127 protein-coding genes, 3 tRNA genes and 1 other RNA gene (2 of these 131 cut by a window edge) are annotated in these 110,792 nt (G+C 69.6%); 89 read left to right on the forward strand and 42 right to left on the reverse strand.

The features are described 5' to 3' along the window. Together AB0J46_RS18480 and ffs are read right to left on the reverse strand one after the other, a co-directional pair. A protein-coding gene (locus tag AB0J46_RS18480) for a DNA polymerase III subunit gamma and tau (protein WP_364332958.1) crosses the window boundary here: on the reverse strand, positions 1–2,068 show its 5' portion. Its footprint begins 275 nt before the window's first position; only the first 2,068 of its 2,343 coding nucleotides appear in the window; its start codon is at positions 2,066–2,068; its stop codon lies off the left edge, out of view. Between the two features lie 31 nt (positions 2,069–2,099). Next, positions 2,100–2,195: signal recognition particle sRNA small type (gene ffs / locus AB0J46_RS18485), an RNA gene on the reverse strand. Positions 2,196–2,301: 106 nt separating this feature from the next. Here ffs and AB0J46_RS18490 point away from each other — a divergent pair. From AB0J46_RS18490 to AB0J46_RS18510, 5 genes are all read left to right on the forward strand, one after another. Next, positions 2,302–2,389, forward strand: a tRNA-Ser gene (locus tag AB0J46_RS18490). Positions 2,390–2,541: 152 nt separating this feature from the next. Further along, positions 2,542–2,727 (forward strand): hypothetical protein, encoded by a 186-nt coding sequence (locus tag AB0J46_RS18495; RefSeq protein WP_364332961.1) that lies wholly within the window; start codon positions 2,542–2,544, stop codon positions 2,725–2,727. Beyond that, positions 2,724–2,993 carry a hypothetical protein gene (locus AB0J46_RS18500; RefSeq protein ID WP_364332964.1) on the forward strand — a complete coding sequence of 90 codons (270 nt, stop codon included), beginning with the start codon at positions 2,724–2,726 and terminating at the stop codon, positions 2,991–2,993. The genes AB0J46_RS18495 and AB0J46_RS18500 overlap by 4 nt, the downstream gene beginning before the upstream one ends. 39 nt (positions 2,994–3,032) lie before the next feature. Next, positions 3,033–3,353 carry a hypothetical protein gene (locus tag AB0J46_RS18505; RefSeq protein ID WP_364332967.1) on the forward strand — a complete coding sequence of 107 codons (321 nt, stop codon included), beginning with the start codon at positions 3,033–3,035 and terminating at the stop codon, positions 3,351–3,353. Between the two features lie 50 nt (positions 3,354–3,403). Further along, the gene (locus tag AB0J46_RS18510; protein ID WP_364332970.1) at positions 3,404–3,880 is read left to right on the forward strand and encodes a hypothetical protein; all 477 of its coding nucleotides are present in this window, start codon (positions 3,404–3,406) and stop codon (positions 3,878–3,880) included. Positions 3,881–3,887: 7 nt separating this feature from the next. Here AB0J46_RS18510 and AB0J46_RS18515 read toward each other — a convergent pair whose 3' ends face one another. Further along, positions 3,888–4,529, reverse strand: coding sequence for a LysE family translocator (locus AB0J46_RS18515; protein WP_364332973.1), 642 nt, complete (start codon positions 4,527–4,529; stop codon positions 3,888–3,890). Positions 4,530–4,605: 76 nt separating this feature from the next. Here AB0J46_RS18515 and AB0J46_RS18520 point away from each other — a divergent pair, with 76 nt between their 5' ends. From AB0J46_RS18520 to AB0J46_RS18535, 4 genes are all read left to right on the forward strand, one after another. Further along, positions 4,606–5,577, forward strand: coding sequence for a neutral zinc metallopeptidase (locus AB0J46_RS18520; protein WP_364332976.1), 972 nt, complete (start codon positions 4,606–4,608; stop codon positions 5,575–5,577). Positions 5,578–5,630: 53 nt separating this feature from the next. Then, positions 5,631–6,488, forward strand: coding sequence for a neutral zinc metallopeptidase (locus AB0J46_RS18525; RefSeq protein WP_364332979.1), 858 nt, complete (start codon positions 5,631–5,633; stop codon positions 6,486–6,488). Between the two features lie 45 nt (positions 6,489–6,533). After that, positions 6,534–6,830 (forward strand): type II toxin-antitoxin system VapB family antitoxin, encoded by a 297-nt coding sequence (locus AB0J46_RS18530; RefSeq protein ID WP_352318431.1) that lies wholly within the window; start codon positions 6,534–6,536, stop codon positions 6,828–6,830. A 109-nt stretch (positions 6,831–6,939) separates the two neighbouring features. After that, positions 6,940–7,257: a hypothetical protein gene (locus tag AB0J46_RS18535; protein ID WP_364332982.1), complete on the forward strand. Its 318-nt coding sequence runs from the start codon at positions 6,940–6,942 to the stop codon at positions 7,255–7,257. 40 nt (positions 7,258–7,297) lie between these two features. On the opposite strand, the gene AB0J46_RS18540 is transcribed toward AB0J46_RS18535, so the two are convergent. The 4 genes from AB0J46_RS18540 to AB0J46_RS18555 form a co-directional block, all read right to left on the reverse strand. Next, a tRNA-Ser gene (locus tag AB0J46_RS18540) sits at positions 7,298–7,387 on the reverse strand. Positions 7,388–7,397: 10 nt separating this feature from the next. Further along, on the reverse strand, positions 7,398–7,853 hold the full coding sequence (gene tadA, locus AB0J46_RS18545) for a tRNA adenosine(34) deaminase TadA (protein WP_352362209.1): 456 nt from the start codon (positions 7,851–7,853) through the stop codon (positions 7,398–7,400). Continuing rightward, on the reverse strand, positions 7,850–8,326 hold the full coding sequence (locus AB0J46_RS18550; RefSeq protein WP_364332985.1) for a tRNA adenosine deaminase-associated protein: 477 nt from the start codon (positions 8,324–8,326) through the stop codon (positions 7,850–7,852). The genes tadA and AB0J46_RS18550 overlap by 4 nt, the downstream gene beginning before the upstream one ends. A gap of 19 nt (positions 8,327–8,345) precedes the next feature. After that, positions 8,346–8,855: a tRNA adenosine deaminase-associated protein gene (locus tag AB0J46_RS18555; RefSeq protein ID WP_352362213.1), complete on the reverse strand. Its 510-nt coding sequence runs from the start codon at positions 8,853–8,855 to the stop codon at positions 8,346–8,348. 155 nt (positions 8,856–9,010) lie between these two features. Here AB0J46_RS18555 and upp point away from each other — a divergent pair, with 155 nt between their 5' ends. The 5 genes from upp (at position 9,011) to AB0J46_RS18580 (ending at position 13,085) form a co-directional block, all read left to right on the forward strand. Further along, positions 9,011–9,649, forward strand: a complete 639-nt coding sequence (gene upp / locus AB0J46_RS18560) for a uracil phosphoribosyltransferase (RefSeq protein WP_352362215.1) — start codon at positions 9,011–9,013, stop codon at positions 9,647–9,649. Between the two features lie 210 nt (positions 9,650–9,859). Beyond that, positions 9,860–10,084 (forward strand): hypothetical protein, encoded by a 225-nt coding sequence (locus AB0J46_RS18565; protein WP_352318442.1) that lies wholly within the window; start codon positions 9,860–9,862, stop codon positions 10,082–10,084. 252 nt (positions 10,085–10,336) lie between these two features. After that, entirely contained in the window at positions 10,337–10,870 is a 534-nt protein-coding gene (locus AB0J46_RS18570) for a PH domain-containing protein (RefSeq protein WP_352318446.1), read from the forward strand. Positions 10,871–10,966: 96 nt separating this feature from the next. Beyond that, positions 10,967–12,310 (forward strand): helix-turn-helix transcriptional regulator, encoded by a 1,344-nt coding sequence (locus AB0J46_RS18575; RefSeq protein ID WP_364332990.1) that lies wholly within the window; start codon positions 10,967–10,969, stop codon positions 12,308–12,310. A 100-nt stretch (positions 12,311–12,410) separates the two neighbouring features. Next, positions 12,411–13,085: a FadR/GntR family transcriptional regulator gene (locus AB0J46_RS18580; protein WP_352318450.1), complete on the forward strand. Its 675-nt coding sequence runs from the start codon at positions 12,411–12,413 to the stop codon at positions 13,083–13,085. Between the two features lie 7 nt (positions 13,086–13,092). Here AB0J46_RS18580 and AB0J46_RS18585 read toward each other — a convergent pair whose 3' ends face one another. Both AB0J46_RS18585 and AB0J46_RS18590 read right to left on the reverse strand, forming a co-directional pair. Continuing rightward, on the reverse strand, positions 13,093–13,935 hold the full coding sequence (locus AB0J46_RS18585) for an SDR family oxidoreductase (protein WP_364332993.1): 843 nt from the start codon (positions 13,933–13,935) through the stop codon (positions 13,093–13,095). Then, on the reverse strand, positions 13,932–14,219 hold the full coding sequence (locus AB0J46_RS18590; RefSeq protein ID WP_364332996.1) for an antibiotic biosynthesis monooxygenase: 288 nt from the start codon (positions 14,217–14,219) through the stop codon (positions 13,932–13,934). Before AB0J46_RS18590 ends, AB0J46_RS18585 begins: the two co-directional genes overlap by 4 nt. Before the next feature lie 62 nt (positions 14,220–14,281). Between AB0J46_RS18590 and AB0J46_RS18595 the strand changes: the two genes are divergently transcribed. Beyond that, complete coding sequence (locus AB0J46_RS18595; protein WP_364332999.1) at positions 14,282–14,737, forward strand: helix-turn-helix domain-containing protein; 456 nt, start codon at positions 14,282–14,284, stop codon at positions 14,735–14,737. Between the two features lie 7 nt (positions 14,738–14,744). Here AB0J46_RS18595 and dnaN (AB0J46_RS18600) read toward each other — a convergent pair whose 3' ends face one another. The 3 genes from dnaN (AB0J46_RS18600) to AB0J46_RS18610 all read right to left on the reverse strand — a co-directional run bounded on the left by dnaN (AB0J46_RS18600) (position 14,745) and on the right by AB0J46_RS18610 (position 18,038). Further along, positions 14,745–15,842, reverse strand: coding sequence for a DNA polymerase III subunit beta (gene dnaN / locus AB0J46_RS18600; RefSeq protein WP_364333002.1), 1,098 nt, complete (start codon positions 15,840–15,842; stop codon positions 14,745–14,747). Between the two features lie 124 nt (positions 15,843–15,966). Continuing rightward, on the reverse strand, positions 15,967–16,620 hold the full coding sequence (locus AB0J46_RS18605; RefSeq protein WP_352362228.1) for a response regulator transcription factor: 654 nt from the start codon (positions 16,618–16,620) through the stop codon (positions 15,967–15,969). Continuing rightward, the gene (locus AB0J46_RS18610; protein WP_364333005.1) at positions 16,620–18,038 is read right to left on the reverse strand and encodes a histidine kinase; all 1,419 of its coding nucleotides are present in this window, start codon (positions 18,036–18,038) and stop codon (positions 16,620–16,622) included. Before AB0J46_RS18610 ends, AB0J46_RS18605 begins: the two co-directional genes overlap by 1 nt. Before the next feature lie 109 nt (positions 18,039–18,147). On the opposite strand from AB0J46_RS18610, the gene AB0J46_RS18615 reads away from it, so the two are divergent. Then, positions 18,148–19,053, forward strand: a complete 906-nt coding sequence (locus AB0J46_RS18615; RefSeq protein WP_364333008.1) for an ABC transporter ATP-binding protein — start codon at positions 18,148–18,150, stop codon at positions 19,051–19,053. Continuing rightward, positions 19,050–19,781, forward strand: a complete 732-nt coding sequence (locus tag AB0J46_RS18620) for an ABC transporter permease (protein ID WP_352318465.1) — start codon at positions 19,050–19,052, stop codon at positions 19,779–19,781. Before AB0J46_RS18615 ends, AB0J46_RS18620 begins: the two co-directional genes overlap by 4 nt. A gap of 5 nt (positions 19,782–19,786) precedes the next feature. On the opposite strand, the gene AB0J46_RS18625 is transcribed toward AB0J46_RS18620, so the two are convergent. Beyond that, positions 19,787–20,698, reverse strand: a complete 912-nt coding sequence (locus AB0J46_RS18625; RefSeq protein WP_364333011.1) for an SMP-30/gluconolactonase/LRE family protein — start codon at positions 20,696–20,698, stop codon at positions 19,787–19,789. 56 nt (positions 20,699–20,754) lie between these two features. Between AB0J46_RS18625 and AB0J46_RS18630 the strand changes: the two genes are divergently transcribed. Then, positions 20,755–21,186, forward strand: a complete 432-nt coding sequence (locus AB0J46_RS18630; RefSeq protein WP_352362236.1) for an Lrp/AsnC family transcriptional regulator — start codon at positions 20,755–20,757, stop codon at positions 21,184–21,186. 9 nt (positions 21,187–21,195) lie between these two features. Next, on the forward strand, positions 21,196–21,702 hold the full coding sequence (gene soxR, locus AB0J46_RS18635) for a redox-sensitive transcriptional activator SoxR (RefSeq protein ID WP_352362238.1): 507 nt from the start codon (positions 21,196–21,198) through the stop codon (positions 21,700–21,702). Here soxR and AB0J46_RS18640 read toward each other — a convergent pair. Then, a complete protein-coding gene (locus AB0J46_RS18640) occupies positions 21,668–22,123 on the reverse strand; it encodes a universal stress protein (RefSeq protein ID WP_364333016.1) in 456 nt (151 codons plus the stop codon). The two genes, soxR and AB0J46_RS18640, sit on opposite strands and share 35 nt — an antisense overlap. 103 nt (positions 22,124–22,226) lie before the next feature. Beyond that, positions 22,227–23,582 carry a replicative DNA helicase gene (dnaB, locus tag AB0J46_RS18645; protein ID WP_357973961.1) on the reverse strand — a complete coding sequence of 452 codons (1,356 nt, stop codon included), beginning with the start codon at positions 23,580–23,582 and terminating at the stop codon, positions 22,227–22,229. A gap of 284 nt (positions 23,583–23,866) precedes the next feature. Here dnaB and AB0J46_RS18650 point away from each other — a divergent pair, with 284 nt between their 5' ends. After that, complete coding sequence (locus AB0J46_RS18650) at positions 23,867–25,168, forward strand: MATE family efflux transporter (RefSeq protein WP_364333019.1); 1,302 nt, start codon at positions 23,867–23,869, stop codon at positions 25,166–25,168. A gap of 122 nt (positions 25,169–25,290) precedes the next feature. Next, positions 25,291–26,760 (forward strand): amino acid permease, encoded by a 1,470-nt coding sequence (locus tag AB0J46_RS18655; RefSeq protein WP_364333022.1) that lies wholly within the window; start codon positions 25,291–25,293, stop codon positions 26,758–26,760. Here the strand turns inward: AB0J46_RS18655 and AB0J46_RS18660 are convergent. From AB0J46_RS18660 to rpsF, 7 genes are all read right to left on the reverse strand, one after another. Then, entirely contained in the window at positions 26,757–27,500 is a 744-nt protein-coding gene (locus tag AB0J46_RS18660; RefSeq protein ID WP_364333025.1) for an amino acid ABC transporter ATP-binding protein, read from the reverse strand. The two genes, AB0J46_RS18655 and AB0J46_RS18660, sit on opposite strands and share 4 nt — an antisense overlap. Beyond that, positions 27,497–28,336 (reverse strand): amino acid ABC transporter permease, encoded by an 840-nt coding sequence (locus AB0J46_RS18665; protein ID WP_364333028.1) that lies wholly within the window; start codon positions 28,334–28,336, stop codon positions 27,497–27,499. Before AB0J46_RS18665 ends, AB0J46_RS18660 begins: the two co-directional genes overlap by 4 nt. A gap of 17 nt (positions 28,337–28,353) precedes the next feature. Next, positions 28,354–29,232 (reverse strand): ABC transporter substrate-binding protein, encoded by an 879-nt coding sequence (locus AB0J46_RS18670; protein WP_364333031.1) that lies wholly within the window; start codon positions 29,230–29,232, stop codon positions 28,354–28,356. A gap of 183 nt (positions 29,233–29,415) precedes the next feature. Continuing rightward, positions 29,416–29,862, reverse strand: a complete 447-nt coding sequence (gene rplI / locus AB0J46_RS18675) for a 50S ribosomal protein L9 (protein ID WP_352322940.1) — start codon at positions 29,860–29,862, stop codon at positions 29,416–29,418. Positions 29,863–29,876: 14 nt separating this feature from the next. Beyond that, positions 29,877–30,113, reverse strand: a complete 237-nt coding sequence (rpsR, locus tag AB0J46_RS18680; protein ID WP_020543048.1) for a 30S ribosomal protein S18 — start codon at positions 30,111–30,113, stop codon at positions 29,877–29,879. A gap of 63 nt (positions 30,114–30,176) precedes the next feature. After that, on the reverse strand, positions 30,177–30,740 hold the full coding sequence (locus tag AB0J46_RS18685; RefSeq protein WP_364333034.1) for a single-stranded DNA-binding protein: 564 nt from the start codon (positions 30,738–30,740) through the stop codon (positions 30,177–30,179). Positions 30,741–30,888: 148 nt separating this feature from the next. Further along, positions 30,889–31,179, reverse strand: coding sequence for a 30S ribosomal protein S6 (gene rpsF / locus AB0J46_RS18690; protein ID WP_026214314.1), 291 nt, complete (start codon positions 31,177–31,179; stop codon positions 30,889–30,891). 266 nt (positions 31,180–31,445) lie between these two features. On the opposite strand from rpsF, the gene AB0J46_RS18695 reads away from it, so the two are divergent. Then, positions 31,446–31,688 (forward strand): hypothetical protein, encoded by a 243-nt coding sequence (locus tag AB0J46_RS18695; RefSeq protein ID WP_364333037.1) that lies wholly within the window; start codon positions 31,446–31,448, stop codon positions 31,686–31,688. Positions 31,689–31,746: 58 nt separating this feature from the next. On the opposite strand, the gene AB0J46_RS18700 is transcribed toward AB0J46_RS18695, so the two are convergent. After that, positions 31,747–31,926, reverse strand: coding sequence for a hypothetical protein (locus AB0J46_RS18700; protein ID WP_364333040.1), 180 nt, complete (start codon positions 31,924–31,926; stop codon positions 31,747–31,749). Between the two features lie 76 nt (positions 31,927–32,002). On the opposite strand from AB0J46_RS18700, the gene AB0J46_RS18705 reads away from it, so the two are divergent. Continuing rightward, positions 32,003–32,746, forward strand: a complete 744-nt coding sequence (locus tag AB0J46_RS18705; protein WP_364333043.1) for a deoxyribonuclease IV — start codon at positions 32,003–32,005, stop codon at positions 32,744–32,746. 75 nt (positions 32,747–32,821) lie between these two features. Here AB0J46_RS18705 and AB0J46_RS18710 read toward each other — a convergent pair whose 3' ends face one another. The 4 genes from AB0J46_RS18710 to AB0J46_RS18725 all read right to left on the reverse strand — a co-directional run bounded on the left by AB0J46_RS18710 (position 32,822) and on the right by AB0J46_RS18725 (position 38,279). Beyond that, positions 32,822–33,886, reverse strand: a complete 1,065-nt coding sequence (locus AB0J46_RS18710) for a mannosyltransferase family protein (protein ID WP_364333046.1) — start codon at positions 33,884–33,886, stop codon at positions 32,822–32,824. After that, positions 33,883–35,199, reverse strand: coding sequence for a glycosyltransferase 87 family protein (locus tag AB0J46_RS18715; protein ID WP_364333049.1), 1,317 nt, complete (start codon positions 35,197–35,199; stop codon positions 33,883–33,885). The genes AB0J46_RS18710 and AB0J46_RS18715 overlap by 4 nt, the downstream gene beginning before the upstream one ends. Continuing rightward, the gene (locus tag AB0J46_RS18720; RefSeq protein ID WP_364333052.1) at positions 35,196–37,661 is read right to left on the reverse strand and encodes a transglycosylase domain-containing protein; all 2,466 of its coding nucleotides are present in this window, start codon (positions 37,659–37,661) and stop codon (positions 35,196–35,198) included. Before AB0J46_RS18720 ends, AB0J46_RS18715 begins: the two co-directional genes overlap by 4 nt. Positions 37,662–37,892: 231 nt before the next feature. After that, complete coding sequence (locus AB0J46_RS18725) at positions 37,893–38,279, reverse strand: DUF5318 family protein (protein WP_352322948.1); 387 nt, start codon at positions 38,277–38,279, stop codon at positions 37,893–37,895. A 133-nt stretch (positions 38,280–38,412) separates the two neighbouring features. Here AB0J46_RS18725 and AB0J46_RS18730 point away from each other — a divergent pair, with 133 nt between their 5' ends. Together AB0J46_RS18730 and AB0J46_RS18735 are read left to right on the forward strand one after the other, a co-directional pair. Next, positions 38,413–38,997, forward strand: coding sequence for a PadR family transcriptional regulator (locus tag AB0J46_RS18730; RefSeq protein ID WP_352322949.1), 585 nt, complete (start codon positions 38,413–38,415; stop codon positions 38,995–38,997). 13 nt (positions 38,998–39,010) lie between these two features. Next, complete coding sequence (locus AB0J46_RS18735; protein WP_352362269.1) at positions 39,011–40,090, forward strand: inositol-3-phosphate synthase; 1,080 nt, start codon at positions 39,011–39,013, stop codon at positions 40,088–40,090. 26 nt (positions 40,091–40,116) lie between these two features. Here AB0J46_RS18735 and idi read toward each other — a convergent pair whose 3' ends face one another. Continuing rightward, complete coding sequence (gene idi, locus AB0J46_RS18740) at positions 40,117–40,701, reverse strand: isopentenyl-diphosphate Delta-isomerase (RefSeq protein WP_364333057.1); 585 nt, start codon at positions 40,699–40,701, stop codon at positions 40,117–40,119. Between the two features lie 95 nt (positions 40,702–40,796). Here idi and AB0J46_RS18745 point away from each other — a divergent pair, with 95 nt between their 5' ends. Next, a complete protein-coding gene (locus AB0J46_RS18745; protein WP_364333060.1) occupies positions 40,797–42,086 on the forward strand; it encodes an MFS transporter in 1,290 nt (429 codons plus the stop codon). Here AB0J46_RS18745 and AB0J46_RS18750 read toward each other — a convergent pair. Next, on the reverse strand, positions 42,066–43,490 hold the full coding sequence (locus AB0J46_RS18750; protein ID WP_364333063.1) for a CCA tRNA nucleotidyltransferase: 1,425 nt from the start codon (positions 43,488–43,490) through the stop codon (positions 42,066–42,068). The genes AB0J46_RS18745 and AB0J46_RS18750 overlap by 21 nt on opposite strands. A 130-nt stretch (positions 43,491–43,620) precedes the next feature. Between AB0J46_RS18750 and AB0J46_RS18755 the strand changes: the two genes are divergently transcribed. From AB0J46_RS18755 to trxA, 8 genes are all read left to right on the forward strand, one after another. Beyond that, positions 43,621–44,145, forward strand: coding sequence for a YbaK/EbsC family protein (locus tag AB0J46_RS18755; protein ID WP_364333066.1), 525 nt, complete (start codon positions 43,621–43,623; stop codon positions 44,143–44,145). Between the two features lie 44 nt (positions 44,146–44,189). Further along, positions 44,190–46,298, forward strand: a complete 2,109-nt coding sequence (locus tag AB0J46_RS18760) for a DUF6049 family protein (protein ID WP_364333069.1) — start codon at positions 44,190–44,192, stop codon at positions 46,296–46,298. Continuing rightward, positions 46,295–47,899 carry a murein biosynthesis integral membrane protein MurJ gene (gene murJ, locus AB0J46_RS18765; RefSeq protein WP_364333072.1) on the forward strand — a complete coding sequence of 535 codons (1,605 nt, stop codon included), beginning with the start codon at positions 46,295–46,297 and terminating at the stop codon, positions 47,897–47,899. The genes AB0J46_RS18760 and murJ overlap by 4 nt, the downstream gene beginning before the upstream one ends. 230 nt (positions 47,900–48,129) lie before the next feature. Further along, entirely contained in the window at positions 48,130–49,647 is a 1,518-nt protein-coding gene (locus tag AB0J46_RS18770) for a protein kinase family protein (protein ID WP_364333075.1), read from the forward strand. Between the two features lie 16 nt (positions 49,648–49,663). Then, on the forward strand, positions 49,664–50,299 hold the full coding sequence (sigM, locus tag AB0J46_RS18775) for an RNA polymerase sigma factor SigM (RefSeq protein ID WP_352322958.1): 636 nt from the start codon (positions 49,664–49,666) through the stop codon (positions 50,297–50,299). Continuing rightward, positions 50,289–51,167, forward strand: a complete 879-nt coding sequence (locus AB0J46_RS18780) for a zf-HC2 domain-containing protein (RefSeq protein ID WP_364333078.1) — start codon at positions 50,289–50,291, stop codon at positions 51,165–51,167. The genes sigM and AB0J46_RS18780 overlap by 11 nt, the downstream gene beginning before the upstream one ends. A 124-nt stretch (positions 51,168–51,291) precedes the next feature. Continuing rightward, positions 51,292–52,224 carry a thioredoxin-disulfide reductase gene (gene trxB, locus AB0J46_RS18785; protein WP_364333081.1) on the forward strand — a complete coding sequence of 311 codons (933 nt, stop codon included), beginning with the start codon at positions 51,292–51,294 and terminating at the stop codon, positions 52,222–52,224. Between the two features lie 10 nt (positions 52,225–52,234). Continuing rightward, a complete protein-coding gene (gene trxA / locus AB0J46_RS18790; RefSeq protein WP_352322961.1) occupies positions 52,235–52,549 on the forward strand; it encodes a thioredoxin in 315 nt (104 codons plus the stop codon). Between the two features lie 77 nt (positions 52,550–52,626). On the opposite strand, the gene AB0J46_RS18795 is transcribed toward trxA, so the two are convergent. Further along, positions 52,627–53,244 (reverse strand): GNAT family N-acetyltransferase, encoded by a 618-nt coding sequence (locus tag AB0J46_RS18795; RefSeq protein ID WP_364333084.1) that lies wholly within the window; start codon positions 53,242–53,244, stop codon positions 52,627–52,629. 269 nt (positions 53,245–53,513) lie between these two features. On the opposite strand from AB0J46_RS18795, the gene AB0J46_RS18800 reads away from it, so the two are divergent. The 3 genes from AB0J46_RS18800 to AB0J46_RS18810 all read left to right on the forward strand — a co-directional run bounded on the left by AB0J46_RS18800 (position 53,514) and on the right by AB0J46_RS18810 (position 59,275). Then, positions 53,514–54,746, forward strand: coding sequence for a PLP-dependent aminotransferase family protein (locus AB0J46_RS18800; protein ID WP_352362288.1), 1,233 nt, complete (start codon positions 53,514–53,516; stop codon positions 54,744–54,746). A 129-nt stretch (positions 54,747–54,875) separates the two neighbouring features. Next, entirely contained in the window at positions 54,876–55,832 is a 957-nt protein-coding gene (locus AB0J46_RS18805; RefSeq protein WP_364333087.1) for a D-alanine--D-alanine ligase, read from the forward strand. A gap of 2,396 nt (positions 55,833–58,228) precedes the next feature. Continuing rightward, positions 58,229–59,275, forward strand: coding sequence for an aminotransferase class V-fold PLP-dependent enzyme (locus AB0J46_RS18810; protein ID WP_364333090.1), 1,047 nt, complete (start codon positions 58,229–58,231; stop codon positions 59,273–59,275). A gap of 576 nt (positions 59,276–59,851) precedes the next feature. On the opposite strand, the gene AB0J46_RS18815 is transcribed toward AB0J46_RS18810, so the two are convergent. From AB0J46_RS18815 to rpmH, 8 genes are all read right to left on the reverse strand, one after another. Beyond that, positions 59,852–60,814, reverse strand: a complete 963-nt coding sequence (locus AB0J46_RS18815) for a ParB/RepB/Spo0J family partition protein (protein ID WP_364333093.1) — start codon at positions 60,812–60,814, stop codon at positions 59,852–59,854. A gap of 262 nt (positions 60,815–61,076) precedes the next feature. Continuing rightward, entirely contained in the window at positions 61,077–62,036 is a 960-nt protein-coding gene (locus tag AB0J46_RS18820; protein WP_364333096.1) for a ParA family protein, read from the reverse strand. Between the two features lie 146 nt (positions 62,037–62,182). Then, positions 62,183–62,854, reverse strand: a complete 672-nt coding sequence (gene rsmG, locus AB0J46_RS18825; protein ID WP_364333099.1) for a 16S rRNA (guanine(527)-N(7))-methyltransferase RsmG — start codon at positions 62,852–62,854, stop codon at positions 62,183–62,185. A 545-nt stretch (positions 62,855–63,399) separates the two neighbouring features. Next, positions 63,400–63,888 carry a R3H domain-containing nucleic acid-binding protein gene (locus AB0J46_RS18830; protein ID WP_364333102.1) on the reverse strand — a complete coding sequence of 163 codons (489 nt, stop codon included), beginning with the start codon at positions 63,886–63,888 and terminating at the stop codon, positions 63,400–63,402. 20 nt (positions 63,889–63,908) lie between these two features. After that, positions 63,909–64,832: a membrane protein insertase YidC gene (yidC, locus tag AB0J46_RS18835; RefSeq protein ID WP_364333105.1), complete on the reverse strand. Its 924-nt coding sequence runs from the start codon at positions 64,830–64,832 to the stop codon at positions 63,909–63,911. Between the two features lie 4 nt (positions 64,833–64,836). Next, positions 64,837–65,094, reverse strand: coding sequence for a membrane protein insertion efficiency factor YidD (gene yidD / locus AB0J46_RS18840; RefSeq protein ID WP_352322972.1), 258 nt, complete (start codon positions 65,092–65,094; stop codon positions 64,837–64,839). A 17-nt stretch (positions 65,095–65,111) separates the two neighbouring features. After that, on the reverse strand, positions 65,112–65,474 hold the full coding sequence (gene rnpA / locus AB0J46_RS18845; RefSeq protein WP_352362302.1) for a ribonuclease P protein component: 363 nt from the start codon (positions 65,472–65,474) through the stop codon (positions 65,112–65,114). A 62-nt stretch (positions 65,475–65,536) separates the two neighbouring features. Further along, positions 65,537–65,674 (reverse strand): 50S ribosomal protein L34, encoded by a 138-nt coding sequence (rpmH, locus tag AB0J46_RS18850; protein WP_043614899.1) that lies wholly within the window; start codon positions 65,672–65,674, stop codon positions 65,537–65,539. A 444-nt stretch (positions 65,675–66,118) separates the two neighbouring features. Here rpmH and dnaA point away from each other — a divergent pair, with 444 nt between their 5' ends. The 9 genes from dnaA (at position 66,119) to AB0J46_RS18895 (ending at position 77,817) form a co-directional block, all read left to right on the forward strand. Next, entirely contained in the window at positions 66,119–67,699 is a 1,581-nt protein-coding gene (gene dnaA, locus AB0J46_RS18855; RefSeq protein ID WP_357974053.1) for a chromosomal replication initiator protein DnaA, read from the forward strand. A gap of 525 nt (positions 67,700–68,224) precedes the next feature. After that, positions 68,225–69,364 (forward strand): DNA polymerase III subunit beta, encoded by a 1,140-nt coding sequence (gene dnaN, locus AB0J46_RS18860; RefSeq protein WP_352324554.1) that lies wholly within the window; start codon positions 68,225–68,227, stop codon positions 69,362–69,364. A gap of 49 nt (positions 69,365–69,413) precedes the next feature. Next, on the forward strand, positions 69,414–70,355 hold the full coding sequence (gene gnd / locus AB0J46_RS18865) for a phosphogluconate dehydrogenase (NAD(+)-dependent, decarboxylating) (RefSeq protein ID WP_364333109.1): 942 nt from the start codon (positions 69,414–69,416) through the stop codon (positions 70,353–70,355). Positions 70,356–70,470: 115 nt separating this feature from the next. Beyond that, positions 70,471–71,703: a DNA replication/repair protein RecF gene (gene recF, locus AB0J46_RS18870; RefSeq protein ID WP_364333111.1), complete on the forward strand. Its 1,233-nt coding sequence runs from the start codon at positions 70,471–70,473 to the stop codon at positions 71,701–71,703. Continuing rightward, entirely contained in the window at positions 71,693–72,193 is a 501-nt protein-coding gene (locus AB0J46_RS18875; protein WP_352324557.1) for a DciA family protein, read from the forward strand. The genes recF and AB0J46_RS18875 overlap by 11 nt, the downstream gene beginning before the upstream one ends. Positions 72,194–72,495: 302 nt before the next feature. Then, on the forward strand, positions 72,496–74,439 hold the full coding sequence (gene gyrB / locus AB0J46_RS18880; protein ID WP_364333113.1) for a DNA topoisomerase (ATP-hydrolyzing) subunit B: 1,944 nt from the start codon (positions 72,496–72,498) through the stop codon (positions 74,437–74,439). 15 nt (positions 74,440–74,454) lie between these two features. After that, positions 74,455–76,953 (forward strand): DNA gyrase subunit A, encoded by a 2,499-nt coding sequence (gene gyrA / locus AB0J46_RS18885; RefSeq protein WP_358291198.1) that lies wholly within the window; start codon positions 74,455–74,457, stop codon positions 76,951–76,953. Positions 76,954–76,956: 3 nt separating this feature from the next. Then, positions 76,957–77,607, forward strand: coding sequence for a DUF3566 domain-containing protein (locus AB0J46_RS18890; protein ID WP_364333116.1), 651 nt, complete (start codon positions 76,957–76,959; stop codon positions 77,605–77,607). Positions 77,608–77,740: 133 nt separating this feature from the next. Then, positions 77,741–77,817, forward strand: a tRNA-Ile gene (locus AB0J46_RS18895). A gap of 4 nt (positions 77,818–77,821) precedes the next feature. Here the strand turns inward: AB0J46_RS18895 and AB0J46_RS18900 are convergent. Then, complete coding sequence (locus tag AB0J46_RS18900) at positions 77,822–79,246, reverse strand: site-specific integrase (protein WP_364333119.1); 1,425 nt, start codon at positions 79,244–79,246, stop codon at positions 77,822–77,824. Between the two features lie 511 nt (positions 79,247–79,757). Continuing rightward, on the reverse strand, positions 79,758–80,183 hold the full coding sequence (locus AB0J46_RS18905) for a helix-turn-helix transcriptional regulator (RefSeq protein WP_364333122.1): 426 nt from the start codon (positions 80,181–80,183) through the stop codon (positions 79,758–79,760). 202 nt (positions 80,184–80,385) lie between these two features. Between AB0J46_RS18905 and AB0J46_RS18910 the strand changes: the two genes are divergently transcribed. The 43 genes from AB0J46_RS18910 (at position 80,386) to AB0J46_RS19120 (ending at position 109,049) form a co-directional block, all read left to right on the forward strand. After that, on the forward strand, positions 80,386–80,655 hold the full coding sequence (locus tag AB0J46_RS18910) for a hypothetical protein (RefSeq protein ID WP_364333125.1): 270 nt from the start codon (positions 80,386–80,388) through the stop codon (positions 80,653–80,655). A gap of 60 nt (positions 80,656–80,715) precedes the next feature. Then, complete coding sequence (locus AB0J46_RS18915; protein WP_364333128.1) at positions 80,716–80,973, forward strand: hypothetical protein; 258 nt, start codon at positions 80,716–80,718, stop codon at positions 80,971–80,973. Further along, a complete protein-coding gene (locus AB0J46_RS18920; RefSeq protein ID WP_364333131.1) occupies positions 80,966–81,355 on the forward strand; it encodes a hypothetical protein in 390 nt (129 codons plus the stop codon). Before AB0J46_RS18915 ends, AB0J46_RS18920 begins: the two co-directional genes overlap by 8 nt. Beyond that, positions 81,352–81,720 (forward strand): hypothetical protein, encoded by a 369-nt coding sequence (locus AB0J46_RS18925; RefSeq protein WP_364333134.1) that lies wholly within the window; start codon positions 81,352–81,354, stop codon positions 81,718–81,720. Before AB0J46_RS18920 ends, AB0J46_RS18925 begins: the two co-directional genes overlap by 4 nt. Further along, positions 81,717–82,109 (forward strand): hypothetical protein, encoded by a 393-nt coding sequence (locus tag AB0J46_RS18930; protein WP_364333137.1) that lies wholly within the window; start codon positions 81,717–81,719, stop codon positions 82,107–82,109. Before AB0J46_RS18925 ends, AB0J46_RS18930 begins: the two co-directional genes overlap by 4 nt. 205 nt (positions 82,110–82,314) lie before the next feature. Then, a complete protein-coding gene (locus AB0J46_RS18935; RefSeq protein WP_364333140.1) occupies positions 82,315–83,001 on the forward strand; it encodes a hypothetical protein in 687 nt (228 codons plus the stop codon). Next, positions 82,998–83,405 carry a hypothetical protein gene (locus AB0J46_RS18940; RefSeq protein WP_364333143.1) on the forward strand — a complete coding sequence of 136 codons (408 nt, stop codon included), beginning with the start codon at positions 82,998–83,000 and terminating at the stop codon, positions 83,403–83,405. The genes AB0J46_RS18935 and AB0J46_RS18940 overlap by 4 nt, the downstream gene beginning before the upstream one ends. A 3-nt stretch (positions 83,406–83,408) precedes the next feature. Further along, positions 83,409–83,627, forward strand: a complete 219-nt coding sequence (locus AB0J46_RS18945; RefSeq protein ID WP_364333146.1) for a hypothetical protein — start codon at positions 83,409–83,411, stop codon at positions 83,625–83,627. Positions 83,628–83,766: 139 nt separating this feature from the next. Beyond that, a complete protein-coding gene (locus AB0J46_RS18950; RefSeq protein WP_364333149.1) occupies positions 83,767–84,699 on the forward strand; it encodes a hypothetical protein in 933 nt (310 codons plus the stop codon). Next, complete coding sequence (locus AB0J46_RS18955) at positions 84,696–84,926, forward strand: hypothetical protein (RefSeq protein ID WP_364333152.1); 231 nt, start codon at positions 84,696–84,698, stop codon at positions 84,924–84,926. Before AB0J46_RS18950 ends, AB0J46_RS18955 begins: the two co-directional genes overlap by 4 nt. Before the next feature lie 51 nt (positions 84,927–84,977). Further along, positions 84,978–85,268 (forward strand): hypothetical protein, encoded by a 291-nt coding sequence (locus tag AB0J46_RS18960; protein ID WP_364333155.1) that lies wholly within the window; start codon positions 84,978–84,980, stop codon positions 85,266–85,268. A gap of 8 nt (positions 85,269–85,276) precedes the next feature. Then, complete coding sequence (locus tag AB0J46_RS18965) at positions 85,277–85,489, forward strand: hypothetical protein (RefSeq protein ID WP_364333158.1); 213 nt, start codon at positions 85,277–85,279, stop codon at positions 85,487–85,489. Next, positions 85,486–86,259: a hypothetical protein gene (locus AB0J46_RS18970; protein WP_364333161.1), complete on the forward strand. Its 774-nt coding sequence runs from the start codon at positions 85,486–85,488 to the stop codon at positions 86,257–86,259. The genes AB0J46_RS18965 and AB0J46_RS18970 overlap by 4 nt, the downstream gene beginning before the upstream one ends. Further along, positions 86,256–86,522: a hypothetical protein gene (locus AB0J46_RS18975; protein WP_364333164.1), complete on the forward strand. Its 267-nt coding sequence runs from the start codon at positions 86,256–86,258 to the stop codon at positions 86,520–86,522. The genes AB0J46_RS18970 and AB0J46_RS18975 overlap by 4 nt, the downstream gene beginning before the upstream one ends. A gap of 153 nt (positions 86,523–86,675) precedes the next feature. Beyond that, on the forward strand, positions 86,676–87,050 hold the full coding sequence (locus tag AB0J46_RS18980) for a hypothetical protein (RefSeq protein WP_364333167.1): 375 nt from the start codon (positions 86,676–86,678) through the stop codon (positions 87,048–87,050). A 189-nt stretch (positions 87,051–87,239) separates the two neighbouring features. Beyond that, a complete protein-coding gene (locus tag AB0J46_RS18985; protein ID WP_364333169.1) occupies positions 87,240–87,680 on the forward strand; it encodes a hypothetical protein in 441 nt (146 codons plus the stop codon). 310 nt (positions 87,681–87,990) lie between these two features. After that, complete coding sequence (locus AB0J46_RS18990; protein WP_364333172.1) at positions 87,991–88,296, forward strand: hypothetical protein; 306 nt, start codon at positions 87,991–87,993, stop codon at positions 88,294–88,296. A gap of 31 nt (positions 88,297–88,327) precedes the next feature. Next, positions 88,328–88,555 carry a hypothetical protein gene (locus AB0J46_RS18995; RefSeq protein ID WP_364333175.1) on the forward strand — a complete coding sequence of 76 codons (228 nt, stop codon included), beginning with the start codon at positions 88,328–88,330 and terminating at the stop codon, positions 88,553–88,555. A 144-nt stretch (positions 88,556–88,699) separates the two neighbouring features. Continuing rightward, complete coding sequence (locus tag AB0J46_RS19000; RefSeq protein WP_364333178.1) at positions 88,700–89,029, forward strand: hypothetical protein; 330 nt, start codon at positions 88,700–88,702, stop codon at positions 89,027–89,029. Beyond that, on the forward strand, positions 89,016–89,258 hold the full coding sequence (locus tag AB0J46_RS19005; protein ID WP_364333180.1) for a hypothetical protein: 243 nt from the start codon (positions 89,016–89,018) through the stop codon (positions 89,256–89,258). The genes AB0J46_RS19000 and AB0J46_RS19005 overlap by 14 nt, the downstream gene beginning before the upstream one ends. Then, a complete protein-coding gene (locus tag AB0J46_RS19010; RefSeq protein WP_364333182.1) occupies positions 89,221–90,762 on the forward strand; it encodes a hypothetical protein in 1,542 nt (513 codons plus the stop codon). The genes AB0J46_RS19005 and AB0J46_RS19010 overlap by 38 nt, the downstream gene beginning before the upstream one ends. Continuing rightward, on the forward strand, positions 90,737–90,955 hold the full coding sequence (locus tag AB0J46_RS19015; RefSeq protein WP_364333185.1) for a hypothetical protein: 219 nt from the start codon (positions 90,737–90,739) through the stop codon (positions 90,953–90,955). The genes AB0J46_RS19010 and AB0J46_RS19015 overlap by 26 nt, the downstream gene beginning before the upstream one ends. Beyond that, positions 90,955–92,121: a phage portal protein gene (locus AB0J46_RS19020; protein ID WP_364333188.1), complete on the forward strand. Its 1,167-nt coding sequence runs from the start codon at positions 90,955–90,957 to the stop codon at positions 92,119–92,121. The genes AB0J46_RS19015 and AB0J46_RS19020 overlap by 1 nt, the downstream gene beginning before the upstream one ends. Positions 92,122–92,158: 37 nt before the next feature. After that, positions 92,159–92,977 carry an HK97 family phage prohead protease gene (locus AB0J46_RS19025; protein WP_364333191.1) on the forward strand — a complete coding sequence of 273 codons (819 nt, stop codon included), beginning with the start codon at positions 92,159–92,161 and terminating at the stop codon, positions 92,975–92,977. An 11-nt stretch (positions 92,978–92,988) separates the two neighbouring features. Further along, positions 92,989–94,392: a phage major capsid protein gene (locus AB0J46_RS19030; protein WP_364333194.1), complete on the forward strand. Its 1,404-nt coding sequence runs from the start codon at positions 92,989–92,991 to the stop codon at positions 94,390–94,392. Positions 94,393–94,459: 67 nt separating this feature from the next. Beyond that, positions 94,460–94,711, forward strand: a complete 252-nt coding sequence (locus tag AB0J46_RS19035; RefSeq protein WP_364333197.1) for a hypothetical protein — start codon at positions 94,460–94,462, stop codon at positions 94,709–94,711. After that, positions 94,711–95,004, forward strand: coding sequence for a hypothetical protein (locus tag AB0J46_RS19040; protein WP_364333200.1), 294 nt, complete (start codon positions 94,711–94,713; stop codon positions 95,002–95,004). The genes AB0J46_RS19035 and AB0J46_RS19040 overlap by 1 nt, the downstream gene beginning before the upstream one ends. Beyond that, positions 94,997–95,395 carry a hypothetical protein gene (locus AB0J46_RS19045; RefSeq protein ID WP_364333203.1) on the forward strand — a complete coding sequence of 133 codons (399 nt, stop codon included), beginning with the start codon at positions 94,997–94,999 and terminating at the stop codon, positions 95,393–95,395. Before AB0J46_RS19040 ends, AB0J46_RS19045 begins: the two co-directional genes overlap by 8 nt. A gap of 5 nt (positions 95,396–95,400) precedes the next feature. Next, positions 95,401–95,691 carry a hypothetical protein gene (locus tag AB0J46_RS19050; RefSeq protein ID WP_364333206.1) on the forward strand — a complete coding sequence of 97 codons (291 nt, stop codon included), beginning with the start codon at positions 95,401–95,403 and terminating at the stop codon, positions 95,689–95,691. Positions 95,692–95,708: 17 nt separating this feature from the next. Beyond that, positions 95,709–97,169 carry a hypothetical protein gene (locus tag AB0J46_RS19055; protein WP_364333209.1) on the forward strand — a complete coding sequence of 487 codons (1,461 nt, stop codon included), beginning with the start codon at positions 95,709–95,711 and terminating at the stop codon, positions 97,167–97,169. Then, positions 97,170–97,973 (forward strand): hypothetical protein, encoded by an 804-nt coding sequence (locus AB0J46_RS19060; protein WP_364333212.1) that lies wholly within the window; start codon positions 97,170–97,172, stop codon positions 97,971–97,973. It abuts the gene before it with no gap. Then, positions 97,973–98,437: a hypothetical protein gene (locus AB0J46_RS19065; protein WP_364333215.1), complete on the forward strand. Its 465-nt coding sequence runs from the start codon at positions 97,973–97,975 to the stop codon at positions 98,435–98,437. Before AB0J46_RS19060 ends, AB0J46_RS19065 begins: the two co-directional genes overlap by 1 nt. A 48-nt stretch (positions 98,438–98,485) precedes the next feature. Further along, positions 98,486–98,734, forward strand: a complete 249-nt coding sequence (locus tag AB0J46_RS19070) for a hypothetical protein (RefSeq protein ID WP_364333218.1) — start codon at positions 98,486–98,488, stop codon at positions 98,732–98,734. A 2-nt stretch (positions 98,735–98,736) separates the two neighbouring features. Next, a complete protein-coding gene (locus AB0J46_RS19075; RefSeq protein WP_364333221.1) occupies positions 98,737–99,771 on the forward strand; it encodes a phage tail tube protein in 1,035 nt (344 codons plus the stop codon). Positions 99,772–99,778: 7 nt separating this feature from the next. Beyond that, complete coding sequence (locus AB0J46_RS19080; protein WP_364333224.1) at positions 99,779–100,399, forward strand: hypothetical protein; 621 nt, start codon at positions 99,779–99,781, stop codon at positions 100,397–100,399. A gap of 2 nt (positions 100,400–100,401) precedes the next feature. Next, positions 100,402–100,734, forward strand: coding sequence for a hypothetical protein (locus tag AB0J46_RS19085; RefSeq protein WP_364333227.1), 333 nt, complete (start codon positions 100,402–100,404; stop codon positions 100,732–100,734). Between the two features lie 149 nt (positions 100,735–100,883). Further along, the gene (locus AB0J46_RS19090) at positions 100,884–104,144 is read left to right on the forward strand and encodes a hypothetical protein (RefSeq protein WP_364333230.1); all 3,261 of its coding nucleotides are present in this window, start codon (positions 100,884–100,886) and stop codon (positions 104,142–104,144) included. After that, positions 104,141–106,534, forward strand: a complete 2,394-nt coding sequence (locus AB0J46_RS19095) for a hypothetical protein (RefSeq protein WP_364333233.1) — start codon at positions 104,141–104,143, stop codon at positions 106,532–106,534. The genes AB0J46_RS19090 and AB0J46_RS19095 overlap by 4 nt, the downstream gene beginning before the upstream one ends. A 21-nt stretch (positions 106,535–106,555) precedes the next feature. Further along, on the forward strand, positions 106,556–106,987 hold the full coding sequence (locus tag AB0J46_RS19100) for a hypothetical protein (protein WP_364333236.1): 432 nt from the start codon (positions 106,556–106,558) through the stop codon (positions 106,985–106,987). Positions 106,988–106,996: 9 nt separating this feature from the next. After that, positions 106,997–107,509: a hypothetical protein gene (locus AB0J46_RS19105; RefSeq protein WP_364333239.1), complete on the forward strand. Its 513-nt coding sequence runs from the start codon at positions 106,997–106,999 to the stop codon at positions 107,507–107,509. 22 nt (positions 107,510–107,531) lie between these two features. Next, positions 107,532–107,876 (forward strand): hypothetical protein, encoded by a 345-nt coding sequence (locus tag AB0J46_RS19110; protein ID WP_364333242.1) that lies wholly within the window; start codon positions 107,532–107,534, stop codon positions 107,874–107,876. 20 nt (positions 107,877–107,896) lie between these two features. Continuing rightward, a complete protein-coding gene (locus AB0J46_RS19115) occupies positions 107,897–108,694 on the forward strand; it encodes an N-acetylmuramoyl-L-alanine amidase (RefSeq protein WP_364333245.1) in 798 nt (265 codons plus the stop codon). An 82-nt stretch (positions 108,695–108,776) separates the two neighbouring features. Then, on the forward strand, positions 108,777–109,049 hold the full coding sequence (locus AB0J46_RS19120; RefSeq protein ID WP_364333248.1) for a hypothetical protein: 273 nt from the start codon (positions 108,777–108,779) through the stop codon (positions 109,047–109,049). 179 nt (positions 109,050–109,228) lie between these two features. Here AB0J46_RS19120 and AB0J46_RS19125 read toward each other — a convergent pair whose 3' ends face one another. Then, entirely contained in the window at positions 109,229–109,864 is a 636-nt protein-coding gene (locus tag AB0J46_RS19125; protein ID WP_364333251.1) for a hypothetical protein, read from the reverse strand. 481 nt (positions 109,865–110,345) lie between these two features. Beyond that, positions 110,346–110,792, reverse strand: the 3' portion of a protein-coding gene (locus tag AB0J46_RS19130; protein ID WP_364333254.1) for a helix-turn-helix domain-containing protein. It continues 777 nt past the right edge of the window; only the last 447 of its 1,224 coding nucleotides appear in the window; its start codon lies off the right edge, out of view; its stop codon occupies positions 110,346–110,348.

Consider the following 110,792-nt stretch of genomic DNA (forward strand, 5'->3'; position numbering starts at 1 on the left):
CGGTCACGGTCTGGGTGGGGTCGGGGCTCGGCGGGGAACCGGGGCTGAGGTCGTCGGGCGCGTCAGGCCACGACTCGTCGGTGGTCGGGCGCGCGGACTCGGTGGCCGGGCGCGCCGACGCGGCGGCCGGAGGTTGGCCCGGGTCCTGGGAGCCCTGGTCGTCCTGGGAGCCGCCGTGCGAGCCGGACCGCCCCTGCGAGGTCGCCTGGACGCCCGTCCCGCCCTGCGGGCTGGTCGTCGCCTGGCTCGCGGCCGGGGCAGCCTGAGGGACGGGGGCGCCGTGGCCACCCGACGGCGGCTGCTGGCGTGCGGGGCCGCGGGTGGCCTGGGGCGCCGGAGAGCCGCCGACCACCGCCTCGACCCGCCAGGTGCCGCCGAGCACGTCGCCGAGCGCGGTCGCCACGACGGCGTCCTTGCCGCCGCCCGTGAAGTTCTTCATCGCGCCGACCTGGCTGAACCCGAGCGTGACCAGGTTGCCTTCGACGCCCACGACCTGGGCGTTCGTACTGACGTTGGCCCAGACCACGATGCTGCGCTGCTTGAGCGCGGCCAGCACGGCGGGCCACTGCTGCTGCATGCCGCCCGCCCCGCCCGCGACCGGGCCCGCCGCCGCGGGCGCCTGAGCGGCGGGTGCGGGCGCGTCGGAGGCCGGAGCCGCCGCCGCCGAACCGGGACGTACGGGCTCGGGCCAGTCGTCGGCCCCGCCGCCCACCGGCCCCTGACCACCGGCGGAACCGTTGCTCCCCGCGGGCGTCGCAGGCTCCGGAACCGCCGCGTCGCCGCCGACCGGCGCCGCCGTACCGACGGAGACAGCCGGGGGCGCGACGGGAACGTGCACGTCGTGGCCGCCGCCCGGGGCGGCCGGACGCGGGATCGTCACCGCGCCCGCCCTGGAGGCCATCTGGGCGACCGTGCCGCCGCGCTCCAGACGTTCGAGCCGGGCGAGCAGGGACGCCTCGCCCTGCGAGGCGCCCGGCAGCAGCACGCGCGCGCACATCAGTTCGAGCAGCAGCCGCGGCGAGGTGGCGCCGCGCATCTCGGTGAGTCCCGCGTTGAAGATCTCGGCCGCGCGGGTGAGCTCGGCCGGCCCCATCGAGGACGCCTGCCCCACCAGCCGCTCCAGCTCGTCGGCGGGACGGTCGAGCAGCCCGCTGGACGCCGCCTCGGGCACGTTGGCCAGGATCACCAGGTCGCGGAAGCGCTCCAGCAGGTCGGAGGCGAAGCGGCGCGGGTCGTGGCCGCCCTCGATCACCCGGTTGACCGCCTGGAACACCTGGCCGCCGTCGCGCGCGGCGAATGCGTTGACGACCTCGTCGAGCAGGTCGCCGTCGGTGTAGCCGAGCAGGGAGACGGCCTTGGCGTAGGTGATGCCGTCGTCCTCGGCCCCGGCGAGGAGCTGGTCGAGGATGGAGAGCGAGTCACGGGCCGAGCCGGCGCCCGCGCGGACGACCAGTGGCAGGGCGGGCGGCTCGAAGGGCACGCTCTCGGAGGTGAGGATCTCCTCCATCAGCGCCTTGAGCGTCGCCGGCGGCATCAGCCTGAACGGGTAGTGGTGCGTACGCGACTTGATGGTGCCGATGACCTTTTCCGGCTCGGTCGTCGCGAAGATGAACTTCAGGTGCGGCGGAGGCTCCTCGACGAGCTTGAGCAGCGCGTTGAAACCCTCGCGGGTCACCATGTGCGCCTCGTCGATGATGTAGATCTTGTAGCGCGCCGACACGGGCGCGAAGAAGGCACGTTCGCGCAGGTCACGCGCATCGTCGACACCGCCGTGGGAGGCCGCGTCGATCTCGATGACGTCGAGGTGGCCGGGACCGGTGGGGGCGAGCGCCACACACGACTCGCAGGTGCCGCAGGGGTCGGGCGTCGGGCCCTGCTCGCAGTTGAGAGAGCGGGCGAGAATGCGCGCGCTGGAGGTCTTGCCACATCCGCGGGGGCCGCTGAACAGGTACGCGTGGTTGATGCGGCCCGTACGCAACGCCTGTCGCAGCGGATCTGTGACGTGTTCCTGACCCTTGACCTCGGCGAAGGTCCCGGGTCGGTACTTGCGGTAAAGCGCAAGGCTCATGCGACCATCCCGCCTGCGAGGGGGCTCTCAACGAAGAGACCCCCCGCACACCCGCCAGAGCCCGCTTATCCTTGCTGCCTTCCGGCCCTGGGGAGGTTCACAGGATGACGCCGCGCGAGGGGTCCCTGGACAGTCTAACCGGCCTCAGCAGTGCTCGCTCCACGGTTCGGGTTGAGCATGTCCTGGAAAAATCGCGGTCACCGCAGTGCCGGAAGTCCGGTAAGCTCGTCGGCGGAGGATTCGCCTAGTGGCCGAGGGCGCACGCTTGGAAAGCGTGTATAGGGCAACCTATCAGGGGTTCAAATCCCCTATCCTCCGCCAGTTCAGAAGGGTCATGCCAGGTCAACGGCATGGCCCTTCTGCGTTTCCAGCCTCAGCCGTCCCCTGACAAGGGGCCGGGAGATGGGCCGTGAAGAGGAATCAGGGGATCGCCGAACAACGGGTGTTCCGATGCAATCGACCCAAAGGCCAGCATGCGCGCCCCCGGCGAGGACACCGCCGCGCAGGTGATCGCGGCGTCGCGGCGTGACCCGGATCGCTTCGGCGCCGTCTTCGATCGCTATTTCGCATCCATCCACCGCTACGTTCACCTGCGCCTGGGCGAATCGGCCGCGGCCGACCTCGCCGCGGAGACCTTTCTGCGCGCCTTCCGACCGTGACCATCGTCCCCGACCTCACCGACACCGCCGGACGACACGGGGTGGGCGCCTCGCTCAAGTGGGAGAGTCCGGGCGGCTGGGAGCGTGGGGAGCTCATCTTCGAGCCGGTCATGTACCGGTTCCTCGGATACCGCGGCTGGATCGGCCGGCAGGAGGGCGGACGGGTCAAGGAGATCCCGAGCGGCAGCATGGCGGTGATGACGGTGAAGGTCGTCGACTCCATGCCGGAGGTCCCGAAGGACGCCGGACAGCCGATGTCCTGCTGACGCGGTCACGGCCCATCGGTCCTTGCGCTGACCGGTCTGGTGGCCCTGGCGGTCGGGGCCGCGCCGGCGATCGGCCACACCACCGGGCCGGGCGGCGTCCAGCTGAGCCTGCTGCTGTTCGGCGGCCCGATCCTGTACCTGGTCGCGCAGGCGTGGTGGTACTACGTCACCACGGGCCGGGCGTGGGCGGCCCGGCTCCTCGCCTGCGGCGCCTGCGCCGTCGCCGGGCTCGCGGCGCTCCGGCTGCCGCCACTGCTTTCCGTGCTGATCCTGGACGTCATCCTCGTGGCGCTGGTCGTCGCACTCACCCGGGTGCACCGCCAGGTGGCCGAGACGCTGAACCCCGACGACGGTGACTGACGGCCGTCGCGGGTGGCGAGAACCGGAATCGTCAGGATATCTTGACGATTATGACTTTGAGCACTGCCGAGCTTCCCGGGCACGAGGGTTTCGTCGCGCCCGTCCTGCCCGACGGGGAGCTGGCCTCGTCGTCCAGCGCCTTCACCAGGACGTTCGTCGGGTATCAGGCCGCCTGTTCGTGCGGATGGACCGATCGGCGGCGGTATCCGGCGACGCCGGAGGGGGCCAAGGAGGCGGAGTACCGGTGGTGGAGCAGGCACACGCCGCCGCTGCTCGCCGCCGCCCCGCCCAGCTGGCTGGTGATCAAGTCGAACCTGCTGTGCGAGCAGGTCGTCAAGCTCGCGGCCGATCGGCCGCTGGCCGCGCTCACCCTGCTGTCCCAGGTGGAGAGCTGGCAGCGGACGCTGCTCGACCAGGCCGTCGCCGGGGCGCGGGACAACGGCGCCTCCTGGGCGGAGATCGGGGAGGCCATGGGGATCTCCAAGCAGGCCGCCCACGAGCGCTTCAGGGCCCAGGTGAGCCAGTAGGGCCCGGTCAGGCCGGCACGAGCGCCTTGGAGCGGTCGGCGACCATCCGTACGGCGAAGACGCCGAGCACGGTTCCCATCGCGTACCGCTGCACCTTCAGCCACACCGGATGCCGGGCGAGGAAGGCGGCGAGGCCGCCGGCCGAGATCGCGATCAGCGCGTTGACCAGCGTGCCGATCGCGATCTGCACCGAGCCGAGCGCGAGGCTCTGCAGCAGCACGTTCCCCAAGGCGGGTTCGATGAACTGCGGCAGCAGCGACAGGTACAGGATCGCGATCTTGGGGTTGAGCAGGCAGGTGAACAGCCCCATGGCGAACAGTTTCCGCGGCCTCTCGACCGCCAGCTCGCGCGGCTGGAAGACCGAGGCGCCGCCCGGCCTGACCGCGTTCCAGGCCATCCAGAGCAGGTACGCGGCCCCGGCCAGCTTGAGCGCCGTGTAGGCCACCGGCACGTACGCGAACACGGCCGTCAGCCCGAGGCACGTCGCCGTCAGGTAGGCCATGAACCCGAGCGCGACCCCGATGAGCGAGATCAGCCCGGCACGACGCCCCTGGCTGATCGAGCGGGAGACCAGATAGATCATGTTCGGTCCGGGCGTCAGAACCATGCCCAGGGACACCAGCGCGATCCCCACCAAGCCACCCGTCATGGCGGCAGATTAGCTGACAAATGGCAGAAAATCACAGTCCCGCACATTGCCTTGCGTAATCGACCGACTACGGGGGATGACACAGGGCATGCAGTTCGACGACGACGCGCCCCTCGACCCCTCACAGGTCGAGGACGTCCGGGCCTCCGGCTCCCAGCCCGGCCGGGGCGGCGGCGGCTGGGGCGGGATGCCGGGCGGCGGCTGCATGTTGCCCATCGGCGGCCGTGGCGGCGGCTGCCTGCTGCTGGTCCTGGCGGTGGCCGGGCTGTTCCTGTTCAAGCTCGCCCCCACGCCGTTCAGCGGCGACGAGGGCGGCGAGCAGGGCGGCGGACGCTACCCGAACGCCCCCGGGCAGCTCTCCCCCAGCGGCAACCTGGCCGAACGCTGCCGTACGGGCGCCGACGCCGACCAGTCGGAGGACTGCCGGATCGTCGGCACGGTGAACAGCATCCAGTCCTACTGGCGGCAGGAGTTCAAGGAACGCGACCAGCAGTACACGCCGGCCAAGACCGTGCTGTTCTCACGGGCCGTGAACACCGGCTGCGGCCCCGCCGACTCGGCCGTGGGCCCGTTCTACTGCCCGCGCGACCGCAAGGTCTACCTGGACCTGGCCTTCTTCGACACGCTCCAGCGCGACTTCGGCGCCGAGGGCGGCCCCTTCGCCCAGGCGTACGTGGTCGCCCACGAGTACGGCCACCACGTCCAGAACCTGCTCGGCACCATGGACAAGGTCGGCAACAACAGCCGGCCGGGCGCCGGCAGCGCGTCCGTGCGCCTGGAGCTGCAGGCCGACTGCTACGCCGGCGTCTGGGCGCACAACGCGGTCAAGACGGGCTTCTACCGCGAGCCGTTCTCGCAGGCCGACATCAACCAGGCCCTCGACGCCGCCGCGGCGGTCGGCGACGACAGCATCCAGCGTCGCTCGCAGGGCCGCGTCACGCCCGACGCGTTCACCCACGGCACCTCCCAGCAACGCGAGAAGTGGTTCAGCGTCGGGTACGACAGCGGCCTCCCGGACAGATGTGACACCTTCTCGGATGGCATCTAGACGCCCTCCTGGGGAAGCTCTCTGGCGGGCAGCACCCAGAAGGGACGTCAGATATGGATTTCAAGGACGACGTCAACCTCGACTCGTCGCAGGTCGAGGACGTCGGCGGTCGCGGTGGCGGCGGGTTCTCGGGCGGCGGCTTCCCCGGCGGCATGGTCCTCGGGGGCGGCGGCATCGTCGGCCTGATCGCCTTAGTGCTGGTGTTCGTGCTCAACAACCTGGGCGGCGGAGGCGGCGACGCCGAGCCGGCGCAGAAGCAACCCCCGGCCAAACTCGCCGAGGAGTGCAAGACGGGCAAGGACGCCGACCAGTCGGAGAAGTGCCGCGTCGTCGGCGTGGTCAACAGCATCCAGGACTACTGGAAGAAGGAGATCCCCGACTACCGGACGTCGAAGACGATCCTGTACTCCGGCAGCCTCCGCACCGGCTGCGGCGCGGCCAGCTCCGCCGTCGGGCCGTTCTACTGCCCGAGCGACCAGCGCGTCTACCTCGACCTGAGCTTCTTCGACCAGCTCCACAGCCAGTTCGGCGCCAAGGGCGGCCCCTTCGCCCAGGCGTACGTGATCGCCCACGAATACGGCCACCACGTCCAGGACCTGCGTGGGGCCCTCCAGTCGGACACCGGCAGCTCGGTCCCCGTCGAGCTCCAGGCCGACTGCTACGCGGGCGTGTGGGCGCACAACGCGGTCCGCACCGGCTTCTACGAAAAGGCCTTCACCCAGACGGAAATCGCCGAGGCCCTGGACGCCGCGGCCGCCGTGGGCGACGACAGAATCCAGCAACGCACGAGCGGCAGAATCGATCCCGAATCGTTTACGCACGGCTCGTCCGAGCAACGCGTCAACGCCTTCCAGCGCGGCTACCAAAACGGCCGGCCGGGCGACTGTGAACAGTCTGAGCTGGGCCGATAGCCCTGGACAACGCAGCAGGTCGAATTCTCTCCTAAAATGAGGTGGGTGATCTTCAAGCTCGTCGGCGACGGACGCCCTTATCCCGAACACGGTCTGACGAACCGAGAGTGGGCGCAGATCCCTCCCAGGCAGGTCCGGCTCGACTCGTTGATCACCACGAAGGCCATGCTGGACCTGCACTCGCTGCTCGCCGCGGACTCCACTTTCTACGGCGACCTGTTCCCGCACGTCGTGCAGTGGCAGGGCGAGCTTTACCTGGAGGACGGCCTCCACCGGGCCCTGCGCGCGGCCCTGCACCAACGGTCGATCCTGCACGCCAGGGTCCTGGATCTGCCCAACTGAAACGCGCCGGAAAAGGGAGCCGCCATTCGCGGCTCCCTTTTTCATGTGTCAACCTGATCGACGTGCCGTGTGTCACGTCCGCGTCTTTCAACATCATTCGGAGAATGCCGTGTCGTATCCACCGCCACACGGGTCGTGGCCGCCGCCCGGATACGGCCCGCCGTCCTACTACTCGCAACCCCCGGCGCACGAGTACGTCGAGGAGCCCGGGCCGCTCGACAATCGCAACCTGATCGTGCTGCTGGCCATCGGGCTGCCGCTGCTGCTCCTGAGCGCCTGCGGCGCGCTGTTCTTCGTCCTGACCGACGACGGCCGTCCGGAGACCCGCGGCGGCGGGACGGTCCAGACGCAGGTCGTCGAGGACAGCCCGCCGGACGTCCAGCTCAACCTGAATCCGCCGGCCGACGGGCCCACCCAGCAGCCCTGAGGGCAAAAGAAAAGGGCCTCCGAGGTCGTCGGAGGCCCGCTGGCGGTGGTGGTGGGATTTGAACCCACGGATGAGTTGCCCCATCACACGCTTTCGAGGCGTGCGCCCTCGGCCACTAGGCGACACCACCGCGGACGAGCTTACCGGATTCTCCGAGTAGCGAAGAACGTCTTGAGGACGGCAGAGCATTCTTCGGCCAGGACGCCCATGACGACCTCGGGCCGATGGTTGAGCCTGCGGTCGCGTACGACGTCCCAGAGCGAGCCCACGGCGCCGGCCTTCGCGTCGACGGCGCCGTACACGATCCGGTCGACCCGGGCGAGCACGGACGCGCCCGCGCACATCGTGCACGGCTCCAGCGTGACCACCAGCGTGCAGCCGCTCAGCCGCCACTCCCCGCGCAGCGCGGCGGCCCGCCTGAGCGCCAGCACCTCGGCGTGCGCGGTGGGATCCGCGGCGGACTCGCGGTCGTTGCCGGCCGCGGCCAGCACCTCGCCCAGCGGGCCGAGCACGACGGCGCCGACGGGGATCTCGCCCCTGCCGCCGGCCGCGACGGCCTCGGCCAGGGCCAGGCGCATCGCTTCCTCGTGGGTCAACGCAACCGGTCGAGCTCGTCGGCGAACGACAGCCGTTCGGCGATCACCGAGAGGACGTCGGCGGGCAGCAGACCCTCCTCCATGCTCAGCTCCAGCAGCTCCTCCGAGCTCACGCCGAGGTCGCCGAGCAGCTCGAAGTCGCCGGCGGGACGCACGCCGAGCCCGTTGCCCTCCTTGTCGGGGGCCACGCCGGCGAACTCGGCGAACAGCTCGCCCATGCTGTTGGAGGTGATCGCGTGCACGTCCGACAGGAACACCCGGGGCTCGTCCTCGCCGCGGTAGCGGGCGATGGCGAACCATTCGTCCTCGACCTCGACGCAGAGCAGGGCCAGCTCGTCGCCCGTCAGGCCCAGGGCCTCGATGACGGCGTCACCGAAGTCGTCGACGATCTCCGCGTGGCGCAGATCGACCTCTGCGCCGGTCCAGCCGTCGGAAGTCCTGACAAAAGCCGCAGAGAAGGTGTTGGACGCCATGCCCGCACTCCAGGGGGGTTCAGCCGAAGACCGATTCGATGGCACGCTCGAACGGCTCGGAGAAGCCGAGTCGCGCGGCGATGCTGGACAGCACATCTTCGGGGAGGAGATCGATGTCGCCGGAGAGGATGCCCAGCTCCATCTCGTCCAATCCGAGATCGGCGAAGATCGACAGATCTCCCGCCGGCAGCACGGTCTCCTCGTCCTGGAGAATCTCGTCGAGCTCCTCCTCGTCGGGGACCGGCACGTCGAGGTAGTGCAGCACCTGGCGGGCGAGCGGGAAGTCCCAGGAGGCGGCGATGTCGGACAGGAAGACGTCGACACGCTCGCCGAGCACGCGCAGCGCCACGAAGAACTCGTCGCCGACGGCGATCAGGCCGATGGTGCCGCTCTCGCTCGGCTGCTGCCTGAGGGCCTGGATCAGGCCCTGGAGATCGGACGTGAGCGTGACGGGCAGCAGCTCAGCGTGCCACCGCTCGTCCTCGCGGTAAATCACTATGGCGAAGTCGAGCGCATCTTCGTCTGTCATCGCCATCCCCACCCGAGCCTCTGACACGACAGGTTCGCACCAGACCCCAATCGTTCCAGAACAGGCCACGCGGCGTGTGCTTCTCCGACCAAATTGTGATCAAAACCAAAGGCCCGGGATGCCACCACTCCGTCCACCGGATACCGTTGGGCGCTATGGAAACCCTCGTCGTCGACCATCCGCTCGTGGCCCACAAGCTCACCACGCTGCGCGATGTCCGCACCGACTCCCCGACCTTCCGCAGGCTCGCGGACGAGTTGGTGACGCTGCTGGCGTACGAGGCGACGCGCGACGTCCGGGTCACCGACGTCACCGTCCAGACCCCGGTCTCCCCCGCCCACGGCGTGCGCCTGGCCAAGCCCCAGCCGCTGGTCGTGCCCATCCTGCGCGCCGGGCTCGGCATGCTCGACGGCATGACCCGGCTGCTGCCCACCGCCGAGGTCGGCTTCCTCGGCATGATCCGCAACGAGTCCACCCTCCAGGCCGAGACGTACGCCACCCGCCTGCCCGACGACCTGTCCGGGCGTCAGTGCTTCGTCGTCGACCCGATGCTGGCCACCGGCGGCACGCTCGCCGCGGCCGTGCAGTTCCTGTTCGACCGCGGCGCGGTCGACGTCACGGCCATCTGCCTGCTGGCCGCCCCCGAGGGCCTGGCGTACATGGACAAGGTGTTCGCCGGCTCCGGCAAGCCCATCCGCGTGGTCACCGCCGCCCTCGACGAGCGGCTCAACGAGAACGGCTACATCGTCCCCGGCCTCGGCGACGCCGGCGACCGCCTCTACGGCGTGGTCTGACCCTTCCATCGGCTCCCCTTCTCCTTACGCTGGGTCGTCACTTCGTTACATACTGTGGTTGGGTGGGTACGAAGAGACAGGAAGGGAACTTCCGCATGCGCGTGGGGGAAGCACGATGAGCGACATGCCCGGTGCCGAGGAGTCCTCGTGAACGAGCGACCGACCGGCAACAGCAGTGCCCCGTCTCATGCGACCAGCACAGGAGGGCGCATGAGCGAGCACACCGAGGCCGACCCGACCCCGTACGCGGAGGTCGAGGCCGCGCTGCGCGACGAGTTCGCCGGCGTGCATTCCTCCACCACCGTAACCCGCTGTGTGGAAGCAGCGCACTACGGCGCGCTGGAGGTCACCGGCTATGCGCATCCGAGCCTTGTGGAGCGCATCGCCCGGAAGCACCTTCACGTCCTGGCGCTGGTCGCCAGCGAACGTGGCTAAGCAAGATCAAAACTAACCCGCCAAGTTACCTTTACCCCGGCTACCGGGTGGGTAATGTATACGGCGGGTGGAGTGGGTTAGTGGCACGGAGGCGACAGTGCAGGTCAAAAAAGTCCTCACATACAGTGGGATCGCATTTGTGGCGTACTACCTGTTCGCACGACCAGCTGATGCCGCAGACGCGGTGAAGGGGGCGTTCGACACGGTGTTCAACGCGGCCGACTCTCTGGCCCAATTTGTGAACAACCTCGCATGAGACTGGTGACCCACGGGGACTCTGCTCCGTCGTCGGTCAACCGCTACCTCCTCCCCAACGAACAACAGGTCATCATGGTGCGGCGTCATCCCGCCGTGCTGCTGCGCCCGGTCGCCGAGGTCTTCGGCGGCCTGGTCATCGCCGGGCTCCTCAGCAAGTTCTTCGGTGGAGGGGAGTCCGGCGGCACGGCGCTCGTCGTGGTGTGGTGGCTGTGGCTGCTGCTGCTCGTGCGTTTCGTGTGGAAAGTCGCGGAGTGGTCGGTCGATTACTTTGTGGTGACGTCCAAGCGGATGTTGCTCACCACCGGGTTGATCACGCGCAAGGTCGCGATGATGCCGCTCGGCAAGGTCACCGACATGAGCTTCCAGCGATCTCTCCTGGGCCGCATGCTCGGTTACGGCGAGTTCATCCTCGAGTCCGCTGGTCAGGACCAGGCTCTGTCAACGGTCGAGTACATTCCGTATCCGGAGACCCTCTACCTGGAGGTCTGCCAGATGCTTTTCCCCAGCAAGGACGACAGCGACGATTAATCTCGACGCGGCAAATTCTTCACGCGGGGATACCAGATTCGGCTACTTCATGCAATCATTGCGTGTTGTTGACCCTTCCCCGCCTTGAGAGATGAGATGCCGAGTCAGGGAACCATCGGTGACCGCGTCCGTGGACTGCGGCTGAACAGGCGGATGTCCCAGGCCCAGTTGGCCGGACCCGACCTGTCTGACAGTTATGTCTCGCTCATCGAGTCGGGCAAGCGTACGCCGACTCCTGTCGTGGCCCGCCTCCTCGCCGAGCGGCTGGGATGCACCACCGAGTTCCTCCTGCACGGCATCGAGCCGCGGCAGCGCATCGACACCGAGCTGGGTCTTCGCCATGCCGAGCTGGAGCTTCAGCACGGCGACCCCGCGGTGGCGGCCGACCGCTTCACGGAGATCGTGAAGGCGGCCGACGAGGAGAACGCCATGCTCACCGCGCACGCCCGCTTCGGCCGGGCCCGTGCGCTGGAGGTCCAGGGGCGTCTCGGGCAGGCCGTCGAGGCGTTCGAACGGCTGCGCAGGGAAGCCGCCGCGCATCCCGAGCGGCTGGCCGACCTGCCGCTCACGATCGCGCTGAGCCGCTGCTACCAGCGGGCCGGCGACCGGCTGAGGGCCCGCGACCTGGCCGCGGCCGCGCTGGAGCAGGCCGAGCGGCTGTCCATCTCGCAGGGCGAGATCGCGGTCGACCTGGCCACCGCTCTGGTCGAGGCGCGCAGCGAGCGTCAGGGCGACTCCCCCGAGCTTGAGTACGTCAAGCGGGTGCTGGACAACAGCGGCGTTCCTGAAGTTATGGACCGTTCCGAGGAGATCCACGCCCTGTGGCAGGCGAGCTCCGCCGCCGCCGCCGGTGAGGACTCCGCGCTGGCCGTGCGCCTGGCCGACGACGCCATCATGGCCGGTCGTCAGTCCCGGCTCGCGCTGCAGCTCGCGCGGGCGGCCATGCACTGGTCCAGGCTGGTCACCGCGCCGCTCGACGAGGCCGAGCGGCTGGCCGCCGCCGCGTCGCGGGCGTTCGCGTCCTCCCCCGGCAGCGTCCGCGAGCACGGCGAGAGCCTGGTCGCGCACGCTCGGGTGCGGCTGCGGGCGGGCGACCAGGCGGGTGCCGCCGAGCTGGCCACCACGGCGCTGGGGCTGGCCCACGACGGTTCGGGCACCACGCCGGCCGAGGCGAACCTCGTGCTCGCCACCGTCGCGCTCGACCTCGACGGCAGTGCCACGGCTCAGCTCCGCACCGCGCACGAGCTGCTCGACTCGCTCGACCGTCCGGTGTTCGGGTCCGACAGGCAGGCCGCCCGCTGCTGGCGCGAGCTGGGTGACCTTTACGGGAGGGTCGGCGTAAGAGCACAGCAGAGCGCCGCATATCGTAAAGCCCTTGAAGCTGCCGGAGTTCGCTCCGCGTTGGCAGGGGTGACGGTCGAGGCCACGGTCGCGCACTGAACCTCCGGGAGCTCCAGATTTGGACTTTTGAGTCTGGAATAATTAGGGTCGACCAGTCATTGACTCATAGGATGATTGGTTTCCCCGGAGGAGGCGGACTGTGAGTCTGCGTACGGCGCAGCGGGCTTCGCTCGTCGACCAGGTGATCGATCAGCTCAAGGAGCAGATCACCTCAGGGTCGTGGCAGATGAACGGCAAGATCCCCACCGAGACCGTGCTCGCGGAGCAGCTCGGAGTGGGACGCAACACCGTTCGCGAGGCCGTGCGCGCGTTGACGCACGCCGGGCTGCTCGAGTGCCGTCAGGGGGACGGCACTTACGTCCGGGCGACCAGCGAGCTGTCCGGGGCGATGCTGCGCCGGCTGCGCCAGGCCGAGCAGCTGGAGATCCTTGAGGTGCGACGCGCGCTGGAGGTCGAGTCCGCCCGGCTGGCCGCGACCCGCCGCACCGACGAGGACATCCGCCGCATCGAGGCCGCGCTGGCCGAACGCGACCGCGCCTGGGAGCTGGACGACCCCGACTTCTTCGTCGAGGCCGACCTCGCCTTCCACATGGCGGTCGCGCACGCCACCCACAATCTCGTGCTCATCGACCTCTACGAGGACTTCTCGGCGGCTCTGCGGGCCAGCATCACGGCCGCGGGCACGTCGTTCAACAAGAGCTACATCCCGCACGACGCCATCGCCCGCGCCATCGCCGCCGGCGACGCCACCGCGGCCGAGCGGGCCGGGCACGCGTGCATGGAGCACATCCTCATCGCCCTCACCGACTCCTGACCGGCCCTCATGCGGCGGGGCGCAGCTCGGCCGCATGGTCCTTGGCGAACTCGGTGAAGCTGCGGCCCGGGCGGCCGGTCACGTCGGTGAAGGCCGTCGTCGTGAGGTCGCCCCAGTTCGCGGTGTACGCCGTGAGGTATTCCCTGGTGACGGCCGCGTCCCATTCGCGCAGGCCGGCGTCGAGCATCGAGCGGTAGGCGTCGTCGGGGGCGACGGGCTGGTAGGCGATCGGCGTGCCGTAGACCTCGGTCAGGGCGGTGGCCGCCTCCCCCATCGAGATGCTGGCCGGGCCCGTGAGCGTGTAGGTGCGGCCCTTGTGCGGCGCCGGGTCGCGCAGCACCGCGGCGGCGAAGTCGCCGATGTCGCGGACGTCGATCAGCCCGATCCGGCCCTCGCCCGTGCCGCCGTAGAGGGTGTCGCCGGCGACCGAGCCGAGCAGGTTCTGCATGAAGAAGGCCGGGCGGATGACGGTCCAGTCGAGGCCCGAGGCGGCCAGCTCGACGTCGGAGAGCGCGTGCAGGCGGCCGTTGCGCGTGGGGGCGTCGTGCGCGGCTCCGATGGCCGACAGGCGCACGACGTGACGCACCCCCGCCTTCCGGGCCGCCCAGAGGGCGTTCATGCTCGCATGGGGCGCCTGGGGGCCCATGGCGGTCAGCAGCCACAGGGTGTCGACGCCCTCGAAGGCGGCATCGAGCGTGTCAGGCAGGTCGAGGTCGCCGACGGCCACTTCGACGCCCTCGGGGGCCTTGGCCGCGTCGCGCACCAGGACGCGCACGTCGCTCAGGTCGCCCAGCGACTTCAGCACGGCCCCGGAGACGGTGCCGGTGGCACCGGTGATCAGGATGGTCATCGCAATGTCCCCTCTTCTGCAGAGATCAACTCGTCGATCAGGTCGAAGAACTTCTGGATGCCGGGCAGGTTCGCGCCCTTGGCGCGGGAGGCGGCGAAGTCGTCGCCCGAGCGCCAGTCGACGATGTCCAGCCACTCGTCGCCGGACAGGCGGACCAGCCGGGCGCCGAGGAATCCGGCGCGGTCGGCCGCGAAGTCGGCGAGCATGCCCGGACGGGCCGCCAGCAACTGGCCGGCGCGTTCCGGGGACACTCTGAATCTGGTGAGTTCCACCGTCGTGGTCACGGCATGACGATATAGTAAGAATCAGTGACAGTCAAAATCAGTGACTAATTGGAGGGCCGCACGTGCGCAGGAGTCATCGCAAGCAGGACGAACCAGATCTCGGGGTCCTGGCGGGGCGCACGCTCTTCGCCCTGCAGCGCGACCTGTTCGCCAAGCTGGCCGAGCAGGGCCATCCGGGGCTGCGGCCGCGGCACGGCGCCGTGCTGGCCTACCTGGACGAGGAGGGCAGCAGGGCGACCGACTTGGCCGCGCAGTCGGGGCAGCACAAGCAGGTGATCGGCACGCTGGTGGACGAGCTGGTCGCGCTCGGCTACGTGGAGCGGCAGCCCGACCCGGCCGACCGGCGGGCCAAGCTGATCGTGCCGACGGACAAGGCGCTGGACCACATGACGAAGTCGGACGCGATCATCGCCGAGATGGAGGCCGCGCACGCACGGGCCGTGGGCGAGCAGGCGTACGCGGAGTTCAAGAGGGTCTTCAAGCTGGTCGCCGAGCGGCAGACGCTCGCGGCGGAGTGACGGCCGCTCAGGTCAGGCGCAACGACATGACGAGGTAGCGGAAGGCGGGCTGGGCGTCGCCCGGCACGTCCTGGATGAGGGCGGGCCTGGTCGGCGACTCCATGTTGATCCTGGCCAGCTCGCCCTCGATGCCGGTCAGGCCGTCGAGCAGGAACTGGGACTGGAAGGCGATCTGGATGTCGTCGCCGCGCAGCTCGCACGGCACCACCTCGGTGCCGCGCCCGATGTCGCCGCCGCCCGCCTGGATCAGCACCTGGCCCTGTGTGAACGACAGCCGGATCGCGGTGTTGCGCTCGGCGACCAGGGCCACCCGCTTGATCGCGTTGACGAACGGAGTGACCGCGACGTCGGCCCTGATCGACCAGTCGGAGGTCAGCCTGGCCCGGTAGTCGATGAACTGCTCGTCGAGCAGGCGCACGGTGGTGCTGCGGCCGACGCTCTCGAACCCGGCCACGCCGTCGCCCATCGCGACCGACACCTCGCCGCCGCGCAGCGACTTGGCCACCTCGACCAGCACCTTCGCCGGCACCATGGCCGAGACGGCGACGTCGGGTGCGGCCGGACGCCAGGTGAAGTCGCGGGCGGCGATGCGGTAGCGGTCGGTGGAGGCCATCGCCACGGACTCGCCCTCGATGTCGACCCGGATGCCGGTGAGCATCGGCAGCGTGTCGTCGCGGCTGGCGGCGGGCGCGACCTGGTTCACCGCGGAGGCGAACACGCCGCCGCCGATCGCGCCGATGCTCGGGGGCATCGTCGGCAGGGCCGGGAAGTCCTCGACCGGCATCGTGATCAGCCCGAACTCGGCGCTTCCGCAGGTGAGCACGGCCTCGGCGCCTTCGGTGACGATCTCGACGTCTTCGGCCGGCAGGCTGCGGCTGATCTCGGCGAGCAGGCGGCCGGGGATGAGCACGCTCCCGGACTCGACGATGTCGGCGTCGACCAGGGCGCGGGCGGAGACGTCGTAGTCGAAGGCGGACAGGCTCAGCTCGTCGCCCGCCTCCAGCAGCAACCCGGAGAGTACGGGCACCACCGGGCGGCTGGGCAGGACTCTGGCGGCCCATGCCACCGCATCTGCCAGTACATCGCGGTTAACCCGGATCTTCACGAGGATCCACCCTTTCGTCGCGCCGTGCCTCTATGAAAATAGCCGCTCCCACCGACAACTACGGCTCTGTCCGGGCACGGCTGGGCGCCCTGTGCACGATGGGCCTGGTGGGACCGGAAGGGCGTCAGGCGCGGCTGTTCAGGTAGGCGAGCACGGCGAGGACGCGGCGGTTGTCGTCGTCGGAGGGGGCCAGGCCGAGCTTGGCGAAGATGCCGGCCGTGTGCTTGGCGACGGCGCTCTCGCTGAGGAAGAGCCGCTGGGAGATCGCGGCGTTGGAGCGGCCCTCCGCCATGGCCTCCAGTACCTCGCGCTCGCGGGGCGTGAGCGCGGCCAGCGGCTCGTTCCTGGCGTTGCTGGCCAGCAGCTTGGCGATCACCTCGGGGTCCATCGCGGTGCCGCCCTCGGCCACCCTGCGCACGGCGTCGACGAACTGCTCCGCGTTGAACACCCGGTCCTTCAGCAGGTAGCCGATGCCGCCCGAGCCGTCGGCCAGCAGCTCGCGGGCGTAGAGCTGCTCGACGTGCTGCGACAGCACGAGGACGGGCAGCCCCGGAATCTGCGCGCGGGCGGCCAGCGCTGCCTGCAGGCCCTCGTCGGTGAACGTGGGCGGCAGCCGTACGTCGACGACCGAGACGTCGGGACGCAGCTCCAGCAGGCCCTTCAGCAGCTCCGGCCCGCTCTCGACGGCGGCGACGACCGTGAAGCCGTGCGCCTGAAGCAGATGGACCAGGCCGTCTCTGAGCAGGTAGAGGTCTTCGGCGACGAGCACCCGCTTCATCAGCAGGAGCCCAGACCGCCGACGCGGCCGAGTACGAGGCTTCTGTTGTGGACGAGCCGGATGCGCATGGCCGCAATGTACATGAGCGTGCCGAGGGCGATGTTGGCCACGATCACCGGCCACTGCAGGGGCTCTGGCAGGTAGAGGGCCAGGAACCAGCTCCGCTCGTCGATGTGGAACGCCTTGAAGACGGCCGTGACGAGACCCTGGGGGAAGATCGGGCACCAGGCCGTGCCGTACAGGACGGCGATCGTGGCGGCCTTCCTGGGCGGCAGCTTCGCCTGGTCGGCCTGCTCGGGCAGGACGTGCGGGATGTCCAGGGTGACGGTGGTGGGACCGCCGGGCGGGCTGTGCAGGGCCAGCACGCCGTCGAAGGCGGCCAGGCGGCGTTCGATGCCGGTCAGGCCGCTGCCCTTGGCCGGGTCGGCGCCGCCCATGCCGTCGTCGCTGACGGTGACGCGCAGGGCCGCGCCGCTGACGCTGATGTCGATGGCCACCGACTCGGCGCCGCTGTGCCGGGCGGCGTTGGCGAGCAGTTCGCTGATCGCGAAGTAGGCGGCCGCCTCCACCGGGGGTTCCAGGCGGTGGGGCAGCTCGACGTCCACCTTGACGCGCAGCGGGCTGTCCATGGCCAGGGCGCGTACGGCGTCGGCGAGGCCGCGTTCGGCCAGCACCGGCGGGTGGATGCCGCGGATGACGGTACGCAGCTCGGTCAGGGTTTCGGCGGAGGCGTCCCTGGTCTTGGCCAGCAGGGCCTTGGCGGCGGCCGGGTTGTCGTCGATGAGCTGCTCGACCGCGCCCAGCGTCATGCCGATGGCCACCAGGCGGGCCTGGGTGCCGTCGTGCAGGTCGCGTTCGATCCTGCGCATCTCGGCGGCCTGGGAGTCGGCGGCGAGGTTGCGCACCTGCCGCAGATGGGTGATCTGGACGGCCAGGCGGCTGGCGGAGGTGGCGCCGAGCAGCAGGCGGACGGTGTGGGCGTACAGACGCAGGCCGCGCGCCGGGAGCAGGACGAACAGCGGCAGCAGGCCGATCTTGACGATCGGGTCGAGCGTCAGCCAGAGCGTGTCGCGCCAGGTCGCCGGGTCGGTGAGCAGCCACTTGAACCGGTCGTTCCAGGCCGGCATGCGCGGCGACTTGTACAGCGTGCGGTCGACGCGGTAGAGGCCGTCGGCCATGGGGACCGGTGGCGGCGGCTCGGGCAGGTAGGGCGCCTCGATCTCGACGCCGGTCCACGCGCGCAGCAGGCGCCGGTGCTGCTCGGCCGCCCGCCTGACCAGCCTGGCCTGCCACGGGAAGAAGAAGACCATCCCCAGCGCGAACGACAGCATGATCATGGCGCCGGCCAAGGGGATCAGCGCCACCTCGACCAGCAGCAGCGCGAACAAGACCGCGACCTGCCCGAACCGTTGAAGCATGCCCCCAGTCTGCGCCACCATCGCCGCCGGGGACATTGCACCTAGATACACCCTTGCTCGGCATCTACCCAGATTCCCCGGAAAACCCGCAGCTCCTAGCGTCGATGCCATGAAGGTGATCGAAGTGCGGAACCTGCGCAAGCAGTATCCGAACCACCTCGCGGTGGACGACGTGTCTTTCGAGGTGGCCGAGGGCGAGATCTTCGGCATCCTCGGCCCCAACGGCGCCGGCAAGACCACGACCGTGGAGTGCGTGGCGGGCATGCGCCCGGCGGACGGCGGCACCGTACGCGTGGCGGGCCTGGACCCGCGGCGCGACCGGGACGAGCTGCGCCAGGTGCTCGGCATGCAGCTGCAGAGCGCCGCGCTGCCGGAGAAGATCAAGGTGTGGGAGGCCCTGGACCTGTACGCCTCCTTCTACCCCGACCCGGCCGACTGGCGGGAACTGCTCGACCACGTCGGTCTGGCGCACAAGCGGGACGCCGCCTTCAAGAGCCTCTCCGGCGGCCAGCGGCAGCGGCTGTCGGTCGCGCTGGCGCTGGTGGGCCGGCCGCGGGTGGCGGTGCTCGACGAGCTGACCACCGGCCTCGACCCGCAGGCCCGCAGGGACACCTGGGAGCTGATCGAGCAGGTGCGTGACTCGGGCGTGACGATCGTGCTGGTCACCCACTTCATGGAGGAGGCCGAGCGGCTCTGCGACCGGCTCGCGCTCATCGACGCGGGCAAGGTGGTGGCCACCGACACGCCCGCGGGGCTGATCGCCCAGGTGGAGGCCGAGCAGCACGTACGGTTCCGCCCCTCCGGCCCGCTGGACGACGCCGTGCTGCTGGCGCTGCCCGAGGTGCGCGAGGTCGTCCGGCACGGCGGGCAGGTCTCGGTGTCCGGCACCGGCAACCTCGCCCACGTGGTCACGCTGGCCCTGGCGCAGCACCAGATCATCCCCGCCGACCTGCGCATCGAGCAGGCGACCCTGGACGACGCGTTCCTCGCGCTCACCGGAAGGAAGCTGTCATGACGAAGATCCTGCTCGTGGAGGCCAAGCTGCACCTGCGCGACTGGCCGTTCATGATCTTCACCATCGGGTTGCCGGTCGGCCTGCTGCTGGTGCTGGGGCTCAGCGTGCCGGACATGACCAAGCCCGACGCCTCCGGGCTGCGGTCGGTGGACGCGCACATGCCGGCCATGATGACCCTGCTCGCGCTGCTGACGCTGGCCTGCAGCGTGCTGCCCACCGTGCTGGCCGGTTACCGGGAGCAGGGCGTGCTCAGGCGCATGTCCACCACGCCGGTGCATCCAGGACGGCTGCTGACCGTCCAGCTCCTGATCAACCTGACCGTCGGGGCCGTGTCCACGGTCGTGCTGATCGTGGCCGGGATGGCGGCGTTCGGGACGTCGGCGCCCAGGCAGTGGCTCGGGTTCGTGCTGGTCTTCCTGCTCGGCACCGCCGCGCTGATGGCCATCGGCCTGGTGATCGCGGCGCTGGCGCCCAACGGGAAGGCGGCCTCGGGGATCGGGTCGGCGGTGATGTTCCCGCTCATGTTCGTCGGCGGCATGTGGCTGCCGCGCGAGATGATGCCGGACGCCCTGCGCAAGGTCAGCGACTTCTCCGTGGCCGGGCCGTTCGCCCAGGCGCTCAAGGACACCTGGGCGGGACAGAGCCCCCAGCTCCTGCACCTGGTGGTGATGGCCGCGGGGCTGGCGGTGTTCGGGGGCCTGGCCGTGCGGCTGTTCCGGTGGGAGTAGGGACGTCAGCGGCGGGCCCAGACCGGGCGGGCGCCGGTGACGTTGGTCATCAGGGAGTAGAGCGACGACGAGGAGGCGATGAACAGCCGATTCCTCTTCAGCCCGCCGAACACCAGGTTCGCCGTGAACTCCGGAAGCCTGAGCCGGCCGATCAGGGTGCCGTCGGGGTCGTGGCAGAGCAGCGCCTTGCCCGCCGCGGCCCAGACGCGGCCGGTGTCGTCGAGGCGCATGCCGTCGAAGTTGTCGGCCTGGGTGCCCTCGGCGAAGACCCGGCCGCCCGACAGCGTGCCGTCCTCGCGCACCTCGAAGACGCGCAGGTGCCTGGCCCTGGTGTCGGCGACGTACAGGAGCTTCTCGTCGAGGGAGAAGGCCAGGCCGTTGGGGCGGACGAAGTCGTCGGCCACCACGCGCACCTCGCCGGTCACCGGGTCGGCGCGGTAGACGTGGCAGCCGTCGATCTCCTGCTCGGCCACGACGCCCTCGTAGTTGCTGGTGATGCCGTACGGGGGGTCGGTGAACCAGACCGAGCCGTCGGAGCGCACGACCGCGTCGTTGGGGCTGTTGAGGCGCTTGCCCTGCCAGCGGTCGGCGATGACGGTGATCGAGCCGTCGGGCTCGGTGCGGGTGACGCGGCGGTTGCCCTGCTCGCACGAGATCAACCGGCCCTCGCGGTCGAGGGTGTTGCCGTTGGTGTAGCCGGACGGCTGCCGGAACGGGCCGACGGCGCCGGTCATCTCGTCCCAGCGCAGCATGCGCTCGTTGGGGATGTCGCTCCAGACCAGGAAGCGGCCGGCCGGGAAGTAGACAGGGCCCTCGGCCCAGCGGGTGCCGGTGTGGAGGCGTTCGATCCGGTCGTCGCCGCCGATCGCGGCGAAACGCTCGTCCAGAACCTCGAACTCGGTGGGGATCGTGTCCATGGCGGCCACCATACGGCATTCGACCATCAGCACATTTCACCGGATACCATTCGGTCATGGATGAGATCGACAGGACACTGATCGGCCTGCTGCTGGAGGACGCGACGCAGTCGTACGCCGCGCTCGGCAAGGCGGTGGGGCTGTCCAGCGGGGCCGCGCACGAACGCGTACGCAAGCTGCGCGAGCGCGGCGTGATCAGGCGCACCACGATCGAGGTGGACCAGGACGCCCTCGGCCGCACGGTGACCGCCTACGTGCTGGTGGACGGCGCGAGCTGGATGGGCGACAGCGCCGGCCTGCTGGCGCGGATCCCCGCCGTCGAGGAGGCCCACGTCATCGCCGGGCCCGCGTCGCTGCTGCTCAAGGTGCGCACGTCCAGCACCAAGGAGCTCCAGGACGTCCTGCGCCAGATCTTCGAGGTGGACGGCGTGACCGGCACCCAGACCGTCGTCGTGCTGGAGACGTTCTTCGAACGAACCCTCAAGTAAGCTTCAGGTATGGTCGCCTGGAACAGCAGAGAACTGACGGTCGGACAACTCGCCGAGCGCAGTGGCGTGGCCGTCTCCGCGCTGCACTTCTACGAGACCAAGGGGCTCATCGCCAGCCGCCGCACGGCCGGCAACCAGCGTCGCTACCACCGCGACACGCTGCGCAGAGTCGCCTTCATCCGCCTCTCCCAACGCCTCGGCATCCCCCTCGCGACCATCAAGGACGCGCTCTCCGAGCTGCCCGACGGGCGCACCCCCAACCGGGAGGACTGGGCCAGGCTGTCGGCCGCCTGGCGCGGCGAGCTCGACGACCGCATCGAACAACTTCAGCGGCTGCGCGACGACCTGACCGACTGCATCGGCTGCGGCTGCCTGTCACTCGACCGGTGCCCGGTGGCCAACCCCCGCGACCGGCTCGGCGAGGAGGGACCGGGCGCCCGTCGCATGGACACCCGGCTGTCCCCGCCCAAGGTCTGCTGCGTCACGCCTTCGGCTGCGCAACCGGCGGAACGATGAGCGTCGGCCGGTGGGCGTGGTGCAGCACATGGTTGGACACGCTGCCGAGCAGCACCGACCTGACCCCCGCCAGGCCACGCGAACCGGTCACGATGAGCGAGGCGTCCAGCTCGTCGGCCACGTCGACGATCGTCTTCCAGATCGACTCGTTGTCGGCGACCGCGCGGTAGCTCACCTCGGGCAGCCCGGCGGCGGTGGCCAGCTCGGCGCCTTCCTTGGCGTAGTACTCGGCCTGGGCCTGCCCCTCGGTCTCGGTCTCGGGAGAGATCGCCCCCGCCGCCAGCGGGTACTTCCTGAGCTGCACGAGCAGCGGCTCCCACACGGTGACGACGACGGTCGGCTGGGCGGCCAGATGCTTGGCGGCGAACTCGATGGCGCTGCGCGAGTCGGCCGAGCCGTCGTAGGCGATCAGGATGGTCATGGCGTTCTCCCCTTTTCTTCAGTCATCGGGTAAAGCGCCCCGATGATCGATCGCCATCCCTTCCGCGCTGTCTGGTTTGTCACACCTTGACCGGGCTTTCACATTAGTGCTGGGCCATGTCCACGAAACGGCTGTAGTGACCCTGGAAGGCCACGGTCACCGTGGCGGTGGGGCCGTTACGGTGCTTGGCCACGATCAGGTCGGCCTCACCGGCCCGGGGGGACTCCCGCTCGTAGGCGTCCTCGCGATGCAACAGGATGACCATGTCGGCGTCCTGTTCGATGGATCCCGATTCGCGAAGGTCGCTGACCGCCGGGCGCTTGTCCGTACGCTGCTCGGGACCTCGGTTGAGCTGGGAGATCGCGATGACCGGGACCTCCAGCTCCTTGGCCAGCAGCTTGATCGCACGGGAGATCTCCGAGACCTCGTTCTGACGGCTCTCGGTCTTCTTCGGCGAGCTCATGAGCTGGAGGTAGTCGATGACCACGAACCGCAGGTCGTTGCGCTGCTTGAGGCGCCGGCACTTGGCCCGGATCTCCATCATCGACATGTTGGGCGAGTCGTCGATGAACAGCGGCGCCTCGGCCACCTCGCTCATCCTGCGCGCCAGGCGCGTCCAGTCGTCGTCGCCCATCATGCCCGAGCGCATCGCGTGCAGGGCGACCCTGGCCTCGGCGGACAGCAGACGCATGGTGATCTCGTTACGGGACATCTCCAGCGAGAAGATGACGGTGGTCATTCCATGCTTAATCGCCGCAGAACGTGCGAAATCTAGACCAAGGGTGCTTTTGCCGATGGCCGGGCGGGCGGCCACGACGATCATCTGGCCTGGGTGGAGGCCGTTGGTGAGCTGGTCGAGGTCCTGGAAGCCGGTCGGGACGCCGACCATCTGGCCGCCGCGGCTGCCGATGGCCTCCAGTTCGTCGAGGGCGCCCGGCATGATGTCGGCCAGCGGCGCGTAGTCCTCCGACGTGCGGCGCTCGGTGACCTTGTAGATCTCCGCCTGGGCGCGGTCGACGAGGTCGTCGACCTCCTCGTTCTGGCCGCCGTAGCCGAAGGAGACGATGCGGGTGCCAGCCTCGATGAGGCGACGCAGGATCGCCTGCTCGCGCACGATCTTGGCGTAGTAGCCGGCGTTGGCTGCCGTGGGGACGACCGCCGTGAGCGTGTGGAGGTAGGCGGCGCCGCCCACCCGGGCCATCTCGCCGCGTTTCTGCAGCTCGTCGAAGACGGTGACGGCGTCGGCGGGCTCGCCGCGGCCGTAGAGGTCGGTGATGACGTCGTAGACCATCTGGTGGGCGGGCCGGTAGAAGTCGTCGGACCGGAGGATCTCGACGACGTCGGCGATGGCGTCCTTCGACAGCAGCATGCCGCCGAGCACCGACTGCTCGGCCTCGATGTTGTGCGGCGGGGTGCGCTCGAAACCGGGGCCTCCGCCGCCCTCTTCGTCAATGCTCACCGCGCCCCCTCGAACAACCTCGCAGGCGGTCGCACCACCCCCACTTGTAGCCGACCGGTGTGACAGTTTCGCTGGTTCGGCGCGTGAGGGCAACGCGGCCTGTGGACAACGCTGTGGGTGAGCTGTGCACTATCGCGCCCAGGGTGTGAAAGCTCTGTGGACGAGCCTGGGGATAACTCTTTCGGATATGCACCGATCATCGTCTGACCTGGGCAAACAGTGTCCACCGACTGTGGAGGAAAGAAAGTTGGCCCGACACGCCGTGTAATGGCCATAATAGACAAATGCCCATTACACTCCGGGACCGGGAGATTCTGCGGCTCGCGCTGCCCGCGTTCGGCGCGCTGGTCGCCGAGCCGCTCTTCCTGCTCGCCGACTACGCCATCGTCGGCCACGGCCTCGGCACCACGGCCGTGGGGGCGCTGGGCGTGGCGGGGGCGGTCCTGGCGACGCTGGTGAACCTCTGCGTCTTCCTGGCGTACGGCACGACGGCGTCCGTGGCGCGGCAGAGCGGCGCCGGCAACCACGGCCGGGCCATGCGCAACGGCGTGGACGGCATCTGGCTGGCCCTGGCCATCGGCGTCGCGCTCATCGCCCTGGGGTGGCCGCTCGCGCCGGCCATGGTGGACCTGTTCGGCGCCGGTCCCGACCAGGCCGCGCTGGCCGTGACGTACCTGCGGATCAGCCTGCTCGGCGCGCCCGGCATGCTGGTCGTGCTGGCCGGCACCGGGGTACTGCGCGGCCTGCAGGACACCGTCACGCCGCTGGTGGTGGCCGTGGGCTCGTTCGCGCTGAACGCGGCGCTGAACGCCTGGTTCGTGCTCGGGCTGCATTGGGGCATCGCCGGGTCCGCCTGGGGCACCACGCTGGCCCAGACGCTGGGCGCGGCCGTCTACCTGGTCGTGGTGGTCCGGGGCGCGCGACGGCTCGGCACGCCGCTCATGCCTGACCTGGCGGGCGTCCGGCAGGCCGGTACGGCCGGTTTCGCCCTGCTCATCCGTACGGTGTGCCTGCGGATCGTGCTCATCGTGGGCACGGTGGTCGCCACCAGGATGGGCCAGGCCGAACTGGCCGCGTACGCCATCGCCGGCCAGGTGTGGAACCTGATGGCCTTCGCCCTGGACGCGATCGCGATCGCCGGCCAGGCCATCACCGGACGCTCGCTGGGCGCCGGTGACACGGTCGCCACCAGGGCCGCGACCAGGCGGATGATGCAGTGGGGCCTGTGGTCGGGCCTGGCGCTGGGCGTGGTGGTCGTGGCGGCCAGGCCGCTGCTGCCCGGCCTGTTCGGCGCCGACCCGGCCGTGACCGGCGAGCTGCTGGCCGTGTTGTGGCCGGTCGCGCTGTTCCAGCCGATCTGCGGGGTGGTGTTCGTGCTCGACGGCGTGCTCATCGGCGCGGGCGACCAGCGCTACCTGGCCTGGGCCGGGGTGTGGACGACGCTGGCGTACCTGCCGGCGGCGTTCCTGGCCGCCGGGTTCGGCGTGGTCGCGCTCTGGTGCGCGCTCGGGGTGTGGATGATCGCCCGATTGATCACCCTCGGGCGGCGCGCGGCCGGCACGGCCTGGCTGGTGACCGGCGCGTAGCCGATCCGACCAGCCGCGTCACCGCTTCGGACGCCCGGACGCCGGGTCACCGTAATCGTCCTGTGCTTGCCGTTGTCCAAGTGGTGAGACAGAGTGGGCGAGTTCCCTGAGCGGGGTGTTCCGTGTCCACGATTCTTCGACGACTGCCACCGTCAGAGGCGACCGGGTTACGCACCGGCGCCCGGCACAGCCTGTCCGAGGTCTACCGCCCGGCCGACCTCGTCGTTCTCGGTCTCGGTGTGATCATCGGCGCCGGCATCTTCAGCATCGCCGGCGAGCAGGCCCACACCATGGCCGGTCCCGGCGTGATCCTCTCGTTCATGATCGCCGGTATCGCGTGCCTGCTCGCCTGCCTGTGCTACGCCGAACTGTCGTCCACGATGCCGACGTCGGGCAGCGCCTACACCTTCACGTACGTCATCTTCGGCGAGGTCTGGGCCTGGATCATCGGCTGGGCGCTGATCCTGGAGCTGCAGTTCGCCGCCGCGGTGGTGGCCAGGGCGTGGGCGTCCATCGCGGTCAAGGCGGTCGCCGACTTCGGCGTACGGGTGCCGCAGGGCGTGGGCGACGTGCTCGTCCTGGCCATCCTGGTGCTGCTCACGGGCATCGTGGCCCTCGGCGCGCGGGTGGGGCTCCGGGCACTGTGGATCATGGTGTCGGCCAAGCTGCTGGCCATCGGGGCGGTCATCGTCGTGGGCCTGACCCACATCGACGTGGCCAACTACGGCGACTTCTACGTCCAGCCCAAGGCCCTGCCCGTCCGCCCGCAGACCGTCATCGAGCTCTTCGCCGGGCACGGCATGGCCTTCGGCTGGTTCGGCGTCTTCGCCGCGGCCTCGGCGATCGCGTTCGCCTACATCGGCTTCGACATCGTCGCGACCTCGGCCGAGGAGAGCGTCAACGCGCCGAAGTCCGTGCCCAAGGGCATGATCCGCAGCCTGGTGATCGCCACGGTCATCTATCTGGCGGTCGCGCTGGTCATGGTGGGCATGGTGTCGTACACGAAGATCAGCGGCGACGCGCCGCTGTCCAGCGCGTTCCGGGCCGTGGGCGTGGACTGGATGGTGCACGTCATCGACGCGGGGGCGGTGCTCGGGCTGACCACCGTGATCCTGGTGCTGATCGTGGGTCAGACGCGGGTGCTGTTCTCGATGGCCCGCGACGGGCTGATCCCGCGCGGCCTGGCCACGGTCAGCCGCAAGTACCACACCCCGTCGCGGGTGACGCTGGTGATCGGGTTCATCGCGATCGTGCTGGCCGAGTTCGTCCCGGTGCTCACCATGCAGGAACTGGTCGTCATCGGGACGCTGTTCGCGTTCCTGTTCGTGGCGGCGGGCGTGATCGTGATGCGGCGGCGCATGCCGCACCTGGAACGCGGCTTCCGCGTGCCGCTCTCGCCGCTGCTGCCCGCGCTGTCGCTGGTCGCCACGCTGTGGCTGATGCTCAACCTGCGCCTGCTCACCTGGGCGTGGTTCGTCCTGTGGATGGCCTTCGGCCTGCTGGTCTACCTTCTGTACGGCCGCCGCAACAGCCTGCTCGCCACCCCGCGGGATGCCCCGGCCGAACCCGGCCGGGGCCGCCACCGCCGCTAGAGGCGTCCGGATTCGAGCACGCTGCGCAGGAACTCCCTGGTCCGCGGCTGCTCCGGCGCGGCGAAGATCTTCTCCGGCGGGCCCTTCTCCACCAGCACCCCGCCGTCGAGAAAGCACACGGTGTCGGAGATGTCGCGGCAGAAGCTCATCTCGTGGGTCGTGAGGATCATCGTCATGCCCGACTCCTTGAGCTCCCTGACGATCCCCAGCACCTCCACCACCAGCTGGGGGTCGAGCGCCGAGGTGACCTCGTCGAGCAGCATCAGCCTGGGCTGCATGGCCAGCGCCCGGATGACCGCCACCCGCTGCTGCTGCCCGCCCGAGAGCTGGTCGGGGTACGCGCCGGCCTTGGCCGCCAGCCCGAACCTGGCCAGCAGCTCGTGCGCCTGCTCCTCGGCCTGTTCCTTGGACGTCCTGAGCACCCGCCGGGGCGCGAGCGTGATGTTGTCGAGCACGCTCATGTGCGGGAACAGGTTGAACGCCTGGAAGACGATGCCGAGCCGCTTGCGCACGTCGTCGACGTCCACGCGGGGGTCGGTGATCTCCTGGCCGTCGAGGTGGATGGCGCCGTCGTCGACGGTCTCCAGCAGGTTCACGCAGCGCAGGAGGGTGGACTTGCCCGACCCGGACGCGCCGATCAGGCTGACGACCTCGTGCGGCTGCACCTCGAGGTCGATCCCGCGCAGCACGCTGTGGCCGTGGAAGTTCTTCCACACCCCTTCGATGGTCAGCAGGCTCATGCGCCACGCCTCCTGCGCGTACGGGCGGCCAGATGGTCGGTGAACCTGGCCATCGGGATCGTGAGCAGGATGAACACCAGCGAGGCGACCAGGTAGGGGGTGTAGTTGAACTTGCTGGTGGCGATGATCTGAGCCTGCCTGAGCGCCTCCAGCGGCCCGATGGTGGCCACCAGCGCGGTGTCCTTCTGCAGCGAGACGAAGTCGTTGAGCAGCGGCGGCACGACGCGGCGGGTGGCCTGCGGAAGTACCACGAACCGCATGGCCTTGAAGTGGCTCAGGCCCAGCGAGCGGGCGGCGGCGATCTGGCTCGGGTGCACCGACTCGATGCCGGAGCGGAACACCTCGGCCACGTACGCGCCGTACGACAGCGTCAGCGCGATCACGCCCAGCGTCGCCAGGTCGGTCGGGATGCCCTGCAACCGCAGCGCGGGCAGCCCGAACCCGACGAGGTAGATGACCAGGATCGTCGGCACGCCGCGGAAGACGTCGGTGTAGAGCGTGGCCAGGGCCCTGATCGGGAAGAACGCGGGCGCGGTGATGCCCCTGGCCAGCGCCACCAGCAGCCCGACGATCAGGATCAGCGGCTCGGCGATCAGGAACATCTTGATGTTGAGCAGGAACCCTTCCAGCACCTTGGGCAGCGCGGCGACGAACCATTCGGGCGCGAAGAACGCCTCCTGGACCCGGGGCCAGCCGGGCGAGTTCGTGACCAGGACGACGACCAGGACGATGAACACGATCGTCGAGGCCGTCGCGATCGAGGCCGAGCGGCGCGCCCGCGACCTGCGGACGCGCTCGCGCTCAAGCTGACGTTGCGAGGGGACGTGCTCGCTCACGGACTGACTGGTAGGGCTCACGACAGTTCGGGCGCGCCCGCCGCCGAGCCCAGCCACTCCTGCTCGATCTTGGCCAGTTCGCCCTTCGACTTCAGCGAGTCGACGGCCTTGTCGACGCAGGGCTTGAGCGCGCTGCCCTTCTCCATGACCAGCCCGAACTCCTCCGGCGTGCCGCCCGTCGAGCTGAACTGGCCGACGATCTTGGAGTTCTCCACCTGGGCGGCCGTCACGTAGAACGCGGTGGGCACGTCGACGACGATCGCGTCCACCTGCTTGTTCTTCAGCGCGTTCACGGCGTCGACCTGGTCGTTGTAGACGTTGGGCTCGGCGGACGGCTTGATCACGTCCTTGACGCCGGCCAGCGACGTGGTGCCCACCTGCACGCCGAACTTGGCGTCCTTGAGCTCGGCCACGCTCTTGGCCTCGGCGAACTTGCTGCCCTTGATCGCCACGACGGCCTGCTTGACCGTGTAGTAGCCCTTGCTGAAGTCGACCGCCTTGGCGCGGTCGGGGTTGATCGAGACCTGGTTGACGTCGAAGTCGAACTGCTTGGCGCCGGGCGCGAACGCGGAGTCGAACTTGACCGTGCTCCACTCCACCTCGGTCCGGTCGAAGCCGAGCTCACCGGCCACCGCGAACGCCACCGCGCTCTCGAACCCCTGACCGTTGCTCGGGTCGTCGTTCTTGAACCACGGCTCGTAGGCCGGCTTGTCGGTGCCGACGGTCAGCTTGCCGCCGTTGACGAGCTTGAGCTGGTCCTTGGCGCAGGCGTCGGCCGCCGCGGAGCCGGTCGGGGCGGAACCGGTCGCCGTGGCGGCCGGTTGGTCGGCCGGGGCACATGCGACGGCCCCTACCGCGAGCACACCGATCGCAAGCAGCATCGTGGAACGGGCCATGGCAGAGCCTCCAGGGGGAAACACACACAAAGAACGCAGGCATTCTACGCGGCCCCCATAGGAATGAAGTGCGCAGGTCACCAGGCCGGCCAGTCCCGCAGGGGAACGCGCCACCGTGGCGGCCGGTCCCCCGGAACGTGAAAAAGCCCCCCTCCTGACGGAGAGGGGCTTGATCAGCAGTCGTCAGCCGGCCACGACGTCGACGTCGACGGACGCCGACACCTCGGGGTGGAGCTTGACGGTGATCTTGTGCGACCCGACGCTCTTGATCGGGTTGCGGATCTCGATGCGACGGCGGTCGAGGATCGGGCCACCGGCCGCCTTGACGGCGTCGGCGATGTCGCCCGTGGTGATCGAGCCGAACAGCCGGCCCGACTCGCCCGCGCGGGTGGACAGCCGCACGCGCAGGGCGCCGAGCTGGCCGGCGACCTCCTTGGCGGTGCCGAGGTCGCGGATCTCGCGAGCGTCGCGAGCCTTCTTGATGGTCTCGATCTGGCGCTCGGCGCCACGCGTCCAGCGCATGGCGTAGCCGCGCGGGATGAGGTAGTTACGGCCGTAGCCGTCCTTGACCTCGACGACGTCGCCAGGGGCGCCGAGGCCGGAGACCTCGTTGGTGAGGATGAGCTTCATGTCGACAGACCTCCTTAGCGCGCGGTGCTCGTGTAAGGCAGCAGAGCCACCTCACGGGCGTTCTTGATCGCGGTCGCCACGTCGCGCTGGTGCTGGGTGCAGTTGCCCGTCACCCGGCGCGCACGGATCTTGCCGCGGTCGGAGATGAACTTCCGCAGCAGCGCCGTGTCCTTGTAGTCGACGTATGAGATCTTGTCGTGGCAGAACAGGCAAACCTTCTTCTTGGGCTTGCGCAGTGCCGGCTTAGCCATCGTGGTGCTCCTCTCAGAGCCCCGCCTTTCGGGCGGGAATGGACTCGGGCTTGTGGACAGGTGTTAGAAAGGCGGTTCGTCGCTGAAGTCGTTGCCGCCGCCGAAGCCGCCGCCCTGGTTGCCGCCACCGCCGCCGCCGCCGAAGCCGCCGCCACCGCCCTGGTAGCCGCCGCCCTGGGGCGGGGCGGGCGAGGCAGAGGCCCACGGGTCGTCGGCGGGACCGCCGCCGAAGCCGCCGCCACCGCCGCCGCCACCCTGGCGGGTGGTGCGGTTGACCTTGGCCGTGGCGTTGCGCAGGGACGGGCCGACCTCGTCGACCTCGACCTCATAGACCGTGCGCTTCTCGCCTTCCTTGGTCTCGTAAGACCGTTGCTTGAGCCGCCCCTGCACGATGACCCGCATGCCGCGCTGGAGGCTCTCGGCGGCGTTCTCCGCCGCCTGCCGCCACACGTTGCAGGTCAGGAAGAGGCTTTCGCCATCCTTCCACTCGTTGGTCTGGCGATCCATGAACCGCGGAGTGGACGCGATGCGGAATCGAGCCACCGCTTGACCCGTCGGGGTGAAGCGCAGCTCCGGGTCGTCGACAAGATTGCCGACGATGGTGATTACGGTGTCGCCTGCTGCCATGGCTAGCGCTCGCCTTCCTGCACGCCTTCGCTTGGATTACGGCTCAGAGTACGGGTGCTCTCCGACAAAAAGCCGGTGGTCGTCAACAAGAAACCCGCTCGTTGAGCCGCCTCCCGGAGGGACGGCCCGCTTCGCGGCTTTCCTGTGGCTAGTGCACGTCCGGGCGCAGGACCTTGGTGCGCAGGATGCCCTCGTTGAGGTTCATCTGGCGGTCGAGCTCCTTGACCGTCGCGGGCTCCGCGGACAGGTCGATGACGGCGTAGATGCCTTCCGACTTCTTGTCGATGTCGTAGGCGAGACGGCGACGGCCCCAGACGTCGACCTTCTCCACGGTGCCGCCGTCGTTGCGGACCACGGTGAGGAACTGGTCGAGGGACGGCGCGACAGTGCGCTCATCGAGCGAAGGGTCCAGAATGACCATTACTTCGTAACGACGCATGCGGGACTCCAACCTCCTCTGGACTTTTGCGGTCACGACACTCTGCCGTGACAGGAGGACGCTGACGTCAGGCCGCGGCGCCCCATTTCGGCGCCCCGGGGCGATGGGTCACCCATCACAACGCAGCGCTGCCCAGGTTACCAGCCACGAGTAGGTGGGAAGGCCTGTAGGAAACCAAGGGGGTGGCGGCTGTGCCACATGTGCTTCATCCCTCAGAGAGGGAGCGGTTCAGGCTCACGCTCAACACCGACGGACGCTCTCACCCGGTGGAGAACGGCCTGGCGATCGCGACACTGGCGTGCGGGCTCGTGGCGTTCGTCGCCGCGTTCTTCCCCGCCGCCCACGTGATCTCGTCCTGGATCGGCACGCTCGGTTTCGGGACGGGGCTCTACTCGCAGTACATCTCGGTGACCACGCCGCAGCGCTCGGTCAACATCGTCGGCCTGGTTGCCTCGTTCGTGGGAGCCGTGCTCGGCATCGCCCACGGCGGCTTCCTGCCGCATCCTTGACGGGCCTCTCGCCCGGCGTACGGCCCCGGTGACGCCGGGGCCGTCGGGTGTATGCGACTCACCTGCCGATGTGCAGGTCGATGCCGAGCAGCACCAGGAACCAGAGGAACACCGCGAGCAGAGCCTCGGCGACGTCCCGGAGGAGACCCGGGGTGATGTAGTCGTGGATCCAGGCGACGTAGATTCCGACGATCACGTAGACCAATAAGATCAGCGCCCGCAGCCGCCAGCGTGTCATGTGCGCTCTCCTCGGGGGTAGGGGGTGCCGGGCGTCTTCCCGGAGGCGGTTCCGCCAAACGGATAAGCTCCTTGACATGGTGCGTATCGGAGCTCACGTCGACCAGGACGATCCCGCCGCTCACGCCGAACGGGTCGGGGCGGAGGTCGTGCAGTTCTTCCTCGGCGACCCGCAGGGCTACGCCAAGCCGGTGCTGCCGGACAAGCCGGTCGAGGGCGTCGACGTCTACATCCACGCCCCCTACCTGATCAACGTCGCCACGACGAACAACCGCATCAGGATTCCCAGCCGCAAGCTGCTCGAACAGCACCTCAAGGCGGCCGCGGGGCTCGGCGCCAAGGGCCTGGTCGTGCACGGCGGCCACGTCAACAAGAGCGACGACCCGCAGGTGGGCTTCGACAACTGGCGCAAGGTGTTCGAGCGCATGGAGTGCCCGATCCCCGTGCTCATCGAGAACACCGCCGGCGGCGGCAACGCCATGGCCCGCAAGCTGGACCGCATCGCCCGTCTGTGGGACGCGCTCGACGGCTTCGACGTGGGCTTCTGCCTCGACACCTGTCACGCGCACGCGGGCGGCGAGGAGCTGGTCGACCTGGTCGAGCGGGTCAAGGCGATCACCGGCCGGATCGACCTCGTCCACTGCAACGACTCGCGCGACGACTTCGACTCCGGCGCCGACCGGCACGCCAACCTGGGTCAGGGGAAGATCGACCCGGAGCTGATCCTGGCGGTCTGCCGCGCGGCGGGCGCCCCGGTCGTGGTGGAGACGCCGGGCGAGGGCCAGGCCGACGACATCGCGTTCCTGCGCAAGAACCTCTGAACGTCTCCCGGCCGAAAACACACAGCCTGTGGATAACTTCCCTGGATTACCGAGGCGAAGAAACGGGTAGAGACTTCAGCCCGCCCAGGCGCCCGTGAGGAAGCGGGCCGCGTTCAGGTACATGAGCGGCCCGCAGATCATCGCGTACAGCACGATCACCCACGGCTTCCTGGTCGCGACCTTGGCGACCAGGACCCACAGCGGGAACCACAGCAGCAGCGAGCGCGGGATCGACAGGTAGTACGCCGAGGTCATCAGCGCCGCCGCCTGCAGCCCGCAGTAGACGGCCTCGCTCCACCTGCGCAGCGCCAGCAGCCACACCAGCACGCCCACCGCCAGCACGGCCCCGGCGATCTCCATGCGGAAGGCCACCGCGAAGTCGTCGGTGCCCATGGCCGAGTTCCACGTCGTGCGCCACGCCTCCCAGGGCCAGACGAAGTCGCGTCCCCAGCCGGCCTCCTGCGCGTGCTTCCACGCCAGCCAGTCGCCCGACCGCCGGTAGTGGTAGAAGGAGTACGCCGCCAGCGGAAGGAACGGCACCGCCAGCCAGCCGGCCCGCCGCCACGACTCCCTGCTCCTGACGAACTCCACCGCCAGCGCGACCGCCAGGAACAGGCCGGTGATCCGCACGCACGACGCCCCCGCCGCCAGCAGGACGGCCTGCGGCCAGCGTCCGAGCCGGGCGGCCAGCCACGCGGGGATCGCGAAGGCCAGGAACAACGACTCGCTGTAGCCCGCCGCCAGGAACACGGCCACCGGGAACAGCAGCAGCGCCAGCACCGCCATCCAGCCGGTCGCGCCCTCGAACTCGGCCAGCCGGGCCAGCGCGACCATGGCCACCGCCCCGGCGACCAGCGAGATCAGCAACCCGCAGATCGCCCAGTCGGGCACCACGAGATGCACCGCGCGCAGCACGACCGGCAGGCCGGGGAAGAACGCGGGCAGGCCGTCGTCGGGTGGTTTGCCCGGTTCGCCGTCGTAGCCGTACTGGGCGATGGTGACGAACAGGCCGGCGTCCCATTGGCGCCACTTGCCGGCGTACTCGGCCAGGGTCAGGCCGAGCAGCGTCGACACCAGGAGCCCGGCCCGCGATCCGAGCCACAGCAGCAGCGCGTCCCGAGCGGCCGAGCGGGTGATCATCTTGTCTTCAGCACGAACCGGTCGGGGGCGTCGTCGAACACCCCGCCCGCCTGGTCGTCGACGCCGTCCTGGCGCACCACGTCCCGTTCCGGCCGCAGGATGTCACGGACGACGAACGCCATCATGATCCCGATGGTGATGACCCGTCCCCAGACGGCGGTGAAGTACGTGTCGTCCCCGATGCCCAGGTCGTCCCTGCTGAGCGGGGGCTGGGCGAGCAGGTAGAGCCAGATCGCCGCGAAGTACCAGACCTCGGCGACCTGCCACAACGCCAGCGGCTTCCACCTGGGCCTGGCCAGCACCGCGAACGGCACCAGCCACAACACGAACTGCGGCGACCACACCTTGTTCGTCATCATGAAAGCGGCCAGGGCGAGGAAGCACAGCTGCGCCAGCCGGGGCCGGCGCGGCGCGGTGAGCGCGAGCACGGCGATGCCCAGGCAGAGCGCGGCGAGCGTCACCATGCCGAGCGTGCTGACGTCGGCCTCGCCCAGGACCCCCCAGCCCTTGCGCTGGAAGAACAGCCACGGCGAGCCCCAGTCGATCCCGCGTTCCTGGGAGAAGACGTAGAACCGGCGCCAGCCGTCCCAGGCGAAGACCATGAAGGGCACGTTCACCACGAGCCAGGCCCCCGCGGCCGACCCCAGCGTCACCAGGAACGGCCGCCAGCGCGCGGTCCGCAGCGTGAGCAGGAACAGCGCGCCGAGGAACATCAGCGGGTAGAACTTGGTCGCGATCGCCAGCCCGAGCAGCACGCCCGCGAGCACCTGCCGCCTGCGCGCCCAGGCCAGCAGCATGCCCATCGACAGCGCGCCGGCGACCAGGTCCCAGTTGATGTACGCGGCCAGGATCACGGCGGGCGAGATCGCGTACCACAACGCGTCCCACCGGCGGGTGGGCCCGGCCACCGCCGCCATCAGCAGGACGCCGGCCACCAGGCAGACGCCGAGCAGCAGGACCGTGAGGTCGTAGAACCGGACGGCCTGCGCGACCTGGTCGAGCTCCAGCTTCCGCGAGATCCAGGCGATGACCTGCATCACCTCGCCGAGCACCACGGGGTACTCGACCTGCTTGTCGAACGGCACGTCGGCGAAGTACGGGTTCTGGGTCGCGAGCTGCCGGTCGAAGTACAGCGGGTAGATGTCGGTGTAACAGAAGTTCGTGTACGTCTGGACCTGGTCGTTCCATCCACCGGTCCGGCACGGCAGCCGCACGACGTAGCCGAGGACGGCCCCCAGGGCGGCGATCAGCCCCAGGGGCAGGTACGGCACGGCACGCGCCGCCAGCGGGACGCGTGCCTCGGTCGTGGTCACCACTCCTCGTGTCGGGCGCTCATCTGCGAGGTTCCCGTCGGCCGGGAGTCGGGCACCTTGCCGCCTCCGCCGCCGCTCAGGATGCCGTGGTCGTCGGCCTCGGGGATGCCGGTGTCCTGGGAGTCGTCGGTGACGTCACCGCTGTCGTCGTTGCACGGCGCGACCAGGCAGTTCTGGTCGCTGCCGTCGTCGAAGGGGTTGTCCGAGCCGTCGTCGAACGGGTTCGTGGCGGTCGGCGTCGGCGTCGGCACCGGGCGCTCCACGATGTTCTCCGGCAGGCCGATGTCGGCCTTCTGCGGGAACTGCTCGATCGGCTTGCCCTCGTGGGCGGCGAGCATGAACCGCCGCCAGGTCGCGGTGGGCGGGCCGGCGCCCTCGAAGCCGAGCGGGGCTTCTACGGCCGTGGTGTACCGGTTGTTCGGGCCGTACTTCTTGCTCGGCTTCTTCTCGTTCGGGGTCTCGGGACAGTTCGAGTGCCGGGGCTGAACGGTCTTGCCCGTCTTGGTCACGCACCGCTCGCGGTAGAACCCCACAGCAGCGGAGATCTGCGGCGTGTAACCGACGAACCAGGCTTCCTTCTCGTTGTTGTTGGTGCCGGTCTTGCCGGCCGCGGGCCGGTTGCCGAGCCCCTGGCCACGGGCGGTGCCGCTCCTCAGCACCTCCTGCATGGCGGTCGTCGCGTCGGCGGCCACCTCCGCGTCGATGACCCTGGTCGAGGTCCGCTGCTCGGGGTAGACGACCTGGCCGTTGAGCTTGACGTCCTGGACCACGTGGTACCTGGTGTACTTGCCGCCGTTGGCGAAGATCGAGTATCCGGCGGCCTGCTCGACCGGCGTCACCGGGGCGCTGCCGATGGCGAACTGGAACTGGTGGTCCTCGACGTCCTTGTCCATGCGGCCCTTGTCGAACCCGGCGTTCTCCACGAGCTCCTTGACCTCGTCGAGCTTCCTGGGCAGCTTGTACGCCATCGACACGTACGCGGTGTTGACCGACTCGGCCGTGGCCTTGACCACATCGACGGCCTGGCCGACGTTGTGGCTGTTGCGGAAGCCGCCGTCCTGCTGGCCGGGGATGACCTTCGGCACGGTCTGGTTGCCCGGCACGTAGCTCTTGAGCGAGTAACCGGCCTGCAGCCAGGCGGCCAGCACGTACGGCTTGAACGCGGACGCGGCCTGCTTCTCGGCGTCGAAGGGCTCGTTGAACGGGTCGGTGAGGTAGTCGGAGCCGCCGTAGAAGGCCAGGACGCGGCCGTTCCTCGGGTCGACGGCGGCCAGACCGGCGTGGAACTCCTTCGACATGTTCGCCGTCGTGGCCTCGACGGCCGTCTTGGCGGCCTTCATGAGGTTCTCGTCGAAGGTGGAGGTGATCTGGTAGCCGCCGCTCCTGACCATGTCGGGGGTGAGCTTGCGCTGCTTCAGCTCCTCCAGCACCTGCGTGATCATGTAACCGCGCAGGCCCGCGTAGAGCTCCTTGGTCTCGCCCTTGCGGATCTTCGGGAACTTCGCCTTCGCCGGCAGGTCGCCGTACTTCTGGGGCCACTGCTCGGCCATGTACTTGATGGTCGTGCTCCACCGTTCGCGCAGGCCGGGGTCGTCGGGGCCCCAGCTCGGGCGCTGGATGCGGGCGGCCAGGTAGGCGCCCTGCTCGGGGGTCAGGTCCTTGGCGTGCACGCTCTTGCCGAAGTACGCCTGCGAGGCGGCCTCGACACCGTAGGCGAGGCCGAAGTTCACGGTGTTGAGGTAGCGGGCGAGGATCTCATCCTTGGACAGCGACTGGTTGAGCTTGACCGCGACGAAGATCTCCTTGAGCTTGCGCTTGACGGAGACCTCCTGGCTGAGGCCGTCGTAGTAGCCGCGGGCCATCTGCTGGGTGATGGTCGAGGCGCCCTGGAGCTGCTGGCCGGTCGCGGTCATCCACACCGAACGGGCCATGCCCGAGATGGAGACGCCGGAGTCCTCGTAGAACGTCTTGTTCTCGATGGCGACCGTGGCGTCCCTGACCGTTTGCGCCATCTTGTCGATGGTGACGGTCTGCCGGGGCACGCCGAGCTTGGCGAGGACCTTGCCGTTGCGGTAGTAGAGCGTGCTCTGCTGCGCCACCGCCGACGCCTGCGTGCCCTCGGGCACCGGCGTGAGGTTGTACGCGACCATGATCATGCCGAAGATGCCGGCCGCCAGCACGACCACGCTGGCCACGACGATCTTCCAGCTCGGCACGAACCGGCGCCAGCCGCCGCGCTTCCTGACCGGCGGGCCGGGCGGCTCGGGGGGCTCGCCCTGCCCGCTCGCCCGGCGCGAGCGCCTGGGCGGCGCGTCGCTGACCATCGTCTCCTGGTTGCTCAGCGAACGCGTGTCCTGCCGGGCCCGGGAGCGGCTGCGCGGCGTCGGCTCCTCGCGCCCCTGGGGCGCCCCGCGCTGGGGCTGCGGCCCGGAGGCGGGGTCGCCGTACGGCTGCGCGGACATCGCGCCCGTCTGCTCGTACGCGGCTTCAGGACGACGCTGTTGCTGCGAGGCGCCCCAATCGGAATCGCCGGTTTGGGGAGGAGAACCTGGGGGCACAGAACGGGATGAGTTGGAGCGACGGCGCCTTCCCGGGCGGGCCGTCCCCTCATTCATGCTGTTACTCACACGTCCTCGCATCGTCGTCGGATAAAAACGGCGTATGGGCGTGAGGTGACTCGCCGCCCTCGGTGTTCACGGTTGGCCGACGAGGTCTGGCGGTCCGTTGCCGAGGACGAACGAGACCGTCAGGTGGTTCCAGGAACAACCTTGGCAGACCTCGACGACGTACACCCGGAACTCATCGTAATCATGGGCCATTTCGACAAGCTCTGACGTGGCCTTTGCCTGACCGGCATGCCGTCCCAGCGAATCGCCGAAGACATAGGTCACGTTGGTGACGTTCTCCCTCTCGCACACCGGGCAGAGACGTTCGGTCGGCTCGCCGAACACGCGGGCCGCGCGAAGGAGGTACGGCTGTGCGTCACAGAGGTCCCCGCGCGAGGCACGGCCCACCTCAAGGGAACGGACCGCTGCCCGCTTGGCGAGGCCGTAGTCCACCACCCTCCGCTGTGACCACATGAGCGCCAGACTACGGCGTTTTACCGAATCATCCCAACGGCTTGGCAAATCCTTTGATTGCGGCCTTATAGCGAATCGACGTATCCTCTGGATGTATCGACTCGATACATCGACGCGAGAGGGGGCGGTTCCAGTGGCCAGCGGACAAGGCAGAGTTCTGGAGCTAGCCGTGCTCGGGTCGCTGCACGAACAGCCGCTACACGGCTATGAGCTGCGCAAACGGCTCAACGCCCTGTTGGGCATGTTCCGTGCGTTCTCCTATGGATCGCTGTACCCCTGTCTGCGATCACTACTGGCCCAGGGCCTCATCGTGGAGGAGCAGCCCGCTCCCGCCACGATCGTCGGCGGCCGGTCGAAAATCGTCTACAAGCTCACCGCGGAGGGCAAGGAACGCCTCCAGGAGCTGCTGACCCAGGCCGGCCCGTCAGCCTGGGAGGACGAGAGCTTCGGTGTGCACTTCGCCTTCTTCAGGCACACGGAGGCCGAGGTGCGCCTGCGCATCCTCGAAGGCCGCCGCAGCCGCCTGGAGGAGCGCCTCGACAGCGTGCGCACGGCGCTGGCCCGTACCAGGGAACGGCTCGACAGCTACACGCTCGAGCTGCAGCGCCATGGGCTCGAGTCGGTCGAACGCGAGGTGCGTTGGCTGAACGAGCTGATCGCCACGGAGCGGCGGGCCTCGGAAGGGCCCGAGAGAGATACCACGTCAACTGATGAGTAAGGGAGCGAGTGCGATGGGTTCGGTTCGCGTGGCCATTGTCGGCGTCGGCAACTGCGCGTCTTCGCTGGTCCAGGGCGTCCACTACTACAAGGATGCGGACCCGGCCGCACGAGTGCCGGGCCTGATGCACGTGAAGTTCGGTGAGTACCACGTGGGTGACGTCGAGTTCGTCGCCGCCTTCGACGTGGACGCCAAGAAGGTCGGCCGCGACCTGTCCGAGGCGATCGTCGCCAGCGAGAACAACACCGTGAAGATCACCGACGTGCCGCCCACGGGGGTGACCGTGCTGCGCGGCCACACCTTCGACGGTCTGGGCGAGTTCTACCGCGAGATCATCGAGGAGTCCGACGAGGAACCCGTCGACGTGGTCAAGGTGCTCCGCGACAACCAGGTCGACGTGCTGGTGTCGTACCTGCCGGTGGGCTCGGAGGAGGCCGACCGTTTCTACGCGCAGTGCGCCATCGACGCCAAGGTGGCGTTCGTCAACGCGCTGCCGGTCTTCATCGCCTCCGACCCCGAGTGGGCCGAGAAGTTCACCGAGGCCGGGGTGCCGATCGTCGGCGACGACATCAAGTCGCAGGTCGGCGCCACCATCACGCACCGCGTGCTGGCCAAGCTGTTCGAGGACCGCGGTGTCGAGCTGCTGCGCACGTACCAGCTCAACTTCGGCGGCAACATGGACTTCATGAACATGCTGGAGCGCAGCCGGCTCCAGTCGAAGAAGATCTCCAAGACGCAGTCGGTCACCTCGCAGATCCCGCACGAGATGGGCAAGGCCGACGTGCACATCGGCCCGTCGGACCACGTGCCGTGGCTGGACGACCGCAAGTGGGCGTACGTGCGCCTGGAGGGCCGCTCGTTCGGCGACACCCCGCTGAACCTGGAGTACAAGCTGGAGGTCTGGGACTCCCCCAACTCGGCCGGCATCATCATCGACGCCGTGCGCGCGGCCAAGATCGCTCTTGACCGGGGCATCGGCGGCCCGATCCTGTCGGCGTCGTCGTACTTCATGAAGTCGCCGCCGGAGCAGTACTCCGACGACGAGGCCCGCGAGTACGTCGAGAAGTTCATCAGGGGCGAGGTCGAGCGCTGACCTGTGGGCCCCTCGCGGCCGCGGCTTCAGCCGCGCGCGGCGGGGGGCAGTTCGTCGTCGGAGGCGGGAGACCAGGTCATCGGGTCGGCGCCCAGCTCGCTGAGCAGCGGCACCTGTTCCCTGCACCACGGTGAGATCGCCAGCAGGCCGCTGCGCACGCCCTCGGCGAACTCCTTCCACGGCATCCAGCGCACCTCGCCCACCTCGTCGGGGTTGGGCGCCACCGGGGTGTCGACCGTGACGCGGTAGACCGGGCACAGCTCGTGCTCGACGATGCCGTTGCCCATGACGGCGCGGTAGGAGAAGCCGGGCAACATGAGATCGGCGCCGCCGGCGTGCAGGCCCAGCTCGTAGGAGAGCCTGCGGATGACCGCCCGGCCGAGCGCCTCGCCCGGCAGCGGGTGGCCGCAGCAGCTGTTGGTCCAGACGCCGGGCCAGGTGATCTTGTGGCTGGCCCGCCTGGTGAGCAGCACGCGGCCCTCGGGGTCGAAGACGTAGCTGGAGAAGGCTAGATGGAGCGGGGTCTCCCGGCCGTGCACCGACGTCTTGGGCGCGGTGCCGAGCGCGTGCCCCTCGCGGTCGACCAGCACAACGTGTTCCTCAGTGGTCACGCTTTGAAGCGTACGAGATCGTCATGCGCGTTCGGAACCCGCCCGGCCACCTCCGGCGCATCCTATGCCGCGGTGCGCCCGGCTAGGCTGACGGGGTGTCATTCGTCGCCGATCTCCGCGTCGTCCTCCAAGGCCGTGACTTCCGACGGCTGTTCGGCACGCGGCTGGTCTCCCAGTTCTCCGACGGGATCTTCCAGTTCGGCGTCACGAACTTCGCCTTCTTCAGCCCCGAGAAGCAGACGACGGCCCTGGCGGTGGCCGCCGGCCTGGCCGTGCTGTTCCTGCCGTACAGCGTGCTCGGGCCGTTCGTCGGGGTGTTCATCGACCGGTGGTCGCGGCGGCAGATCCTGGTCATTGCGCCGTTCGTGCGCGGGGGGCTGCTGCTGGTCGCGGCGGCGCTGGTCGCCTCCGACGCGCCCGATCCCGTCTTCTACGCGGCCGCGCTCGGCGTGCTCGGGGTCAACCGGTTCTTCCTGGCCGCGCTCGGCGCCTCGCTGCCGCACGTGGTGCCGTCCGACCGGCTGATGGCGGCCAACGCGGTGACGCCGACCTGCGGCACCGTGGTCACGTTCGTCGGCGCGGGCGTCGGGTTCCTGCTGCGCGAGGTGCTCGGCGACGGCGACCGGGGCATCGGGCTGCTGCTGGCCGTGTCCGGCGTGATGTTCGGGCTGAGCGCCCTGGTCGCCCGCACGATGGACCGCGCGCTGCTCGGCCCCTCCTACGACCCCGACCAGCCCCAGGCCCGCGAGGCCCTGCGCAACGTGGTCGTGGGCCTGGTCGACGGCGCCCGGCACCTGGCGCGCCACCGCGAAGCGGCGGCGACCATGGGCGCGATGGCCGCCCACCGCTTCCTGTACGGCATGGCCACCGCCCTCGGCATCATCCTCTACCGCTACTACTTCACCGACGGCGACCCCGACGCCGCCCTGCGCGGGATCGGCCTGGTGGTGGCCGCCTCCGGCTTCGGCTACTTCCTCGCGGTGATCATCACCCCGTACGCGACCGAGCGGTTCGGCATCGGCCCCTGGGTGGTCATCGCGCTGTCCTCGGCCGGCGTGCTGGCGGGCGCGCTGGTCCTGCCGTTCCAGACGTGGGGGCTGCCGGTGGCCGGCTTCGTGCTGGGCGTGGCCGGGCAGAGCGTCAAGATCTGCGCCGACACGACCGTGCAGCGCGACGTCGAGGACGCCTATCTCGGCCGCGCCTTCTCGCTCTACGACATGCTCTTCAACGGCATGTACGTGCTGGCCGCCGCGCTCTCGGCGGCGATCCTGCCACCCAACGGCAAGTCGTACCTGGCCGTCGTGATCATCACGGTGGGCTACCCCGTTGCGGCGCTGGCCTACCGGATGGTCACGACGTCGTCGTCACGCTCCCAGGCCGTTTGACCGCGCCCAGTCGAGCAGCGCCTGGGTGGCCGCCTCCTTGCCGAGCACGCCCTTGTCCAGCCTGAGGTCGAGCAGGAACTTGTACGCCCGGCCCACCACGGGCCCGGGGCCCACGCCGAGCACGGCCTGGATCTCGTTGCCGTCGAGCTCGGGCCGCATCTTGGCCAGCTCCTCCTCCTCGGCGAGCCGGGCGATGCGCTCTTCGAGCTGGTCGTAGGTGCGCGACAGCGCCGCCGCCTTGCGCTTGTTGCGGGTGGTGCAGTCGGCCCTGGTCAGCTTGTGCAGGCGGCCGAGCAGGTGGCCGGCGTCGCGCACGTAGCGGCGCACGGCGCTGTCGGTCCACTCCCCCGTGCCGTAGCCGTGGAAGCGCAGGTGGAGCTCGACCAGCTGGGAGACGTCGGCCACGACGTCCTTGGGGAACCTCAGCTCGGTCATGCGCTTCTTGGTCATCTGCGCGCCGACCACCTCGTGGTGGTGGAACGACACCCGTCCGCCGGCCTCGTGACGCCGGGTCTTGGGCTTGCCGATGTCGTGCAGGATCGCGGCCCAGCGCAGGATCCGGTCGGGCTTGCCGTCCTCCTCCTGGGCGATGGCCTGGTCGAGGACGGTCAGGCTGTGCTCGTAGACGTCTTTGTGCCGGTGGTGCTCGTCGATCTCCAGGCGCAGCTTGGGCAGCTCGGGCAGCACGTGCGCGGCCAGGCCCGTCTCCACCAGCAGGCGCAGGCCCTCGCGCGGATTGGCGCCGCAGAGCAGCTTGTCGAGCTCGTCGCGGATGCGCTCGGCCGAGACGATCTCGATGCGCTCGGCCATCGCGGTCATCGCCGCCAGGGCGGCCCGGTCGACGCCGAAGCCGAGCTGGGAGGCGAACCGGGCGGCCCTGAGCATGCGCAGCGGGTCGTCGGCGAACGAGCGCTCGGGGGTGCCGGGCGTGCGCAGCCGCTTGGCGCGCAGGTCGTCGAGGCCGCCGTAGGGGTCGACGAACTCGTGGCCGGGCAGGCGCACCGCCATCGCGTTGACCGCGAAGTCGCGCCGCTCCAGGTCGGCCTCCAGCGTCTCGCCGTAGGCGACCTCGGGCTTGCGCGACTTGGGGTCGTAGGACTCGCTCCGGTACGTGGTGATCTCGATCAGCCAGTTGCCCTTGCGCAGGCCGACGGTGCCGAAGTCGATGCCGATCGTCCACACGGAGTCGGCCCAGTCCCTGACGACGTCGAGCACCCTGTGGGGGTTGGCGTCGGTGGTCAGGTCGAGGTCGTTGCCGACGCGGCCCAGCAGGATGTCGCGCACGGGGCCGCCGACGAGGGCCAGCTCGTGGCCGTGGTCGGCGAACAGGCGGCCGAGCTCGTCGGCAACCGGTGCGATCTTGCGGAACAGGTCGTGCATCGCCCGCTGCTGGCTTTCGGTCATTGTTGAGTCGGACAAACCCTGTCGGTCCTTCGATTCCGGAACATATCCCCCGAGCCACATCAGGTCCGGGTTACCTTCGGTCTGGGGACCGTCGGGGGCCATGGAACAGGGCGAGACGGAGGAGGACTTCATGAAGGACGCCCTCGCGATCCACCGCTGGCTCCTCGCACACCAGGTCCATCATGAGATCGTACGCCTTCCGCGCCCCATGACTTGCGCGGAGGAACTGCCGGAGACGGTCCGCGCGGAGCCCGGGCGGTGCGTCGTGGTCACCGTGTTCGACGTCGCCACCAGGATCGGCAGCGAGGTCGTCGTCGCCGTCGTCGCCACCGCGGCGACCCCGCCCCAGCCCGGCGTCGTCGGGGGCCTGCTGGGCGCCCGCCAGGTGCGGCCGGCGCCGGCCTTCCTGGTCAACTCGGCCACCGACTACACCGACGGGCTCGTCTGCCCGCTGCTGCTGCCGGAGACGCTGCCGGTGCTCATCGACGACCGGCTCGTCGCCGACGACATGGCGGTCTTCACCGCCACCGGCGAACGGCACACCGCGCTCTGTCTTCGTGCGCTCGACCTGCTGAATCTCCTCACCGGCAAGACGGTCGACCTGCGTACGCCCCGACCACGGGGAACACGCGAGGCGGTCGCGCCGCGGCACTGAACCCGTACCATTGCGGGCGTGCGCCGTCGTACCCCAGCTCTGGCATGCGTGTGATCCGTAAGATCGCGCTGCTCGCCGTGATGTCCGTCGCGTCGCTCGCCCCCATGGTGGCGGCGGCGCCGAACTCTGCTGCCACGGTGGAGGCGGCGCGGGAGACGCTCTCGGTCTCCATCACGTCGATCACGCCCCAGTTCACCACCAGCCCGACCGACGAGATCAAGTTCACCGGCACGGTCCGCAACGACACCGGAACCGCGCTCGGCCCCCTCCGCGTACGCCTGCGCTACACCAGCGAGCGTTTCTACGACCGCGCCTCCATGGCGGCGTACCAGAGCGACCAGAACAACGCCACGCTGCCCGGAAACGTCTCCCGCACCTCGGCCATGGACATCCCGGCCCTGGCCGTCGGCGGGCAGGCCACCTGGACGTTCACGGCGACCCCGATCCAGCTGGGCTACCGCGCGTTCGGCGTCTACCGGATCGCCGTCGACGTCTCCCAGAACGAAGTGCCGATCACGGCGCAGCGCACGTTCCTCACCTATGCCCCGCCCACCACGCCGAAGCTGCCGCGCAACAAGCTGGCCGTCGCCCTGCCCGTCATCGACCAGCCCCACCGGGGCTCCGACGAGACGTTGTTCGTCGACGACAAGCTGAGCCAGTCGCTCAGCGGCAAGGGCCGCCTGGCCGACCTGGCCCGCATCGCGCAGACGGCGCCGAAGAGCGTCACCTGGTTCGTCGAGCCGTCGCTGCTCGACGACCTGAAGGCGCTGACCAAGGGCTACCACGTCAAGACCAAGAACGGCACAGAAGGCAAACCGGCCAACGACACCGCCGGCACCTGGCTGTCCACCATGAGCACGGCGCTGGCCTCCTCCCCCGTCGTCGCCACCCCCTACGGCGACCCCGACGTGACGGCCCTGGCCCATCAGGGGCTCGACGCGCAGCCCGGCCGGGCGATCGAGCTCGGCGGCCAGACGGCCCGGGCGCTGCTCAACCGCAACGCGCAGACCTCGATCAACTGGCCGCCCGCGGGCGTGCTCGACGCCGACGCGCTCGACCTGCTCTCGGTCAGCCCCGGCAAGGTCACCACCGTCCTGCTCAACTCCACCAACCTGCCGCCGCAGCCGCCCGTCGCCCACACGCCCGACGCCGTCGCCACCCTCGACAGCGTCGCCGGGCCGATCAAGGCGCTGGTCGCCGACGCCGAGCTGAGCCGGCTGTTCGAGCCGACCGCGCCCACGACGGTCCTGCTCAGCTCGCAACGCTTCGTCGCCGAGACCGCGATGATCGCCGCCGAGGCCGGACAGGTCGAGCCGCGCTCGCTGGTGGTCGCGCCGTCGCGCCGCTGGGACCCCAACCCGACGCTGGTCACCAGCCTGCTGAAGACCGCGGACAAGCTGCCGTGGCTCTCGCTGACCAAACTCGACTCGATCAAGCCGAGCAAGACGGCCACGCCGCGGGCCGGGCTCACCTACACCGAGCAGGACCGCAAGGAGGAGCTGAGCGCCAAGTACCTGGCCCCCGTCAAGGAGGTCGCCACGCAGGCGCAGCTCACCGCCTCCGTCACCGCCTCGGTCGCCGGGACCAAGGCGCCCTCGGCCTTCGACGCCGCGGTGCTCAGGCTCACCTCGTCGGCCTGGCGCAACAACACCCGCGCGGGCCGCGCGGTGACCAAGCTCGTCGGCACGGCCGTGGACGAGCGCATCGACAAGATCCAGATCACCGACGCGCCGCGCACGCTCGCCGGCAGCAACGGCGTGGTGCCCATCAGCGTGAAGAACTCGCTGGACAAGTCCGTCACCCTGCACATCGACGTCAAGTCCAACGACCGCGGGCGGCTGCAGATCCAGCCCGTGCCGCCGGAGCCGCTGGTGATCGGCGGCAACCAGAGCGGCACGCTGCAGGTGAAGATGAACGCCACCACCAGCGGCGACGCCACCGTCACCGTGCAGCTGCGCACGATCGACGGCCTGCCCTACGGCAAGCCGGAGCGACTGACCATCCGCACCACCGGCTACACCGGCATCGCCCTGGTCATCGTGGGCGCCGCGCTGACGGTGATGCTCGCCGCCGTCGTGACGCGGATCCTGCGCCGCCGGTCCGAGCGACGGCTCGCGCGAGCGGGCAAATCCCGGGAGAGTGAGACCGTATGAGCCGCATGCTGCGGGCCAGCGCCATCATGGCGGCGGGCACGATGGTGTCCAGGGTCACCGGGTTCGCCCGCACGATGGTGCTGGCCTACGCCATCGGCACCGCGGCGCTGGGCGACTCCTACAACGCGGCCTACGCGATCCCGTACAGCATCCTCGACCTGCTGCTGCTCGGCGTCCTGAGCAGCGTCGTGGTGCCGATGATCGTCCGGGCGCAGCAGCACGACCCCGACGGCGGCCGGGCCTACGAGCAGCGCCTGCTGACGCTGGCCACCGCCGTGCTGGTCGTGGTGGCCGTGGTGGCCGTGCTCGGCGCGCCGCTGCTCATCGACCTCTACACCGACTGGGACCGCGGCAGCATCAAGTTCGAGACCGGGGTCATGCTGGCCCGGTTCATCCTGCCGCAGCTCGCCTTCTTCGGCATCGGCGCGGTCGCCGGCGCCATCCTGAACACCCGCGACCGCTACGGCGCCCCCATGTGGGCCCCGGTGCTCAACAACCTGGTCGTCATCTGCGTGTTCGTGGCCTACGCCGTGGTCGGCAGCGGGTCCGACATCGAGGCGGTCACCACCGGCGACCTCGCGCTGCTCGGTCTCGGCACCACGGCGGGCATCGTCGCCCAGGCGGTGGTGCTGATCGTCGCGCTCAAGCGGGTGGGGTTCTCGTTCATGCCGCGCTTCGACGTGCGCAACGCCCGGCTGGGCGAGATGGGCAGGGCCGGGGTCTGGACCATCGGCTACGTGGTGGTCACCCAGCTCGGGTTCATGCTGACGACCAACCTGGCCAGCTCGGCGGGCAACGAGGTGGCCGGCCACGGCATCAGCCCGTACACGCTGGCGTTCCAGCTCTTCCAGCTCCCGTACGGGATCATCGGCGTGTCGGTGATCACGGCGATGCTGCCCCGGATGAGCCGGGCGGTGGGCGAAGGGCGGCTCGACGACGTGCGCAGCGAGTTCGGGTCGAGCGTGCGGCTCATCTGCTCGCTCATGGTGCCGGTCTCGCTGCTGCTGATGGTGCTCGGCCCGGCGGTCACCGTGCCGATCTACGGCCATGGCGCCAACAGCGTCGCCGACGCCGTCTACATCGGGAACGTGTTGCAGGTCTACGGCCTGGCGCTGGTGCCGTTCGCGGTGTTCCAGCTCCTGCTGCGGGTGTTCTACAGCTTCGGCGACACCCGTACGCCGGTGTTCGTGGGGGCCGGCACGACCGCGGTCAACGCGCTGCTCATGGTGATCTTCTTCGTGCTGCTGCCCGCCCGCTACGCGGTGATGGGCCTGGCGCTGGCGTACGCCGTCGCGTACGGGCTGGGCGCGGTCCTGGCCTGGACGCTGGCCAGCCGCCGCGTCCAAGGCCTGGGCGGCTGGACCATCGGCACGGCGCTGACCAGGATGTACCTGGCGTCGCTGCCCACGGCCGTGCTGGGGCTGCTCACGGTCTGGGTGGTCACTCAGCTGTTCGGTGGTCTGGGTTTCGTCAACTCGCTGATTGTCCTGGCCGTGGGTGGTGGGCTGGGACTGTTGCTCTATCTCGCCGTCGCCCACAGGATGCGCATAGCGGAGGTCAACTCACTCGTTGGTATGGTCGCCAGACGCGTAGGTCGGTAGTAATTGGGAAATCCGGCATATGGACGGACTTGACCACGACGGCTGACGAGTTTCCCGTTGGCAAAGAACGCGGGCGGAATCGACTCGGCACTACCATGGTGCCCGACACGCGCGAATGGAAGCAGGAGGGGCGTGGGCGGATCCACCCGGCATAGCGTGCCTACGTGGGACACCACCACGCAGGTGAGTCGAGTCATGAGCACGCCCGATCGGCCTAGCGGAGAGAGCCTGTGAGCACGTCGGCCGTGGAACCCGGCACCCGACTGGCCGAGCGCTTCCGACTGGAGGACCGCGTCACCGAGTCCGACGGCGCGACCCTGTGGAAGGCGATCGACGAGATCCTCGCGCGCCCGGTGGCGGTGCACACGTTCGGTCCCGACTTCCCGCGTGTGCACGAGGTCGTCACCGCCGCCCGCGCCGCGAGCCGGCTCACCGACCCGCGCCTGACGCAGGTGTTCGACGCCGGCGAGGACGACAAGCACTCCTACGTGGTCAGCGAGTGGGTCACCGGCGAGACGCTGACCGACCTGCTCGCCGCCGGCCCGCTGGAGCCCGACCGCGCGGCCGGCCTGGTGGCCGAGGCCGCCGAGGCGCTGGCGCACGCCCACGAGGCCAAGCTCTACCACCTGTGCCTGCGCCCGTCCCACCTGGTCTGGACGACGGGCAACACGGTCAAGGTGCTCGGCGTGGCCGTCGACGCCGCGCTGTCCGGGCTCACCACCGACCAGCCCGCCCTCGACGACGCCGAGGGGCTGGGCAGGCTGCTGTACGCCGGCCTGACCGGCCACTGGCCCGGCGACGAGGAGGAGGGCGGCCTGCCCGCCGCTCCCATGATCGACGGGCACTTCTGCTCGCCGCGGCAGGTCACCGCCGGCGTCCCGAACTACCTGGACACCGTCACGGTCCGCGCCTGCCTTCCCGAGTCGCGCAAGGGGCAGGGCGCGCTGTCGAGCCCGTCCGAGGTCGCCGAGGCGCTGGCCGACGTGGCCCGGCCCATGCCGATCGCCATCTCCTACCCCTCGACGCCGGCGGTCGCCTCCGCCTCCCACACCGAGGGCCTCGACATCGCCCACCGGCAGCAGCGCACCATGCCGCCACCGCCGCCCGTGCCGCGCCGGCCGCCCAGCCAGGGCGGCGGCAACGTGCTCAACCGGGTCCTGATGACGCTGGTGGTGCTGCTGGTCATCGCCGCCGTGGGCGTCGGCGCCTGGACGATCGGCCGCAGCCTCGGCAGCCCCGCCACCCCCGAGGCGTCGGTCAGCCCGACCACCGGCAAGTCCTCCGCCTCGGCCTCGGCCCAGGCCGTCAAGCCCGACAAGGCCAAGGGCTTCGACCCGCTCGGCGACGACGGCGACGAGAAGTCCGACATCGCCGAGCTGGCCATCGACGGCAAGCCCAGCACGGCCTGGACGACCCAGAGCTACGGCAACGCCGAGCTGGGAAACCTCAAGAAGGGCGTCGGCCTGCTGCTCGACATGGGCAAGTCCATGCAGATCAGCGACGTGGTGGCTACGCTGGGCAAGGCCGGCGGCGCGAGCGTCGAGCTGAAGGTCGGCGACTCCCCCGAGCTCGGCTCGCTCAAGACCGTGGCGACCCAGAAGAGCGCCTCGGGCAAGACCACCCTGACGCCCGACGACCCGGCAAGCGGTCGGTACGTTTTGATCTGGTTTACGCGCGTTCCGGCAGATGCGGGCCAGTTTCGTGGCACCATCTATGAAGTAGTGGTGCATTCTCCCGGATCGGCATAAATCAGGAATCTCTCTTGTGAACTCCCCACCCGAGACACCCTCACCAGCGGAGCGGCCGGCGATCACAGACGCCGAGCTGCTCACCGCGCACATCAACGGGGATCCACACGCGTTCAGCGAGATCGTCAAAAGGCACCGTGACCGCATGTGGGCGGTGGCGCTGCGTACTCTCGGTGACCCTGACGAGGCGGCGGACGCCGTCCAGGACGCGTTCGTCTCCGCATATCGCAAGGCCGCCTCGTTCCGAGGTGAGGCGGCCGTCACCACCTGGCTCCACCGCATCGTCGTCAACGCCTGCCTCGACCGGATGCGGCGCAAGTCCGTCCGTCCGGTGGCCGACGACGAACTGATCGAGGCCGCCGAGCGGGACAGCCCGCTCCCCGACCAGACCGTCGAGCGCGAGGTCTCGATGGAGGTTTCGGCCGCTCTGAAACTGCTGCCCGCCGATCAGCGGGCGGCTCTCGTGCTCGTGGACATGATGGGGTATTCCGTCGAAGACGCAGCTCAGGTGCTTCAGGTGCCCAGCGGCACCGTGAAGAGCAGATGCGCGCGGGGTCGCGCGAAACTTGCCCCAATTCTTTCGCATCTGCGGAACCGTTCGGACCTCAATCGCGTCTCATCCGCGAAGGGAGCAGAACTTCGTGACGGGTGATACGCACTACGATCTTGAGGTCCTGGCCGAGCTGGCAGAGGATCTCTTGGACGCCGCGACGGCACGCCGGGTCCGCGAGCATCTCGCGGTCTGCGACCCCTGTGGGGAGCTGCTGGCAGACCTGGCGGCGGTTCGCGAGGTGCTCGCGGCGACCCCAACACCGGCCATGCCGATGGGCGTCGCACTGCGCATCGACAAGGCGCTGGCCGCCGAGGCGGAGTCCCGCCGCGGGGGCGTCGACCTCGTGGAGGCACCGGACTGGGACAGGCTCATGCGGGACTCCCCGTGGGAGCAGCCGGCGGCGGAGACGCCCGAGCCGGTACGTCTCGGGGTGGTCTCCGACGACGGCACGATCGTCCCGGCCCGGACCAGGTCGGTACGGCGGCGCAGGTGGGCCATGCCTGCCGTGGCGGCGTCGGCGGCGGCCGCGGTGGTGGTGGTCGGCACGCTGGCGGTCTCGGGCGGGTTGCTGGCCGGCGGGGACGGACCGGGCGGTTCGTCCGGGCCCACGGTGGCGCAGCCGATGTCGCCGTCGAAGCCGTCCCACCAGCGGGCGAGGGCCTACGCGCTGACCGACAGCAACTACAACTACAGCGACCGGGAGCTGCGCCAGCCGCTGCTCGGGTACTTCGGCGCCGCTCCGGCCCTCGAAGGCCCCACGGACACCGCCAGGGTCGACCGATGCGTCGGCAAGGTGGCCGCCCGTTCGAAGCTGAAGACGTTCGCGGTCGACCAGGGCCAGTACAACGGCCAGGAGGCGCTGATCGTGGCCTCCTGGAAGGACCAGGCCGCCAAGAAGCTGCGCATCGACATCGTCGACCCGTTCAACTGCAAGAACCTGCGCAAGCCCACATTGGGCCGCTGGTAATCGAAAGCCCACGTCAGAGCCCGCTTCGGCGGGCTCTTTCGTTTTGCGGGCAGGGCCGGGAATCAGCGCGGCCTAGGATCTGTTGAGCCCGAAGCAAACAGCAGACGAGGAAGGCGTGGGAGCGTTGAGCGACGTTCGTAACGTGATCATCATTGGGTCGGGCCCTGCGGGCTACACCGCGGCCGTCTACTCCGCGCGCGCCGAACTCAAGCCGCTGGTCTTCGAGGGCTCCGTGACGGCGGGCGGTGCGCTCATGAACACCACCGACGTGGAGAACTTCCCCGGTTTCCCCGACGGCATCATGGGCCCCGACCTGATGGACAACCTGCGCAAGCAGGCCGAGCGCTTCGGCGCCGAGCTGGTGGCCGACGACGTGGTCGAGGTCGACCTGGAGGCCAACCCCAAGGTCGTCAAGACCCACACCGACACCTACTACGCCAAGTCGGTGATCCTGACCATGGGCTCGGGCTATCGCGAGCTCGGCCTGGAGAACGAGAAGCGCCTGTCCGGCCACGGCGTGTCCTGGTGCGCCACCTGCGACGGCTTCTTCTTCCGCAACAAGGACATCGTGGTCGTGGGCGGCGGCGACACCGCCATGGAGGAGGCGACGTTCCTGACCCGGTTCGGGCGCATGGTGACGGTCGTCCACCGCCGTGGTGAGCTGCGCGCCAGCAAGATCATGCAGGAGCGCGCGTTCGCCAACGAGAAGATCCGGTTCGTCTGGGACTCCGAGGTCGTCGACGTGCTCGGTGACACCAAGGTCGAGGCGGTCAAGCTGCGCAACGTCAAGACCGGCGAGGAGTGCGAGCTGGCCACCGACGCGCTGTTCCTGGCCATCGGGCACGACCCGCGCACCGACCTGGTCAAGGGCCAGATCGAGCTCGACGACGACGGGTACATCAAGGTCGCCTCGCCGTCGACCGCCACCAACATCGACGGCGTGTTCGCGGCCGGCGACGTCGTCGACCACACCTACCGCCAGGCCATCACCGCGGCCGGCACCGGCTGTGCCGCCTCGCTCGACTCCGAGCGCTGGCTGGCCAACAACGAGAAGTAAGGAGCGCACCGTGAAGGCAGTTACCGACGCCACGTTCGAGACCGAGGTCCTCAAGAGCGACAAGCCTGTGCTGGTCGACTTCTGGGCCGAGTGGTGCGGCCCGTGCCGTCAGGTCGCGCCCATCCTGCAGGAGATCGCGAACGAGCACGGCGACAAGCTTGAGATCGTCAAGCTGAACATCGACGAGAACCCCGAGGTTCCCCGCCAGTACGGCGTGCTCCAGATCCCCACGATGAACGTCTACAAGGGGGGCGAGGTCGTGAAGCAGATCATCGGCGCCAAGCCGAAGGCCATGCTGCTGCGCGAGCTCGACGGCATCATCTAGTCGCCCTCATGTGAGAGCCCCCTGCGGCGGTGCCCGCGGGGGGCTTTCGTATGCCCTTCTTCGGCCCCCAAGAGCCGTCAGACGGGACGAAGGGCGCGCTCCGGGCTCATGGACCCCAGAAGGCGTTCGAGGGCCACCTCGACGTCCTCACGCCACGAGATGGCGCTCTTCAGCTCCAAACGGAGGCGCGGAAACCGCAAATGCGGTCGAACCGTCTTAAAACCCACAGAAAGCAAGTATTCAGCAGGAACTACACAACTAGGCTCTTCCCACTTCAGGTCGCCGAATGCCTCGATGGCTTTCACCCCGCGCCGGGTCAGATCCTTCGCCACGCCCTGGATCAGCATCCGGCCCAGCCCGCCGCCCGAGAACTCGGGGATGATGTGGGCCGTCATCAGCAGCACCGCGTCGGCGCTCACCGGCGAGGTGGGGAAGGCCAGCGAACGCGGGCTGTAGAGCGGCGGGCTGTAGAGGACGAACCCGGCCGGAACCCCGTCGACGTAGGCGATTTTCCCGCAGCTCCCCCATTCGAGCAGCGTGCCGGAGATCCAGGCCTCCTTCTCCAGCCCGGAGTCGCCGGAATGGATGGCACGCTCGCCGCTGACGGGATCGAGCTCCCAGAACACGCACCGCCGGCAGCGGCGTGGCAGATCTTCGAGATTGTCCAGGGTTATGTTGACCAGCCGGCGCGACAACTACGGCCCCTATCGTCGACCCAGAAAAGCGCGCGAAAACCGCGTCCGTTGGTGGCATGGTAGCTCAGTGAAGATGCAGCCAGCGGATACCACGACGGTCGAGCCCGGTCACGAAGGACATGTCCGACTGGCGTAATCTGGTATTTCGGTCCGATATGACACCTAGGAGGTGGGCCGTGACGGAAGAGCTGGATCACGGTCAGACACCCGCGACCCAAGGGTCGCGCATCGACGCCTACGTCGACCGGTATGCCGCGCGAGCTACCGGGATGGTCGCCTCCGAGATTCGAGCTCTCTTCGCCGTCGCGTCGAGACCCGAGGTGGTCTCGCTCGCCGGCGGCATGCCGTACGTCACGGCGCTCCCCCTCGACATGGTCGGCGAGCTGGTCTCCGACCTGGTCACCACGCGCGGCACGGTCGCGCTGCAGTACGGTTCCGGCCAGGGTGACCCGCACCTGCGCGAGCAGATCTGCGAGGTCATGCGGCTGGAGGGGATCGAGGCCGGGGCGAACGACGTCGTCGTCACCGTCGGTTCACAGCAGGCGCTCGACCTGATCACCCGGATCTTCATCGACCCGGGCGACGTCGTGCTCGCCGAAGGCCCCTCGTACGTCGGGGCCCTGGGGACGTTCTCCGCCTACCAGGCCAAAGTGGTCCACATCGCCATGGACGATCAGGGCATCGTGCCCGAATCGCTGGCGCAGACCATCTACGCGCTGGAGACCGCCGGAGCTCCCGTCAAGTTCCTCTACACGATCCCGACCTTCCAGAACCCGGCCGGCGTCACGCTCAACCTGGCCAGGCGGCAGCAGGTGCTCGACATCTGCCAGCGTGCCGGCATCCTCATCATCGAGGACAACCCGTACGGGCTGCTCGGCTTCGACGGCGAGCCCATGCGCGCCCTGCGCGCCGACAACCCCGACGGCGTGGTCTACCTGGGGTCGTTCTCCAAGACGCTCGCCCCCGGCTTCCGCGTCGGCTGGGCGCTCGCGCCGCACGCCATCCGCGACAAGCTGATCCTGGCCATGGAGTCGGCCGTGCTGTCGCACTCGGTGTTCACGCAGCTCGCCGTGGGCCAATTCCTGGCCACGCAGCCGTGGCGGGAGCAGATCAAGTCCTTCAAGGAGCTCTACCGCGAGCGGCGCGACTCCATGCTGGACTCCCTGGAGGCCCTGATGCCGCCCGAGGTCACCTGGACCCGGCCGGCCGGCGGCTTCTTCGTCTGGGCGACCCTGCCCGAAGGGCTCGACTCCAAGGCGATCCTGCCGCGGGCCGTGGCCGAGCGGGTGGCGTTCGTGCCCGGCACCGGGTTCTTCTCCGACGGCAGCGGCGCCCGGCACATGCGACTGTCCTACTGCTTCCCCGAGCCCGACCGCATCCGCGAAGGCGTCCGGCGCCTGTCCGGGGTGATCGAGCAGGAGATGCAGCTCCGGGACATGTTCGGCACCGGCTCCGGTCCCGAGCGGGCCGGCGTTGACACGCCGGGGCCCGAACTGGCCTAGCTTTCCTCGGTACGGCCGGCGCTCCCCGGGGACGGGGACGCCGGCCGTACTCGTGTGCGGGCCTCACCTACACCATTCGCCGCCAGCCGCCGGTACGGTTGGACGCGTACGATCAGCGGAGGAGATGTGATGAGCGATCTGGGCCACGTGCTCGTGCTGGCCGGAGGCCTCTCCTATGAGCGGGAGGTGTCCCTGCGCTCCGGCCGCCGGGTGAGCGAGGTGCTGCGCGCCACGGGCATCGACGTGGAGGCCCGCGACACCGACGCCTCCCTCGTGCCCGCCATCCTCGCCGACCCGCCCGAGGCGGTGTTCGTCACCCTCCACGGCGGCGCGGGCGAGGACGGCGCGATCCGTTCCGTGCTCGAACTCCTCGACGTGCCCTACGTCGGCGCCGGCCCCGACGCCTGCCGCGTGGCCTTCGACAAGCCCACCGCCAAGGCCGTCGTCCGCTCGGTCGGCCTGCGCACCCCCGAGTCCGTCACCCTCCCCAGGGAGACCTTCCACGACCTCGGCGCCACCGTCGTGCTCGGCCGCATCATCGACCGGCTCGGCCTGCCCCTGTTCGTCAAGCCCGCCCGCGGCGGCTCTGCGCTCGGCGCGTCCATCGTCCGTACGGCCGAAGACCTGCCCGCCGCCATGGTCGGCTGCTTCGCCTACGGCGACACCGCCCTCATCGAGCGGTACGTCGAGGGCGTCGAGGTGTCGGTCTCGGTCGTCGACCTCGGTGAGGGGCCGGTGGCGCTGCCGGCCGTGGAGATCGTCCCCGACGCCGGCGTCTACGACTACGCCGCCCGATACACCGCCGGGCACACCGAGTTCTTCGCCCCCGCCCGCCTCTCCGCGGCCGCCGCCGAAGCCTGCGCCCGGATGGCCGTGACGGCGCACACGGCGTTGGGGCTGCGGGACATCTCCCGTACCGACCTGATCGTGGACGCGGCCGACGACCCGCACTTCCTTGAGGTGAACGTGGCGCCGGGGATGACGGAGACGTCACTGCTGCCGATGGCGGCGGAGGCCGCGGGACGCGACCTCGGCGACCTCTGCCGCACCCTCCTCCAAAACGCCGCCCACCGCCCCCGCCCCTGACCCTTTCCGGGCCCCGCTCCCCTAGCGGCGACCACCTGGCGGCGACCAGCGTCCTCCGCCGCGCGGCTGCTGTTCTTCTTCGCCGCGCGGCTGCTGTTCTCCTCCGCCACGCGGCTGCTGCCTTCTTGTCGTGCCGCGGGGCCCCCATCGGCCGCGGCCCGACAGCCCCCTTGGTCAGTCAGGCGATGACCGCTCCCGTCTTCGCACGGCTGCTGCTCCCTCGTCCCTCGTACTGCGCCTCCCGTCATCCGCCGCACGACAGCCCCATGTCCCTCAGGTAGCTACCGCTCCCGTCCCGCCACGCGGCTGCTGCTCCCCCGCCCCTTGTGCTGCGCTTCCCGTTGTCCGTTGCACGACAGCTCTCTTCGTCCGCCAGGCGACCACCGCTCTCGTCGCCTGCACAGCTGTCCCTTCATCCCTCGCACAGCTTGCCATCTTGTCGTGCTGTGAGCGCCGCCCGTTGCCCGCCGCACGACAGCCCCCCATCCTCCAGGCGGCTACCACTCCCGTCCCGCTGCGCGGCTACTGCTGCGCTCGCCCCTTGTCCGGCGGCCTCCCCTCGTCCACCAGGCGACCACCGCTCGCGTCTCCCACGCGGGCTACCGCTCTCTTGTCCCCCGCGCCGTGCCTCCCACAATCCGCCGCACGACAGCCCTCTTCGTCCGCCAGGCGACCACCGCTCGCGTGCTCCGCATGGTGCTGTGCTGCCACCGCTCGGCGCCTCACCTTGCCCGCCGCACAACAGCGCGCCTGGGCGCCGGGCAACCACCGCTCTCGCCCCCGCACGGCTGTTGCTACTGCCCTTCGTGCGGCGCCTCGCCTTGTCCGCCGCACGACAGCTTCTCCTGGCCGCCGGGCAACCACCGCTCCCGCCCTCCGGCGCGGCTGCTGCCGCTGCTCCCCACGCGGCTCCTACCGCCATCGACCGTACGACGGCTCCCCTTGGCCGCCTGACGATGACCGCTCTCGCCCTCCGGCGCAGCTGCTGCCGCTGCTCCCCGCGCAGCTCCTACCGCCATCGACCGCGCGACAGCCCTTCTGGCTGCCCGGCCATCCGCTCTCTTCCACGGTGCGACGGCTGCCTGTCCCCAGGCGATGACCACTCTTCCTGTCACGCGGCTGCTGCTGCCTTCTCCACGCGACCAGCCCCCTCTTCCCCTGCAGTGACCGCTCCTCCATTCCTCTGCACGGGAGTTCCTTCGCTCCCCCGCGTGAGCCCTCCGCCTTCCCGTCTCCCCCTCCGAATCCGGCCCGTTTCCTCGCCTCTCCTCTCCGCTCCTGTCTCCATCTCTTGCTTGAGACGAGCTCCGATCTCCTCACCCGCCCACTTCGAAGTCGGCCTCTCGCCTCCCTTGCAGGGATGCCTCCCGCAGCGCAGGGATGCCTCCCGCAGCGCGTCACCCGCCTCTGCACCGGAGCACCGTAGCCAACGCTTTTCCTGGGCGCGCCTCCTCAACGCGCTCCTCCCACGCCCCGTCGCTCCCGGTCTCCCCGCACTCCCTGACCGCTGCTCGCCACAGCGCCCCCAGCCGCCCGCGTCCGAGCACCTCGCCCATCGCCTGTCCTTCAGCGCGCCTCTCCTCGACGCCTGTCACTAACTACCTTCAGCGCACTTCTCTCAAGACGTCTCCCCCACGGCACGTCACCGCTCGTCTCGCGGCAGGAATCTCCTCCACGCCGCTCATGACGCGCCTCTCCCTGTCCGTCGGTCAGTGACCGTGCTTTCGGCACGCCCTCAAGGCCGCCGCCCGCAGCACACCACCGCTTGTCCTTCAGCGCGCCTGCCTGGTGGTTGCTAATCATTAGCGCTGCCCCCAACTGTCCGTCGCCGAGCGACTCCCCCTGACACCTCGCCGCGCACCCACTTCAGGGACGCTCTCCTCGCCCCCTCGTCCAGACCTCTTCAGCGTGTGTTTCTCCAACCCCTGCTGGCGCCTGTGCCGACGTTTCCCATCGCGCCCACCATCTCGCGCGCCGAACTGACGGTGCCTTTTTGAAGGCCTGCTTCCCTTGTGCTCTGCTGCGCCGGAGCCGCATGCCTCGGCACCACCGCTCTTTCCTCCTCCCCCCCACAGACCGCCCCCATCCCCGGCGGAGCGGCCCCGCCTTCCTTCGATGCCTCGACTGGTTGCGTCCGCCAACTCATGGACAGCAGCCGTGGATCTTTCTACCGAACACCGTCGACCGCTCCGGCGCCATCCGCCGCCGTGCCGCACAGGCGACCGGTCGCACCTGCACTCACTGCCCCAGAACCCCTGACAACGGTCACCAGATGAAGCATCAGCGCGACGCCGACGGGAGACACCACCGCCAACGACTCACGAGGCATCCGCGAGAACCACCCCGGCGCCCCTCCCCTCACAGCCTCGCCCAAGCGCCTTGCATAGCCTTACGGTGTGCCGATCAATCCCGCCCACTCAAAGAGCTTCGCCAGCGACAACCACGCCGGCGTGCACCCCGACATCCTCAACGCCATGACCGCCGCCAACCAGGGAGACGCCCCCGCCTACGGCGACGACACCTGGACCTCAACCTTCGAGCACAAAATCAAGGAAACGTTCGGCCCCACAGCGGAAGGCTTCGCCGTACTCAACGGAGCCGGCGCCAACATGGTCGGCCTGGCCCTCATGCTCGGCCGCTACGACGCCGTCCTCTGCGCCGACACCGCCCACATCGCCACCCATGAAACGGGCGCCACGGAACGCCTCCTGGGCGTGAAGCTCCGAACCATCCCCACCCCTCAGGGCAAGCTCCACCCGGACGACATCAAGGCCCACCTCCACCTCATCGGCCAGCACCACGAGCCTCAACCGACGGTCGTCTCCATCTCCCAGGTGACCGAGTTGGGTACCTGCTACTCCCCCGCCGAGATCGCCGCCCTGGCCGAAACGGCCCACGCCTCCGGCCTACGCCTCCACGTGGACGGCGCCCGCCTCGCCAACGCCGCCGCCCACCTGGACTGCTCCCTGCAGGCCATCACCACGGACGTAGGCGTGGACGTCTTCAGCTTCGGCGGCACCAAGAACGGCGCCATGGCCGCCGAAGCGGTGATCGTCCTGGACCCGTCCCTGACGGACGCGGTCCCCTACCTCCGCCGCCAGTCGCTGCAGCTGGCCTCCAAGATGCGCTTCGTCTCAGCCCAGCTCTCCGCTCTCCTGACCGACGACCTGTGGCACCGCAACGCCTCTCACGCCAACCAGATGGCACTCCGTCTGGCGGACGGTCTCGCGGACGTCCCCGGCGTCACCCTCGCCTACCCCGTGGAGTCCAACGCCGTCTTCGCCACCCTCCCCCACGCCACCTCCGAATCCCTCCTGCAGAACTACCTCTTCCACTACTGGGACGAGACCGCAGGCACGGTCCGCTGGATGACCGCCTTCGACACCACCGAAGAACACGTGGACGACTTCCTGGCCGCTCTCCACAAGGCAGCCACCCCATAGCCACCTCAGGCGCCGTTTCACGTGAAACACCGCCACCCGTCACGCTCCCCGGCCGGAGTCCCGCAGGCGTTTCACGTGAAACACGTCCACCCGCCAATCCGGAAACGGATGTGTAGGGCGTGGGACGTAAAGAGCCGAACCCCCGAGGCCCGACCCGAGAAGAGGCCAAGGCGAAACGAGAACCCAGCGCGACCCCAGCCACCGTGCTTCGACGTGAACGAAGCTGCCGAGCAATCACCACACGGCACTGACCGAGCTACGCAAGAGCCGGGGAACCAAGGAGCCGAAGATACGAGCCAGCGAGGCGAACCAAGGAGCCGACCGGAGAGCCGCGCGAACCGGGCACCGCGCGAACCGGAACGAGCTGGAGAGACCCCAAGGCCGCAGCCCAGCCAGCCATCATGCTCGCCCCCATGACGCACCCACGCCGCAGCCCTGCGGACACGCCCGCAAGACGAAGAAGGACCGACACAGGCGAACAGAGAAGATAGGAGAACCGAAGAGAAGAGAGAAGCGAAGAGCGGAGGAAGGGGTTTCACGTGAAAGAGCGAATGGTTTCACGTGAAACAGACAAGGTCAGTCCTCGCGCTCCCGCATCGCCCGTGCCGCCTCAGGCGCCATCGTCCCGATGATGCGCTCAAGGTCGTCGATCGTCGCGAACTCCACCACGATCCGCCCCTTACGCCGCCCCAAGTCGACCTTGACCTTCGTCTCGAAGTGGTCGGAGAGCCGGTCCGCCAGATGGGTCAGACCAGGAGCCGTAGGCTTGGGCGCCTGCCGCTCACGCGGCGCCTTCTGAGCGGCCTTCGCGCTGCCCATGGCGACGATCTCCTCCACCGCCCTCACGGACAGCAGCTCCGCCACGATGCGCTTGGCCAACTCAACCTGCTCATCCGCACTGCTCAGGCCGAGCAGGGCGCGCGCGTGCCCGGCGCTGATGGTGCCGGCGGCCACCCGGAGCTGAACCTCCGGCGGAAGGTTGAGCAGCCGGAGCGTGTTGGTGATGTGGGATCGAGAGCGCCCCACCTTGCTGGCCAACTGCTCGTGGGTCGTCTGGAAGTCATCCAGCAACTGCTGGTAGGCCGCCGCCTCTTCCAGGGCGTTCAGCTGCTCGCGCTGGAGGTTCTCGATGAGCGCGTCCCGGAGGAGGTCGGTGTCCTGGGTGTTCCGGACGATTGCCGGGACCGGGTCAAGCCCGACCTGCTGGCACGCCCGCCAGCGCCGCTCCCCCATGATCAGCTCGTACTGGCCGCCCCCCACGGAGCGCACCACGATCGGCTGCAGAAGGCCGACCTCGCGGATGGAGTCGGCGAGCTCCTGGAGGCGCTCGTCGTCGAACACCTCACGCGGCTGACGAGGGTTGGGCACGATCGCGGTCAGCGCGACCTCTTTGAAGTACGCTCCAGCGATCGGCTTCGGGCCTACCTCGACCGTGGAGCCGTTCGAGGGAGCGGGCGCCGTACCCGGGCCGTCAACGATGGGTCCGGTCGGGATGAGCGCCCCGAGTCCCTTGCCCAATCCCCGCCGCTGCTGACTCACTGCGTCTCCTCATCCAGCCGGTCGATTCCGGTCACTCCAGGAGAGGTTACCGTTGCGGGCCCAGCGGGGTGCCCCCACGCCACACACAGTCCCGTGGGATTTACACCGACACGGGTACAAATCTGCCCAACTCACGACTCGCGCCGAACGAGACCATCACCACCGGAGTCCGCCGCACCAACCCGGCGTAGGAACACCGGAGCACGGGCATGGCAACCCACACCCTCAAGCCGTACCTGAAAGACCCGCGATCGACCAGAGGTCAGGCCACGGTGGCGCGGTGGGCGATCTCCCGCGCCGCGTCCATGTACGCCATCGCCCCGCTCGACCCCGGGTCGTACGTCATGACCGACTGCCCATAGCTGGGCGCCTCCGACAGCCGGACGCTGCGCGGGATGACCGTCTTCAGGACCGTCTCCCCGAAGTGCGACCGCACCTCGTCGGCGACCTGCGAAGCCAGCCGGGTACGCCCGTCATACATCGTCAGGACGATCGTGGAGAGCCGCAGAGCCGGGTTGAGGTGCGCCTTGATGAGGTCGACGTTCCTGAGGAGCTGCCCCAGGCCCTCCAGCGCGTAGTACTCGCACTGGATCGGGATCATGACCTCCTCCGCCGCGACCAGGGCGTTGACCGTCAGCAGGCCGAGGGACGGCGGGCAGTCGATGATGATGTAGTCGAACTCCGCCTCGTACGCCGCCAGCGCCCGCCGAAGCCGGGCCTCCCGCGCCACCAGCGAGACGAGCTCGATCTCCGCGCCGGCCAGGTCGATCGTGGCGGGCGCGCAGTAGAGGTTCGGCATCTCGGGGACCTGCTTGACGATCTCCACCATGGGCAGATCGTCGACGAGCACCTGGTAGACATCCGGTACGTCACCGCGATGCTCGGTGGCCAGGGCCGTCGAGGCGTTGCCCTGCGGGTCGAGGTCCACCACGAGGACGCGCTGGCCGTGCATTGACAGGGCCGCGGCAATGTTCACCGAGGTGGTGGTCTTGCCGACGCCGCCCTTCTGGTTGGCGACCGCGATCACTCTGCACTTCGCCGGCCGAGGCCAGGAGTTGTCGCCGTCGCCGCTGGTGCCGCCCCTCCGGGTAGCGGCGGGCTGCTCGGTGGCTGGCTGAGGGGCGGCCGGTTGGGTGGTGGCAGGTGTTTCACGTGAAACCACTGAACTGAGCGCCTCTCGTACCAACGGCGAATCACCGGGGTTCAGGGGGGTCTGGGTCACGTTGGCCATCCTTTCAACCAGTGGTGTGCCGGTGCCGGGAATTTGCTGTTGCGACACGCCCATTTCGGGCCATCCAACCCCGGTTGGGCTCTCGGACAGACGGCTGTCCGGCCAGCCAAGACCGCAAGACGCGACTGGCACAACCGTCACCTCCTTCGTCGCCGCCTGGCTCGCTCCGGCGCGCGACCCGCTACCACCCGAACCAATGTTGCAGGCGGCTCGACCTTACCGTGCCCGACGGTCACAAGCTCGGCCGTTCGGGCCCCGCAGGCCCGCAATTGGGACTCCGCCTCGGCGAGTTCGCCGGCGGCTCGCTCACCCTTCATGGCTATCAGCTCGCCGCCCTCACGCAGAAGAGGCATGGCCCATTTCAGCAGCCGGTCGAGCGGCGCGACCGCCCGGGCACTGGCGACGTCGAACTCCCGCTCCCCCGCCAGATCCTCGGCCCGCCCGCGCAGCACCTCGACGTTGTCCAGCTTGAGCACCTCGACGCACTCCTCCAGGAACACCGTACGGCGAAGCAACGGCTCCAGCAGCGTGACCTCGATGTCCTGGCGGACGATGGCCAGCACCAGCCCCGGCAGCCCCGCCCCCGAGCCGATGTCCACCAGCCGCACCTCCGGCGGCACGGCCTCGGCGACCACGGCGCAGTTGAGCAGGTGGCGATCCCAGATACGCGGCACCTCCCGCGGCCCCAGCAATCCCCGGACGACGCCCGGACCCGCCAGCAGCGCCGCGAACGCGTTCGCACGGTCCCATGCCTCCCCGGCGAAGACGTCCCGCGCTATGTCCGGCGGCGCCGGAAGCTCTTCGCTCACTGGATGCTGGCCCTTTCTCGGTCTCAGGTGGTGTTCGTACTCAGGTTGCCTGCTCGGCGGTGATGCCGGTGGGCGTTCGACGGTGGGTGTCTCAACGTTCTAGGGGCGGTGTCCACCCAAGGCTAGATGTGAGATCACACTGGAAGACTAGCGGGCTGGCATGTGGGTGACGGTCGAGCACGCCGCCGCGTACCCCTCCCGATCCACCCTCGACACCAAATCCCCTACAAACGACATAGAGCGCATGTAACCCGAAAGAAACCCCCAGAGGCACTTTTCGGGACGAACAACAAGGCAACCACACAAAACCGCGCGCTCTCCCGCTAACAGCGCCGAACTCCAACGCCAGCGCACGAAGACGCCGAACAACTCCCCAACAACATGGAACAGGGCTCGATCCGCACAAGCACGGAGGCCAGCCCGCAAACCCGCCAGCGGCCCCCATGGGCCCCGCATCCCGTACGTACAGCTATAGATACGGAAACGGCCGCCCATCAGCGCACCCAAGCGCCGACAGACGGCCGAACCGGCTCACCATGCACGTTTCAGGCGGGAAGGACCACCACGTACCGCTGCGGCTCCTCACCCTCGGACTCGCTGCGCAGCCCGGCGGCCGCCACCGCGTCGTGGACGATCTTCCGCTCGAACGGCGTCATCGGGTGCAGCGCCTTCGGCTCACCCTTGTCCTTGACCTCGTTGGCGACCTCGGTGCCGAGCTTGCTCAGCTCGGCCCGGCGCCGCTCACGGTAGCCGGCGACGTCGAGCATGAGCCGCGACCGCTCCCCGGTCTGCCGGTGGACGGCGAGCCGGGTCAGCTCCTGCAGCGCCTCCAGGACCTCGCCAGCGGGCCCGACCAGCTCGTTGCCCTTGAGCCCCACGACGGAGACCATGGCTCGGTCGCCCTCGACGTCCATGTCGATGTCGCCGTCGATGTCGGCGATGTCGAGAAGGCCCTCGACGTAGTCGGCAGCGATCTCGCCTTCCTGCTCAAGCGCGTTGAGATCAGGAGCCTTCTCCTGCTCGGCCTCGGTCATGGCCGGCCTCTCCTTCGTGTTCAAGACTTCTTGCTGCCGGTGCGCTTGCTGCGGGACTGGCGGCTGGGCTGCTGCCTAATGATCTTAGGCTCCGGCGGGGCGGGAGGGGCCTCCTCTTCCGGAGTGGTCTTGCGCATCTTTGCCACCAGGCCGGGCTTGGGCGTCACGGGGATGGAGTTGCCCTTGGCGTCGAACTGCGGCATCGGGTGCCGGCTGTAGAACCAGTGCTGCTGGCCCAGCGTCCACAGGTTGGTGGTGACCCAGTAGAGGATCAGGCCCAGCGGGAAGTTGAGGCTGAAGAAGGCGAACAGCGGCGAGATGTACATCAGGATCTTCTGCTGCTGCGCCATGGGGTTGTCCGGCATCTGCGCCATCGAGCGGGTCACGCTCTGCCGGACGGTGAGGAACGTGGTCAGCGAGCTGATCGCCACGAAGAAGCCGATGACGACCTTCTGGGCGATGTCAGGGGCCTCGAAGAACGTGGCGGGCAGGGGGGCGTTGATGATCAGCGCGTGCTTGGCGCTGTCGACCAGCTCCTGCGACATGCCGAACTTGGCCTGGTCGGCGGCGATGGCCCGCAGCACGGTGAACATCGAGATGAAGATCGGGAACTGCGCCACGACGGGGAGGCAGCCACCGAGGGGGTTGGCGCCCGCGCCCTGGTACAGCGCCATGACCTCCTGGTTCATGCGCTGCTTGTCGTTCTTGTAGCGCTTGCGGAGCTCCTGGACCTTCGGTGCCAGCTCCTGCATCTTCCGCGACGACCGCATCTGCTTGAGGAACAGCGGGAAGATGAGGATCCGCATGCAGACGGTCAGCGTGACGATGGTCAGCGCCCAGGTCAACCCGCTGTTGGGGTCGAGGAAAGTGCTGTAGACCTGGTGGATCCAGGTGATGACTTGGGCGACGGCCGTGTACAGCCAATTGAGCCAGGACAGCTCCACCGAGCTAGCTCCCTTGCGTTTCGTGGGACCGGACCGGGCGTGGGGGCACCGGGTCTATACCTCCGGGATGGAATGGGTGGCACCGCCCGATGCGCCGGACAGTCAGCCATGTGCCGCGCAATGCCCCATGTACGGCAATCGCCTCGAGCCCATACGCGCTGCACGACGGGTAGAACCGGCAGCGTGGACCGAGCATCGGGCTGATGAAGGCCCGGTAGAACCGAATGGGGATGATCAGCGCCCGGGCGGCGAGGCCCGGCATCCCTTGCGGCTGCTCCGTCATCTGTGTCCACCCGTCGAGGACTCGCGCCGCCTGAGCAAACGATCCAGCGCGGCGTCGAGATCGGCGGCCAGTTGCTCGACGCACGCGGACGCGGCCGGTGGATTGGCGCGTACCACCAGCAGGCTACCTCGCGGCAGCCGGTCGAGACGGTCGCGCATCAGGTGTCGGAGCCGTCGTTTGACCTTGTTCCGGGTCACCGCGCCACCAACGGCCTTGCTCACCACGAAACCAACCAGAGGTGTCTCTTCCCCAGAAAGGTTGAGATGCACCACCAAAGTGGGGCGTCCGGCGCGCTTGCCGCGCCGGACCGCCGCTTCGAATTCGTCCCCGCGCCGCATGCGGGATTGACGGGACAGCACCGTATACGCCTAACGCCCGTCGGCGAGGTACACCGACGGGCCGGACTTCGGGCGCGGGTCGATCAGGCCGACAGCTTCTCGCGACCCTTGCGGCGACGGGCGGCGAGGATGGCGCGACCGGCCCGGGTGCGCATCCGCAGCCGGAAGCCGTGGGTCTTCGCGCGGCGACGGTTGTTCGGCTGGAAAGTACGCTTGCTCACGGGTGGGCTCCTTGAAGGTGCGCCCAGGGGCGCTTATACACACATGGCTGGCCTGCCGTGAGAGCGAGGGCACGCGAAATAGCCGTCGCGTGGCAAGCCGACCGTCGTACGTTACGGGCCAACGGCGTCCCAGGTCAAACTGAACGGGTTATCCACTGATCCACAGGCGACTTTTCCACCGCCGGGCCCACGTCCACAGTTTGTGCATCCAGGTGCCACTACGCTGTGGACAACGTCTTGAACACAGCTGTGCACATGGATACTGTCGGCCCTTCTGGACCACCGGAAACACCGTGCACAGCCTGTGGATCTCCTGTGGAGGACCTGGGTACGAAGCCCTGCCGCCACGCTGTGGACGAAGGGGTCGCCGACCGCTCGGGGCGACCACGGTCATGTGGATAAACGATCGCGGGGGGCCGCGAGAGGAAGGAGGGGAGCCGCACCATGAGTGGTGTCGACCTCGGCACGGTATGGGCGAGGGCCCTGGGCAACTTCCTCAACGAGAACGTGCCCATCCAGCAGCGCACCTGGCTGTCGATGGTCCGTCCGATCGCTCTCGCGGACGACACGATCGTGCTCGGCGTCCCCAACGACTTCCTCAAGGACCTCATCGAGGGCAAGTTGCGCCCGCTGGTGGCCCACGCGCTGTCCCAGGAGCTGGGGATGACGATGCGGCTGGCCGTGATGATCGACACCACGGCTCCGGAACAGCCCTTGCCGGACGCCCATCAACAGCCTGTGAATGTGCCTTATCCCCAGAGTGTGGATAGCCAGCCGCGTTACACACAGCCGGTGCAACCCCAGCACTACCAGGCATCCGAGCCCCCGCAGTTCTATTCTCCACAGCCCGAGCAGCCTCCGGCGTCCACCGAATATCCACAGCCTTCGTTCTCTTTTGAACAGGTGCAGCCGTACACACCGCCTGTGGAGAAAGCGCCGGAGCCGGCGCCGAATCGCTGGGAAGCGAAGAGCAACAAGCCCAGCGAGCCGGCCAGACTCAACCAGAAGTACACATTTGAGACATTCGTCATCGGCGCCAGCAACCGGTTCGCGCACGCCGCGGCCGTGGCGGTGGCCGAATCCCCCGCGAAGGCGTACAACCCGCTCTTCATTTACGGCGACTCCGGCCTGGGGAAGACCCACCTGCTGCACGCCATCGGGCATTACGCGCAGAGCCTGTACGACGGCGCCCGGGTGAGATACGTGAGCTCGGAGGAGTTCACCAACGACTTCATCAACAGCATCCGCGACCACAAGGCCGACGGCTTCCGCGGCCGCTACCGCGCGATCGACATCCTGCTTGTGGACGACATCCAGTTCCTGGAGGGCAAGGAGCAGACGCAGGAGGAGTTCTTCCACACCTTCAACACCCTGCACAACGCCAACAAGCAGATCGTCATCTCCAGCGACCGCGCGCCCAAGCAGCTCATCACGCTGGAGGACCGGCTGCGCAACCGGTTCGAGTGGGGCCTGATCACCGACGTCCAGCCGCCCGAGCTGGAGACCCGCATCGCGATCCTGCGGAAGAAGGCCATCCAGGAGGGCCTGGCCGCGCCGCCCGAGGTGCTGGAGTACATCGCGAGCCGGATCTCCACCAACATCCGCGAGCTGGAGGGCGCCCTGATCAGGGTGACCGCGTTCGCCAGCCTCAACAGGCAGGGTGTGGACCTGCAGCTCGCCGAGGTCGTGCTGAAGGACCTGATCACCTCGGAGTCCGACACCGAGATCACGATCGCGGCCATCATGACCGAGACCGCCAACTACTTCGGCATCAGCATCGAAGACCTGTGCGGCACCTCGCGCAGCCGCGCGCTCGTCAACGCCCGGCAGATCGCCATGTACCTGGCGCGCGAGCTGACCGAGCTGTCGCTGCCGAAGATCGGCCAGCAGTTCGGCGGCCGCGACCACACCACCGTGATGCACGCAGAGCGCAAGATCCGGTCGCTCATCGCCGAGCGCAGGTCGATGTACAACCAGGTCAACGAGCTGACAATGCGTATCAAACAGAGCAAGCGTGGATCTTGATGCTCGTACACAGCCTGTGGAAAACACTGTGGACCAGCGGAAACGCAAAATCGGCGCGTCGGTACGACCGCCAATGCCTGGAAAAATCCACCCACAAGGGCTGGGGACGAATCTGGGGACATCCTGAGGAGAACCTGGGGATGACTCGTGGATAACGTGTGGACGGCCTGTGAACAGTCGATCTGGGACTCCAGAAGGCCCCCCCTTACCCCGTGGACAACCTGTGGAAACCTCGTGGATAACCGGTGGATGAACACCCCATGATCTGGGGACGGCCTGTGGGCGACGAATCTCCATCCCCAGGCGGCGAAGTTTCCCCCAGGCGTCACCCACACCCTCGGTGGATGAAAACAGGGGCACTGAGCTGCGAGGACATCAGTTGTCCACAGTTCCCACAGCCCCTAGTGTGATGACCTCTTATCTCTCTTACTAAGAAAATCAAAGACCCATAGAGGGGTTCTCCCCGAACCGCGGTGCGGGAGAGTGAACACTTGAATCAACGACGAACCCAGGAGGCTGATCACCGTGATGTTCCGAATCGAGCGAGACGTCCTCGCTGAGGCGGTGGCATGGACGGCACGCAGTCTCCCGGCGCGCCCGTCGGTGCCCGTGCTCGCCGGCATGCGCCTGGAGGTGACGGAGGGCCAGCAGCTCAAGCTGTCGGGCTTCGACTACGAGGTCTCCGCCGAGGTCACGCTCGAACTCCACACCGGTGAGGCGGGCGTCGTCCTGGTCTCGGGCAAGCTGCTCGCCGAGATCACGCGCGCGCTTCCCGCACAGCCTGTGGACTTCGTGGTGGAAGGCGCCAAGGCGGTCGTCACGTGCGGCAGCGCCCGGTTCACCCTGCTGACCATGCCTGTGGAGGACTACCCGTCGCTCCCGGCCATGCCGCCGGCGGCCGGGCGGGTGGGCAGCGACGTGTTCGCCTCCGCCGTCAGCCAGGTCGCCGTCGCGGCGGGCCGGGACGACACGCTCCCGATGCTCACGGGCGTGCGCATGGAGATCGAGGGCGACACGGTCACCCTCGCCGCCACCGACCGCTACCGGCTCGCCGTGCGCGAGCTCAAGTGGCAGCCGGGCCAGCCCGACTTCGCCGCGATCGCGATGATCCCCGGCAAGACGCTCGCCGACACCGCCAAGGCCCTCGGCACCACCGGCGCCGAGGTGGAGATCGCGCTCAGCTCGGCCGGCGGCACCGGCGAGGGCATGATCGGCTTCTCCAGCGCGGGCCGGCGCACCACGACGCGGCTGCTCGACCCCGAGTTCCCCAAGTACCGCTCGCTGCTGCCCACGGAGTTCTCCGCGCGCGCCGACCTGTCCACAGGCCCGTTCGTCGAGGCGGTCAAGCGCGTGGCCCTGGTCGCCGAGCGCAACACCCCCGTACGGCTGGCGTTCAGGAGCGGCGAGGTCGTGCTGGAGGCCGGCAGCGGCGACGAGGCGCAGGCCGTCGAGGCACTGCCTGTGGATTACGAGGGCGAGGAGATGAACATCGCCTTCAACCACCAGTTCCTGCTGGAGGGGCTCGGCGCGATCGACTCCGACGTGGCGCGCCTGCAGATGACGACCTCCACCAAACCGGCCATCCTCACAGGGGGCAAGCCTGTGGACGAAGGCGCAGGTACGGACTACCGTTACCTGATCATGCCCATCCGCCTGTCGGGCTGATCCCGTCATCGGGGATGATGGAAGCCTGACAAGGGGGTAGAGGAGCGTCATGCAGATCGGCATGGTGGGACTGGGCAAGATGGGCGGCAACATGGCCGAGCGGCTGCGCCGCGGCGGCCAGGAGGTGGTCGGTTACGACCGCGACCCCGGCATCAGCGACGTGGCCAGCCTGAAGGAGCTGGTCGAACGGCTGTCCGCGCCGCGCGCGGTCTGGGTCATGGTTCCCGCGGGCAAGCCCACCCAGCAGACGATCGACGAGCTCGGCGAGTTGCTCGACGAGGGCGACATCGTCGTCGACGGCGGCAATTCACACTATGTGGACGACCAGAAGCACGCCGCCGAGCTGCGCGAGAAGGGCATCGGCTTCGTCGACTGCGGCGTGAGCGGCGGCGTGTGGGGCCTCCAGAACGGCTACGCCCTCATGTGCGGCGGCGAGCAGGCCGACGTCGACCGGCTCATGCCGATCTTCGAGACGCTCAAGCCCGAGGGCGAGGACGGCTTCGTCCACGCCGGTGACGTCGGTGCCGGCCACTTCGCGAAAATGGTCCACAACGGCATCGAGTACGGCATGATGCAGGCGTTCGCGGAGGGCTGGGAGCTTCTGGAGGCGTCCGACGTCGTCAAGGACGTCAGGGGCTCCTTCAGCAGCTGGCGCACCGGCACCGTCATCCGCTCCTGGCTGCTCGACCTGATGGTGCGGGCGCTCGACGACGACGAGCACCTCGACCAGCTCCGCGGTTACGCCCAGGACTCCGGCGAGGGCCGCTGGACGGTCCAGGCGGCCGTCGACCACGCCGTGCCGCTGCCGGTGATCACCGCCGCCCTCTACGCGCGGTTCGCTTCGCGCCAGGACGACTCCCCCGCGATGAAGGTCGTCGCCGCGCTGCGCAACCAGTTCGGCGGCCACGCGATCACCTCGACCGAGGGCAGCACCGGCAAGGGCGCCGACTCGCCCGGCGCCGACGTGGTCCCGCCGCGCGAAGCCGAGTAGCCCAGCCGAGCAGTCCTGCTGGGGGTCCACAGGCCGTCCGCGGCAGCCCGAGGTTTTCCACAGGACGGCAAGCCGGTGACACGGGCGGCCCCCGCGGCGGACTAACCTTCGTGGGGTGCATGTCGCCCACCTCTCGCTGACCGACTTCAGGTCCTACGCGTCCGTGGAGCTCGGTCTGGAACCGGGCGTCACGGCTCTCGTCGGGCCCAACGGCCAGGGCAAGACCAACCTGGTCGAGGCCCTCGGCTATGTCGCGACGCACTCCAGCCACCGCGTGGCCAACGACGCGCCGCTGGTGCGGCAGGGGGCCGCGCGGGCCATCGTGCGCTGCGCCGTCCACAGGGACGACCGGCGGGCGCTGGTGGAGCTGGAGATCAACCCGGGCAAGGCCAACCGGGCGCGGCTCAACCGCTCCCCCGTGTCCAGGCCGCGCGACGTCATCGGGCTGCTGCGCACGGTGCTGTTCGCGCCGGAGGACCTGGCGCTGTCCAAGGGCGACCCGTCGGAGCGCCGCCGCTTCCTCGACGACCTGCTCGTGGCCAGGGCTCCGAGGTTCGCCGGGGTCCGGGCCGACTACGACCGGGTGCTGAAGCAGCGCGGCGCCCTGCTGCGCACGGCCGCGCAGGCCCGCAGAGGCAGCAGGAGCGCCCGGCGGGCCGAGAGCGACACCGCGTTCGCCGCCGCGGGCGCCGGCGACGTCCTGAGCACGCTGGAGGTGTGGGACGCCCACCTCGCCAGGCACGGCGCGGAGCTGTTGCGGGCGCGGCTGGAACTCATCGAGGCGCTGCGCCCGCTGGTGGCCGGGGCCTACGCCGCGCTGGCCCCCACGAGCGCCCCCGCGACGCTGGCCTACCGCAGCACGTTGTCCACAGGCGGGGACGGCGCGGAGGACGAAGTCGCCGGTGAGCGGGGATCTCCCGATGCGCAGACGTTATCCACAGACTTGGGGAAAACCCTTGAACAGCAGCTCCGCGACCGGCTCACGGAGGTCCGCCAGGCCGAGCTGGAGCGGGGCGTCACCCTGGTCGGCCCACACCGCGACGACCTGATCCTGGGCCTCGGCGACCTGCCCGCCCGCGGCTACGCCAGCCACGGCGAGTCGTGGTCGTTCGCGCTGGCGCTGCGGCTGGCCGCCTACGACCTGCTGCGGGCCGACGGCGGCGACCCGGTGCTGATCCTCGACGACGTGTTCGCCGAGCTCGACAGCCAGCGCCGGCGCAGGCTGGCGGAGATCGTCGCGCCGGCCGAACAGGTGCTGATCACTGCCGCCGTGCCCGACGACGTGCCGAAGGAGCTGGCGGGGGCCCGTTTCGACGTCGCTGAGGGGAGCGTGACCCGTGTCCGATGAGCAGCACAACGCGGCGGCCAGGGGGGCCGCCATGGCGAGGGAGAAGCTCGCGCAGGCGAAGGCCGACGCGGCCAAGCGCGGCCAGCTCCCTCGTCGCGAGCCCAGGCGCAAGGCCGGCCCGCGCAGGGAGGCCGGCGATCCCCAGCTCTTCGGCCGGGCCATCGCCGACCTGCTGGCCGACCGCGGCTGGGAGCGCTCGGCGGCCGTCGGCGCGGTGTTCGGCCGGTGGAAGGAGATCGTCGGCCCCGACCTGGCCGCCCACACCCGGCCGGAGTCCTTCGACGAGGGTGAGGTGCTCATCGCGGCCGATTCCACGGCCTGGGCGACGCAGGTCAGGCTGCTCGCGCGCACCCTCATCCGCAGGCTCAACGAGGAGCTGGGTGACGGTTCCGTGACAAAGGTCAAGGTCAGGGGGCCGCAGAACGCGCCCCGGCCCACAGGGGGTTTGCGGGTGACCGGAAGCAGGGGGCCCGGCGACACCTATGGTTAGGCGCCGGGGGCGATCAGACAGCCGCAGACGCGATAAGCCCCCTTTCCGAAGGGGGGATGCTTGAGTGGGGGGCAAATCGAGCTAGGGCGCATCACAGGCGCGTGTATTGCCACCACGGGCTCCGGGAAGCGGTAGAATGAAAAAGGATTCCGGACACGTCCGCTTGCGTGTCACCCCGGCAGTAAGCCGACTCCCCCGGGTGACCGCGCATCGGGGCACTCACGACGGTGACGGGCACGGTAGGGGCAGCATGAAGTTGACGGCCTCCCCCGCCGCGTGTCCGCGGCAGGAGGATTTCGCAGTTGTCCTACGACGCTAGCTCAATCACCGTACTCGAAGGACTTGAGGCGGTTCGCAAACGCCCGGGTATGTATATCGGCTCCACCGGTGAGCGCGGCCTGCACCACCTCGTCTACGAGATCGTGGACAACGCGGTGGACGAGGCGCTGGCCGGTTTCGCCACCAGGATCGACATCACGCTGCTGGCCGACGGCGGCGTGCGCGTCGTCGACAACGGCCGCGGCATCCCCACGGGCATCCACCCTGTGGAGAAGCGCTCGGCCGTCGAGGTCGTGCTGACCACGCTCCACGCGGGCGGCAAGTTCGACAGCCAGTCCTACGCGGTCTCCGGCGGCCTGCACGGCGTCGGCTCGGCCGTCGTCAACGCGCTGTCCACCGCCATGGACGTCGAGGTCAAGCAGAACGGCCACTACTGGCGGCTGAACCTCGTCAACTCCAAGGCGCTGGCCCCGCTGGCCAAGGGCGAGGAGACCGACGAGACCGGCACCACGATCACGTTCTGGCCCGATCCCGAGATCTTCGAGACCACCACCTGGAACTACGAGACGCTCTCGCGCCGCTTCCAGGAGATGGCCTTCCTCAACAAGGGCCTGACGATCACGCTCGCCGACGAGCGTCCCGACCACGTCAACGGCGAGCCCCGCACGGTCGAATACCACTACGAGGGCGGTCTGGCCGACTTCGTCAAGCACCTCAACGCCAAGAAGGAGCCGGCGCACGCGTCGATCGTCGCCTTCGAGGAGGAGGGCGACGGCATCGCGGTGGAGATCGCGATGCAGTGGAACAACTCCTACGCGGAGTCGGTGTACACCTTCGCCAACACGATCAACACCGCCGAGGGCGGCACCCACGAGGAGGGCTTCCGCGCGGCGCTGACGACCATCGTCAACCGCTACGCGCGCGAGCAGAAGTTCCTCAAGGAGGGCAAGGACGACAACCTCTCCGGCGAGGACGTCCGCGAGGGCCTGACCGCGATCATCTCGGTCAAGCTGTCCGACCCGCAGTTCGAGGGCCAGACCAAGACCAAGCTGGGCAACACCGAGGCCAAGTCGTTCGTGCAGAAGGCCTGCAACGACCACCTGCGCGACTGGTTCGAGCGCAACCCCGGCGAGGCCAAGGACATCATCAACAAGTCGCTGCAGGCCAGCCGCGCCCGCCTGGCGGCCCGCCAGGCCCGCGACCTGACCCGGCGCAAGTCGCTCCTGGAGTCCGGCAGCGGCCTTCCCGGCAAGCTGGCCGACTGCCAGTGGAACGACCCGGAGAAGTGCGAGCTGTTCATCGTCGAGGGCGACTCGGCCGGCGGCTCGGCCAAGGGCGGCCGCGACTCGCGCTTCCAGGCGATCCTGCCCATCCGCGGCAAGATCCTCAACGTCGAGAAGGCGCGGATCGACAAGGTCCTGAAGAACAACGAGGTCCAGGCGCTCATCACCGCCCTGGGCACCGGCGTGCACGACGAGTTCGACATCGCCAAGCTGCGTTACCACAAGGTGATCCTGATGGCCGACGCCGACGTCGACGGCCAGCACATCAACACCCTGCTGCTGACGCTGCTGTTCAGGTTCATGCGGCCGCTGATCGAGGCCGGGCACGTCTACCTGTCGTGCCCGCCGCTCTACAAGATCAAGTGGGACCGGAAGGGCGAGGACGCCTCCTACGCCTACTCCGACGCCGAGCGCGACGCGGTCATCAACGACGGCATCGCGCAGGGCAAGGCAGACCCGCGCCCGCGGGACAACGTCCAGCGGTTCAAGGGCCTCGGCGAGATGAACGCCGGCCAGCTCTGGGAGACCACCATGAACCCGGCGACGCGACTGCTGCGCCTGGTCACGCTCGACGACGCGGCCCAGGCCGACGACCTGTTCAGCGTGCTCATGGGCGAGGACGTCGAGGCGCGGCGCGACTTCATCATCCGCAACGCGCGCGACGTTCGCTTCCTCGACGTTTAAGAAGGACCTAAACCTGTGACGGACGTGAACACCACTCCCCCGGCTGACCGCATCGAACCGGTGGACATCCAGTCCGAGATGCAGCGCAGTTACATGGACTACGCGATGTCCGTCATCGTGTCCAGGGCGCTGCCTGACGTGCGCGACGGTCTCAAGCCGGTGCACCGGCGGGTGCTCTACGCGATGTACGACGGTGGCTACCGTCCCGACCGCGGCTACTTCAAGTGCGCCCGCGTCGTCGGCGACGTGATGGGCACCTACCACCCCCACGGCGACACCTCGATCTACGACGCGCTGGTCCGCCTGGCCCAGCCGTGGTCGCTGCGCTATCCCCTGGTCGACGGCCAGGGCAACTTCGGCTCGCCGGGCAACGACCCGGCGGCCGCGATGCGGTACACCGAGTGCAAGCTCGCGCCCATCGCCATGGAGATGCTGCGCGACATCGACAAGGACACCGTCGACTTCCGCCCGAACTACGACGGCAAGTCGCAGGAGCCCGACGTCCTGCCGGCGCGGTTCCCGCAGCTGCTGGTCAACGGCTCGGGCGGCATCGCGGTCGGCATGGCCACCAACATCCCGCCGCACAACCTGCGCGAGGTCTCGGCCGCCGTCAGGTGGTATCTGGAGAACCCCGAGGCCGACGACGAGGAGCTGCTGGAAGCCTCGATCAGGCTGGTCAAGGGGCCCGACTTCCCGACCAAGGCGCTGATCGTCGGACGCCGGGGCATCGAGGACGCGTACCGCACCGGGCGCGGCTCGATCACCATGCGCGCGGTCGTCGAGGTCGAGGAGGACAAGGGCCGGCAGGCGCTCGTCGTCACCGAGCTGCCGTACCAGGTCAACCCGGACAACCTGGCGCTGAAGATCGCCGAGCTGGTGCGTGAGGGCAAGCTCTCGGGCATCGCCGACGTACGCGACGAGAGCTCCTCGCGGGTCGGGCAGCGCCTGGTGATCGTGCTCAAGCGCGACGCGGTCGCCAAGGTCGTGCTCAACAACCTGTACAAGCACACCCAGCTCCAGGACACCTTCGGCGCCAACATGCTGGCGCTGGTCGACGGCGTGCCGCGCACGCTGCGGCTCGACCAGTTCATCCGCCACTACGTGGCCCACCAGGTCGAGGTCATCGTCCGCCGGACGCGTTACCTGCTGCGCAAGGCCGAGGAGCGCGCGCACATCCTGCGCGGGCTGCTGAGGGCCCTTGAGCGGCTCGACGACGTCATCGCCCTCATCCGGGCCTCGGAGTCGGCCTCGCACGCCCAGCAGGGCCTCATGGGGCTCCTGGAGATCGACGAGATCCAGGCGCAGGCCATCCTGGACATGCAGCTGCGCAAGCTGGCCGCCCTGGAGCGGCAGGCCATCCAGGACGAGTACGACGGCCTGATGGCCCAGATCGCCGAGTACAACTCGATCCTGGCCAGCGAGGCCCGCCAGCGCGAGATCATCGGCGACGAGCTGACCGAGGTCGTCAACCGCTACGGCGACGAGCGCAAGACCGAGATCATCGCCTACGACGGCGACATGTCGATCGAGGACCTCATCGCCGAGGAGGAGATCGTCGTCACGATCACCCGCGGCGGTTATGCCAAGCGCACCCGTACCGACCTCTACCGGGCGCAGAAGCGGGGCGGCAAGGGCGTGCGCGGCGCTCAGCTGCGCCAGGACGACATCGTCGACCACTTCTTCGTCACCACGACGCACCACTGGCTGCTGTTCTTCACGAACAAGGGCCGGGTGTACCGGGTCAAGGCGTACGAGCTGCCTGATGCCGGGCGTGACGCCCGTGGCATGCATCTCGCGAACCTTTTGGCCATGCAGCCCGACGAAACAGTCATGGAAGTTCTCGACCTCCGCGACTACGACGTCGCCCCCTACCTGGTGCTCGCCACGCGCAGCGGCCTGGTCAAGAAAACGCGCCTGTCCGAGTACGACTCCCCCAGGTCGGGCGGTCTGATCGCGATCAACCTGCGCGAGGACGACGAGGTCATCGGCGCCCGTCTGGTCTCCGAGACCGACGATCTGCTGCTTGTCTCCAAGGGCGCCCAGTCGATCAGGTTCACCGCCTCCGACGAGGCATTGCGGCCCATGGGCCGCGCGACCAGCGGTGTCATCGGCATGAGGTTCCTCGAAGGAGACGAACTTCTCGCCATGAATCGGATCGCCGACGGTCAAGATGTGCTTATCGCCACGAAGGCTGGGTACGCAAAACGGACGCCAGTGGAGCAGTATCCAGTTCAAGGACGTGGCGGTAGGGGCGTGCTGACTGCGAAAATCGTGAGTTCCCGTGGCAAGCTGGTCGGAGCCGTCATGGTCAACCCAGAGGACGAGGTCTTCGCGATCACGTCCGCCGGCGGGGTGATCCGGACGAGTGCCGGCGAGATCAAGCAGTCCGGCCGCCAGACCATGGGAGTGCGATTGATGAACCTCGCCGAAGGCGACAGCGTGGTTGCCCTCGCCCGGAACGCGGAGTCAATGGAGACTCCGGTGGAGAATGAGGAAGACGGGGGAGGAGAGTAAATCATGAGCGCCCAGGGTGGCACCGCCAGAGCCCAGGCGGCGTCGGGTAACGGACAGCAGCCGAAGAAGTCCACTGAGCCGGAAATCTTCAATCCGGTCGACGGCGAGCAGGACAGGACGCCCGCGAAGGGCGCCGCCGCTCAGCCCCGATCCAAGGACGAGCCGCAGGCGGAGGGCAACGAGACGGTGCGCCTCCGTCCGTCGCTCACCAGTGAGGCACCTCCGCCCGTCGAGATGCCCAAGAAGAAGTCGTCGAACAACGCGGGGTCCAGGCTGCCCCGCAAGGCACACCTGGTGTTGCGCCGCATCGAGCCGTGGTCGGCCATGAAGTTCAGCTTCGTGGTGTCCCTGGTCTGCTTCGTGGTGCTCTTCGTGGCAGTGGCCGTCCTGTACGGCGTGCTGTCGGCTCTGGGGGTGTTCGACTCACTCGTCGACCTGGTCAACCAGCTTGGCAAGGGTGAGCAGGGACAGAGCTCGATCCCGATCAACATCGCCTCGTGGTTCGAGCCGGTGCGCATCCTCGGGTACACCGCGCTGATCGGCGCCGTGAACGTGGTGCTGATCACCGCTCTGTCCACGCTGGGCGCGGTCATCTACAACATCGCCTCCGACCTGGTCGGGGGCGTTGAGGTGACGTTCAGCGAGGCCGAATAACAGGTTCGGGCGGGGGCTCGTGCCGTACCGGGGTGGCTGGTACGGCACGAGCAGCCCGTCGGACACGGTAAGCTTTTCTCGTCCGAACAACTGGTTCGCCTCCAAGAGGCGAATGCGATAACGTTCGGTGTGCGGGGCTATAGCTCAGACGGTTAGAGCGCTTCCCTGATAAGGAAGAGGTCCCAGGTTCAAGTCCTGGTAGCCCCACCACAGCTCAAAGGCTCTTTCCCGAGATCTTGGGAAGGGGCCTTTCGTCGTTCGGGGACACGGCGGGGACATGATCTTCGTCTCGTGTCCCCGCGGCCGACTGTCGAGCTCGCCAGACGGTGATCAGCTCGTCCAGGACAGCCACAGGAGAGGCCGGCCGATCCGTGGGCCGCTCGGCCGCCAGCTCCCCCACAGCGGCCCACAGACGCCGTTCGAGGGCGTCGCAGATCTGCCGCTCCATCTCATCCGAGACGTGCGTGTAGATCGTCTCGATGGACTCCATGCGCTTGGTCTTGTGACCCATGCGCCGGTTGATGGCCTTCTGTGCCACGTGCTCTTCCCCCAGCCACGTCTCTTGGCTGTGTCGGAGGTCGTGCGGCGTGCCGTCCTTGAACAAGGCGTGCCAGCGCGTGCCATCGTGGACCACCGGCCGGGCCGGGCGTGCCGCCTTGCCTCCGGTGGCCGGGTGCTCTCCGTCCACGACCGGCCGCCAGATGTCCCGGCCGAAGTTGCTCCGGCGGAAGTGGCCGAGCTTCGGCCCGAGGAACAGATAGTGGCGGCCGCCCTCGCACACCGGCAGCGGGTTGTCGAGGTCCTTGTGCCACCTCGGCTGCTCGCCCTGGCACAGACAGGTCCGCTTCTTGGCCCGTTCGATCTGGCGGGCCAGAAGGTCGCCGAGGAACGGCGGGAGCGTGGCTTCCCGCCGACGCCTGCCCTTCGGCAGGTCCCGCAGGAACGCGCCCTTGACCTCCTTGAGTTGCCAGAAGATTTGGATCTTGCGGAACAGGCAGTGCTCGACGTCGAGGGCCAGGAGCTCGCCCCACCGTACGCCGGTGAACGCCTTGAGCACGATGGCGATGAATTCGTCCTCGCGGCCCGTCCAGATCGCGGCACGCTCGGCGATCCGCAGGACAACCACCGGCGTGGTCCAGAGCGACTCGGCCGCCTCGACGGCCTCCTGCAGCTTGCCGCGCCGGCGGCCGCTCCTCTTCGCAGGGTTGCTGCCGATCTTCTTGTTGAGCACCGCGTCCTCGAGGACCGTGTGCAGCCGGGTGTGCGCGGTCGTGCAGGTCGACTGCTCGTGCTTGCGCCGCAGCTGCTTCTGCCACTTCGAGATCAGCAGGGGCGTCAGCTCGTTCAGCGCCTTGTCGCCGAGGTAGGGCTTGATGAGCAGCCGGATGGCGTACTCGTAGTTGACCATCGTGGTGATGTCCAGATCTTGGGCCTCATACCAGTCGTCGCACCATGTGCTGAGCAACATCTCGCCGGCGCGCGGGTCGATCCATGTGCCGGCGCGGACCTCGGCCTCCCGATCGCGCCCCCAGTCGAGCGCGTCCTGCTTGGTGGCGAAGCCTGGCTCCCAGATCCATTCGCCATCGCCGTTCTTCCACTTCACGCGCCAGGTCTTGCCGCGCTTCTCTGCACTGGCCATCAGCCGCGGCTCTCGGTCTCGCGGACGGCGTCGAGTTCGCCAGCCGCGCGGCGGGCCGGTAGCTCCTGGCCGCGCGCGTAGTCCAGCGCCTGCCGTCGGGTACGGAAGTCGGCGACGCTTCTACGCCGACTGTTGGGGGCTGGGGTCGTCCATCGCGCGCTCCACGTCCGGGCACGCTTCTCCGCGTAAGCCACTCGGGCCTCCAGGTATGGGGTGTCCTTGAGCCCGAGTGGCAAATCGCCGTTCAATCGACGCCGGAATTTACCAGGGAGTAATCAGGGCGTACGAAGACGACTCGCCAAGTGCCACGCGAGACGATGAATCTCGGGCAGTCCTCGGGCAATTCATCACAGATCACGACCACGTCGTTGTGGCCGCTGTTCGCATCCGCCATTCGGACAACTCCATTGCAGTGGGATTCCCAGCCCGCTGCCGTGCAGAGAAATATTCCTGCACACAAATTGGCATTTGTGGACGGTTCCAGGCAGAAATTGTCCGAAGCGTTATATGTTCAGCTGCCGTTGGGCATCTCTTTGATCGCCTGCTCAAGGAGCTTTTGCAGGACCTGCAGCTTGTCCTTGGGGGGTGCGTCCCAGGCGGCGAACGTCTCGACGACCGCGTGAACGTCAGGCCGGCCGGTCTCGATCGGCACGCGGCGCGGCGTCGGAGTGTCGCCGCCAGTCGCGGATGCGTTCTCGCCGCGGACGATCCGCATGGCTTCGCCGCCTGCCCACCCTAGGCCGCGCTCGAGCTTTCGCAGGGTCGTGCGGGAGAAGGAGGAGCGGGCGGCGCTCTCGATGAGGGACAGCGTCGCCGGCGACGGGCCGCCCTTCGCGGAGACCTCGGTCTGGGTGACGTTGAGCTCGTCACGACGATCCCGCACAGCCTTCGCGAGGCGCTTAATCGCCTCCTCAGGCCATGCCTCCGTCTCGTCCATCCCGCCTCCGGCGCCGTGCGCCCGTTCGGGCTACCGCCGCATCGGTAGCTCTTCCGAAATGATGACCGCTTCACCGCCCCTGTGTCCATCGTTTCACGCCTCCTGAGGTCTTTTCGCGACCGTTCGCGACTGATTAGACCACGCAACACCTTTTCAGGTCTAGACGCTTGTTTTTAGGTCTGATCAGACCTAGATTCGGGACATGGACGACAGCACGACGACGACGACCGACCTGGGCACGAGTCGTGAAGCTCCTGTTGACCAGGTGCTTTACACCCCTGAGCAGGCAGAAGAGCGGCTCAACCTCAACGCCCTGTGGCTGAAGCGGCAGGCGAAGGTGGGTCGCATCCCCTGCTGGCGGATGGGCAAGCTCTACCGCTTCACCGAGGAGCACATCGCCGAGATCGCCCGCATCGGCTCGAAGAAGGCCACCGCCGAGGCCGGACGCGCGTCCGGCCGCCGGTCGCGATAGCACCCCCCGCCGGCGACGCCAGCGGCTGCCATCCCCTCACTACAAGTCCAGGAGGACTCTGTGACGACCCAAGGACGGTACGGAAAGGGCCAGGCCCAGGGCCCGAAGAACGGTCAGACCCAGGCCCAGCAGAAGTACAACCAGGCGCAGGCCGAGGGCCTCACGCGCATCCACATCATCGGCACCCCCTCGGAGGTCGACGCCGCGTTCACCCGTCTCTCTCACGTGCTCGACGTCGTGACCCGGTCCAAGCACATCCCGCGGCGCGAGGAAGAGGGCCAGGTCACCATCTACATCACGGCGCGGATCGATGGCTGACCGCGCCCCCGGCATCGCCGCGATGGTCGCCGACGTCGACCGCCGCGGCCGGGACGTGGGCGCGGCCCTGGCTCGAGGGCTGTGGGAAGGCCCGGAGACCGGCCCCTCGATCACGCTGTACGAGTCCAAGGTCGACGCGATCCTCGCACTGCTGAGGACGCTCGCGGTCTACACCGCCACTGGTCACCGCGAGCCCCTCGCCGCGCTGTGCGACGACGTCCGGGCGTACCTCTGCGCCGAGCTCGGCGCCGCCAGCGTCACCCAGAACAAGCAGAACCCCGCCGCGACCACGACGGGGTTCCGAATCGATCCCACTGCGACTGATCAGAGGACCAACGACATGAGCCACTCTACCCACCCCGACGGGAGCACGACGTCATGACGCAGCTTCCCGCCGAGGCCTACCCCGTCGCCGTGCACTCGGCCGACCGCCACCTCACCCCCGACTCCGTGCGCGTCGAGTCCACGGAGGCCGCCCTGATGCTGTGGATCGGCGACATGCTGATCGGTGTCCCGCTCGACAGCGACGACACCCGCTTGCAGGCCGCCCTCAATCTCGCATGGCACACCCGGTCGGTCATCGAGCGGTTCGGGGCCCAGGTGCGAGCCCGCCTCGAGGAGCGCGAGCGCGAGCGGGCGGCCGAACCGACCCTCGCGGCGATGCGCGCGGTCGACAACCCGGCCCGGCCCGCCGTCGTACCGCTCGGAGAGGGCAGCGCGTCCCCCACCCCGGGAGCCCGGGCGTGACACTGCACGACCTGGTCGCTATCGCCGCGGTCACCGGGGCCCTGCTGCTGCTGCGGGCCCCGGTGACTCGGCTGATGCGCACTCTCCTCCAACGCGACCAGGCCCAGCCCGAGCTGCACCTCGGGGCGCGCAGCTCGGAGCGGCCCGAGGACGAACTGCTCGCCGAGATCCATGACGTGCTGTGGCCGCGCGAGGAGTGGCGGGCCATGGAGCTCGACGGCTGTCCGCATCCGCAGCTCAACGGCTATCCGGCCGAGGAGGACGCGCGCGCGGCCGACTCGCGGCCGTACGCCGTTCCCCGCCGGTGCACGTGCGGCCAGTGGCACGTGTATCTCAGGCGGCGCCGCCACTGGCGTACGTCGCTGGCCCGCCGAGGACGGCGTCAGTGACTCGCCGTACGGCCCTGCCGAGGCGGTGGCCGCGAGCTCTCGCCTGTGCGGCGCTCGCGGCCGTCGCGGCCGCGACCGCCATGGGCGGGATCGCCGGCGGCTTGGGCGCGGCCAGCGCCACTGATCAGCCCGTCGTCATCCGCACCGGTACGCCCGCCACCCCGTTCATCACCGTTTTGCCCTCACCTGCCCCAAGGAGAAGCCCATGAGCACGCCGAACTGGCGCATCAGCCTTGAAGACTCCGTGCTCGGCCTGCGGTTCGCCGCGGATGAGTACCGGTCGGCCCTCCGCCTCGCCCAGTCCGGCCGATGGTCGGTCAACACGATCCGACTCAAGGAGCTCCCCGGCGCGATCAGCCTCCGTGACGCTGGGGCGCAGCTGCGCGGATCCGATGACACGCTGCGCCCGTACGATCGCGCCGTCGTGGAGATCGGGGAGCTGTTCACCCTGCTGGTCCACGACCTGCAGGACGCATACGAGCGCGCCGCCCTGCTGTACGCCTACGGCGCGACGTGGGCTGTCGAGCAGATCGCCCTCGGCCGCACCCCGGCATCCGTCGAGGTGCGGACCGACGCCGCGGGACGGCCGGTGCCCGGGCCCCGGCCCGAGATCCGCGGCCACCTGGAACGCATGGCGGGTCTCGGCGACCTCGAGGACGCGCTGATCGACCTCATCGCATGCGAGGACGCCCGCGCCTACGGCAACGAGCTGGCGAAGCTTCCCAGCCTCGGCGACCACGAGGCCGGCGCCATGCACAAGGCGCTCGACAAGGCGCGCGGCATCGGCAACGCCGCACACCTGTTCGGCGTGCAGGCCGAGCGGGCTCTGCAGTACGCGCTCAACGTGCTGGCCAAGGAGAGGCAGCCGCAGCCCGAGAGTGGGCGCGCATGAAGGCCGTGCGGCGGTACCTGGTGGCCCGCCTGGCCGTCGACGAGCCGATGCAGCCGCCCAACGGGCCGTCCACCGTACAGGAGAGCGACGACATTCTCGGCCGCCTCGACCGCGAGCTCGGTGACGCCGAGCGGAGCATCGAGGCGTTGGAAGGCGAGCTCGCTCGGGTGCGCGCGGAGAACGTGCAGTTGCGCGAGCAGCTCGAGCGGTCGCGTCGTGCCGGAGAGATCGAGGACCTCATGCAGGAGGTCGAGCGCCTGCGCACCGGTACCGAAGACCCGCGCACGCGCGAGGAGATGCTGCGCGACCGGGAGACCATGCGCCGCCTGGCGGCTGAGGTCGACCGCCTCACCATGGCCAACATCGCCCTGGAACGGGCCATGGCCGCCGAGAAGGAGGGCTGAGAGATGGCCTGGACAGGGCCCGTCACCTGGTTTTGCGGCACGCGCATCATCGGACAGGGCAACCGCCTCGGCACGGTGACCGGGCTGGGCATCCAGCGCGGCCAGCAGGTCTTGTACGTCTGCTGGGACGAGCTCCGGCCCGGCGCGGCCCCCGACGCGGCAGACCGGCTCTGGCGCGACACCGTGCGTGCCCGCGACGTCGTGCGGCTGTCCTCCGCATGACGCCTGAGGAACCGCAGGCCGCACTCAACGCTCGTGGGCATGAGTGCGGCCTGCTGCTCTGGCAGGCCGGCGAGGCCCGGCCGCCGCCCGACGGCGCCTATCAAGTCGATCCCATACAACCCCCGGGGAAGAAGGCGAGATGGCGGCGGGCGACAGGATTCTGTTCGAGTGGCTGAGGGTGGTGAGGCGGGCAGATCTCTCGTTCGGCGAGGGCAAGAAGAAGGTGAGCGCGGCCACCGTGCAGCACATCGCGGTGGTCGCCGCGACGTACGGGAATCCCGACGGCACGAGAGTGAGGCCGAGCGAGGCGCGCCTGGCGCGGGTATGCCGCCGGGACGTCAAGACGGTCCGCGACTGCCTCAAGCGGCTCCGCGAAGTGGGGCTCATGGTGCGCGTGTTCGAGGGCTCATCTGCCGGCCGCGGGGGCATGGCAGACGAGTACGAGCTGGCGATCCCGGACGATCTCGGCGACCGGGTGCCGATGCTCGACCCGGACGAGCGGAGGCTGATCACGCCCGAGGGCGTCGACGCACCGCCGGTGAAGTCGCGCGGCCCGAGAACACCGGGTGCTGCACCCGCTGATCCGGCTGTGGATGACTCGTCATCACCGGGTGCAGCACCCGGTGATGACGAGTTACCGGTAAGTAATGACCGGGTGCTGCCCCCCGGAACACCGGGTGCTGCCCCCCGGAACACCGGGTGCAGCACCCGCCCACCTACACAGCACCTCCCAGACACCTCCCATCACGCGCATACCTCGCCGTACGGCGCTGATGTGGAAGGCGGTCCCACGGGCCGCCGCGAGCCTTCGGCCAAGGATCACAAGGAGGCGAAGGGCTATCAGCCGCCGCTGCTCTTCACCGTCCCGTCAACGCCCGAGGCCGCCTCGTACGCGACCGAGCCGGACCCGGCCGCGTACGAGGCGGCCCGGGCCGAGCTCGCCCGCCTGCCCGACCTCGGCAGCGAGCTCATCGCCGCCGCCCGCGCCGAGCTCGGCGAGAGCGCCGGATACGCGCGGCTCGTCATCCGCGCTCGCCAAATCCTCGACAACCACCGCAGGGAGGTCTCATGAACCGACGCCAGGCCGCTGCCTACGAGCAGACGCTGCGGCTGCTGCGCCGCGTCCACGCCCGATGCTGCCCATGCCCGGCCCCGACGCCGGAGTGGACGGCCAAGGTGACGCCCAAGCACGGCAAGGCTCTGGCCGTCGCCGTGGTGCTGACGCTCAACCGGCCCGCCGCCGCCCGGCGTCGCCAGCTCTACCGACACCGGCAGCGAGCCCGACGGCAGAAGAGGTGACAGATGCTCAAGCCCAGCGACATCCGCGCCTGTAGCCGCTGCGGTGCGGACGTGCGATGGACTACCACGATGGCCGGCGCCCGGCTCCTGGTCGACGCCGAGCCGCACCTGGACGGGAACACCGCCGTCTGGACCGAGGCGACCGGCACCGTACGGTCCCGCCGCATCACCGCCGACCTGCCGGCCCGGCCGTGGGAGCGCGTCATGATGCCGCACGTCGCCACCTGTGAGCCAGTGGCACGCCAGGAGCCCCTGCCCAGCCTGACGCCGCCCCCGGCGCCGACCCCCGACCCGCCGAACGTGATCCGCCTCGACCGCTACCGCGGCCGCCGCAAGACCTAGGAGCCCAGATGGACCAGAGGCCGCTCGTCGTCACCGTGCACAATCCCATTTCGGGAGAGACCACGACCCGAGAAGTGCAGCCCGGCGACTACGTACTGATCGCCCACGAGCCCTGCTTCACGTACCACAGAGCCGTGTACCCGAAGGCGGGCACGCACGTGATCACGGTGCGGGGATGGAAGCCGGCGGATGACCGCGAGCACGCCCGAGGTCGTCTGTGACGCTCGCTGAGCGTGCCAGAGCGGATCTCCAGTGGGCGGCCGCCTACTGGCCCGACCTGTACGGCCAACGCCTTCCCGGTGCGACGCCCGCACCATTCCGGCGGCCGCGGCTGACGGCAGAGGAGCGCGACGAGCGCGACCATGAGGCGTTCCTGGAGCGTCTCGACCGCACCGCCGACGCGATCGGTGCCAGTCCCGCGCCCGTGCGCGTGCCGATGCTCGACATCATCACGGACCTGTTGGCTGACATCGTGTGGCTCGCCGACGAGCTCGGCTTGGCGCTCGCGTGTCCGGTTCTGTCGCCGCCGAGTACGGGCCTTGCCGACGCGCGGCCGTGGCTCACGTACGCACTCGCGCGGCTGGCCGAGCCGGGCGTCAGCTACGAGCTCGCGCTGTGGGCGTACGAGCAGACCCGGGCCCTGGTGGCCACGATCGCCCGCGCCCTCGCCCTGACCTTCGACGGCCAGGCCCTCGACGTCGTGTGCCCCTGGTGTCGGGGCGTCACGCCCGAGACGCCGGCGGGCGGCGCGATGACATGGCGGGTGCGCGACCTGCTGGCCCGGCACGATTGCGTGCACGGCCACCCTGATCGGCGCTTCTGCCACGAGTGCCCGCAGCAGGTCGTGATCGTCTGTGAGAGCGGCTGGTGCGAGCCGCCAAGCAAGGACGTGGGCACCTGGTGGCGCGGGTGCCCGTGCTGGCCCCTGTACGAATGGGACTGGCTCGCCAAGCGTGTACGAGACAGCAGCGAAGAGAGGACCACGACATGACGGACAACGAATGGGAGCGCGGGCCAGACGCGGCCCACGCCATCGGCGACGCGCCGGAGCGCCTCGAGGGGCGAGTCCTTCTCCTGTACGGCTCGCTCGCCGAGATCGTCACCGCCCACCACCCGACGACCGACCCCCTGCGAGTCCCGGCGGCCGAGCTCGCCGAGCAGCTCGGGATCGAGGCTCAGGCGCTGCCGGGACGTCGCTTCACGGCGACGATCGGGAACGACGACCAAGTGCGCGACGCGAGGCTGATCGACTGACCAGCAGGAGCGGGCCGACTGCCGAATCGGCCCGCTCTTTCTCGGTCTACCATCTTGCAAATCACCGTTCCAATCATGTAAATTAAGGGGTGTCGGAAGGGGATGGCAGCCCCGCCCGACGCAGATTGATAACTCCACAGAGAGGGGTCAGCAATGGCTGACACACCGGAACAGCAGATCCACGAGATGGCCGAGGCCATCGCGATCGCGCTGGACCACCTGCGGGCAGTCGCCCGCCTGCTCCCCATCCCGATCGACCTCCCCATCCCGGGGACCGACACTCCTCCGAAGGAGTTCGTCGGATCGATCGAGAGGGTGCGAGTCCTGGTCGAAAGTGAGCCCATCACGGAAGACCTGAAGGCCCACCTGGACCAGGCCGCACTCTGCATCCTCACCGCGATCGACCTCATCCAGATCGCGCTCGGGGAGGGAGTCGAATGGCGATACGAGGCCGTGCACATGATCTGCACGACAGCGGTCGTCGCGAGTAACCTCACCGCCGCCATCCTGGAGCGGCACGAGAGGTAGTCACCACCGGCCCCGGGCAGCCAGCCCGGGGCCGGGCCCCTCACGTGGAGAATCTGCCTGCCACAGGTGGCGGGCCCGGGCCCGCCATCACGAAACGTCAAAGGGCCTGGCAGGGAGGGCCTCAGCCCAATTGGCAGCCCCGCCAGGCCCACAGATTGACCATCCACTCACAGAGAGGACGACACGCCCATGGTAGCGCCCGAGCGCCTGATCGCTCCCGAGATCGCCGCCCGGTACGGCCGGGCCCTGGCCACCGTGAAGGACGTTTGGCGCAAGCATCCCGACTGGCCGCCCGCGCTCGGGCGGCGCGGCCGCTGGGCCGAGTACGACGCGGCCGCCGTCGACCAGCTCGTGCGCCGCGCCTTCCTGCGCGAGCCGCCCCCGGCCGAAGGGAACGCAGACGACCTCCTGACGATCGCCGACATCGTCAAGTACACCGGCCTGGCGCGCGGCACCATCGACGGTGACATCTCGCGCGGCCGTATCCCGCCACCCGACGACACCGAGCACAACGTCAAGCGGTGGCGGCGCGCCACCATCGACGCCGTCATGGAGAAGCGGCGCGGCTACCGCCGAGCTGGTGAAGCGAGACAGGAGATGACCAGCGAGGACGCGCGGCCGCCAGCTTGACGATCACGTTATCCACAGGCATCCTGACCTCGGGCGATGACGCATGCCCGGACAGGACTCCCAAACAGGGGGAACGCGCAGGGATGGGTAGTCCAGCCCCGGCCCGTGGCCGCAGCGCTGGCGAGCTCCCGCAAGCTCAGAGAGCGGGCCCTGTTCCCCCGCCCCGTTGAGTAAGATCCCGACGCCGCGCCACGGTTGGGCGTCGGACCCCATAGACCCGCCTCGCGGGATTCCCAGGTGAGGGGAATGAGGGCCGGGCGGCGGTGCGCCGTTCGGCCCTGCCCGCTCACCAGCGCGAGGGGAGGCCACCGTGGCGGTCTCTCGGCACCGGGCCGGACGCCCCTACCGCACCGCGCGCAAGCAGATGTTCCGCATCTACGGCGACATCTGCCACCTGTGCGGGCACGAGGGCGCGGGCGAGGCCGACCACCTGGTGCCCATCAGCATCGACTCCGAGCAGCCCATCGACCCGCACGCGATGCGGCCCGCGCACGGCGCGAACGCCCCGTGCCCGGTGTGCGGCAGGAAGTGCAACACCTCACGCGGCAACCGGCCCGTGACGATCGCCAGGCCGACGCGCGTGGCCACCTCGCGCGACTGGTACGCGGGGCCATGACTCAAGGAGACGGTGAGCTGAGATGGCAGCGATGGGCGAGCTGAAGATCGCTTGGGAGCTCGGCGCGACGGTGGTGCGCCCCGGTCAGACACTCGTGGTCTGCAGCCCGCACCGGCTGAGCGCGATGCAGGCTGACGAGATCAAGCAGAGGATCGCGGCACGACTGCCCGGCGTCGAGGTCTGCCTGTTGCCCGAGGTGTCCCAGGTGCTGGTGTACGAGGCCGACGACGACGGCTCGACGGTGGACACCTCAAGCTGAATCGCTGCAGGTCAGCGGCTTGTGCGACGTTTCCGCAGGTCAGAGGCCCCGGAGTTTTTGAACTGGGAGCCGGGTGACCCCGCTCCATCTCTCCCTTTTTTTCTCCCCCCGGGGCGAATTTCGATGGATGATCTTGGAGGTCGCATGGACGTGCGAGCCGCCGCGGCGCTCCGCGTAGCGCTGTCGAGCCTTCCCGAGAGCTGCCCCTACCACGGCCCGCACCTCGAGCCGCGCGACCGCCTGTTCGGCCGCGAGGCGTGCTGCGACACGGGCGTACCGGCGATGCGCCGGCGCAAGGCCGAGCAGGCGCTGGCCCAGGTGCTCGCCGAGGCGGTCACCACCGAGCGCGCGGCGATCGTCGAGGACATCCGGCACTACTTCGCCGCCGTCGACGACCCGCTGCAGGAGGACGTGCGGATCCTGTGCGACCGGATCACCCGCGGCGAGTACGGAGGCAGCCATGGGGCCAGTTGAGAAGGTCGTACGCGACGACGTCGAGGAGCTCGGCGACCTGGTCGGCATCGAGCCGTCGCTGGCCGAGATGGCCTATCGGCTCGCACGTGAGATCGATGCGGGCGGCGGCGAGGAGGGCAAGCTGCTGCCCCAGCTCAACCGGGAGTTGCGCCAGACGCTCGCGCAGCTGATGGAGGGGCGGGGCGAGGAGGATGACGACGACCTCGGAGACCTGGCGGAACCCTCCTGAGTTCGTCAGGCAGTGCCGGGAGCTGTACGGGCTGGAGTGCCCGCCGCTGTGGGGCACGCCGCGCCGGCCGGAGTTCCCGAGTCTGGGCCCGAAGGCGTGGAAGGTCATGGAGCGGTTGGGCTTCCCGCCGATGCCGTGGCAGAAGTACGTGCTCGACGTAGCGCTGGAGATCGACCCGGCCACCGGGCTGTTCGCGCACCGCGAGGTCGGGCTGTCGGTGCCGCGCCAGCAGGGCAAGACGCAGCAGATCCTCGGGCTGATGGTGCACCGGATCGCGGCCTGGCACCGGCAGAACGTCGTCTACGCCGCACAGACGCGCGGTATGGCCCGGATCCGCTGGGAAGACGAGTTCCTGGTCACGCTCGACGATTCGGCGCTGGCCGGCCGGTACCGGGTGCGCAAGTCGAACGGCAACGAGGCGGTCATCTGGCGCAAGACCCGCTCCAAGCTCGGCATCACCTCCAACACCGAGAAGGCCGGGCACGGGCCGCCGCTCGACCTCGGTGTCATCGATGAGGCGTTCGCCCACGAGGACGACCGCGTGGAGCAGGCGATGTCGCCGGCCATGCTGACCCGGGACATGGCTCAGCTGTGGTGGGCGAGCGCGGGCGGCACCGAGAAGTCGATCTGGCTCAACAAGAAGCGCGAGGCCGGCCGCGAGCTGATCATGGAGCTGTGGCGGCTCGGGATCCGCCGGCGCATCGCCTACTTCGAGTGGTTCGCCCCCGAGGACCTGCCGCGCGACGACCCTGCGACCTGGCGGGTGTGCCTGCCGGCGCTGGGGTTCACCGTCTCGGAGGAGACGGTCCGGTCCGAGCTCGACAAGCTCGACCCGGGCGAGTTCGACCGCGCCTACCTCAACCGCACCCGCAAGCAGACGCCGCCCCAGGACCCGAACGTGCCGGTGAAGGCGTGGCCGGGCCTGGCCGATGAGCAGTCGCAGGCCGGCGAGGATGTGGCGTTCGCGATCGAGGTGTCCCAGGACCGCAGCACGTCGACCATCACGCTGGCCTCGCCACGTCCTGACGGGCGCATCCATCTCGAGGTCGTGGACAGGCGCCCCGGCACCGAGTGGGTCGTGGCCGCCGCGGTGACGTTGCGCTCGCTGTGGGACCCGATCGCGGTGGCCATCGCCTCGACCGGCTCGCCGGCAGGGTCGCTCATAGACGACCTGGTGGCCGCCGGGATCAAGCCGCCGGAGGACAAGGACAAGCCCAAGCGCGGCGACCTGGCCATCCTGCGCACCAACGACCTGGTCGAGGCGTGCGGCCAGATGGCCGACGCGATCAACCAGGGCGTGATCGTGCACCGAGACCAGACCGAGCTCACCGCCGCGGTGAGGGGCGCCCGCACGCGATCCCTGGGCGATGCGTGGGCGCTGGACCGCCGTCGTTCGCTCACCGACGTGTCGCCGTTCCTGGCGGTGACGCTGGCCCGGTGGGCGCTGGTGACTCGAGGGCCTTTGGTGACGGAGGAGTATGACCCGCTCGCGAACATCTTCTGAGCCGCGCCCGTCGTGGTGGCTGCGCGCCGCCGAGCTCGCCGGCACCATCGTGCGCCGCCTGGCCGACGTGCGGCCGTACGCCGCCGGCGCGGCCGGCGCCGCCTGCGTCTGCTGGGGGCTCGGCCTGATCTATCCGCCGCTGGCCCTGGTCGCCGCCGGCGTCTTCCTTCTCTGGCTCGATGGGAGGTCGTGATGGGGCTGTTCTCTGGCCCGCGCTCGGCTCCGACCGAACGCATGTACCTGCCGGTGTCCGTGCCCGCCGTGCACTCCTCCTTTGACCAGGTGGACCTGTCGCGGGCCGAGACCAGCCTGCAGAAGGTCGCCGTCTGGTCGTCGGTCGACCTGATCGCCTCGCTGGCCTCCGAGCTGCCGGTGGGGGTGTTCCGCGGCGAGGGCGCCGACGCGCAGGCGCTGCGCACGCCGTCCTATCTGCAGGACCCGGGCGCCGACGGCCAGGGCGTGCAGGACTGGATCGTGCAACTGCTGATGGCCTGGCTGCTGCGCGGCAACGCGGTCGGCCTGGTGCGCGACCACGACGCGCGCGGCAACTTCCCCACCGCGGTGGAGCTGCTCTACCCGGACGCGGTCAGCGCGTGGCTGCGCGACGGCGACCCGGTGTTCGCCTATATGGGCAAGGAGATCCCGGCGAAGGATCTGTTCTTCCGCCGCGTCTACCCCATCCCGGGCGTGGCGCTGGGCATGTCGCCGATCGAGCACCACGCCTCCACGATCGGGCTCGGGCTGGCGATCACGCGGTTCGGCCGGCAGTGGTTCACCGACGGCGGCCACCCGGGCGGCATGCTGACCAACAGCGAGGTGGACCTGGACGCCACCAGCGCCCGCACCGCCAAGGAGCGGTTCCTGGCCGCGCTGCGCGGCCGCCGCGAGCCGGTGGTGCTCGGCAAGGGCTGGGCCTACCAGCAGATCCAGATCGCGCCGGAAGAGTCGCAGTTCCTGGAGTCCAACCAGTTCACCAGCGCCGAGTGCGCCCGCATCTTCGGGCCCGGCATCGCCGAGGTCCTCGGCTATGAGTCCGGCGGGTCGATGACGTACGCCAACGTCGAGTCCCGCTCGACGCACCTGCTGGTGTACGCGCTGAACCGGTGGCTGTGCCGCGTCGAGCGGGTGCTGACCAGCATGCTGCCGCGCGGCCAGCACGCCCGCCTCGACCGCGACGCGCTGCTGCAGTCGACGACGCTGACCCGCTACCGGGCGCACGAGAGCGCCCTGCGCAACCGCTGGAAGACCGTCAACGAGGTACGCCACGACGAAGGCAAGCAGCCGGTGCCGTGGGGCGATGAGCCCCTGGCCGCGCTGGGCCCGGCCACGACCCCGGCCGCCGGAGAGGAAGAGCAGTGAACGACGAAGCGGTGCGCGCCCCCAGGAGGAGGAACTGATGGAGACCCTGCGCGAGCTCGACATCGTGCGCGCCATCCCCGGAGCCGTCCGGCTCGCCCGCGCCGGCGACGGCCAGGAGGGCCAGGACGGCCAGGAGCGGCAGATGCCCACCATGGTGGTGCGCTTCTCCCCGTTCAACACCTGGTACGAGATCGACAGCTGGTGGGAGGGCCGCTTCCTGGAGCGGACCGTGCGCGGCGCCTTCGCCAAGACCATCACCGAGAACGCCTCGCGGGTGAAGGTGATGTTCAACCACGGCCGCGACATGTACATCCACCAGAAGGTGCTCGGCGTCCCGGAGAACATCCGCGAGGACGCCGACGCCGCGGTGGGCGACGTGCCGCTGTTCGACACCAGCTACGTGCGCGACCTGCTGCCCGGCCTGGAGGCCGGCGCCTACGGCAGCAGCTTCATGTTCCGCGTGATCAAAGAAGAGTGGAACGAGGAGCCCGGCCGGTCCGAGCACAACCCCGACGGCATCCCCGAACGCAGCATCACCGAGGTGCGCCTGTTCGAGTTCGGGCCCGTCACCTGGCCGGCCAACCCCGACGCCACCGCGGGCGTGCGCTCGGGCACCGACGCCTACTACGAGCACCTGCGCAGCGTGGACCCGGCCCGCATCGAGCGCCTGGCCGCCCGCGTCACCGAACTTCGCACTGCCCGCGCCGAGCAGCCGCCCGCCAAGGGCACTGCGCCAGCACCGGCAGCCGCACCCGCACCAACCGACGAGCCGGCCGCGCGCCACTCGGGCGGGCTGACGCCTCGCGAACGCCGCGAGCGTCTCTTCCCCTACCTCACGAAGGGAGCGTCACGATGACGCCAGAGGAGATGAGGGAGCGCCTTACGGCCATCGAGGCCGAGCGCGCCCAGCTGCACCAGGCCGCCGGCGAGGCGGCCCTGGACGACGACCAGCAGGCCCGGTGGGAGGAGCTGGACACCGAAGAAGCCGACGTGCGCGACCAGCTGGCCGAGGCCGAGCGTCGCAACCGGGTCGCCGCCTCGCGCGCCCGCTGGTCGACCGCGCAGATCAGCCGGCAGGTCACCCCGTTCGACGGCACCGACGTGACCCGGATGTCGCCCCGGGAGACCGTCGACCGGGCCCGCGCGGCGCTCGGCGCCGACGACCAGAGCACCGAGCACCTGGCCGACGGCCAGCGCTCCCGGCTGGAGCGGCTGCTGCAGACCCGCAACGACAACGTCGACGGCGTGCAGCTGGCCCGCCGGCTGCTGGTCACCGAGGACCCCGACTACCGCGAGGCGTTCATGCGGCTGGTCAGCCGCAACACGCCGGTGCTCACCCCCGAGCAGTCCCGCGCCGTGCAGCGGTATGAGGAGTACCGGGCCATGTCCATCGGCTCGGACCCGGGCGGCGGCTACGGCGTGCCGGTCCTGATCGACCCGACGATCATCCTGACCGGGCAGGGCAGCCCGAACGACTTCTTCAACCTCGCCCGGGTCGAGACGATCACCACGGACGCGTGGAAGGGCGTCAGCTCGGCGGGCGTCACCTGGCAGTTCCGGCAGGAGGCCGCCGCGGCGTCGGACAACTCCCCGACCCTGGCCCAGCCGACCGTTCCCGTCCACCGCGCCGACGGGTACATCCCGTACTCCCTCGAGGTCGACCAGGACTACCCCGGCTTCGCCGGCGAGATGACCACGCTGCTCGGCGAGGGCTACTCCGAGCTGCTGGTCAGCAAGTTCACCAACGGCACCGGCACCAACGAGCCGACCGGCATCACCACGGCGCTGAACGGCACGTCCTCGGCGGTGCCGACCGTCGCCGGCGGCGCCATCTCCGCGGCCGACATCAACGACCTGTGGGCCGCGCTGCCCATCCGCTACCGCAACGCGCGGGCCGCGTGGATGGGCTCCACCGACGTCAACAACGCCGTGCAGCAGCTCGGCGCGAGCAACAACAACAGCGCCTTCACCGTGGACTTCACGGCCGAGGGCGTCCTGGTGCTCAAGGGCCGCCGCTTCTACCTCAACGACTACTTCGACGCGCTGCCCGCCGGCGTCGGCGCGGCCGACCTGGCGGTAATCGGCGACTGGCGCAACTTCCTCATCGCGCAGCGCGCCGGCATGTCGATCGAGCTGATCCCGCACGTGTTCAACGCGGCCGGCACCCTGACCGTGCCGACCGGTCAGCGGGCGTGGTTCGCCTGGGCCCGCGTCGGCTCCGACTCGATCAACGACGCCGGCTTCCGCATGCTGCAGAACAAGCCGACCTGACCCGACCACCAGCGCGCAGCAGCGCCCGGCCCAGCGCCGGGCGCTGCCCCGCATCGAGGAGGAATCGATGGACGTTGTCTACGTCAAGACCAGTTGCGTCGTCCGCTGGTCGCAGGGGCAGAGCCCGCTCGCCCAGGGCGAGGTGTGGGACGCCGAGGCCGACCTGGTGGCCGAGCGGCCCGACCTGTTCACCGACGAGCCCACCCTGGTGCGCGGCCGCCCGGCGACCGCCGAGCCGCCGGTGGAGACCGCCACCGCCGCGCCCGGCGAGAAGCGCACCACCCGCAAGCCGGCCGCCCGGACCCGGAAGGCGACCTGATGGCGCTCGCTCCTGTCCCCGAGGGCACGCCTGACGCCCTGTCCCGCCGAGGGGACATCGTGCTGACCAAGGTCCCGGGCGGCCTGCGCGTGGTCAAGGCCGACGAGAAGGCCGTCATCGGCCTGGCCGTGCTGGTCGCCTCGTGCTCGCACGAGGCGACCGTGCAGCCCGCCCTGGGCGGGGACCTGATCACGATCGCCGACCAGGTGGTGTACCGGGTGACCGGCTACGCCGACGGCCAGCTGCTGGTCGAGCTGGTCGAGGACCGGAGAGGGACGGGCGTAGATGGCTGACAACCTGACCGACGCCGCCGAGCTGCTGGTGCTGGACTGGCTGAACCCGGGCCTGGCCGCGCCGACCCGGCCCACCGGGCCGCTCAAGCTCCGGCTGATGACCGCCAACGGCGGCGAATCGGCGGCCGGGACCGAGGTGACCAACGCCGGCGGCTCCACCTACGCCGCGCAGAACGTCACGCTGGCCGCGGCCGCCAGCGGCGCGACGTCGAACACCGCGCTGATCGCGTTCGCCAACATGCCGGCGTGCACGGTCGTCGGCGTGGAGATCTGGGACAGCGCCGGATCCCCCGTGCGGCTGTGGCATGGCGCCCTGGCCGCCTCCAAGATCGTCAATCTGGGCGACACCTTCGAGATCCCGACCGGGGACCTCGACCTGACGATGGGATAGCAGCAGTGACCGCAGGCATTCCGATCACCAAGGACCGCATCAACACCCAGGCCGGCGCGATCGCCGCGGCGGTGTTCGCCGCGCTGCAGAACGTGGGCGAGTTCAAGGAGTGGCTCGACACCGTCTCGGCGCAGGACTTGGAGACCGTCTACCAGTTCGCGCCCGATGACGCCGCGGTGCTCAAGTCGGCCTATGCCGACCTGGCCGCCCTGGCCGCGGTGTGGGCAGGCGGTACGGCGCCGGCGCGCGATCTGCGCACCTTCGCGCGCAGGCTCATCGGCGTCGGCGTCTACTAGCCGAGCTGGGCTGACTGGTGGCCACGCCGACTGTCCGTGAGGTCGTCTTCGCCGCGCAGAGCGGCGGAGACGCCACGGCGGTCACCGGCGCGGGCACGCAGGCCGGCGACCTGCTGGTCACCTTCTACGGGTCGAACTACTTTGACATCTCAGGCTGGCCGGGCCCGCCGACCGGCACGGCGGGCACCTGGTCGGAGGAGGCCAGCGGCGACGCCGGCGTCAACGACGCCCACCTGAAGACCTACGTGCGGCCGGTCACGGTCGGCGGCGCGCAGACGGTCACCATCTCCCCGATCGGGTCGGAGGAGGTCTACCAGATCACCTACGTGATCGCGGGGGACGGTCTGGAGGTGGACGACGCGGCCGGGGCCGGGTCGGCCACGCCGAGCACGTCGCCGGTGGCGCCGTCGACGTCGCCGGCGGCCGCCGACGGTCTGCTGTTGTGCGCCTGGCAGACGGGCGCGCCGCAGTCGTCTGTCGACTTCACCGCGGCCCCGGCGGGCATGAGCGGCCTGCTGGAGGTCGAGGACGGGATCGGTCCGTTCTCCACGCTCGGCTCGGCCCGCCAGGCGCTGACGGCCTCCGGACCGACCGGCACCCGCGCCGCCACCATCACCGCGGCGCGCGGGTACGCCGCCTGCTCGATCGTCATCAAGGCCAGCGCGGCCGCCGGCAACGTGGTGACCGCCGCCGCCTCACTGTCGGCGTCGGGGTCGGCGACCGTCGCGGCCCGGGTGCGCGTCCTGGCCGCGGCGGCCGCCACGGCGTCGTCGTCGCTGACCGCCGCCGCGCGCGTCCGGGTACCGGCGGCCGCGGCGCTGTCGGCTACCGGGAGCCTGGCGGCCGCCGGCCGGGTCCGGGTGCGGGCGGCCGTCGTGCTGCAGGGCGCGGCCACGCTGACCGGGTCGCCGCGGGTGCGGGTGCTGGCCGCCGGCGGGCTGCAGGGCAGCGGCGCGCTGGCCATCACGCCTCGGGTGCGGGTGCTGGCCGCCGCGGCGCTGGCCGCGAACGCCTCCCTCACCGTGACGCCGTCGACGGCCGGAACCGTGACCGCCGCCGCGGCGCTGACCGCAACCGGCACCCTCACAGCCACCGGCCGGGTCCGCGTACGGGCGGCCGCCGTGCTGCAGGGCGCCGGCGCACTGACCGTCACGCCTCGGGTGCGGGTGCTGGCCGCCGCGGCGCTGGCCGCCAGCGCCTCCCTCACCGTGACGCCGTCGACGGCCGGAACCGTGACCGCCGCCGCGGCGCTGACCGCAACCGGCACCCTCACGGCCGCCGCCCGGGTCCGGGTACGGGCCGCCGTGGCGCTGGCCGCCGCCGGCCGCCTGACCATCACCCTGCCCGCGCCGGTCGGCACCGCCGGACGCCTGACCGCCACCGTCACCCCTGTCGCGCGCCTGTCCGGCGCCGACACCGCAACCGGCCGCCTGGCCTCGACGTCGGCCGCGGCCGACCTGAACGGAGGCGATGAGTAGATGTACGGCATCGGCGCCGCGGTGCGCTTGACGACCGAGGTCCGCGACACCGCCGACGTCCTGGTGACGCCGGCGTCCATCCAGGTGACCATCCTGCTGCCCGACGGCACCACCGCCGGCCCCTACACCCCGGTGTCCGACGGGCTGGGCCGATATCACTACGACTACCTCACCACCGCGGCCGGCCGTCACATCGCCCGGTGGGCCACCACCACCCCGACGACGAACGACGAAGAGCCGTTCGAGGTGGCGGCGCTGTGGGCCGAGGCCGGGATCTTCTCCCGCGCGGCCGCCAAGAAGCACCTCAACATCGACCTCGACGACCACGACGACGATGAGGAGCTCGACGGGTTCATCCGCGCCGTCACCGACGTCTGCGAGCGGCACGTCGGCGCGCTCGGCCGCAGAGCTTATGTCGAACAGCACCGCGGCGGCCGCGCGCTCGTGCTGGCACACCCGCCGGTCCTGGAGGTGACCTCGGTGACCGCCATCGCCCCCGGCGCCGTCGACCAGGCCGTCGCCGCCCTCCATGTGGACGGTGAGACCGGCATCGTCCGCCGGCGGGACGGCGGATGGATCAGCGGCCCCGTCGACGTCGCCTACGTCGCCGGCCGCCTGGACATGCCGGCGAACGTCGACCTGGCCGGGAAGATCCTCCTGCAGCACATGTGGGAGACCCAGCGCGGCGAGACGATCGGCGTACGGGTGGGCGGCGCCGATCAGGTGTGGGATCCGCGGCTGGGCTACGCCATCCCGCGCCGCGCGCTGGAGCTGCTCGGCCGCACCTACCCCGGGATCGCGTGATGACGACGACCTCCCGCATCCCGCAGGCCATCGACAACCTGCTCGCCCTGCTGCAGGCGGCACCCGGCCTGGACGGCGTGAAGGTCATCGACGGACCGCTCGTCACCAGCGACCCGCTCAAGGAAGCGGTGTTCGTCGGCTTCGACGGCGACCCCGACGGCGAGGGCCAGGCCGTCGAGTTCACCCAGACGTGGGCCTCGATCGGGCAGCGGTCCCGGGCCGAGACGTTCACCATCCGGTGCGCCGTGGCCGTCTGGCGCGGCTCGATCAAGGTGCGGCCCGTACGGGTGCGCGCCTTCGAGGTTCTGGGCGTCGTGGAAGACGTCGTCCGCGCCAGTCCCGACCTGGGGCTGCCGCCGCCGACCGTGACGGCGTTCGCCTCCGGTTCGCTCGTGCTCGACCAGCGCAGCACGGGCCTGGAGTGCCGCATCCCGTTCGACATCGCCGTCCAGACCCGCATCTAGCGATGCGCGCCCCCGCGCATCTACCGGCCCATCTACCAGGAGGAATCGGTGGCCAGGTTGAGGTTCAAGAACATCACCGACATGGATGTCCATGTCGGCCGCCTCGACGGGCCCACCGTCGAGGCCGGGAAGGTCACGGCGGTCGAGGGCGAGGTGACCGAGCAGAGCGACGACGCGTACATCGTCGGCGAGGGCGACGACGCGCGGGCCTGGCCCAAGGCCGTCTGGGAGCTGCTGCCCGAGGCCCGATCGACCAGCACGACCGGTGCTGCCAGCACCAGCGGAAAGGAGAAGTGACGATGGCGACCGGATCGGGCCTTGACGCCCAAGTGGGATTCGCCGCCGAAACGGTGGTGGGCACGGCGGTCACGCCGACCAAGTTCGTGGAGTTCCAGAAGGAGTCCCTGGCCTGGAAGCCGACCTTCGTGGAGCCGACCGGGCTGCGCGCCGGCCGCAAGTTCAAGCGCGCCGGCCGCCTGGTGCAGTCCCGGCGGACCGTCGAGGGGTCGCTGGAGATCGAGTGGCCCACGCGCGGTATCGGGCTGCTGGTGGCGCACATGCTGGGCTCGTCCGCGGTGCCCTCGCAGATCGCCGCCACCTCGGCGTACAAGCAGATCCACGTGCCGGGCGGGTTCCTGGGCAAGTCGCTGACGTTCCAGGTCGGCCGGCCCGAACCGTCTTCGGGGGTGGTGCGGCCGCACACCTACTCCGGCTGCAAGATCAAGAGCTGGGAGTTCAAGCTCGCCTCCGACAACGTGGCCACCCTGTCGCTGGAGATCGACGGCTGGGACGAGTCGACGGTGACCGCGCTGGCCACCGCGACCTATCCGGCCGGCGCCGAGCTGTTCCCCTTCCAGGCCGGCACGCTCAAGCTCGGCGGCATACCCGCCACGACCGGCGGCGAGCTGTCCGTGACCGACGGCGTGGCGGTGGCCACCGTCATCACCGAGCTGAGCATCAAGGGCGAGACGCCGATGGCCACCGAGCGGTACGGCATCGGCCAGTCCGGCACCAAGCGCGAGCAGCTGGAGAACGACTTCCCCACGATCACCGGCAGCCTGAGCGCGGAGTTCAACAGGGCCGAGCTGTATGACCTGATGAAGAACAACACCACGTTCGCGTTCGACTTCGCGATGACGGGCTCGCCGATCCCGTCCGGGTCGGGCAACAACAACTTCCTGTCCTTCATCGCGCCGGCGTGCAAGCTCAAGGAAGCGGCACCGAGCGTCGAGGGCCCCGACCTGGTGAAGATGACCAGCGCGTTCGAGGCCTACGACAACGAGATCGACGCCCCCCTGCAGATCAAGATCGTCTCGGCCGACACGGCGCTGTGAGGGCGCGGTGAGCCTGGACGTCAAGGTCACCGGCGCCGAGGAGCTCGGCGCGCTGGCCAAGCGGCTCAAGACGGCCGGCAGCGGCAAGGCGCTGCGCAAGGAGCTGCTCAAGGCGATCCGCACCGGCGCGAAACCGGCGCTGGCCGACACCCGCCGCGCGGTCCGGGCGATCCCGGTCACCGGGTCGCGCGGCGGCGGCCGCCGGCAGCGCGAGCGCGACCGGGCCGACAAGGCGCTCGATCAGGTCTACAAGCGGATCGACGACATGGACTGGGACAGCTTCGTCGAGGCCGAGCAGAAGGCCAAGGACCGGGCCAAGAAGAACACCGGGCTACGCGACACCGTCGCGCGGTCGCTACGGCTGACCGTCAAGACCGGCAGCAAGTCGGCGAGGGTCCGCATCGAGGTCGACTCGGCCAAGATCCCCGAGGGCATGCGGACGCTGCCGCGCCACCTCGACAGCGAGAAGGGGTGGCGGCACCCGCTGTTCGGCGACCGGGAGCACTGGTACTCCCAGCGCGGCCGGCCGTGGTTCGCCTCCACCATCCGCAGACACCTGCCCGCCCTGCGCGAGCACATCCTCAAGGCGATGGACGACATCGCCGCCAAGATCGAAAAGGAAGGGTAGACATGGCGAAGGTCACCTATCAGGGCGAGACGCACGAGATCGACCTGGCCCGGCTGCCGCTGCACGAGGGCATCGCCATCCAGAAGGCGACGTCCTTCGGCGCGGTCGGCATGGGCCAGGCCCTGAAAGAGGGCGACTTCATCGCGATGGCCGCGATCGCCTGGCTCATCCTGCACTTCCGGATGGGCAAGGACATCACCTTCGATGACATCTGCACCGGGGCGCACCCGGTGAACATGGGCGACTTCACCTTCGAGCAGGAGGAGCAGGAGGAGACGCCGGACCCTCCCGCCGCCGCCGTCGCGGGGACGAGGACCTCGCGCGCAAGCGGCTGACCTACCTGCCCCACCTCGCCTACCACTTCGGGCTCCACCCGTGGGACGTCGACCGGCTCCTGGTCGAGGAGTTCCACCTGTTCTGCGCTGCTGCTGACCAACTGAACAAGCCGCCCGGCTGACCGGGCAACCCCGGGGGGAGGTGCTCCATGGCCTCCATGGGGTTCGACGTGTTCGCCCGCGACCACGCGAGCAGGACGTTCGACCAGGTCGGCGACTCGGCGCAGCGACTGGAGCGACGCCTGGGCGGTGTCGGAAAGGCCGGCGCCGGCCTGAAGGGCGACTTCGACGGCAGCAGCAAGTCGGCCGACGGGTTCGGCGCCGCTCTGTCCGGGCTGGGCGGGCGGCTGTCCGGGCTGGGCGGCCACCTGACCGGCCTCGGCGGGCAGGTCTCCGGCCTGGCCGGGCCGCTGACCGCGGCCGGCTCCAGCATCGCCAGCCTCGGCGCGTCCGTGCTCACCTCGGCCACCAAGTTCGGCGCCATGGCAGGGGCGGCCGCCTCGGCGGCGTCCAGCGTGGGCGGCCTGGTGGCCGCGCTGGCGCCCGCGGCCGGGGCCCTGGCCGCTCTCCCGGCCGGTGCCGTGCTCGGCGCCGCCGCGATGACCACTCTCAAGGTCGCCATGGCCGGCGTCGGGGATGCCTTCAAGGCGGTGCTGACCGAGGACGACCCCGAGAAGGTGCTGGAGGCCATCGCCGCCCTGTCCGAGCGGGGCGAGGAGGCGGCGCTGGCCCTGTGGGACCTGCGGCCCGCCGTCGACGACCTGCGCAACAGCGTCCAGGACGCCTTCTTCGCGCCGCTGGTCGACCAGATCAGCAAAGTCAGCCTGCTGATCCCCCTGCTGCAGGACGGCATGTCCGGAGTGGCCGGCCAGTTCGGCCGGCTCGGCGCCGCCGTCCTGGACTTCTCCCAGTCCGCCTCCGCGATCGGCCTGATCCGCAACGCCTTCGACAGCCTGCGCGAGTCCCTGTCGGCGATCCAGTCCGACACCCTGAGCGACCTCCTGGCGTCCATGGCCTACTTCGCCAACTCGACCTTGCCCGCCTTCGACGGGCTCGGCGCCGCCGTCGACCGGGCCGCGCAGAGCCTGTCCCTCTGGCTCACCACCGCGGCCGCCAGCGGCGCGGCCCTGCAGTGGATCGACAACGCCAAGGTGGTGTTCGCCCAGCTCGGCGCGATCGCCTCCGACGTCGGCGGCATCCTGGGCAGCGTCTTGTCGGCGATGAAGACGGCCGGCGGTGACGCGCTCGGCGTCCTGGGCCAGCTGCTGGACGGGCTGAACACCTTCCTGGCCAGCGCCCAGGGGCAGGCGGTGCTGGTCGAGGTGTTCAAGGCGCTGGCCGCCGCCGGTCAGGCGTTCTTCCCCGTGCTGCAGTCCGTGGCCGGCGTGCTCGGCCAGCTCGCCCCCCAGGTGGCCGCCCTGGCCACCGCCGTCGGCCCCGTCCTGTCGTCCGCCATCACCGCCCTGGGGCCCGCCGTGGCCGCCGTCGCCCCCGGGATCATCGCCATGGTCAACGGGCTCGGCCAGGCCGTCGCTGCCCTTGCGCCCGCTCTGCTGCCCCTGGGGCAGGCGATCGGTGCCGCCTTCGCCAGCGCCAAGCCCCTGATCGCCTCCCTGGGCGCCGCCGTGGCCGCCCTGGCACCCGGGATCACCGCCGTGATCGGCGGGGTCGCACAGGCCGTCTCCGCCCTGGCGCCCGCCTTGCTGCCCCTTGGGCAGGCGATCAGTGGCGCCTTCTCCAACCTGGCGCCCCTGATCGCCTCCCTGGGCCCTGCCATCGCGTCCCTGCTGCCCGGCGCCAAGGCGTTCCTCGACGCCCTGTCGTCCGGGCTGGCCGCGGTCGGCCCCCTGCTGCAGCCCCTGGGCGCCGAGCTCGGCAACGCGCTCGGCGAGCTCGGCCGCGCCCTGGGCATGATCATCCCGCAGGTGGCCAAGATCGCTGTCTCGCTGGCCCCCGCCCTGACGGCCGCGATCTCCGCGCTGGGGCCGGCGCTGGCCGCCCTGGGCCCCGGGCTGACCGCTGTTGCCCAGATGCTGTCGAGGGCGTTCGCCTCACCGGAGCTGCAGGCCGGGCTGCTGGCGCTCGGCCGGGGTCTGGCCGACATGCTGGTGGCCGCCGCGCCGCTGCTGCCCGTCGCCGCCCAGCTGGCCGGGCTCCTCGGCCAGCTGCTCGGCGCCGCGCTGACCAACCTCGGCGCCGCCCTGGGCCCGGTGATCGTCGCCCTGGGCAACGCCCTGGCCCCCGCGCTGACCGCGATCTCCGACGCGCTGACCGTCCTGACGCCGCTGATGGCGCCCCTGTATCAGGCGTTCGGCGAGGTCGCCGCCACCCTGGTCACCGAGCTGCTGCCGCCCATCCTCGACCTGATCCCGGCCGTGCTGACCGGCCTGGTGCCCGCCTTCGCCGAGATGGCCCGCCAGATGCAGCCCCTGCTGCCCACCCTGACCGAGCTGGCCAGCATGCTGGTGCGCGAGATCCTGCCCGCGATCTTGCCCATGCTGCCCGAGCTGTCCAAGCTGAGCATGGAGTTCGCCCGGCTCGGCCTGGTCGTCGCTCAGCTCATCGCCGACTTCGGGCCCGCCATCGAACGCGGCATCGCGATCTTCCAGCGGCTGCTCGACGTGCTGATCGGCCACTCGATCATTCCCGACCTGATCAACGGCATGACCAAGTGGTTCCGCGACGGCGTGCAGTGGATCAGCGGCATCCTCGGCTGGTTCGGCGAGCTGCCCGAGAAGATGGCCGCCTGGTTCGGCATCCTGGTCGACCGGACGCAGGCCAAGTGGAACGAGATCAAGAACGCCATCGCCTCCAAGGTCGAGGAGATCAAGACCAGCGTCTCCGGCAAGATCGACGAAGTGGTCGGGTTCTTCCGGGACCTGCCCGGCCGGGTCCTCGGCGGGCTCGGCGACCTGGGATCGACGCTGTACAACAGCGGCCGCTCGCTGATCCAGGGCCTGATCAACGGCTTGTACAGCATGCTGCAGGACGCCTACAACGCCGCGTCCGACATCCTCGGCCGGATCCGCAATCTGTTCCCGTTCTCGCCGGCGCGCGAGGGCCCGTTCTCCGGCAAGGGCTGGACCCTGTTCTCCGGGCAGTCCATGGCCGAGGGGCTGGCGCGCGGCCTGACTGCCGGGCGGGGCGCCGTCACCGACGCCGCCGCGGCGCTGATGGGCGCCGCCTCGGTGTCGCTCACCCCCACCCTGACCCCGGGCCTGGGCGGCGCCGGCGGCGGCGCGGCGCTGATCCCGCTGCAGGCGGCCGGCGGCGGGCTGACGATCAACCTGTACTTCAACGGCCAGCCCCTGGTCGGCCGTGACGAGATCATCCGCATGCTGATCGCGGCGCTGAACGAGGCCAGGGCCCGCGGGTTCAACCTGGGCCCCCTGGCGGGAGGGACAGCATGACGAACATGCCCGCGGTGTACTGCGAGGTCGCCTTCACCAAGGACGCGTCCGGGTTCCGGGTATGGCAGGACGTCTCCGACTTCGTGGAGTGGGATCAGGGCGTCCACATCGCCCGCCGCCGCTCGCATGAGCTCGACGACGTGCAGCCGGGCACCATGTCGCTGACGTTCGACAACAGCGACGGCCGCTTCACCGCCGGCAGGGTGGCCAGCCCGTACTACCCCTACCTCACGCTGAACCGGCCGATCCGGATTCGGGCCCGCTGGCCGGCCAGCCCGAACCTGCTGCTGGACAAGCAGGCCACGGCCGCCGACACCGCGCTGTTCTCGGCCTCAGGCGGGCTCATCGCGGTCGACGCCGCGGTGTTCCCGGCCGGGCAGACGTCGTCGATCCGCTGGTCGAACTGGTCGACCGGCAACCTGCTGCGCATCGGGTCGACGTCGACCAGCTCGGCCACCGATCAGGCCCTGCCGGTCACGGCCGGCCGCACCTACAGCCTGAGCGCGCAGGTATCCCGGTCCTCGGCCGCCGGCGCGTCCATCGCCGCGCGGATCCGCTGGTACTCCCAGACCGGGGCGTTCATCTCCGAGAGCACCGGGTCGACCGTCGTGCTGACGGTTGGGACCTTCCAGGCGGTCAGCGTGTCGGCGGCCGCCCCGGCCGGCGCGGTGTGCGCCCGGCCGGTGCTGACCACGACGCTCGGCACGACGTCGGCCGTCGTGTACGCCGGGGCGTGGCAGTTCGAGCAGGCGGCCGCGCCGACGGCCTGGACCGCGCCAGGCCGGGAGTACCGGCGGTATACCGGCTTCACCGACCGGTGGCCGCATGCCTGGAGCAACGGCGTGCTCGGCGTCGCGGCGATCAGCGCCACCGACCGGCAGAAGCTGCTGTCCCGCGACCGGATCCGCCAGGCGCTCGCCGAGGAGGTCCTGGCCACCTCGCCGACGTTCTACTACCCGCTCACCGAGCCGTCGGGGTCGCAGACCGCCGGCAACCAGGCCGCCACCGCGCAGCCCGACATGACGATCGGCCTCGCCGGGTTCGGCGGCAGCGCGGAGTTCGGCTTCCAGGGCGGCCCCGACAGCTCGACCGGCGTCCGCCTGATCCCGAGCAACACCAGCAGCGGCCGCTTCCTGATCTCGACACTCACCACCCCCCTGGGAGGCGTGTCCGGGATCAGCCTCGCGGTGTGGGTCAACTTCCTGGCCGGGACGATGACCGGCCAGAACCGGCTCATCTACGTCGACAACGGCACCGACACCACGCACATGCGGGTGAACTACGCGCCGAGCTCCAACTTCCTCAGCATCGGCGTGCGCACGCCGGCCGGGGCGGCGGCCGGCACCAGCACGGCGTTCAACCTCGACGACGGCCAGCTGCACCTCGTGGTGGCCACCGCCGAGTACATCGGCTCCACGATGCGGCTGCGCGTCTACATCGACGGCACGATGGCCATCGACACCTCGCCCACGTTGAGCATCGGCCCCTGGTCGCTGCTGCCGCGGGTGCGGGTCGGAGGCCTGCCGCTGACCGCGCTCGACCCCGCCGAGCTGATGGACGGGCTCGTCAGCCACGTCGCCGGCTGGAACACCGTCCTATCCCAGGCCCAGGCCGCCGCCCTGTCCGGTGCGCGCAACGGGTTCGCCGGCGAGCTGTCCGGCGCCCGCATGGCGCGCATCGCCTCCTGGGCCGGGCTGACCGCCACCGCGTTCGACGCCGGCGCCTCCCTGCTGGACCGGCACCCCGGCGGCGAGCAGACCCCGCTGGCCGCCTTCAAACAGGCTGCCTTCTCCGACGCCGGGCTGTTCTTCATGAGCGGCGACGACGTGGCCGTCTTCCATGACCGCAACCGCCGGGTGCTCGGCGCCGCCGCGACGATGACGTTCACCGCCGACCAGCTCGGCGGTGATCTGCAGTTCGTGATGGATGACCAGCTGCTCGTCAACGACGTGACGGTCAGCCGGTCCGGGCAGACCGTCACCCGCGTGATCGACCAGGTCAGCATCGCCGAGAACGAAGGCGTCTACGCCGGGAGCCTGGACACGCTGCTGTACTCCGACACCGACGCCCTGGACCGGGCCGCCTACACCCTGAGCACCTACGGCCACCCGCAACCGCGCGCCGGGCAGATCAGCGTCGACGCCCACTCCCTTGGCACGGTGTGGGATCAGATGCTCGGCTCCGACATCGGCCAGCGCATCTCCATCACCGGCCTGCCCGCCGAGGCGCCCTCGACCTCCCTGGCGCTGTGGTGCGAAGGCGTGGCCGACACCATCACCGACAGCACCTGGAGGTTCGTGCTCGACACCTCGCCGGTGCGCGACACCCCGCTGTTCATCCTCGATGACGCCGTCTACGGCACCCTCGACAACAACTACCTGGGCTGGTGACACGTGGCCGTACGAGCACGCTTGCGGTACCTGGAGCACTGCATCCCCGCGCCGCAGCCGCTGACGACCTGGCAGGCCTACTGGGCACTCGCCGACTCCCGGCGAGCCGCCAGCCACCAAGGGCCCGTGCCGCGGCCCACCGGCGACAACCCGGAGAAGATGGCATACGCGCGCGTCGACGACGGCCGGTGGATCGCTGACTGCCCCTGGGGGTGCGGCTCCGCGTTCAACCTGCCCGCCGGCGCGACGTGGATGTGGTGCACCGAGTGCGCCGGGGGAGGCCTCGGCCTGACCGCCGCGCTGGTCTGGCCTGAGGGCATGGACCGGCTGACGGCGAACCTGGAGAGCCTGCCGGCGATGGTGCAGATGTGGCCGTGCGCGGCCTGCCTGTCCCGGCTCGGGACGGGCCAGCTGTGCGCCGGGTGCCGCGGCATGCAAGGGGAGGCGGTGTAGGTGGCTACGGTGCCGGTCCCGCGGACCTGGACGGTGGGTGAGCTGCTGACCGCGTCCAAGATGAACGCCGACGTCCGCAACGGGCTCAACTTCCTGTTGTCCGGCAAGCCGCTGGCGATCTTGACGCGGTCGTCGATCCAGAACTTCAACCACAACACCCCGGCCCCGGTGACCTGGAACAGCGAGGTCATCGACCGCGATGGCGGCCACGACAACGTCACGAACCCGACCAGGTACACCGCGCAGACGGCCGGTTGGTACAACGTCACCGCGATGCTCAACTGGGTCAACTTCGCCGGTGGATCCCGATATCTGGGCCTGAACCGCAGCGGCGCCGCCGTGTACACCGAGGCGCGCGGAGCCTCCCCGGCCTCCTATCCCTCCGTCAACTTGCTGGCCGTCCCGATCTTCCTGTCGCTCGGCGACTACGTGACGGCCGAGGGGATGCAGGACTCGGGCAGCACGATCAACATCCAGCCCGGTTTCAGTCAGCTGACCCTTGAGTGGGTCAGCACGGCGTGACCGCCTGTCGCAAGGAGGGCCCGTGACCGATCCACCGGGCAACGTCGAGCTCGCGCTGGCCAAGCTGTCGGAGATCACCGCTGTCGGCCTGGCCGAGATAAAGGGCCAGCTCGCGCTCCTCATGCAGCGCGCCGATCACGCCGATTGGCGCGTCGACCAGCTGACCCAGCGCCAGGACGCCGACCGCGCCATGGCCACGGCCGCCGCCGAGGCACTGGAGAAGCGGGTTGACGCCATCGAGCGCGACGGGGTGACGCGTACCCAGCTGGCCGATAGCCGCCGGCAGACCATCGGCGTGGTCAGTGTCATCGTCGCCGTGATCAGCGTGGTCGTCGCCGTGATCGGCATCATCATCGCCCGCCTCTGACCGACACACCTGGAGACGTCATGGCCATCGACCTCATCACCCGCGCCGAGTGGCGGGCCCGCAGACCTACGGGCTCCTACACCAGCCTCGACCGCACCCGAGGGGTGAAGGTCCACTACACCGGCGGCCGCGTCGACCCGCGGACCGTCGAGGACCACGACCTGTGCGTGGCCGCCGTCCGCGGGATCCAGCGCGGGCACATGGACTCCAACGGGTGGATGGACATCGGCTACACCGCGGCCGTCTGCGCTCACCGGAAGGTGTTCGTCGGCCGCGGCCTGCACCATCTCCCGGCCGCGAACGGGCCCGGCCAGAACTCCGGGCACTACGCCGTGCTCGGCCTGGTCGGCAACAGCGGCCTGATCGTCCCGCCGGCGCAGATGCTGCACGGGATCTGTGACGCGATCGAGTGGCTCAGGGCGGAGGGCGGCGCCGGACTGGAGATCAAGGGGCACCGCGACGGCTACTCCACCGACTGCCCCGGCCCCGAGCTGTACGCCTGGGTCCGGGCCGGTGCCCGCCGGCCCGGCGCCGTACCGGACGACCCGCCGGCGCCGGGCAAGCCGTCGGCGCCGCCGTTCCCTGGGCGGCTCCTCAGCTACCCGCCGATGACGACTGGCGCCGACGTCTACAGCTGGCAGTGCCAGATGCGCGACCGCGGCTGGGACCTGATCCCGGACGCCTGGTACGGGGAGCGCTCGCGCGACATCTGCGTGGCGTTCCAGCGGGACTCGACGGCGCACGGCTGGCCGCTCGACGACGACGGCGTGGTGGGACCGGCCACCTGGCGGGCCGCCTGGGAGCGGCCCGTCTCTTGACGCAGCGCTCAAGAGGCCCAGCCGTCGGCAGGTTCCTGATTTTCGCCCCGGAATGAGGGGCGCATCCCTGAAGGAGTGGCACATGCATCCTGTTCCCAAGACACCGTTCGCCGTACGGTATCCGCTGCTCGTGAGGGGCGGCGTCGCCCTGCTCCTCATGGGCGTCACGCGCCTCGCGGTAGCGCTCGGCTGGTTCCCGCCCGAGTGGGAGCTGTCCGAGACGGGCGTCGAGCAGCTCCTTGACGGCGCTTACGCCGCGTGGGCGTGGATCAGCAGCCAGAGGAAGGTCACGCCAGTAGCCGATCCACGAGATGACTACGGGCGCCCCCTGGTCCAGGGTCACGTCGAGCGGTAGGCCCGTCGGTCAGATCACCCTCGCCCCCGCGCCCCTCCCGATGGAGGAGCGCGGGGGCGCACTTCGTGCTGCCGAGGCAGCCTCACGAGGGCGCGACGGCGCAGGAGGCCCCAAGCAACCCCCTGGGCCCTCAACCGCACCGCCGCGCGTCTATGGGACGGGGCCGACCTCAGCCGGCCTTAGCCGTGGAGTGACTCACGCCAGGCGGTCACAGGTGTCCTTGGGTGATCCACCTGGACCTGCTCGAGGCCGTCGAGGGAGACGATCAGCTGTTGCGCCAAGGCGTACTCGAGGTCGCGGAACGCGTCGAGCGGCAGTTCGACGGCCTCCTCGGCGAGCACCACACCGCGCCCGAGTTTGGGACGGTACAGGTCCGCCACGACCCCGAAGGGCTCGCAGCGGCGGGCGGTGTAGACGTGCGATTCGGGGCGCAGGCGGGGGCAGAGAAGGCGGGCGGTAGGGATACACGGCGAGCAGGTGGGCGGTACATGCGTAAACGGCTGGCCGGCGGCCGAAGCGCCAGGAGGCTCGGGCATCAGCCACGAGATCCGGCCCTCATCGTCCACCGCGGAACGGCCGCACACCTGACACAGCATGTGGAGCATGCATCGCCGCTGTCGGCCGGTGTTGACCAGCTTCCATAGCGGTCGACCGGAGCGCGACAAGCCGTGCCGGTGCCAGAGAGCCCCGAACATCCAATCGGTGTCGATCGCGTCCGTGTAGGAGAGGCGGAGCCCGTCCGTCGCCTCGAGGTGCGCAGCCAAGACGAGCCGATAAGGGATGGTCTCGTCCTCGTGGGCGGTGACATACGGCACGACGGCGGGCCGAGACGCACGCAGGAAGGGGCGCGCCCCAGCGCTCGACTGATCCGGGGAGCAGGGCATGTCAGTCCCCCGGTTCGACGCGCAGTTCGTCGCCGTCGCGCCGGATTCTGGCCAGGACCGCGACGTGCCGGTATGAAGAACTGAGGCCACCGCTGTCGAGACCCACCATGGCGATGTCTCCCGTAGCTGTGGGCCCAAGCCGCTTCATCGCTGCGGTGAGTTCTCCGGTGGCGGTGTCCCAAGACTTGGAGATGCCGCCGGCGCCGCAATTGCTCTCGTCTCGGCATGCCCATCGATACAGGAGGGCTGGCGCTGAGCTCGCTTGCGGCGGAAATAGCAAGGTCGTTACTGCTGATGCGCTCTGCACGGGCACCAGTGTGATCTGTGACACATGCCAGAGCGGGTGCACTCTTCCCCCTCTGGCCAGGGGTGCAGTTTGCTACCCCTGGCCGAGGGTGCGAATCGCGTTCGGTCAGGCGGGGATGCCGAGGAGGGTGGCGAACTGGCGTGCCTCCCGGGCCACGAGCGGGCCGCCGCCGTCGAGAGCGTCGACGGCGATGCCGCGGGCGAGCGGCTGGTACATGACTCCCTCGGAGCTGGCGTTGTACGCCAGGCGCAGGAAGTGCAGTGCGCCTGCCCAGTCGCGCTGCAGCTGGTAGGCGCGCGCGGTCTCGATGAGGAGGCGTGCCCGCCGGTCGAGGGATGCGACCGTGTCAGGGTCGATCTGCTCGGCGCGCCGGCGAGCCTCGTGTCCCTTGGACAGGTCGGCGCCGACGCTGACGGCATGGATGTCAGCGTTCGCGCGCCCGAACACCGTCCACGGGTGCATGTAGCTCCCGCCGAGGCGCTCGGCCGTCCGGTCCGCCTCATCCCAGTACCGCCAGGCATCGCCCTCGCGGCCGGCGCGAGCGCACGTTAC

Origin of the sequence: Nonomuraea sp. NPDC049758 (assembly GCF_040674635.1) — a bacterium.
GTDB lineage: Bacteria > Actinomycetota > Actinomycetes > Streptosporangiales > Streptosporangiaceae > Nonomuraea.

Bases quoted from the DNA above. Each gene is read 5' to 3' on its own strand.
- AB0J46_RS19085 (WP_364333227.1), top strand. From the start codon at position 100,402: ATGGCGAAGGTCACCTATCAGGGCGAGACGCACGAGATCGACCTGGCC.
- AB0J46_RS18900 (WP_364333119.1), bottom strand. From the start codon at position 79,246: ATGGCCAGTGCAGAGAAGCGCGGCAAGACCTGGCGCGTGAAGTGGAAG.
- AB0J46_RS18575 (WP_364332990.1), top strand. From the start codon at position 10,967: ATGCCGAGTCAGGGAACCATCGGTGACCGCGTCCGTGGACTGCGGCTG.
- AB0J46_RS18750 (WP_364333063.1), bottom strand. From the start codon at position 43,490: ATGACCGAAAGCCAGCAGCGGGCGATGCACGACCTGTTCCGCAAGATC.
- AB0J46_RS18625 (WP_364333011.1), bottom strand. From the start codon at position 20,698: ATGGACACGATCCCCACCGAGTTCGAGGTTCTGGACGAGCGTTTCGCC.
- AB0J46_RS18640 (WP_364333016.1), bottom strand. From the start codon at position 22,123: ATGACCATCCTGATCGCCTACGACGGCTCGGCCGACTCGCGCAGCGCC.
- AB0J46_RS19120 (WP_364333248.1), top strand. From the start codon at position 108,777: ATGCATCCTGTTCCCAAGACACCGTTCGCCGTACGGTATCCGCTGCTC.
- AB0J46_RS18920 (WP_364333131.1), top strand. From the start codon at position 80,966: ATGGCTGACCGCGCCCCCGGCATCGCCGCGATGGTCGCCGACGTCGAC.
- AB0J46_RS18570 (WP_352318446.1), top strand. From the start codon at position 10,337: ATGAGACTGGTGACCCACGGGGACTCTGCTCCGTCGTCGGTCAACCGC.
- AB0J46_RS18755 (WP_364333066.1), top strand. From the start codon at position 43,621: ATGAAGGACGCCCTCGCGATCCACCGCTGGCTCCTCGCACACCAGGTC.
- AB0J46_RS18650 (WP_364333019.1), top strand. From the start codon at position 23,867: ATGCCCATTACACTCCGGGACCGGGAGATTCTGCGGCTCGCGCTGCCC.
- AB0J46_RS18965 (WP_364333158.1), top strand. From the start codon at position 85,277: ATGGACCAGAGGCCGCTCGTCGTCACCGTGCACAATCCCATTTCGGGA.
- AB0J46_RS18660 (WP_364333025.1), bottom strand. From the start codon at position 27,500: ATGAGCCTGCTGACCATCGAAGGGGTGTGGAAGAACTTCCACGGCCAC.
- AB0J46_RS18725 (WP_352322948.1), bottom strand. From the start codon at position 38,279: ATGTGGTCACAGCGGAGGGTGGTGGACTACGGCCTCGCCAAGCGGGCA.
- AB0J46_RS18735 (WP_352362269.1), top strand. From the start codon at position 39,011: ATGGGTTCGGTTCGCGTGGCCATTGTCGGCGTCGGCAACTGCGCGTCT.
- AB0J46_RS19045 (WP_364333203.1), top strand. From the start codon at position 94,997: ATGGCTGACAACCTGACCGACGCCGCCGAGCTGCTGGTGCTGGACTGG.
- AB0J46_RS18550 (WP_364332985.1), bottom strand. From the start codon at position 8,326: ATGGCGTCCAACACCTTCTCTGCGGCTTTTGTCAGGACTTCCGACGGC.
- AB0J46_RS19040 (WP_364333200.1), top strand. From the start codon at position 94,711: ATGGCGCTCGCTCCTGTCCCCGAGGGCACGCCTGACGCCCTGTCCCGC.
- AB0J46_RS19030 (WP_364333194.1), top strand. From the start codon at position 92,989: ATGAGGGAGCGCCTTACGGCCATCGAGGCCGAGCGCGCCCAGCTGCAC.
- AB0J46_RS18700 (WP_364333040.1), bottom strand. From the start codon at position 31,926: ATGACACGCTGGCGGCTGCGGGCGCTGATCTTATTGGTCTACGTGATC.
- AB0J46_RS19090 (WP_364333230.1), top strand. From the start codon at position 100,884: ATGGCCTCCATGGGGTTCGACGTGTTCGCCCGCGACCACGCGAGCAGG.
- AB0J46_RS18800 (WP_352362288.1), top strand. From the start codon at position 53,514: ATGGTCGCCTCCGAGATTCGAGCTCTCTTCGCCGTCGCGTCGAGACCC.
- AB0J46_RS18890 (WP_364333116.1), top strand. From the start codon at position 76,957: ATGAGCGCCCAGGGTGGCACCGCCAGAGCCCAGGCGGCGTCGGGTAAC.
- AB0J46_RS19005 (WP_364333180.1), top strand. From the start codon at position 89,016: ATGGGGCCAGTTGAGAAGGTCGTACGCGACGACGTCGAGGAGCTCGGC.
- AB0J46_RS18830 (WP_364333102.1), bottom strand. From the start codon at position 63,888: ATGACCGAGGCCGAGCAGGAGAAGGCTCCTGATCTCAACGCGCTTGAG.
- rplI (WP_352322940.1), bottom strand. From the start codon at position 29,862: ATGAAGCTCATCCTCACCAACGAGGTCTCCGGCCTCGGCGCCCCTGGC.
- gnd (WP_364333109.1), top strand. From the start codon at position 69,414: ATGCAGATCGGCATGGTGGGACTGGGCAAGATGGGCGGCAACATGGCC.
- AB0J46_RS19025 (WP_364333191.1), top strand. From the start codon at position 92,159: ATGGAGACCCTGCGCGAGCTCGACATCGTGCGCGCCATCCCCGGAGCC.
- AB0J46_RS18515 (WP_364332973.1), bottom strand. From the start codon at position 4,529: ATGACGGGTGGCTTGGTGGGGATCGCGCTGGTGTCCCTGGGCATGGTT.
- AB0J46_RS18555 (WP_352362213.1), bottom strand. From the start codon at position 8,855: ATGACAGACGAAGATGCGCTCGACTTCGCCATAGTGATTTACCGCGAG.
- AB0J46_RS19115 (WP_364333245.1), top strand. From the start codon at position 107,897: ATGGCCATCGACCTCATCACCCGCGCCGAGTGGCGGGCCCGCAGACCT.
- AB0J46_RS18980 (WP_364333167.1), top strand. From the start codon at position 86,676: ATGGCTGACACACCGGAACAGCAGATCCACGAGATGGCCGAGGCCATC.
- murJ (WP_364333072.1), top strand. From the start codon at position 46,295: ATGAGCCGCATGCTGCGGGCCAGCGCCATCATGGCGGCGGGCACGATG.
- AB0J46_RS19095 (WP_364333233.1), top strand. From the start codon at position 104,141: ATGACGAACATGCCCGCGGTGTACTGCGAGGTCGCCTTCACCAAGGAC.
- AB0J46_RS18495 (WP_364332961.1), top strand. From the start codon at position 2,542: ATGCGCGCCCCCGGCGAGGACACCGCCGCGCAGGTGATCGCGGCGTCG.
- AB0J46_RS18955 (WP_364333152.1), top strand. From the start codon at position 84,696: ATGAACCGACGCCAGGCCGCTGCCTACGAGCAGACGCTGCGGCTGCTG.
- AB0J46_RS18975 (WP_364333164.1), top strand. From the start codon at position 86,256: ATGACGGACAACGAATGGGAGCGCGGGCCAGACGCGGCCCACGCCATC.
- AB0J46_RS18905 (WP_364333122.1), bottom strand. From the start codon at position 80,183: ATGGACGAGACGGAGGCATGGCCTGAGGAGGCGATTAAGCGCCTCGCG.
- rpsF (WP_026214314.1), bottom strand. From the start codon at position 31,179: ATGCGTCGTTACGAAGTAATGGTCATTCTGGACCCTTCGCTCGATGAG.
- AB0J46_RS18910 (WP_364333125.1), top strand. From the start codon at position 80,386: ATGGACGACAGCACGACGACGACGACCGACCTGGGCACGAGTCGTGAA.
- AB0J46_RS18670 (WP_364333031.1), bottom strand. From the start codon at position 29,232: ATGGCCCGTTCCACGATGCTGCTTGCGATCGGTGTGCTCGCGGTAGGG.
- AB0J46_RS18805 (WP_364333087.1), top strand. From the start codon at position 54,876: ATGAGCGATCTGGGCCACGTGCTCGTGCTGGCCGGAGGCCTCTCCTAT.
- AB0J46_RS19010 (WP_364333182.1), top strand. From the start codon at position 89,221: ATGACGACGACCTCGGAGACCTGGCGGAACCCTCCTGAGTTCGTCAGG.
- AB0J46_RS18710 (WP_364333046.1), bottom strand. From the start codon at position 33,886: ATGATCACCCGCTCGGCCGCTCGGGACGCGCTGCTGCTGTGGCTCGGA.
- AB0J46_RS18720 (WP_364333052.1), bottom strand. From the start codon at position 37,661: ATGTCCGCGCAGCCGTACGGCGACCCCGCCTCCGGGCCGCAGCCCCAG.
- yidD (WP_352322972.1), bottom strand. From the start codon at position 65,094: ATGCCGGGCCTCGCCGCCCGGGCGCTGATCATCCCCATTCGGTTCTAC.
- AB0J46_RS18950 (WP_364333149.1), top strand. From the start codon at position 83,767: ATGGCGGCGGGCGACAGGATTCTGTTCGAGTGGCTGAGGGTGGTGAGG.
- AB0J46_RS18565 (WP_352318442.1), top strand. From the start codon at position 9,860: ATGAGCGAGCACACCGAGGCCGACCCGACCCCGTACGCGGAGGTCGAG.
- dnaA (WP_357974053.1), top strand. From the start codon at position 66,119: ATGAGTGGTGTCGACCTCGGCACGGTATGGGCGAGGGCCCTGGGCAAC.
- AB0J46_RS18985 (WP_364333169.1), top strand. From the start codon at position 87,240: ATGGTAGCGCCCGAGCGCCTGATCGCTCCCGAGATCGCCGCCCGGTAC.
- AB0J46_RS18945 (WP_364333146.1), top strand. From the start codon at position 83,409: ATGGCCTGGACAGGGCCCGTCACCTGGTTTTGCGGCACGCGCATCATC.
- AB0J46_RS18925 (WP_364333134.1), top strand. From the start codon at position 81,352: ATGACGCAGCTTCCCGCCGAGGCCTACCCCGTCGCCGTGCACTCGGCC.
- AB0J46_RS18940 (WP_364333143.1), top strand. From the start codon at position 82,998: ATGAAGGCCGTGCGGCGGTACCTGGTGGCCCGCCTGGCCGTCGACGAG.
- AB0J46_RS18630 (WP_352362236.1), top strand. From the start codon at position 20,755: ATGGATGAGATCGACAGGACACTGATCGGCCTGCTGCTGGAGGACGCG.
- AB0J46_RS19035 (WP_364333197.1), top strand. From the start codon at position 94,460: ATGGACGTTGTCTACGTCAAGACCAGTTGCGTCGTCCGCTGGTCGCAG.
- AB0J46_RS18995 (WP_364333175.1), top strand. From the start codon at position 88,328: ATGGGCGAGCTGAAGATCGCTTGGGAGCTCGGCGCGACGGTGGTGCGC.
- AB0J46_RS18760 (WP_364333069.1), top strand. From the start codon at position 44,190: ATGCGTGTGATCCGTAAGATCGCGCTGCTCGCCGTGATGTCCGTCGCG.
- AB0J46_RS19075 (WP_364333221.1), top strand. From the start codon at position 98,737: ATGGCGACCGGATCGGGCCTTGACGCCCAAGTGGGATTCGCCGCCGAA.
- AB0J46_RS19065 (WP_364333215.1), top strand. From the start codon at position 97,973: ATGACGACGACCTCCCGCATCCCGCAGGCCATCGACAACCTGCTCGCC.
- AB0J46_RS18585 (WP_364332993.1), bottom strand. From the start codon at position 13,935: ATGACCATCCTGATCACCGGTGCCACCGGCACCGTCTCCGGGGCCGTG.
- AB0J46_RS18610 (WP_364333005.1), bottom strand. From the start codon at position 18,038: ATGCTTCAACGGTTCGGGCAGGTCGCGGTCTTGTTCGCGCTGCTGCTG.
- AB0J46_RS18520 (WP_364332976.1), top strand. From the start codon at position 4,606: ATGACACAGGGCATGCAGTTCGACGACGACGCGCCCCTCGACCCCTCA.
- AB0J46_RS18605 (WP_352362228.1), bottom strand. From the start codon at position 16,620: ATGAAGCGGGTGCTCGTCGCCGAAGACCTCTACCTGCTCAGAGACGGC.
- AB0J46_RS18705 (WP_364333043.1), top strand. From the start codon at position 32,003: ATGGTGCGTATCGGAGCTCACGTCGACCAGGACGATCCCGCCGCTCAC.
- AB0J46_RS18525 (WP_364332979.1), top strand. From the start codon at position 5,631: ATGGATTTCAAGGACGACGTCAACCTCGACTCGTCGCAGGTCGAGGAC.
- AB0J46_RS18615 (WP_364333008.1), top strand. From the start codon at position 18,148: ATGAAGGTGATCGAAGTGCGGAACCTGCGCAAGCAGTATCCGAACCAC.
- upp (WP_352362215.1), top strand. From the start codon at position 9,011: ATGGAAACCCTCGTCGTCGACCATCCGCTCGTGGCCCACAAGCTCACC.
- AB0J46_RS19060 (WP_364333212.1), top strand. From the start codon at position 97,170: ATGTACGGCATCGGCGCCGCGGTGCGCTTGACGACCGAGGTCCGCGAC.
- AB0J46_RS18685 (WP_364333034.1), bottom strand. From the start codon at position 30,740: ATGGCAGCAGGCGACACCGTAATCACCATCGTCGGCAATCTTGTCGAC.
- AB0J46_RS18620 (WP_352318465.1), top strand. From the start codon at position 19,050: ATGACGAAGATCCTGCTCGTGGAGGCCAAGCTGCACCTGCGCGACTGG.
- soxR (WP_352362238.1), top strand. From the start codon at position 21,196: ATGGTCGCCTGGAACAGCAGAGAACTGACGGTCGGACAACTCGCCGAG.
- rpsR (WP_020543048.1), bottom strand. From the start codon at position 30,113: ATGGCTAAGCCGGCACTGCGCAAGCCCAAGAAGAAGGTTTGCCTGTTC.
- AB0J46_RS18935 (WP_364333140.1), top strand. From the start codon at position 82,315: ATGAGCACGCCGAACTGGCGCATCAGCCTTGAAGACTCCGTGCTCGGC.
- AB0J46_RS19020 (WP_364333188.1), top strand. From the start codon at position 90,955: ATGGGGCTGTTCTCTGGCCCGCGCTCGGCTCCGACCGAACGCATGTAC.
- AB0J46_RS19000 (WP_364333178.1), top strand. From the start codon at position 88,700: ATGGACGTGCGAGCCGCCGCGGCGCTCCGCGTAGCGCTGTCGAGCCTT.
- AB0J46_RS19015 (WP_364333185.1), top strand. From the start codon at position 90,737: ATGACCCGCTCGCGAACATCTTCTGAGCCGCGCCCGTCGTGGTGGCTG.
- AB0J46_RS18510 (WP_364332970.1), top strand. From the start codon at position 3,404: ATGACTTTGAGCACTGCCGAGCTTCCCGGGCACGAGGGTTTCGTCGCG.